At 70.9% G+C, this 113,677-nt stretch carries 108 protein-coding genes, 1 tRNA gene, 3 rRNA genes and 2 riboswitches (2 of these 114 cut by a window edge); of the genes, 69 read left to right on the top strand and 43 right to left on the bottom strand.

Annotated elements, in window-relative coordinates:
• Window positions 1-1,082, bottom strand: the 5' portion of a protein-coding gene (locus BLW32_RS16985) for a nucleobase:cation symporter-2 family protein (RefSeq protein ID WP_068739789.1). The gene continues 400 nt to the left of window position 1, outside the view; only the first 1,082 of its 1,482 coding nucleotides appear in the window; the start codon lies at window positions 1,080-1,082; its stop codon lies beyond the left edge, outside the window.
• A gap of 61 nt (window positions 1,083-1,143) precedes the next feature.
• Complete coding sequence (locus BLW32_RS16980; protein ID WP_068739787.1) at window positions 1,144-1,746, bottom strand: nucleoside deaminase; 603 nt, start codon at window positions 1,744-1,746, stop codon at window positions 1,144-1,146.
• A gap of 96 nt (window positions 1,747-1,842) precedes the next feature.
• Between BLW32_RS16980 and BLW32_RS16975 the strand changes: the two genes are divergently transcribed.
• Entirely contained in the window at window positions 1,843-2,097 is a 255-nt protein-coding gene (locus BLW32_RS16975) for a hypothetical protein (protein ID WP_139286232.1), read from the top strand.
• Between the two features lie 20 nt (window positions 2,098-2,117).
• A complete protein-coding gene (locus BLW32_RS16970) occupies window positions 2,118-2,522 on the top strand; it encodes an MmcQ/YjbR family DNA-binding protein (RefSeq protein ID WP_068739784.1) in 405 nt (134 codons plus the stop codon).
• On the opposite strand, the gene BLW32_RS16965 is transcribed toward BLW32_RS16970, so the two are convergent.
• Window positions 2,491-2,910, bottom strand: coding sequence for a DUF5360 family protein (locus BLW32_RS16965; protein ID WP_068739781.1), 420 nt, complete (start codon window positions 2,908-2,910; stop codon window positions 2,491-2,493). The two genes, BLW32_RS16970 and BLW32_RS16965, sit on opposite strands and share 32 nt — an antisense overlap.
• Entirely contained in the window at window positions 2,907-3,239 is a 333-nt protein-coding gene (locus BLW32_RS16960; RefSeq protein WP_068739779.1) for a DMT family transporter, read from the bottom strand. The genes BLW32_RS16965 and BLW32_RS16960 overlap by 4 nt, the downstream gene beginning before the upstream one ends.
• A 70-nt stretch (window positions 3,240-3,309) precedes the next feature.
• On the opposite strand from BLW32_RS16960, the gene BLW32_RS16955 reads away from it, so the two are divergent.
• From BLW32_RS16955 to pheT, 3 genes are all read left to right on the top strand, one after another.
• Entirely contained in the window at window positions 3,310-3,939 is a 630-nt protein-coding gene (locus BLW32_RS16955; RefSeq protein WP_068739777.1) for a TetR family transcriptional regulator, read from the top strand.
• Window positions 3,940-4,014: 75 nt separating this feature from the next.
• On the top strand, window positions 4,015-5,070 hold the full coding sequence (gene pheS / locus BLW32_RS16950) for a phenylalanine--tRNA ligase subunit alpha (RefSeq protein WP_068626366.1): 1,056 nt from the start codon (window positions 4,015-4,017) through the stop codon (window positions 5,068-5,070).
• A gap of 52 nt (window positions 5,071-5,122) precedes the next feature.
• Complete coding sequence (pheT, locus tag BLW32_RS16945) at window positions 5,123-7,591, top strand: phenylalanine--tRNA ligase subunit beta (protein WP_068739775.1); 2,469 nt, start codon at window positions 5,123-5,125, stop codon at window positions 7,589-7,591.
• Here pheT and BLW32_RS16940 read toward each other — a convergent pair.
• Window positions 7,562-8,968, bottom strand: a complete 1,407-nt coding sequence (locus tag BLW32_RS16940; protein WP_139286231.1) for a DHA2 family efflux MFS transporter permease subunit — start codon at window positions 8,966-8,968, stop codon at window positions 7,562-7,564. The genes pheT and BLW32_RS16940 overlap by 30 nt on opposite strands.
• On the bottom strand, window positions 8,965-9,579 hold the full coding sequence (locus BLW32_RS16935) for an NADPH-dependent FMN reductase (RefSeq protein ID WP_068739773.1): 615 nt from the start codon (window positions 9,577-9,579) through the stop codon (window positions 8,965-8,967). The genes BLW32_RS16940 and BLW32_RS16935 overlap by 4 nt, the downstream gene beginning before the upstream one ends.
• 66 nt (window positions 9,580-9,645) lie before the next feature.
• Between BLW32_RS16935 and BLW32_RS16930 the strand changes: the two genes are divergently transcribed.
• The gene (locus tag BLW32_RS16930) at window positions 9,646-10,251 is read left to right on the top strand and encodes a TetR/AcrR family transcriptional regulator (RefSeq protein WP_068626369.1); all 606 of its coding nucleotides are present in this window, start codon (window positions 9,646-9,648) and stop codon (window positions 10,249-10,251) included.
• 79 nt (window positions 10,252-10,330) lie between these two features.
• Here BLW32_RS16930 and BLW32_RS16925 read toward each other — a convergent pair whose 3' ends face one another.
• Entirely contained in the window at window positions 10,331-12,163 is a 1,833-nt protein-coding gene (locus tag BLW32_RS16925; RefSeq protein ID WP_068739950.1) for a flavin-containing monooxygenase, read from the bottom strand.
• Between the two features lie 139 nt (window positions 12,164-12,302).
• Here BLW32_RS16925 and BLW32_RS16920 point away from each other — a divergent pair, with 139 nt between their 5' ends.
• The 4 genes from BLW32_RS16920 (at window position 12,303) to BLW32_RS16905 (ending at window position 16,270) form a co-directional block, all read left to right on the top strand.
• The gene (locus tag BLW32_RS16920) at window positions 12,303-13,505 is read left to right on the top strand and encodes a helix-turn-helix domain-containing protein (protein WP_225535809.1); all 1,203 of its coding nucleotides are present in this window, start codon (window positions 12,303-12,305) and stop codon (window positions 13,503-13,505) included.
• A gap of 91 nt (window positions 13,506-13,596) precedes the next feature.
• On the top strand, window positions 13,597-14,367 hold the full coding sequence (locus BLW32_RS16915) for an acetoin reductase (protein WP_068520441.1): 771 nt from the start codon (window positions 13,597-13,599) through the stop codon (window positions 14,365-14,367).
• Window positions 14,368-14,389: 22 nt separating this feature from the next.
• The gene (locus BLW32_RS16910; RefSeq protein WP_308044390.1) at window positions 14,390-15,583 is read left to right on the top strand and encodes a GAF domain-containing protein; all 1,194 of its coding nucleotides are present in this window, start codon (window positions 14,390-14,392) and stop codon (window positions 15,581-15,583) included.
• A 27-nt stretch (window positions 15,584-15,610) separates the two neighbouring features.
• Window positions 15,611-16,270: a PIG-L deacetylase family protein gene (locus tag BLW32_RS16905; protein ID WP_068739948.1), complete on the top strand. Its 660-nt coding sequence runs from the start codon at window positions 15,611-15,613 to the stop codon at window positions 16,268-16,270.
• Here BLW32_RS16905 and BLW32_RS16900 read toward each other — a convergent pair.
• Entirely contained in the window at window positions 16,267-17,043 is a 777-nt protein-coding gene (locus BLW32_RS16900) for an enoyl-CoA hydratase/isomerase family protein (RefSeq protein ID WP_068739771.1), read from the bottom strand. The genes BLW32_RS16905 and BLW32_RS16900 overlap by 4 nt on opposite strands.
• Window positions 17,040-17,939 (bottom strand): DUF2236 domain-containing protein, encoded by a 900-nt coding sequence (locus tag BLW32_RS16895; RefSeq protein WP_068739769.1) that lies wholly within the window; start codon window positions 17,937-17,939, stop codon window positions 17,040-17,042. Before BLW32_RS16895 ends, BLW32_RS16900 begins: the two co-directional genes overlap by 4 nt.
• A gap of 89 nt (window positions 17,940-18,028) precedes the next feature.
• Between BLW32_RS16895 and BLW32_RS16890 the strand changes: the two genes are divergently transcribed.
• Window positions 18,029-18,634 (top strand): TetR/AcrR family transcriptional regulator, encoded by a 606-nt coding sequence (locus tag BLW32_RS16890; RefSeq protein ID WP_068739767.1) that lies wholly within the window; start codon window positions 18,029-18,031, stop codon window positions 18,632-18,634.
• A 9-nt stretch (window positions 18,635-18,643) separates the two neighbouring features.
• Here the strand turns inward: BLW32_RS16890 and BLW32_RS16885 are convergent, their stop codons facing one another.
• Window positions 18,644-18,868, bottom strand: a complete 225-nt coding sequence (locus tag BLW32_RS16885; RefSeq protein ID WP_068520430.1) for a hypothetical protein — start codon at window positions 18,866-18,868, stop codon at window positions 18,644-18,646.
• A gap of 222 nt (window positions 18,869-19,090) precedes the next feature.
• On the opposite strand from BLW32_RS16885, the gene argC reads away from it, so the two are divergent.
• From argC to argH, 8 genes are read left to right on the top strand one after another with little or no spacing between them, the layout of a single operon-like run.
• Window positions 19,091-20,125, top strand: a complete 1,035-nt coding sequence (gene argC / locus BLW32_RS16880) for an N-acetyl-gamma-glutamyl-phosphate reductase (RefSeq protein WP_068739765.1) — start codon at window positions 19,091-19,093, stop codon at window positions 20,123-20,125.
• A complete protein-coding gene (gene argJ, locus BLW32_RS16875; protein WP_139286230.1) occupies window positions 20,122-21,321 on the top strand; it encodes a bifunctional glutamate N-acetyltransferase/amino-acid acetyltransferase ArgJ in 1,200 nt (399 codons plus the stop codon). The genes argC and argJ overlap by 4 nt, the downstream gene beginning before the upstream one ends.
• Window positions 21,318-22,223 carry an acetylglutamate kinase gene (argB, locus tag BLW32_RS16870; protein WP_068739763.1) on the top strand — a complete coding sequence of 302 codons (906 nt, stop codon included), beginning with the start codon at window positions 21,318-21,320 and terminating at the stop codon, window positions 22,221-22,223. Before argJ ends, argB begins: the two co-directional genes overlap by 4 nt.
• A gap of 5 nt (window positions 22,224-22,228) precedes the next feature.
• Window positions 22,229-23,410 (top strand): acetylornithine transaminase, encoded by a 1,182-nt coding sequence (locus BLW32_RS16865; protein WP_068739760.1) that lies wholly within the window; start codon window positions 22,229-22,231, stop codon window positions 23,408-23,410.
• Window positions 23,407-24,345 carry an ornithine carbamoyltransferase gene (argF, locus tag BLW32_RS16860; RefSeq protein WP_068520419.1) on the top strand — a complete coding sequence of 313 codons (939 nt, stop codon included), beginning with the start codon at window positions 23,407-23,409 and terminating at the stop codon, window positions 24,343-24,345. The genes BLW32_RS16865 and argF overlap by 4 nt, the downstream gene beginning before the upstream one ends.
• On the top strand, window positions 24,324-24,827 hold the full coding sequence (locus tag BLW32_RS16855) for an arginine repressor (RefSeq protein WP_068520415.1): 504 nt from the start codon (window positions 24,324-24,326) through the stop codon (window positions 24,825-24,827). Before argF ends, BLW32_RS16855 begins: the two co-directional genes overlap by 22 nt.
• Before the next feature lie 35 nt (window positions 24,828-24,862).
• Window positions 24,863-26,284 carry an argininosuccinate synthase gene (argG, locus tag BLW32_RS16850; RefSeq protein WP_068520412.1) on the top strand — a complete coding sequence of 474 codons (1,422 nt, stop codon included), beginning with the start codon at window positions 24,863-24,865 and terminating at the stop codon, window positions 26,282-26,284.
• An 8-nt stretch (window positions 26,285-26,292) separates the two neighbouring features.
• Complete coding sequence (argH, locus tag BLW32_RS16845) at window positions 26,293-27,732, top strand: argininosuccinate lyase (RefSeq protein ID WP_068739758.1); 1,440 nt, start codon at window positions 26,293-26,295, stop codon at window positions 27,730-27,732.
• Between the two features lie 61 nt (window positions 27,733-27,793).
• Here argH and BLW32_RS16840 read toward each other — a convergent pair whose 3' ends face one another.
• From BLW32_RS16840 to BLW32_RS16820, 5 genes are all read right to left on the bottom strand, one after another.
• Window positions 27,794-28,411 carry a TetR/AcrR family transcriptional regulator gene (locus BLW32_RS16840; protein WP_068739756.1) on the bottom strand — a complete coding sequence of 206 codons (618 nt, stop codon included), beginning with the start codon at window positions 28,409-28,411 and terminating at the stop codon, window positions 27,794-27,796.
• On the bottom strand, window positions 28,408-29,166 hold the full coding sequence (locus BLW32_RS16835; protein WP_139286229.1) for an ABC transporter permease: 759 nt from the start codon (window positions 29,164-29,166) through the stop codon (window positions 28,408-28,410). Before BLW32_RS16835 ends, BLW32_RS16840 begins: the two co-directional genes overlap by 4 nt.
• A complete protein-coding gene (locus tag BLW32_RS16830; RefSeq protein ID WP_068739754.1) occupies window positions 29,163-29,894 on the bottom strand; it encodes an ABC transporter ATP-binding protein in 732 nt (243 codons plus the stop codon). Before BLW32_RS16830 ends, BLW32_RS16835 begins: the two co-directional genes overlap by 4 nt.
• A gap of 83 nt (window positions 29,895-29,977) precedes the next feature.
• On the bottom strand, window positions 29,978-30,766 hold the full coding sequence (locus BLW32_RS16825) for an SDR family NAD(P)-dependent oxidoreductase (RefSeq protein WP_068520404.1): 789 nt from the start codon (window positions 30,764-30,766) through the stop codon (window positions 29,978-29,980).
• 78 nt (window positions 30,767-30,844) lie between these two features.
• Window positions 30,845-31,537, bottom strand: coding sequence for a winged helix-turn-helix transcriptional regulator (locus BLW32_RS16820; RefSeq protein ID WP_068523140.1), 693 nt, complete (start codon window positions 31,535-31,537; stop codon window positions 30,845-30,847).
• A 115-nt stretch (window positions 31,538-31,652) separates the two neighbouring features.
• Here BLW32_RS16820 and BLW32_RS16815 point away from each other — a divergent pair, with 115 nt between their 5' ends.
• The 29 genes from BLW32_RS16815 (at window position 31,653) to BLW32_RS16675 (ending at window position 62,491) form a co-directional block, all read left to right on the top strand.
• Window positions 31,653-32,015: a DsrE family protein gene (locus BLW32_RS16815; RefSeq protein ID WP_068739752.1), complete on the top strand. Its 363-nt coding sequence runs from the start codon at window positions 31,653-31,655 to the stop codon at window positions 32,013-32,015.
• Window positions 32,016-32,068: 53 nt separating this feature from the next.
• Window positions 32,069-32,560 (top strand): DUF4334 domain-containing protein, encoded by a 492-nt coding sequence (locus BLW32_RS16810; protein ID WP_068520399.1) that lies wholly within the window; start codon window positions 32,069-32,071, stop codon window positions 32,558-32,560.
• Window positions 32,557-33,630 carry an NAD(P)-dependent alcohol dehydrogenase gene (locus BLW32_RS16805; protein ID WP_068739750.1) on the top strand — a complete coding sequence of 358 codons (1,074 nt, stop codon included), beginning with the start codon at window positions 32,557-32,559 and terminating at the stop codon, window positions 33,628-33,630. Before BLW32_RS16810 ends, BLW32_RS16805 begins: the two co-directional genes overlap by 4 nt.
• Window positions 33,631-33,639: 9 nt before the next feature.
• The gene (locus BLW32_RS16800; RefSeq protein ID WP_068739748.1) at window positions 33,640-33,846 is read left to right on the top strand and encodes a Trm112 family protein; all 207 of its coding nucleotides are present in this window, start codon (window positions 33,640-33,642) and stop codon (window positions 33,844-33,846) included.
• A gap of 10 nt (window positions 33,847-33,856) precedes the next feature.
• A complete protein-coding gene (locus tag BLW32_RS16795; RefSeq protein ID WP_068739746.1) occupies window positions 33,857-34,438 on the top strand; it encodes a DNA-3-methyladenine glycosylase in 582 nt (193 codons plus the stop codon).
• A gap of 55 nt (window positions 34,439-34,493) precedes the next feature.
• Window positions 34,494-35,690 (top strand): hypothetical protein, encoded by a 1,197-nt coding sequence (locus tag BLW32_RS16790; protein WP_074850650.1) that lies wholly within the window; start codon window positions 34,494-34,496, stop codon window positions 35,688-35,690.
• Window positions 35,680-36,948, top strand: coding sequence for a tyrosine--tRNA ligase (gene tyrS, locus BLW32_RS16785; RefSeq protein ID WP_068739742.1), 1,269 nt, complete (start codon window positions 35,680-35,682; stop codon window positions 36,946-36,948). The genes BLW32_RS16790 and tyrS overlap by 11 nt, the downstream gene beginning before the upstream one ends.
• A gap of 816 nt (window positions 36,949-37,764) precedes the next feature.
• A 16S ribosomal RNA gene (locus BLW32_RS16780) occupies window positions 37,765-39,285 on the top strand.
• Between the two features lie 442 nt (window positions 39,286-39,727).
• Window positions 39,728-42,816 (top strand): 23S ribosomal RNA (locus BLW32_RS16775).
• A 131-nt stretch (window positions 42,817-42,947) separates the two neighbouring features.
• Window positions 42,948-43,064 (top strand): 5S ribosomal RNA (gene rrf, locus BLW32_RS16770).
• The 16S, 23S and 5S rRNA genes sit together here, the layout of an rRNA operon.
• A gap of 138 nt (window positions 43,065-43,202) precedes the next feature.
• Window positions 43,203-44,573 (top strand): hypothetical protein, encoded by a 1,371-nt coding sequence (locus tag BLW32_RS28435; RefSeq protein ID WP_197467627.1) that lies wholly within the window; start codon window positions 43,203-43,205, stop codon window positions 44,571-44,573.
• Window positions 44,570-45,520, top strand: a complete 951-nt coding sequence (locus BLW32_RS27185; RefSeq protein WP_068743057.1) for an HAD-IIA family hydrolase — start codon at window positions 44,570-44,572, stop codon at window positions 45,518-45,520. The genes BLW32_RS28435 and BLW32_RS27185 overlap by 4 nt, the downstream gene beginning before the upstream one ends.
• Window positions 45,521-45,530: 10 nt before the next feature.
• Window positions 45,531-45,749 carry a hypothetical protein gene (locus BLW32_RS16755; protein WP_139286228.1) on the top strand — a complete coding sequence of 73 codons (219 nt, stop codon included), beginning with the start codon at window positions 45,531-45,533 and terminating at the stop codon, window positions 45,747-45,749.
• Window positions 45,749-46,573: a TlyA family RNA methyltransferase gene (locus BLW32_RS16750; protein ID WP_068525831.1), complete on the top strand. Its 825-nt coding sequence runs from the start codon at window positions 45,749-45,751 to the stop codon at window positions 46,571-46,573. The genes BLW32_RS16755 and BLW32_RS16750 overlap by 1 nt, the downstream gene beginning before the upstream one ends.
• Window positions 46,570-47,478, top strand: a complete 909-nt coding sequence (locus BLW32_RS16745; RefSeq protein ID WP_068743056.1) for an NAD kinase — start codon at window positions 46,570-46,572, stop codon at window positions 47,476-47,478. The genes BLW32_RS16750 and BLW32_RS16745 overlap by 4 nt, the downstream gene beginning before the upstream one ends.
• Window positions 47,479-47,482: 4 nt before the next feature.
• Window positions 47,483-49,270: a DNA repair protein RecN gene (gene recN / locus BLW32_RS16740; RefSeq protein WP_068743055.1), complete on the top strand. Its 1,788-nt coding sequence runs from the start codon at window positions 47,483-47,485 to the stop codon at window positions 49,268-49,270.
• A gap of 86 nt (window positions 49,271-49,356) precedes the next feature.
• Window positions 49,357-50,547 carry a putative cytokinetic ring protein SteA gene (steA, locus tag BLW32_RS16735; protein ID WP_068525828.1) on the top strand — a complete coding sequence of 397 codons (1,191 nt, stop codon included), beginning with the start codon at window positions 49,357-49,359 and terminating at the stop codon, window positions 50,545-50,547.
• Window positions 50,548-51,468: a copper transporter gene (locus BLW32_RS16730; RefSeq protein ID WP_068626745.1), complete on the top strand. Its 921-nt coding sequence runs from the start codon at window positions 50,548-50,550 to the stop codon at window positions 51,466-51,468.
• Window positions 51,469-51,533: 65 nt separating this feature from the next.
• On the top strand, window positions 51,534-53,267 hold the full coding sequence (pyrG, locus tag BLW32_RS16725) for a CTP synthase (RefSeq protein ID WP_068743054.1): 1,734 nt from the start codon (window positions 51,534-51,536) through the stop codon (window positions 53,265-53,267).
• Window positions 53,248-53,931: an NUDIX domain-containing protein gene (locus tag BLW32_RS16720; protein ID WP_225535477.1), complete on the top strand. Its 684-nt coding sequence runs from the start codon at window positions 53,248-53,250 to the stop codon at window positions 53,929-53,931. The genes pyrG and BLW32_RS16720 overlap by 20 nt, the downstream gene beginning before the upstream one ends.
• A 14-nt stretch (window positions 53,932-53,945) precedes the next feature.
• Window positions 53,946-54,878 carry a site-specific tyrosine recombinase XerD gene (gene xerD, locus BLW32_RS16715; protein ID WP_225535478.1) on the top strand — a complete coding sequence of 311 codons (933 nt, stop codon included), beginning with the start codon at window positions 53,946-53,948 and terminating at the stop codon, window positions 54,876-54,878.
• Window positions 54,879-55,032: 154 nt separating this feature from the next.
• Window positions 55,033-55,914 carry a ParA family protein gene (locus BLW32_RS16710; RefSeq protein ID WP_225535550.1) on the top strand — a complete coding sequence of 294 codons (882 nt, stop codon included), beginning with the start codon at window positions 55,033-55,035 and terminating at the stop codon, window positions 55,912-55,914.
• Entirely contained in the window at window positions 55,911-56,819 is a 909-nt protein-coding gene (locus tag BLW32_RS16705; RefSeq protein ID WP_082791570.1) for a segregation and condensation protein A, read from the top strand. The genes BLW32_RS16710 and BLW32_RS16705 overlap by 4 nt, the downstream gene beginning before the upstream one ends.
• Complete coding sequence (scpB, locus tag BLW32_RS16700) at window positions 56,816-57,469, top strand: SMC-Scp complex subunit ScpB (RefSeq protein WP_068743053.1); 654 nt, start codon at window positions 56,816-56,818, stop codon at window positions 57,467-57,469. Before BLW32_RS16705 ends, scpB begins: the two co-directional genes overlap by 4 nt.
• Window positions 57,462-58,055, top strand: coding sequence for a hypothetical protein (locus BLW32_RS16695; RefSeq protein ID WP_068743052.1), 594 nt, complete (start codon window positions 57,462-57,464; stop codon window positions 58,053-58,055). The genes scpB and BLW32_RS16695 overlap by 8 nt, the downstream gene beginning before the upstream one ends.
• A 42-nt stretch (window positions 58,056-58,097) precedes the next feature.
• Window positions 58,098-59,042: a pseudouridine synthase gene (locus tag BLW32_RS16690; protein ID WP_074850648.1), complete on the top strand. Its 945-nt coding sequence runs from the start codon at window positions 58,098-58,100 to the stop codon at window positions 59,040-59,042.
• 14 nt (window positions 59,043-59,056) lie between these two features.
• Entirely contained in the window at window positions 59,057-59,740 is a 684-nt protein-coding gene (cmk, locus tag BLW32_RS16685) for a (d)CMP kinase (protein WP_068525939.1), read from the top strand.
• Complete coding sequence (gene der / locus BLW32_RS16680) at window positions 59,737-61,170, top strand: ribosome biogenesis GTPase Der (RefSeq protein WP_068525821.1); 1,434 nt, start codon at window positions 59,737-59,739, stop codon at window positions 61,168-61,170. The genes cmk and der overlap by 4 nt, the downstream gene beginning before the upstream one ends.
• A 4-nt stretch (window positions 61,171-61,174) precedes the next feature.
• Window positions 61,175-62,491: an MFS transporter gene (locus tag BLW32_RS16675; RefSeq protein ID WP_068743051.1), complete on the top strand. Its 1,317-nt coding sequence runs from the start codon at window positions 61,175-61,177 to the stop codon at window positions 62,489-62,491.
• A 171-nt stretch (window positions 62,492-62,662) separates the two neighbouring features.
• On the opposite strand, the gene BLW32_RS16670 is transcribed toward BLW32_RS16675, so the two are convergent.
• Both BLW32_RS16670 and BLW32_RS16665 read right to left on the bottom strand, forming a co-directional pair.
• Window positions 62,663-63,793: an MlaD family protein gene (locus BLW32_RS16670; RefSeq protein ID WP_074850646.1), complete on the bottom strand. Its 1,131-nt coding sequence runs from the start codon at window positions 63,791-63,793 to the stop codon at window positions 62,663-62,665.
• 123 nt (window positions 63,794-63,916) lie between these two features.
• The gene (locus BLW32_RS16665; RefSeq protein WP_068743067.1) at window positions 63,917-64,705 is read right to left on the bottom strand and encodes a siderophore-interacting protein; all 789 of its coding nucleotides are present in this window, start codon (window positions 64,703-64,705) and stop codon (window positions 63,917-63,919) included.
• 114 nt (window positions 64,706-64,819) lie between these two features.
• Here BLW32_RS16665 and BLW32_RS16660 point away from each other — a divergent pair, with 114 nt between their 5' ends.
• The 3 genes from BLW32_RS16660 to BLW32_RS16650 all read left to right on the top strand — a co-directional run bounded on the left by BLW32_RS16660 (window position 64,820) and on the right by BLW32_RS16650 (window position 67,523).
• On the top strand, window positions 64,820-66,190 hold the full coding sequence (locus BLW32_RS16660) for a DUF2252 domain-containing protein (RefSeq protein WP_068743049.1): 1,371 nt from the start codon (window positions 64,820-64,822) through the stop codon (window positions 66,188-66,190).
• A 77-nt stretch (window positions 66,191-66,267) separates the two neighbouring features.
• Window positions 66,268-66,741, top strand: coding sequence for a hypothetical protein (locus BLW32_RS16655; protein WP_068743048.1), 474 nt, complete (start codon window positions 66,268-66,270; stop codon window positions 66,739-66,741).
• 47 nt (window positions 66,742-66,788) lie between these two features.
• On the top strand, window positions 66,789-67,523 hold the full coding sequence (locus BLW32_RS16650) for a tyrosine-protein phosphatase (protein WP_074850645.1): 735 nt from the start codon (window positions 66,789-66,791) through the stop codon (window positions 67,521-67,523).
• Window positions 67,524-67,532: 9 nt separating this feature from the next.
• Here BLW32_RS16650 and BLW32_RS16645 read toward each other — a convergent pair whose 3' ends face one another.
• On the bottom strand, window positions 67,533-67,991 hold the full coding sequence (locus BLW32_RS16645; protein WP_068743046.1) for a hypothetical protein: 459 nt from the start codon (window positions 67,989-67,991) through the stop codon (window positions 67,533-67,535).
• Between the two features lie 39 nt (window positions 67,992-68,030).
• Entirely contained in the window at window positions 68,031-69,095 is a 1,065-nt protein-coding gene (locus BLW32_RS16640; RefSeq protein WP_068743045.1) for a PQQ-dependent sugar dehydrogenase, read from the bottom strand.
• A 219-nt stretch (window positions 69,096-69,314) separates the two neighbouring features.
• Here BLW32_RS16640 and BLW32_RS16635 point away from each other — a divergent pair.
• The 4 genes from BLW32_RS16635 to BLW32_RS16620 all read left to right on the top strand — a co-directional run bounded on the left by BLW32_RS16635 (window position 69,315) and on the right by BLW32_RS16620 (window position 71,418).
• Window positions 69,315-69,391 (top strand) — tRNA-Pro (locus BLW32_RS16635).
• 102 nt (window positions 69,392-69,493) lie between these two features.
• Complete coding sequence (locus BLW32_RS16630; RefSeq protein WP_068743044.1) at window positions 69,494-70,249, top strand: NAD(P)H-dependent oxidoreductase; 756 nt, start codon at window positions 69,494-69,496, stop codon at window positions 70,247-70,249.
• Between the two features lie 7 nt (window positions 70,250-70,256).
• On the top strand, window positions 70,257-70,697 hold the full coding sequence (locus tag BLW32_RS16625; protein WP_068743043.1) for a nitroreductase/quinone reductase family protein: 441 nt from the start codon (window positions 70,257-70,259) through the stop codon (window positions 70,695-70,697).
• Between the two features lie 52 nt (window positions 70,698-70,749).
• A complete protein-coding gene (locus tag BLW32_RS16620) occupies window positions 70,750-71,418 on the top strand; it encodes an LpqN/LpqT family lipoprotein (RefSeq protein WP_083379600.1) in 669 nt (222 codons plus the stop codon).
• A 36-nt stretch (window positions 71,419-71,454) separates the two neighbouring features.
• On the opposite strand, the gene BLW32_RS16615 is transcribed toward BLW32_RS16620, so the two are convergent.
• A complete protein-coding gene (locus tag BLW32_RS16615; protein ID WP_068525808.1) occupies window positions 71,455-72,024 on the bottom strand; it encodes a maleylpyruvate isomerase N-terminal domain-containing protein in 570 nt (189 codons plus the stop codon).
• Between the two features lie 52 nt (window positions 72,025-72,076).
• Here BLW32_RS16615 and BLW32_RS16610 point away from each other — a divergent pair, with 52 nt between their 5' ends.
• Window positions 72,077-72,910 carry an alpha/beta fold hydrolase gene (locus BLW32_RS16610; RefSeq protein ID WP_068743042.1) on the top strand — a complete coding sequence of 278 codons (834 nt, stop codon included), beginning with the start codon at window positions 72,077-72,079 and terminating at the stop codon, window positions 72,908-72,910.
• 9 nt (window positions 72,911-72,919) lie between these two features.
• Here BLW32_RS16610 and BLW32_RS16605 read toward each other — a convergent pair whose 3' ends face one another.
• Entirely contained in the window at window positions 72,920-73,381 is a 462-nt protein-coding gene (locus tag BLW32_RS16605; protein ID WP_197467625.1) for an OsmC family protein, read from the bottom strand.
• Window positions 73,382-73,418: 37 nt separating this feature from the next.
• Between BLW32_RS16605 and BLW32_RS16600 the strand changes: the two genes are divergently transcribed.
• From BLW32_RS16600 to gcvP, 10 genes are all read left to right on the top strand, one after another.
• Window positions 73,419-74,900 (top strand): M28 family peptidase, encoded by a 1,482-nt coding sequence (locus BLW32_RS16600; protein WP_068743040.1) that lies wholly within the window; start codon window positions 73,419-73,421, stop codon window positions 74,898-74,900.
• Window positions 74,901-74,968: 68 nt separating this feature from the next.
• Window positions 74,969-77,275 (top strand): accessory Sec system translocase SecA2, encoded by a 2,307-nt coding sequence (gene secA2 / locus BLW32_RS16595; protein WP_068525804.1) that lies wholly within the window; start codon window positions 74,969-74,971, stop codon window positions 77,273-77,275.
• 7 nt (window positions 77,276-77,282) lie between these two features.
• On the top strand, window positions 77,283-77,909 hold the full coding sequence (locus BLW32_RS16590) for a CDP-alcohol phosphatidyltransferase family protein (RefSeq protein WP_068743039.1): 627 nt from the start codon (window positions 77,283-77,285) through the stop codon (window positions 77,907-77,909).
• Between the two features lie 89 nt (window positions 77,910-77,998).
• The gene (gene gcvH, locus BLW32_RS16585) at window positions 77,999-78,403 is read left to right on the top strand and encodes a glycine cleavage system protein GcvH (RefSeq protein ID WP_068525803.1); all 405 of its coding nucleotides are present in this window, start codon (window positions 77,999-78,001) and stop codon (window positions 78,401-78,403) included.
• A gap of 136 nt (window positions 78,404-78,539) precedes the next feature.
• Window positions 78,540-78,980 carry an oxoglutarate dehydrogenase inhibitor Odhl gene (gene odhI, locus BLW32_RS16580; protein ID WP_068525802.1) on the top strand — a complete coding sequence of 147 codons (441 nt, stop codon included), beginning with the start codon at window positions 78,540-78,542 and terminating at the stop codon, window positions 78,978-78,980.
• Between the two features lie 5 nt (window positions 78,981-78,985).
• The gene (gene ftsR, locus BLW32_RS16575) at window positions 78,986-79,720 is read left to right on the top strand and encodes a transcriptional regulator FtsR (protein WP_435594789.1); all 735 of its coding nucleotides are present in this window, start codon (window positions 78,986-78,988) and stop codon (window positions 79,718-79,720) included.
• A gap of 85 nt (window positions 79,721-79,805) precedes the next feature.
• On the top strand, window positions 79,806-80,324 hold the full coding sequence (locus BLW32_RS16570) for a bifunctional nuclease family protein (RefSeq protein WP_068525800.1): 519 nt from the start codon (window positions 79,806-79,808) through the stop codon (window positions 80,322-80,324).
• Window positions 80,325-80,560: 236 nt separating this feature from the next.
• A complete protein-coding gene (locus BLW32_RS16565) occupies window positions 80,561-81,175 on the top strand; it encodes a MerR family transcriptional regulator (RefSeq protein ID WP_068743038.1) in 615 nt (204 codons plus the stop codon).
• A gap of 56 nt (window positions 81,176-81,231) precedes the next feature.
• Entirely contained in the window at window positions 81,232-82,419 is a 1,188-nt protein-coding gene (locus tag BLW32_RS16560; RefSeq protein ID WP_068743065.1) for a macrolide family glycosyltransferase, read from the top strand.
• A gap of 50 nt (window positions 82,420-82,469) precedes the next feature.
• Window positions 82,470-82,579, top strand: a riboswitch (glycine riboswitch).
• Window positions 82,580-82,635: 56 nt separating this feature from the next.
• A complete protein-coding gene (gene gcvP, locus BLW32_RS16555) occupies window positions 82,636-85,476 on the top strand; it encodes an aminomethyl-transferring glycine dehydrogenase (protein ID WP_068743037.1) in 2,841 nt (946 codons plus the stop codon).
• 45 nt (window positions 85,477-85,521) lie between these two features.
• Here the strand turns inward: gcvP and nhaA are convergent, their stop codons facing one another.
• A complete protein-coding gene (gene nhaA / locus BLW32_RS16550) occupies window positions 85,522-87,378 on the bottom strand; it encodes a Na+/H+ antiporter NhaA (protein WP_082791573.1) in 1,857 nt (618 codons plus the stop codon).
• 116 nt (window positions 87,379-87,494) lie between these two features.
• Entirely contained in the window at window positions 87,495-87,755 is a 261-nt protein-coding gene (locus BLW32_RS16545; protein ID WP_068743036.1) for an antitoxin, read from the bottom strand.
• A gap of 340 nt (window positions 87,756-88,095) precedes the next feature.
• Here BLW32_RS16545 and BLW32_RS16540 point away from each other — a divergent pair, with 340 nt between their 5' ends.
• On the top strand, window positions 88,096-90,231 hold the full coding sequence (locus BLW32_RS16540) for an HNH endonuclease signature motif containing protein (RefSeq protein WP_175546299.1): 2,136 nt from the start codon (window positions 88,096-88,098) through the stop codon (window positions 90,229-90,231).
• Between the two features lie 18 nt (window positions 90,232-90,249).
• Here BLW32_RS16540 and BLW32_RS28190 read toward each other — a convergent pair whose 3' ends face one another.
• The 7 genes from BLW32_RS28190 to BLW32_RS16505 all read right to left on the bottom strand — a co-directional run bounded on the left by BLW32_RS28190 (window position 90,250) and on the right by BLW32_RS16505 (window position 99,376).
• The gene (locus tag BLW32_RS28190) at window positions 90,250-90,636 is read right to left on the bottom strand and encodes a DUF2510 domain-containing protein (RefSeq protein WP_074851026.1); all 387 of its coding nucleotides are present in this window, start codon (window positions 90,634-90,636) and stop codon (window positions 90,250-90,252) included.
• Between the two features lie 126 nt (window positions 90,637-90,762).
• Window positions 90,763-91,866 (bottom strand): type 2 periplasmic-binding domain-containing protein, encoded by a 1,104-nt coding sequence (locus BLW32_RS16530; RefSeq protein WP_082791566.1) that lies wholly within the window; start codon window positions 91,864-91,866, stop codon window positions 90,763-90,765.
• Between the two features lie 10 nt (window positions 91,867-91,876).
• Window positions 91,877-92,683, bottom strand: coding sequence for a spermidine synthase (locus BLW32_RS16525; protein WP_231857449.1), 807 nt, complete (start codon window positions 92,681-92,683; stop codon window positions 91,877-91,879).
• 44 nt (window positions 92,684-92,727) lie between these two features.
• The gene (locus BLW32_RS16520) at window positions 92,728-94,929 is read right to left on the bottom strand and encodes a malate synthase G (RefSeq protein WP_068743033.1); all 2,202 of its coding nucleotides are present in this window, start codon (window positions 94,927-94,929) and stop codon (window positions 92,728-92,730) included.
• Window positions 94,930-94,970: 41 nt separating this feature from the next.
• Entirely contained in the window at window positions 94,971-96,695 is a 1,725-nt protein-coding gene (locus BLW32_RS16515; RefSeq protein ID WP_068743032.1) for an ATP-binding cassette domain-containing protein, read from the bottom strand.
• 7 nt (window positions 96,696-96,702) lie between these two features.
• Window positions 96,703-97,935: a type III polyketide synthase gene (locus tag BLW32_RS16510; protein ID WP_102103311.1), complete on the bottom strand. Its 1,233-nt coding sequence runs from the start codon at window positions 97,933-97,935 to the stop codon at window positions 96,703-96,705.
• Window positions 97,936-97,945: 10 nt separating this feature from the next.
• Complete coding sequence (locus BLW32_RS16505; protein ID WP_068743062.1) at window positions 97,946-99,376, bottom strand: fatty acid desaturase; 1,431 nt, start codon at window positions 99,374-99,376, stop codon at window positions 97,946-97,948.
• Window positions 99,377-99,832: 456 nt separating this feature from the next.
• Here BLW32_RS16505 and BLW32_RS16500 point away from each other — a divergent pair, with 456 nt between their 5' ends.
• Window positions 99,833-100,654, top strand: coding sequence for an LppX_LprAFG lipoprotein (locus tag BLW32_RS16500; RefSeq protein WP_068525789.1), 822 nt, complete (start codon window positions 99,833-99,835; stop codon window positions 100,652-100,654).
• Window positions 100,655-100,705: 51 nt separating this feature from the next.
• Here the strand turns inward: BLW32_RS16500 and BLW32_RS16495 are convergent, their stop codons facing one another.
• The 11 genes from BLW32_RS16495 to BLW32_RS16445 form a co-directional block, all read right to left on the bottom strand.
• Complete coding sequence (locus BLW32_RS16495) at window positions 100,706-101,704, bottom strand: ABC transporter substrate-binding protein (RefSeq protein WP_068743030.1); 999 nt, start codon at window positions 101,702-101,704, stop codon at window positions 100,706-100,708.
• 1 nt (window position 101,705) lies between these two features.
• Complete coding sequence (locus BLW32_RS16490) at window positions 101,706-102,482, bottom strand: ABC transporter ATP-binding protein (RefSeq protein ID WP_068743029.1); 777 nt, start codon at window positions 102,480-102,482, stop codon at window positions 101,706-101,708.
• Window positions 102,482-103,498, bottom strand: a complete 1,017-nt coding sequence (locus tag BLW32_RS16485; RefSeq protein WP_455569314.1) for a FecCD family ABC transporter permease — start codon at window positions 103,496-103,498, stop codon at window positions 102,482-102,484. The genes BLW32_RS16490 and BLW32_RS16485 overlap by 1 nt, the downstream gene beginning before the upstream one ends.
• Before the next feature lie 60 nt (window positions 103,499-103,558).
• A riboswitch (cobalamin riboswitch) is annotated at window positions 103,559-103,696 on the bottom strand.
• Window positions 103,696-104,589 (bottom strand): 3-methyladenine DNA glycosylase, encoded by an 894-nt coding sequence (locus tag BLW32_RS16480; protein WP_068743027.1) that lies wholly within the window; start codon window positions 104,587-104,589, stop codon window positions 103,696-103,698. (Overlaps the previous riboswitch by 1 nt.)
• Entirely contained in the window at window positions 104,586-105,659 is a 1,074-nt protein-coding gene (locus tag BLW32_RS16475; protein ID WP_068525784.1) for a hemolysin family protein, read from the bottom strand. Before BLW32_RS16475 ends, BLW32_RS16480 begins: the two co-directional genes overlap by 4 nt.
• On the bottom strand, window positions 105,652-106,995 hold the full coding sequence (locus BLW32_RS16470; RefSeq protein ID WP_068743026.1) for a hemolysin family protein: 1,344 nt from the start codon (window positions 106,993-106,995) through the stop codon (window positions 105,652-105,654). Before BLW32_RS16470 ends, BLW32_RS16475 begins: the two co-directional genes overlap by 8 nt.
• 137 nt (window positions 106,996-107,132) lie before the next feature.
• Window positions 107,133-108,572 (bottom strand): GMP reductase, encoded by a 1,440-nt coding sequence (gene guaB1, locus BLW32_RS16465; RefSeq protein WP_068525782.1) that lies wholly within the window; start codon window positions 108,570-108,572, stop codon window positions 107,133-107,135.
• Between the two features lie 75 nt (window positions 108,573-108,647).
• Window positions 108,648-109,139 (bottom strand): TM2 domain-containing protein, encoded by a 492-nt coding sequence (locus BLW32_RS16460; protein WP_068525781.1) that lies wholly within the window; start codon window positions 109,137-109,139, stop codon window positions 108,648-108,650.
• A 48-nt stretch (window positions 109,140-109,187) separates the two neighbouring features.
• The gene (locus BLW32_RS16455) at window positions 109,188-110,129 is read right to left on the bottom strand and encodes a M56 family metallopeptidase (RefSeq protein ID WP_068525780.1); all 942 of its coding nucleotides are present in this window, start codon (window positions 110,127-110,129) and stop codon (window positions 109,188-109,190) included.
• 21 nt (window positions 110,130-110,150) lie between these two features.
• Entirely contained in the window at window positions 110,151-110,537 is a 387-nt protein-coding gene (locus BLW32_RS16450; RefSeq protein ID WP_068525779.1) for a BlaI/MecI/CopY family transcriptional regulator, read from the bottom strand.
• A gap of 258 nt (window positions 110,538-110,795) precedes the next feature.
• Window positions 110,796-111,023, bottom strand: coding sequence for a PspC domain-containing protein (locus BLW32_RS16445; protein ID WP_068525778.1), 228 nt, complete (start codon window positions 111,021-111,023; stop codon window positions 110,796-110,798).
• Between the two features lie 132 nt (window positions 111,024-111,155).
• On the opposite strand from BLW32_RS16445, the gene BLW32_RS16440 reads away from it, so the two are divergent.
• Window positions 111,156-111,581, top strand: a complete 426-nt coding sequence (locus BLW32_RS16440) for a PaaI family thioesterase (protein ID WP_082791565.1) — start codon at window positions 111,156-111,158, stop codon at window positions 111,579-111,581.
• 84 nt (window positions 111,582-111,665) lie between these two features.
• Here BLW32_RS16440 and BLW32_RS16435 read toward each other — a convergent pair whose 3' ends face one another.
• Entirely contained in the window at window positions 111,666-113,126 is a 1,461-nt protein-coding gene (locus BLW32_RS16435) for an NAD(P)/FAD-dependent oxidoreductase (RefSeq protein WP_068525777.1), read from the bottom strand.
• A gap of 71 nt (window positions 113,127-113,197) precedes the next feature.
• Window positions 113,198-113,677 carry the 3' portion of a CGNR zinc finger domain-containing protein gene (locus BLW32_RS16430; protein WP_068525776.1) on the bottom strand. The gene runs 90 nt beyond the window's last position, so the window shows 480 of its 570 coding nt (coding positions 91-570); the start codon falls outside the window, past its right edge — the gene reads right to left on this strand; the stop codon is at window positions 113,198-113,200.

Raw genomic sequence — 113,677 nt, 5'->3', positions numbered from 1 at the left:
CCGGGGATCACGCTGAACGCGGCCGCCGCCATCGGGGACAGCCCGAGGAGCAGGAGGATCGCGCCGCCCGCCGCCACGGCGAACCGGCTCTTGATCCCGGTGAGCGCGACCAGCCCGACGTTCTGCGCGAACGCGGTGGCGGGGAACGAGTTGAACACCGGCGCCAGCAACGAGGACGCCATGTCGGCCCGCAGCCCGTCGGCGACCCGACGCGCATCGACCTTCGTGCCCACGACCTCGCCGACCGCCAGGATGTCGGCGGTGGTCTCGACCATGGTCACCAGGATCACGACGGTGAGCGAGACGATCGCGCCGATCTCGAACATCGGCCCGCCGAAGGCGAAGGGGTGGGGGAGGGAGAACACCGACGCGGATCCCACGGCGCCGACATCGGCGCGGCCGAAGATCAGGGCGACGACGGTGCCGACCGCCAGCCCCAGCAGCACCGACAGCCGGGAGAACACGCGCACCTTGCTGAGCAGGACGACGGCGAGGAACGTGAACATCGCAAGGCCGATGCTAGGGAGCGCCGCGAAATCCGGATTGGCCACCTTCTGCCCGTCGACGGTGATCGTCGGCTGCCCCGTGATCCACCCCGCCGCGACCGGCATGAGCGACAGGCCGATCACCGTGATGATCGACCCGGTCACGACGGGTGGGAAGAAGCGGATCACCCGCGCGAAGAACGGGGTGATGGCCAGACCGATCGCCGCGGCGACGAGCAACGATCCGAAGACGACACGGAGCCCGTGTTCGGGGTCGCCGGCGAGGATCGTGAGGATCGTCGAGACGGTCGCGAAACTGGTGCCCTGCACCAACGGCAGCCTGCTGCCGAAGAACGGCACGGCGAGCGTCTGCAGCATCGTCGCCAGGCCGCTGACGAACAGCCCGCTCGCGACGAGGAGCGCCTTCTGCGCGGTGTCCAAGCCGGCCGCGCCGCCCACGATCAGCGGAACGGCGATGACACCGCCGAACATCGCGAGGATGTGCTGGATCCCGTAGCCGAGCGTCTTCCCGACGCCCAGGTACTCGTCCTCGGGTCGCGTGTGCGGCGTGCCGCCGTCCGTCGTCGTGATCGCCATGGCCCGACGGTAGGCAGCCCGATCCGTCGATCGATTGCCTCGATGTGACGGCGGTGTTGCATCACGCCAGGGCGATGTTGCCCGATGCGGAACCGTCCTCGTTCTTGCTCGCCTGGTAGGTCCGGGACAGGTCGTCGTAGACCGCTATCAGGTCCTCCAACCGGTCGGGGCACTCGGCTCGCGCGAGCGGCATGAGGTCGGTTGCGCGGAAGAACGCATTGCTCCGGTTGTACAGGTCACGGCCGGGCGCCGGTGCCGTGCGGTCGGGGTCGGGGACGGCATAGACCTCGGTCAGGATCCGGATGTCGTGCGGGATCGCGAAGGATCGTTCGGAGTCGCTGTGGCTGAACAGGTAGGAGAAGTTGTCGAAGCCGGACCAGGCGATGCCCGACAGGCACAGGGAGCAGGGTTCGTGCGTCGCGAGGAACAGACAGTCCGCGGGCGCAGGGCGGTCGTCGAGCTCGTAGAACTGTTTGATCGCGTGGATCTCGCCGTGCCAGAGCGGGTTCGACGTCTCGTCGTTGGTAGCCGCGATCACGGTGCTCAGGTCGCTCGTGCGGAGGATCGCCGCACCGAACAGTTTGTTCCCCGCCGCGACGCCGGCGCGGGTCAGCGGCACGATCTCGTCGGCGATCACGGTCAGCAGGCGGGGCACGTCCGTCATGCGCTCATCACACCGTATGCGTGCTCCGGGCGCGCGGCGACCACGACGGTGTGATGTGATGAATGAAAGGTGTCGAATAATGTGGAGGAGATCGAGATGAAGCGCATCGTCATCGCGGGAATCGTCGGACTGGGCGTGGTCGTGGCCCCCGCCGCTGTCGCACAGGCCGCGCCCGGCGCGCCCCTCACCGTCACCTGCGACGTCTACGCGCAGCAGTTCGGCAACCAGTTCTCGTCGTTCGCGGGCACGGTGCACGGCACCGGACCGAATCGGGCGGCGGCGCGTGCCGATGCCGAATCGAAGATCTGGGGTCCGTACGGCTCGATGCCGTACGTCGCGAACTGCCGCTGAGCGGGCGTACCGTCGGATTCGTGACGAGAGCGGCGCGGATCGAGGACGTGGCCGCGATCGCGCTCGCCCTGCCCCGCGTCGTGGAGGTCGCGGCGTGGGGTGGCCGCCCGGCGTGGCAGGTGAGCAAGAAGGTCTTCTGCGGCAACCGGTCTCCGCGGCCCGACGCGGTCGACGCCGACGGCGTCCGGCTCGACGACGTGATCCTGATCCGCACGCCCGACGAATCCGACAAGCTCGCGCTGGTTCAGGCGGACGGGCCGTTCTTCACCACGCCGCACTTCGACGGCTACAACGCCGTCCTGATCCGGGCGTCCCGGCTTGGTGAGATCACCCGCGACGAACTGGCCGAAGTCATCGAGGACGCCTGGTGCGCGTGCGCGCCGAAGACCGTGGTCAGGGTCTGGCTGGCTGAGCGCGCTCGCTGACGTCCGCGGGGGTGCGGGCGAGGCCGATGACGACGATCGCCGGGACCGCCATCAGTGCGACGTTGGGCACCCACCAGAGGAGGTCGACGTCGCCCGCGAGCGCCCAGAACGAGATCGCCATGAGGCCCGCGCAGAAGGTGAGTGCACAACCGGCGGTGAGCACGATCCGCCCTGTCGACGGTCGCGTGCGCATGAGCTGCAGCCCCCCGGCGCTGAGGCCGACGGCGAGCACGTCGAGCGGGAGGAACGACCAGTTCCACGTCTGGACGACGGGGTTCGAGTAGTCGCGGAAGCGCCACTGCTCGGGGAGGGCGCCGGCGATGATCGCCGCCCAGTAGGCGGCCAGGGCCAGATCGATCGCGAGGAGCGTCGCCTTCGCGCCCCTCATTCGGCTGCCGTCGAGAGGTTGATGATCGCGACACCGATCACGGTCACGGCCATGCCGACGATCGTGGTCGCGGAGACGCGATCGCCGAAGAGGAGGGCCGCCGAGCCGGTGACCAGTACGGTGCCCGCCGCGGACCAGACCGCGTACGCGACGCCGACGGATATCTCGCGGAGTGACAGCCCGAGGAAGGCGAAGGCGCCGAGGTAGCCGGGGATCACGATGATGAGCGGCCAGAGGCTCTTGTAGCCGTCCGTCGCGCGGAGCGCGAGGGTGCCGGCGACCTCGCAGACGACGGCCGCCGCGAGAAGGAGAGTTGCGGTGCGGGACATTTCACCTCCACTAATTCAGACCGGTTGGTATGTTTCACGGGATCGGTGTGAACTGTCAAGAGGGGGAGCGATGCAGGAACGGGCAGCGCGGACGCGGGAAGCGCTCCTCGACGCGGTGGCGGAAGTCGTCGATGCGCGCGGATACGACGGTGCCGCGCTCGTGGACGTTCTCGCCCGCGCCGGAGTAACCAAGGGGGCGATGTACCACCACTTCCCGTCCAAGGCGGCGCTCGTCGGTGCCCTGGTCGCGGAGCAGTTCGCACCTGCCCTCGCGTCGCCGACGATTCCGGGGATGCCGGTCCTGCACGCGGCCGAGATCACGCTGCAGGCGCTCGTGGCCACGGTCGACGACGTACGCTTCCGAGCCGCCTTCGGCGTGGTCGTCGACCGCCCTCACCCCGAACTGGCTCCGTGGTCGCGACCGGTGCACGAGTGGAGCGAGGTGTTCGCTGCGCTCTTCGCCGCCGCCCGCGACGAGGGTGACCTCGGCGACGAGATCGACGTCGCTGCAGAGGGCGAGGCGATCGTCGCGATGACGGTGGGATGCTTCTGCGTGGCGCGCGCCGCCGGTGAACCCGGCCGCGCCGTCGCGGCGGCCGCGGCTGTGTGGGGGATGGTCGTCGACCGCGCCGTCTCCGCGGATCGTCGCGCCGCGCACCGTCGGGCGCTGGCCGAACTGGTGGGCGCGTACCAGCGGTAATGCGATTCCGTCCGCGGAACGCCGTCGACTAGTCTGGTCGGGTACCGTCCCACCCGCACCGAGGAGCCCAGAGCAGTGTCGGAAGACCAGATCGCCCCTGTCGACGACCTCAGCGAAGCCGCGCTCGACGCGTTCGCCGACGAGGCCGCGCGGGCGTTCGACGCCGCGTCCGACCTCGAGGCCCTGAACGCCGCCCGGCTCGCCCACCTCGGGGAGAAGTCGCCGCTCGCGCTCAGCAAGCGTGCCCTCGGCTCCATCCCCAAGGAGGAGCGCAAGGACGCCGGCAAGCGCGTCAACGTCGCACAGGGCCGCGCCCGCGCGGCCTACGAGCAGCGCAAGACGGTGCTCGACGCCGAGCGCGACGCCGCCGTCCTCGTCTCCGAGTCCATCGACGTGACGCTGCCGTCGGCCCGCGCCCCGCAGGGCGCCCGCCACCCGGTCAGCATCATCGCCGACGAGGTCGCCGACTTCTTCGTGGGCATCGGCTGGGAGATCGCCGAGGGCCCCGAGGTCGAGACCGAGCACTTCAACTTCGACGCGCTCAACTTCCTCCCGGACCACCCGGCCCGCTCCATGCAGGACACCTTCTACGTCGCGCCCGAGGGCTCGCGGCAGGTGCTGCGTACCCACACCTCCCCGGTGCAGGTGCGGTCGATGCTCACGCGCGACGTGCCGATCTACGTGGCCTGCCCGGGCCGCACCTTCCGCACCGACGAGCTGGACGCCACCCACACCCCGGTGTTCAGCCAGGTCGAGGGGCTCGCCGTCGACAAGGGCCTGACGATGGCGCACCTGCGCGGCACCCTCGAGGCCTTCGCGAAGGCGATGTTCGGACCCGAGACCACCACCCGCATGCGGCCGAACTACTTCCCGTTCACGGAACCGTCGGCCGAGGTCGACGTGTGGTTCCCGAACAAGAAGGGCGGCGCCGGCTGGATCGAGTGGGGCGGCTGCGGCATGGTCAACCCGAACGTGCTGCGCGCCTGCGGCATCGACCCGGAGGAGTACTCGGGCTTCGCCTTCGGCATGGGCCTCGAGCGCACCCTCCAGTTCCGCACCGGCCTGTCCGATATGCGCGACATCGTCGAGGGCGACGTCCGCTTCACCCTGCCCTTCGGCGTCCGCGGCTAGCGCCGGCGCACCCCAGCACCGCAGAATTTCACCCAGGAGAAGGACTTCCACCGTGCGCGTTGCACAGTCATGGCTCACCGAGATCCTCCGCCGCGACACCCCCGACTGGGGCGTCACGGCCGACGAGCTGGACGCCGGGTTCGTGCGCGTCGGCTTCGAGGTCGAGGAGGTCGACTCGCTCGACACCGTGACCGGCCCGCTGAAGATCGGCCGCGTGGCGCACATCGAGGAGCTGACGAACTTCCGCAAGCCCATCCGGTTCTGCCAGGTGGACGTCGGCGAGGCCGAGCCCCGTGGCATCGTCTGCGGCGCGCGGAACTTCGCCGAGGGCGACCTCATCGTGGCCGCCCTGCCGGGCGCGGTGCTGCCCGGCGGCTTCGAGATCGCCACCCGTAAGACCTACGACCACGTCTCTGACGGCATGATCTGCTCGGTCTCCGAACTCGGCCTCGGCACCGACCACTCCGGCATCCTCGTGCTGCCGGCGGGCACCGCGGAGCCCGGCGACGACGCCAAGCCCGTCCTCGGCATGGACGACACCGTCATCGAGCTCAACGTGACGCCCGACCGCGGCTACGCCTTCTCGGTGCGCGGCCTCGCCCGCGAGCTCGCCTGCAGCTACGACCTGCCCTTCACCGACATCACCACCCCGTCGCCCGAGCAGGGTGCGGGCGACGGTGGTGTGGACGTCACCGTCGAGCCCGAGTCCGGCTGCACGCGCTTCACCGCGCTGCGCGTCGAGGGCATCGACCCGAAGGCCGTGAGCCCGTGGTGGCTGCAGCGCCGCCTCCTCACCTCCGGCGTGCGCCCGATCAGCGCCGCGGTCGACGTGACCAACTACCTCATGCTGCTCAGCGGCCAGCCGCTGCACGCCTTCGACGCCGACAAGGTGCGCGGCGGCCTCGTCGTGCGCGCGTCGCGCCCCGGCGAGACCCTGGAGACCCTCGACCACGTCGAGCGCACGCTCGACCCCGAGGACGCGGTCATCGTCGACGATTCCGGGCCCGTCTCGCTCGCGGGCGTCATGGGCGGCGCGACCACCGAGGTGGGCGACGACACCGTCAACGTGATCCTCGAGGGCGCCGTCTGGAACCCGGTCAAGGTCTTCCGCACCGGCAAGCGGCACAAGCTGAGCTCGGACGCCGCCAAGCGGTACGAGCGCACCGTCGACCCCGCGATCTCCGTGTGGACGGTCCGCGAGGCGGCCCGCCTGCTCACCGAGATCGCCGGCGGCACCGTCGTGGGCGAGCTCACCGACCTCGGCGGCTACTCCGAGCGCCCGCAGGTGACCATCGCGGCGGACCGTCCGGACCGCGTCGCGGGCATCACCTACGCCCCGGGCACGACGGTGCGCCGCCTCACCCAGATCGGGTGCGCCGTGGAGGGGGAGAGCAGCCTGACGGTGACCCCGCCGACGTGGCGGCCCGACTTGACCATGGTCGCCGACCTCGTCGAGGAGGTGCTGCGGCTCGAGGGGCTGGAGCAGATCCCGCCCGTGCTGCCCGCCGCCCCCGGCGGCCGGGGCCTCAGCGCCCGGCAGCGACGCCGCCGCACCGTGAGCCGCTCGCTCGCGCACACCGGCCACGTCGAGGTGCTCACCAGCCCGTTCCTCCCCGCCGGCGTCTTCGACACCTGGGGCCTGGAGGCCGACGACCCGCGCCGGAACACCACGACGGTGCTCAACCCGCTCGAGTCGGACCGGCCGTCGCTCGCGACCACGCTCCTGCCCGGCCTGCTGGAGATCCTGGCGCGCAACGTCTCCCGCGGCCAGCGCGACCTCGCGCTGTACACGATCGCCCAGGTCGTGCTGCCGTCGGAGACGACGGTCGCCGTCGACCCGATCCCCGTTGACCGCCGCCCGACCGCGGAGCAGATCGACGAGCTCAACGCCTCGCTACCGAGCCAGCCCGAGCACATCGCGGTCGTCTTCACGGGCCGGCGCACCCCCGCCGGTCCGTGGGGCGAGGGCCGCGCCGCCGACGCGACGGACGCCTTCGAGGCCGTGCGCGAGATCGGCCGCGCGAGCAACATCGAGCTCACGCTCCGGGCGGCGCAGTACGCGCCGTTCCATCCCGGACGGTGCGCCGAGGTCCTCGCGGGCGACGTGGTGATCGGCCACGCCGGCGAGCTGCACCCCGCGGCGCTGGAGCGTGCCGGGCTCCCGGCCCGCACCTGCGCCGTCGAGCTCGACCTCGATGCGATCCCGCTCGTGGAGAACCTGCCCGCGCCCGTCGTCTCGCCGTTCCCGGCGGTGCTGCAGGACGTGGCGGTCGTCGTCGACGCCGCCGTCCCCGCAGAGTCCGTCCGGTCCGCGCTGGCCGACGGTGCCGGCGAACTCCTGGAGGCGATCTCGCTGTTCGACGTCTTCACAGGCGCGCAGGTGGGCGAGGGCCGCAAGTCGATGGCCTTCTCGCTGCGCTTCCGCGCGGGCGATCGGACGCTGACCGAGGACGAGGCTTCCGCGGCCCGCGACGCCGCGGTGGCGAAGGCGTCAGCGACCGTCGGCGCCGTCCTGCGCTGATCCGCGGCGCCGGTACAGGAGGGCGCCGGCGACGCCGCACCCGATCGCGCTGACGACCAGCGGGATCGCGGCCAGGTGGAAGCCCGCCGCCGGACCGGCCGCCGCGGAGGCGACGAGCACCGCGCACAGGGCGCCACCCAGCGAACCGCCGATCCGCTGCAGGATGTTCACCTGCGTGATGGCGCCCGGGAGCTGGCCGGCGCTGACGGCGCGGTACGCGGCAACGGTGACGGGCGTCGCCACCAGGCTGATCGACGCGCCGACCGCGACGAGCAGGGCCTGGACCAGCCAGACCGGCGCGTCCGCCGGCAGCACTGCGAACGGCGCGACGGCGACCGTCGCGAGGACCGAGCCCACGAGGACCACCGGCGCCGGCCCGAACCGGTCGACCCACTGGCCGGTGAACGGCGAGATCACGCACGTCGCCCCGGCCAGGCCGAGGAGGCTGGTGCCGGCGTCGAGCGGGCTAAGCCCCCGGCCCAGCTGGAAGTAGAGCGCGAACAGGATCCCGCTGCCGAAGATCAGGGTGCCGGCGAAGAAGGCCCCGACGGCGCTCGCCCGGAAGGCCGGGGCGGCGAAGAGGCGCAGGTCGAGCAGCGGGTGATCGGTGCGCAGGCTGGCGGCGCCGAACCAACCGAGCGCGACGATCGCGGCCGCGCCGATCACCAGCACGTCGGCCGTGAGGCGGCCGGCCTCGCCCCAGCGTGTCGCGGCGAAGACGAGCGCCGGCAGCCCGAGCGTGATCAGTACGAGGCCGGTGCGGTGCAGCGGAACCGGCGGCGCCGTGGGGAAGCGTGGGATCAGCCGGAACCCGAGGGCGCCGGCGGCCACGCCGATCGGCACGTTGATGAGGAAGAGCCACGGCCACGGCGCGGCGGCGAGGACTTGGCCGCCGATCAGCCCGCCGGCCGCGGGTGCCGCGGCGACGGCCAGGCCGAGGGTTCCCATCACCCGGCCCAGCCGTTCCGGACCCACCGCCAGGCCGAGGATCGTCTGGCCCGTCGGGATGAGGAGCCCGCCCGCGAGGCCCTGGACGACGCGTGCGGCGATGAGCGTCTCGACGGTCGGCGCCGCGGCGCAGAGGACCGACGCGGCGGTGAATCCCCCGAGCGCGGTGAGCCAGAGCCGCCGCACACCCCACCGCGTGCCGAGGCGGCCGGCCAGTGGGAGCGAGACGGCGAGGGCGAGCAGGTACGCGCTCGCCACCCACTGGGTGAGCGAGAGCGGCGCGCCGAGCGCGTCGCCGATGGCGGCGAGGCCCACGTTGACGATGGTGGCGTCGAGGCCGCTGGCGAATGCGCCCGCGGCGATCACGCTGCACAGGCGCCAGGTCCGGCCGTCGATCCGGTCGCCGGACCGCGCCGCGGTCGCGGTCATGACGCTCGCCCCGCGCGGATCGTGCGCAGCGCCGTGGACCACTCGACGACCTCGTCGAGCATCCGGAGCAGCGCGGGCTCGTGGTGCTCCGCCGGGGCGAACGTGCCCCGCTGCCGAATGTCGGGCACGTCGAAATCGGCGAACAGGTTCAGCGCCACCGTGGTCCGGACACAGGCGGTCTTCGTCTCCGCGAGCACGAGGCGGAGATGCTCGGCGGCCCGGACTCCGCCGTGGATCCCGAAGCTCACGAAACCGGCCGCCTTGTCGTTCCACTCGGCGTAGAGGTAGTCGATCGCGTTCTTCACGGCCGCGGGCATCGAGTGGTTGTACTCGGGGACGACGAAGACGAAGCCGTCGAAGGCGCCGACGAGCTCCGCCCACCGGCGGGTGTGCGGGTGCCGGTACTCGCCGAAGGCGGCGGGCAACGGCTCATCGAGGAGGGGCAGGTCCTGGTCGGCCAGGTCGACGGTGACGACCTCGGCGCGGCCGTGCAGGTGGTCGGACGCACGGCGGTGCACCCATGCGGCCACCTGGTCGGTCCGGCGGCCGGGGCGGGTGGACCCGGTGATGACGGCGATGCGGGGGAGTTCGGTGTGCGGTGCGGTGTCCATGATCCCAATGTACAACGATCATTGCACTAGATACAATGGTCGTTGTACCTATGGAAGGGTGAGGGCATGCGTGAGGACAAGCGACAGGATCTGCTGCGCGGAGCGGTGCGAGTCTTCGCCGCCGACGGATTCAGCCGCGCGAGCATCCAGAGTCTGGCCGCCGAGGCGGGCGTCTCCACCCGGACGATCTACAACCAGTACGGCAACAAGGAGGACCTGTTCCGCGCGGTCGTCCTGGACAGCGCCACACGCGTCGCCGAGCGGCAGATCGCCGTCGCCGAGAAGTACCTGGCGAGGGTCGCGGACCTGCGCGCCGACCTCATCGCCTTCGGTCGCGCCTGGTCCGTCCGCGATCCCGAGAGCCGGGACCACTTCCGGATGGTCGCCCAGATCAACGCCGACGTCGAGCACATCGCCCCGGACGTCCTCGCCGGATGGCGCGCCGCGGGGCCGGACCGGGTTCGGGCGGCGATCGGGGAACTGCTCGTCGCGCTCGACGGTGCCGGCCGCCTCCGCATCGAGGACGGCGAGCTCGCCGCTGTGCACCTGATCAACCTCACCGCCGGCTCGGTCGGCGGCGTGAGCGGCACGGGACGTGCCCTCGCGCACGCCGAGGAGGAACGCATCGTCGCCGCCGGCGTCGACGTCTTCCTCGCCGCCTACGGTCGTTGACCGCGCGCGGGCGGCGGGCATGGAGCCGGCCCCGGCGGCGCACTGAGTGCTGCCGCCGGGGCCGGAGTCGGTGGGCCGCCTAGCTGGTGTGATGCACGTCGGCCAGCTTGTAGACGGGGGTGTCGATGCCCTCGTAGCGGGCCTTGAGCTGCAGCGCCAGGTACAGGGAGTAGTGCCGCGACTGGTGCAGGTTGCCGCCCATCATCCACAGGCCGGGCACCTGGGTGGGCTTCCACATGTTGCGCTGCTCGCCCTCCCAGGGGCCGGGGTCCTTGGTCGTGTCGGAGCCGAGGCCCCAGCACTTGCCCAGCCTGTCCGCGGCCTCCTGGCCCATGAGGTCGGCGGCCCAGCCGTTCATCGAGCCGTAGCCGGTCGCGTAGACCACCAGGTCCGCGGGGAGGACGGTGCCGTCCTCGAGCACGACGGCGTCCTCGGTCAGGTGGTCGACGCCGCCCTTGGCCAGCTTGATCGAGCCGTCGATGATGAGGCCCGCAGCGCCGACGTCGATGTAGTAGCCCGAGCCGCGGCGCAGGTACTTCATGAACAGGCCCGAATCGTCGTCGCCGAAGTCCAGCTCGTAGCCGGCCTTCTCGAGGCCGTCGTAGAAGTCGGCGTCGATCTCGCGGACCTTGTCGTAGATCGGCTTCTGGAACTCGTTCATGATCCGGTAGGGCAGCGAGGCGAAGATCATGTCGGCCTTGTCGGTGGTCACACCGCTGGCCACCGCGCGCTCGCTGTACAGGTCGCCGAGGCCGTGCTCCATGAGGGACTCGGACTTGATGATGTGCGTGGAGCTGCGCTGGACCATGGTCACCTCGGCGCCGGCCTCGATGAGGGCCTTGCTGATGTCGAGCGCCGAGTTGTTGGCGCCGATGACGACGACCCTCTTGCCCGCGTACGCGTCCGGTCCGGGGTGCTTCGACGAGTGGTGCTGCTCGCCCTGGAAGACGTCCATCCCCTCGAACGCCGGGATGTTCGGCTTGCCCGACATGCCCGTCGCGAGCACGAGCTGCTTGGGGTGCAGGGTCAGGCGCTCGCCGTCCTTGTTCACCTCGACGGTCCACTCGCCCTTCGCCTCGTCGTAGGACGCGGACAGCGCCTCGGTGCGCGACCAGTACGGCACCTCCATGACGCGCGTGTACATCTCGAGCCAGTCGCCGATCTTGTCCTTGGGGGCGAAGACGGGCCAGTTGGCGGGGAAGGGCAGGTAGGGCAGGTGGTCGTACCAGACGGGGTCGTGCAGGCACAGCGACTTGTAGCGGCCGCGCCACTGGTCGCCGGGGCGGTCGTACTTGTCGACCACCAGTGCGGGCACGCCGAGCTGCCGCAGGCGCGCGCCGAGCGCGATGCCGCCCTGGCCGCCGCCGATGACGAGCGTGTCGGGCTGGATCGAGCGACCGAGCTCCGCCTCCTCCTGCTCGCGGCGCTCGGCCCAGGTCGGCGCGGCGTTGTGCGCGCCGTGCACCGCGCCCATGGGGCGGCGGGCGCCGAAGGACTCCTCGTGGCCCTTGAGCTCGCGGAGCGTCGTCAGGAGCGTCCACGCCCGGTCGACGCCGTCGTCGCCCTGCCGGATGCGGACGTGGCCCTTGCCGCGGCCGACGCCGGTCTCGAAGCCGATGAACGCCTCCGCCACGTCGTCGCCGGACGCCGGGTCGGTGGTCGCGAAGCCGCTCGGGGCCGTGCCGTCGAGACGCTCGGTGAGCATCGCCGCGATCTGGTCGCGACCCTCGCTGGTGTGCAGGTTCCAGGTGAACGAGACCAGGTCACGCCAGAAGCCGCCGGGCTCGAACAGGTCCGCCGCCGCGGCGACGTCGCGCGCGGCGAGCGCCGCCTCGAACTTCGCGAGCCAGGCGTCGACCCGCTCCTGGGGGCCGGTGGCGACGTCCGGTGCCGATTCCGCGATCGCGGTCATGTCGTACTCCTTCATGTTCCGTGTGGTGCTGTGGTGTGAATCACACGCCTGGTGTGATGGGGGTTACAAGGGTTGCGTCCCGTTGCACCGTTCTGGGCGATCGCCCGTGTCTCGATGAGCGGCGATGCAGAATCGGGGAGTGGCACACGCAGTGGAGCCAGCGGTGGCGCACGGAGAGGACCCCCGGACCTACGCGCGCCTGCTGGCCGAGGTGTACGACGCGACGATGGCCGGGGAACGGCCGCCAGCGCGGCCGCGCGAGGTGATCGGCGATTCCTGGGAGCGCGTCATCGCCGCAGGCCTGCGCCCCGATTCGGGTGCCGCCCCGGCGATCCACTCCGCCGATCTGTCCCGGTTGCGGCGCGAGTCCGGCCTCGTCGGGCTCATCGACGACTTCACCGGCGGCCTCGCTCCGATCACGGACGCCGGATCGAGCATCCTCGTCGTCTCCGACGCCGAGGGGCGCCTCCTGTGGCGCAGCGGTTCGACGCGGGTCCTCCGCGAGGCCGACCGGCTGGGCTTCGTCGAGGGCGCCGCATGGTCCGAGAACGACGTCGGCACGAACGCGATCGGTACTGCGCTGGCCTCGCGCGCCCCGGTGCAGACCTTCTCCGCCGAGCACTTCGCCCGCAATCAGCACCCGTGGACCTGCTCGGCCGCGCCGATCCGCGACCGTCGCACGGGGCGGTTGCTCGGCGTCGTCGACGTGAGTGGTCCCGCGTCGACGGTGCACCCCACGACACTCGCGCTCGTCGCCGCCGTCGCGAGTCTTGCCGAGGCGACGTTGCGTGAGGCCCACCTCGCCGGTCTCGATCAGCTGCGGACCGTCGCCGCCCCGTTGCTCGCCGGCCTCTCGGGCCCCGGCCTCGTCGTCGACTCCCACGGCTGGGTCGCCGCGGTCGGCCAGCTCGCGCCGTGCACCCGGGTCACCCTCCCGAGCGTCGTCGACTCGGCGCACCTGTGGCTCCCGGAGCTCGGGCAGTGCACCGTCGAACCGCTGCCGGGCGGGTGGCTGCTGCGGCCCGTCGCCGACGAGCCGCGTGACGGCGCCACCCGGGTGACCCTCGACCTGCGGGTCGGGCGGACGCCGTCGGTCACGGTCGCCGGCGCCACCGGCGAGTGGCGGCACCAGCTCACGCCCCGGCACGCCCAGATCCTCGAGTTGTTCGCCGACGGTCGCGGGCACACCGCCGCGCAGGTCGCGCAGTCGCTGTTCGGCGACCCCGCCCGCGTGGTCACCGTGCGCGCCGAGATCTCGCGGCTGCGCCGGGTGCTCTCCGGGCTCATCGCCGCGCAGCCCTACCGCTTCGCCGACGCCGTCGTGGTCGACACGCTCCGCTGAATCCGCAAGGCCGCAACCCCGCGCAACCTTTGCCGCGTGTGTCCGGGGTCACATAGACCGGGAGGTGACCACGCGGACGAAGGGACACACGATGGCACGCATCGCACTGGTAACGGGGGCGGGACGAGGGATCGGCGCGGGCATCGCGCGCCGGCTCGCCGCGGACGGACTCGACCTGGCGCTCGTCGACCTCACCGCGGACGGCGTCGAGGCCGTCGCGGAGGAGATCCGGGCGACCGGACGTCGTGCCGTCGCGCTCACCGCCGACGTCTCCGATCGCGACGCGGTCTTCGGCGTCGTCGCGGCGGCCGTGGACGCGCTGGGCGGGCTCGACGTGATGGTCAACAACGCCGGCGTGGCGCTGGTCGGGCCGGTCGCGGACGTGTCGCCCGAGGATCTGCGGCGGCTGTTCTCCGTGAACGTCGACGGCGTGCTCTGGGGCATCCAGGCCGCGGCGGCGTCCTTCATCGAGCGCGGGGTGCGCGGCAAGATCGTCAACGCCGCGTCGATCGCCGGTCACGAGGGCTTCGCCATGCTCGGCGCCTACAGCGCCACCAAGTTCGCGGTCCGCGGGTTCACCCAGGCGGCCGCGAAGGAGTACGCGACGCACGGCATCACGGTCAACGCCTACTGCCCCGGCGTGGTGGGGACCGACATGTGGGTCGAGATCGACCGCCGCTTCGCCGAGCTGACCGGTGCCGAGGTCGGCGCGACCTACGACCAGTTCGTCGGTGGCATCGCGCTGGGACGGGCGCAGACGCCCGAGGACGTCGCCGCCTTCGTCTCCCACCTGGCGTCACCCGATTCCGGCTACATGACGGGACAGTCCGTGCTCATCGACGGCGGCCTGGTCTACCGCTGACACTGTGCGGAAGGGGACGAGCGTGACGGAACCGGCGATGTCGGCGGGCGAGGATCCACGGCGCTACGCGCGCCTGCTGTCCGAGGTCTACGACGCGACCATGAGCGGCTCCCGCCCGCCCGCGCGGCCGCGCGGCGTGATCGGCGACTCCTGGGACCGGGTACGCGCCGCCGGGCTCGCGCCCGACACCGACCCGGGGCCCGCGCTCGGCTGGATGGACGTCGAGCTCGGCCGCCAGGAGTCCGGCCTCGGCCTCGTGCTCGACGAGCTCACCGCCGGCCTCGCGCCGCTCACCGCCGACGGCGACAACATCCTGGTGGTCGCCGACCGGTTCGGGCGGGTGCTGTGGCGCTCCGGTTCGACTCGGGTCCTCGCGCACGCGGACCGGCTCGGCTTCGTCGAGGGCGCCGGCTGGGCCGAGGACCAGGTGGGCACCAATGCCATCGGCACCGCGATCGCGTCCCGCACGCCCGTGCAGATCTTCTCCGCCGAACACTTCGCGCGCAGCCACCACGCCTGGACCTGTGCGGGCGCACCGATCCGCGACGTGCACACCGGCCACATCCTCGGCGTGGTGGACGTCTCCGGGCCCGCCGCGACGGTGCACCCGACGACCCTCGCGCTGGTGTCCACCGTCGCCAAGCTCGCGGAATCCCGGCTGCGCGAGGCGCATCTCGCCGGTCTGGAGCGGCTCCGGTCCGTCGCCGCGCCGATGCTGGCGGGCCTCGGCCGACCGGGGCTCGCCGTCGACGTCAACGGGTGGGTGGCCGCCGTCGGCGACCTGCCGCCGCGCTCGCGGGTCGCGCTGCCCGTCGACCTGGCGGGGCCGTCGGTCCGGCTCCCCGAGCTGGGGCTGTGCACCGTCGACCCACTGCCCGGCGGCTGGCTGCTCCAGCCCGACCCGGGCGACGGGCCCGACACGATCACCCGGGTCACGCTCGACCTGCGTCCCGGCCGCGCGCCCGAGGTCGCGGTCGCGGGCGGCGGGGGAGCGTGGCGGTACCAGCCGTCGCCCCGGCACGCGCAGATCCTCGAGCTCCTCGCCGACGGTGCCGGCCGGACGGCCGCGCAGCTCGCCGAGGCGCTGTTCGGGGATCCCGGGCGGGTGGTCACCGTGCGGGCCGAGATCTCGCGGCTGCGGCGCGTGCTCTCGGGCGTGATCGCGGCGCAGCCCTACCGGTTCGCCGACGGCGTGTCGGTCGAGTTGCTGCGCTGACCGCCCCCGGCCTCTAGCGTGGAGCCCGTGAGCGAGCCGCAGATCTTCCCCGAGGACTGGACCACGGCGCTCGTCCTGGTGGCGCACCCGGACGATCCCGAGTACGGGATGGCGGCGGCCGTCGCCCGCTGGACCTCCCAGGGCAAGACGGTGGCCTACGGCCTCGCGACCTCCGGCGAGGCGGGGATCGAGGGCATGACGCCCGGCACCGCGGGGCCCGTGCGCGAGGAGGAGCAGCGACGTTCCGCCGCCGTCGTCGGCGTCGACGAGGTGCGCTTCTGGGGCTATCCGGATTCGCAGGTGACGAACACGCCGGAGCTGCGCGAGTCGATCCGCAAATCCATCGCCCGCTACGAGCCCGACATCGTCCTCACCCTGTGGGGCGGCCCCGAGTGGGCGCCCGGTGCGCCGAACCAGAGCGACCACATGGAGTTCACCCGCGCGGTCGCCGAGGCCGCCGCGGCGGCGGGCGTCACTGCCTACCAGACCGCGCCCGAGCCCGCGTACATCGTCGACGTCACCGGGTTCACCGAGCGCGCCGTGGAATCGCTCGCCGAGCACCGCCAGTACCTCTCGGTGCTCGACCCGGGCACGCCCGTCATCGAGCAGGCGCGCGCGCAGATCGCCTCCGCGTGCCTCCCGCGCGGCGTTCACCGCCACACCGTCGGCTTCCGCGATCTGGCCTAGCCCAGCCGCTGCACCGCGCGCCGCAGCAGCGGGACCTGCGCGGTGCGCTCCGCGAGGCGCTGCTCGCGTGCGGTCCGCCCGGGTGCCGCACGTAGGAGTTCCCGGGTCTCCCGCACGGCGACGGCGTCGTGCGCGGTGAGCGCTCCGACGAGCGCGGCGAGGGCGTCGTCGACCTCCGCCGCGGGCACGCACTGCTGGACGAGCCCGAGGCGCAGGGCCTCGTCGGCCTCGACGGTGCGCGCGGTCGCGCAGATCTCGAGGGCGCGGGCGTAGCCGACGGCGTCGACCAGCGGCTTCGTCCCGGCCAGGTCGGGCACCAGGCCCAGCGCGGGCTCCTTCATGCAGAACCGCGCGCTGTCGGCGGCCAGGCGCAGGTCGCAGGCGAGCGCCAGCTGGAAGCCCGCGCCGATCGCGTGGCCCTCCACGACGGCGACCGTGAGGAAGGGACCGTCGGCCAGCAGCGCGAAGGGTTCCTGGAAGACGCCGATCGCGTGCCGGGCGCCCTCGTCGGACAGTGCAACGACGTCCACCAGGTTGCCGGGCTCGCCGGTGCGCGCCGGATCGAGCAGGCGCAGGTTCAGGCCGGCGGAGAACGTGCCGCCCGCGCCGCGCACGACGACCACGCGGACCGTGTCGTCGAAGGATCGGATCGCGTCGGCCATCGCCGCCCACATCACGGGGTCCTGGGCGTTGCGGATCTCGGGCCGGTCGAGAGTGAGGGTGGCGACGGCGCCGTCGACGGTGACGCGGATTCCGGTGTGCTGTTCGGTCATGCACGCACTCTTGCACGCGAGCCGTAGCCGTAGTCGGCGATGTCGAGCGGTTCGCCGTGCGTGCCGCCGAAATGGTCGACCCAGGAGCGCCGGAGGCGGTGCGGCCGGGCGGCGGTCGATCCGGCGTAGGTCCGCATCGCGCGGGCGGTGAGGGCGCGCATCCTCGGTGACGGTGCGTCCAGCCGGTGCGTCGCGCACAGGTGCTCGCCGTAGATGCTGAACAGGACGGGATCGGCGTAGCGGGCCGCGCGGCCGGGGAACCAGCGCTCCCGCCAGTCCGCGGAGAGCTGGTCCACCAGGGCGCGCCCGCCCTCGGTGTAGGCGTACCGGCACTCGTAGGCCTGCGCCCACTCGAGGAACTCGGACCGGCACTCCGGCACGTCCAGGCCCATCCGGACGCCGACGCCGCGCCAGAACAGGAAGCGGGCCAGGCGCTCGCCGCCGGTGAACAGGTGCAGGCCGAGCTCGTCGGCGATCCGGTCGGGCTCGAGGGCGAGGGAGGCGAGGGTGTAGAGCTTGTCGTCGTCGCCGATCCCGAAGTGGGAGTGGATCGACTCCATGCGGTCGATCGCGGCGCGCCCGGCGGGGGAACTGTGGCCGTTGCGGAGCATCTCGCCGAAGAAGACCAGCGTGTCGTCGTTGCGGCGGCGGACGTCCTTCATCATGTCGCCGGTGCCCTTGCGGTGGACGATCCGCGCGATGGACGGGAGCGCGACCTGGCGCGCGAAGGCGACGGTGTACGCGGCGTGCACGAACAGGCCGTCGCCGTACTTGACCTCGAGGCTCAGGTGTGTGAGCTCCTCGTGATCGGCCACGGGGTCGAGCGCGTCCATCCGGCGGCGCAGCGCCGCCGCGCTGATCAGAGCGTCGGAGGGGGTGGTCGTTGTGGATCGCATCGCGTCTCCCTGGGCCCGTCGGAAAGTTGGAACTCTACCGTTCCTAGAATGACGATGAACTAAGAACGGTTGTGTGTCAAGATTGATCCGTGGACGAGGTGGTGCGGCCCTGGCGGGGGGTCAGTGCGGAGGATCGACGGTCCGCGCGGCGAGCGCAGTTGCTCGAGGCGTGCCTGGACGTCGTGGGGGACGCCGGCGTGGAGGCGGTCACGGCGGACGCGGTCGCCCAGCGGGCGGGGTTGTCGAAGCGGTACTTCTACGAGGCCTTCGCGGACCGGGAGCAGGTCCTGCTCGCCGCGCTCGACGGTCTGCTCGAGGTGATCCGCGAGCGGGTCGCGGTGGTGCTCGACGGCGAGGACGACGTCGATCGGCGCATCCGGCGCACCGTCGAGACGTTGGCCCGCGTCCTGGCCGAGGACGCGCGGACGGCGAGGCTCTTCGAGGAGGCGCCGCGCGTGGCCGTGCTGGAGCAGCACCGGCACAACGCGTTCCGGGTGTTCAGCGAGCTGCTGGCGGCGGGGATCTACGCGGACCGGGGCGCAGGGCGCGCGGAGGTGACTTCGTGGTTCGTCGTGGCGGGCACCGTCGAAGTGCTCACCCGCTGGCTCGGCGGCGCGGTCCCGATGGACGAGGCGGAGGTGGTCGCCACGATCGCGGACATCGGCGTGCGGCTCAGCGGCCCCGATCCGTCGTGAGGGATCGCGTCAGCCCAGGTGGAAGGCCTGCGTGATGTGGTTGCCGCGCCGATGATCGCCGACCAGGCTGGGGCGGCCGCGGCCCATCTTCACGAGCATGGCGCGGTTCTCCACACGCGGCGCGAAGCCGTCGAGGACGCGGTTGACGGTGCCCCGCACGCCGCGCTGGCGGCGCGGCAGCGACAGCGGCTGCGTCAGGGCGTCGGGATTCGTGGTCGGAAGATCGTTGCGCATGTGAGGTCTTTCGGGTGCCGGGGTCGGATCGTTACTGCTACCCAGGGTGCCGATGACGCCTGGCCGTGGGCTGGCCGGAACCTGAGGGGTTCCGGTCAGCCGTGTGCCGCGTGACACACGACCTCGAGGAGCAGTCCGTCCGCACCCGTTCGGAATGCGGCGGGAAGGAACGTTCCCCGGATCGGATGTGAATAGGCTTGCATGGTGGTGCATAATCATTGCATGACTGTTTCCGTGGCGATCGCGGGCGCGAGCGGCTACGCCGGGGGAGAAATCCTCCGGCTGCTGCTCGGCCACCCGCAGTACCTGTCCGGTGAGCTGACGATCGGCGCGCTGACCGCCGGCGGCAACGCCGGCAGCACGCTGTTCGAGCACCACCCGCACCTGCTGCCCTTGGCGGACCGCGTCCTGCAGGAGACGACCCCGGAGACGCTGCGCGGCCACGACGTCGTCTTCCTCGGGCTGCCGCACGGCAAGTCCGCCGAGATCGCCGAGGCGCTGCCCCCGTCGACCCTCATCATCGACTGCGGCGCCGACTACCGGCTCAAGGACGCCGCGGAGTGGGAGCACTACTACGGCAGCGCCCACGCCGGCACCTGGCCCTACGGCCTGCCCGAGCTTCCGGGCAACCGGGACGTGCTCGCCGGCGCGTCCCGCATCGCCGTCCCGGGCTGCTACCCGACGGTGTCGACCCTCGCCTTCCTGCCCGCCGTCGCGGCCGGCATCGTGGCGCCCGAGGTCACCGTCGTCGCCGTGAGCGGTACGTCCGGCGCGGGCAAGTCCCTGCGGACCGACCTGCTCGCCTCCGAGGCGATCGGCTCGGCGCGCGCCTACGGCGTGACCACCCACCGGCACACCCCGGAGATCACGCAGAACCTCTCGGCGGCGGCGAATTCCCCCGTCACCGTGTCGTTCACGCCGATCCTCGTGCCCATGGCCCGGGGCATCCTCGCCACGGTCTCCGCCCCGACGACGGTGACCGCCGCGCAGGCCCGGGAGGTCTATGCGGCGGCGTACGCAGACGAGCCCTTCGTGCACCTGCTGCCCGAAGGCCTGCAGCCGCAGACGAAGTCGGTGCTCGGCAGCAACGCCGTGCAGGTGCAGGTGGCCGTCGACGAGCGCGCCGGGCGCCTCATCGCCACCGCCGCCATCGACAACCTCACCAAGGGCACCGGCGGCGCCGCCGTCCAGTCCATGAACCTCGCGCTCGGCTGGCCCGAGACCGCCGGCCTGTCCACCGTAGGAGTCGCACCGTGACCTTCAAACTCGTTCGCAACCAGGGCGTCACGGCGCCCCTGGGGTTCAAGGCCGCGGGCATCGCGGCCGGGATCAAGGCCTCCGGCAAGCCGGACCTGGCCCTGGTCTTCAACGAGGGACCGCACTACGCGGCGGCCGGCGTCTTCACCCGCAACAAGGTCAAGGCCGCGCCCGTGCTCTGGAGCGAGCAGGTGATCAAGGACGGCCACCTGCGCGCGGTGATCCTCAACTCCGGCGGTGCGAACGCCTGCACCGGCCCCGGTGGCTTCCAGGACGCCCATGCGACGGCCGAGAAGGTCGCGGAGACGCTGAGCCACTGGGGGACCGAGACCGGCGCCGGAGAGGTCGCCGTGTGCTCCACCGGCCTCATCGGCGATCGCCTGCCCATGGACAAGCTGCTGGCCGGCGTCACCGAGATCGTGCACGAGATGGGTGGCGGCCTCACCGGCGGCACCGATGCCGCGCACGCCATCATGACCACCGACACCGTGCCCAAGGAGACCGCGCTGCACCACTCCGGCGGCTGGAACGTTGGCGGCATGGCCAAGGGCGCCGGCATGATGGCGCCCTCGTTGGCGACGATGCTCGTCGTGCTCACGACCGACGTGCACGCGAGCCCCGAGCAGCTCGACGAGGCCCTGCGGCACGCCACGTCCTACACGTTCGACAGGCTCGACGTGGACGGCGCCACCTCGACCAACGATACCGTGCTCCTGCTCAGTAGCGGCGCGAGCGAGAAGACCTGCACGCAGGAGGAACTCAACGCCGCCGTGCGCGAGGTCTGCGACGACCTCGCCGCCCAGCTGCAGGGCGACGCCGAGGGCGTCACCAAGCGGATCCTCATCACCGTCACCGGTGCGGCCTCCGAGGAGGAGGCCCTCGTGGGCGCCCGGGCCATCGCCCGCGACAGCCTCGTCAAGACCGCGCTGTTCGGCAGCGATCCCAACTGGGGTCGCGTCATGGCCGCGATCGGCATCGCCCCGATCGAGCTGGTCCACGACAAGCTGACCGTCTCCTTCAACGGGCAGCCCATCGCCGAGAACGGCTGCGGGGTACCCGGAGCGCGCGACGTCGACCTCTCCGGACCCGAGATCGACGTCACCGTCGACCTGGGCCTCGGGCGCGGCACCGCGACGATCCGCACCACGGATCTCTCGCACGCCTACGTCGAAGAGAACTCGGCGTACTCCTCATGAGCGCACCCGATCTCACGCCGCTCGACAAGGCCGGCGTGCTCGCCGAGGCACTGCCCTGGCTCCTCGATTTCCACGGTAGGACCGTCGTGGTCAAGTACGGCGGCAACGCCATGATCGACGACGAGCTCAAGCGCTCCTTCGCGCAGGACATGGTCTTCCTGCGGACCTGCGGCCTGCACCCCGTCGTGGTGCACGGCGGCGGCCCGCAGATCACGGCCATGCTCAAGCGACTCGGGATGGAGGGCGAGTTCCGCGGCGGCTTCCGCGTGACCACGCCCGAGGTGATGGACGTCGTGCGCATGGTGCTCTTCGGGCAGGTCGGGCGCGAGCTGGTGGGGCTGATCAACTCCTACGGGCCCTTCGCCGTCGGCATGTCCGGCGAGGACGCGCACCTGTTCACCGCCACGCGGCGGCAGGTCGTGGTCGACGGTGCGCCGACCGACATCGGGCTCGTCGGCGACGTGACCGCGGTGAGCCCGGAGGCGGTCAACGACCTCATCGCGGCCGGCCGCATCCCGGTGATCTCGACGATCGCGCCGGACGCGGACGGGGTGGTGCACAACATCAACGCCGACACCGCCGCGGCCGCACTCGCGGAGGCGCTCGGCGCCGAGAAGCTGGTGGTGCTCACCGACGTCGAGGGCCTGTACACGAACTGGCCGGACCGCTCCTCGCTCACGTCGGAGATCGACACGGACGCGCTGACCGCACTGCTCCCGAGCCTCGACTCCGGCATGGTCCCCAAGATGGAGGCGTGCCTGCGAGCCGTGCACGGGGGCGTCCCCACCGCGCACGTCATCGACGGGCGGGTGCCGCACTCCGTGCTTCTCGAGCTGTTCACGAGCAAGGGCATCGGCACCATGGTGACCCCGCCGACATCTCCTACAGAGACCTGGATCTGACACATATGAGCAACGAAGCAATGCAGTCGCGGTGGAACGCCGCGGTGATGGACACCTACGGCACCCCGCCCATCGCGCTGGTGTCCGGTCGCGGCGCGACCGTGACCGACGCCGACGGCAAGGAGTACGTCGACCTGCTCGGCGGCATCGCCGTCAACGCCCTGGGCCACGCGCACCCGAAGATCATCGAGGCGGTGACGCAGCAGGTCTCGACGCTGGGGCACGTCTCGAACCTGTACATCAGCGAGCCCGTCGTGCGCCTCGCCGAGCGGCTCACCGAGGCCGTCGGCGTGCCCGGCACCCGGGTCTTCTTCAGCAATTCCGGCGCCGAGGCCAACGAGGCCGCCATCAAGATCGGCCGGCGCACCGGCCGCACGGCGATGGTCGCCGCCGAGGGTGCCTTCCACGGCCGCACGATGGGCTCGCTGGCGCTGACCGGCCAGCCCGCCAAGCGGGAGCCCTTCGCGCCGCTCATCGAGTCGGTCACCCACGTGCCGTACGGCGACGCGGCCGCCCTGCGCACCGCCGCCGAGGGCGCGGCAGCGATCTTCCTCGAGCCGATCATGGGGGAGGGCGGCGTCGTCGTCCCGCCCGCGGGCTACCTCGCGGAGGCCCGCGCCGCCGCGACCGCGGCCGGCGCGCTCCTCGTCCTCGACGAGGTGCAGACCGGGATCGCCCGCACCGGAACGCTCTTCGCGTACCAGCGGGCGGGCGTCACGCCCGACGTCTTCACGCTCGCCAAGGGACTCGGCGGCGGCCTGCCCATCGGCGCGACCGTGGCCGTCGGCGCCGCCGGCGAGCTGCTCACGCCCGGCCAGCACGGCACCACCTTCGGCGGCAACCCCGTCGCGGCGGCCGCCGCGAACGCCGTCCTCGACGTGATCGAGGCCGAGGGCCTGGCCGAGCGCGCCGACGCCCTCGGCAAGCACATCGCCGCCACCGTCGAGGGATTCGGCCATCCGCTCGTCACCGGCGTCCGGGGCTCCGGCCTGCTGCTCGGGATCACCCTGTCCCGCGGCGTGGCCAAGGCGATCGAGACCGGCGCCCGGGACGCCGGATTCCTGCTCAACGCCGCCCAGCCCGACGTGGTCCGCCTGGCCCCGCCCCTCGTCCTCACCGACGAGCAGGCCGACCGCTTCCTCACCGCCCTGCCCGCACTGCTCGACTCAGCCCAGGAGCAATCATGACCCGCCACTTCCTCCGCGACGACGACCTCAGCCCGGCCGAACAGCGCGAGGTGCTCGCGCTCGCCGCGGAGCTGAAGGCGGCGCCGTTCTCGCGGCGCCCGCTGGAGGGCCCGAAGGGCGTGGCGGTGCTTTTCGACAAGAACTCCACCCGTACCCGGTTCAGCTTCGACGTCGGCATCGCGCAGCTCGGCGGACACGCCGTCGTCGTCGACACCAAGTCCACCCAGATGGGCCGCGACGAGTCCCTCGCCGACACCGCCCGCGTGCTGTCGCGCTTCGTCGACGCCATCGTCTGGCGCACCTACGCGCAGGAGGGGCTCGAGGAGCTCGCCCGGTATTCGACGGTGCCCGTCGTCAACGCGCTCTCCGACGACTTCCACCCCTGCCAGATCCTCGCCGACCTGCAGACCATCGCCGAGCGCAAGGGCGCCGAGGGCACCGGGTCCGTCGCCGGCCTCAAGCTCACCTACCTCGGCGACGGCGCCAACAACATGGCCCACAGCTACATGCTCGGCTGCGTCACGGCCGGGATCGACGTGACCATCAGCGCACCGTCGGGCTTCCAGCCGGACGAGCGTTTCGTGGAGGCGGCCCGGGCCCGGGGCAAGGAGACCGGCGCGGAGGTCAGCGTCATCTCCGATCCCGTGCTCGCCGTGGCCGGCGTCGACGTGGTGGTCACCGACACCTGGGTGTCGATGGGGCAGGAGGACGACGGCGTCGACCGCAACGCGCCGTTCCGGCCGTACCAGATCAACGCCGAGCTGCTCGCGCACGCCGACCCGGACGCGATCGTGCTGCACTGCCTGCCCGCGCACCGCGGCGACGAGATCACCGACGACGTGATCGACGGGCCGCAGTCCGCGGTGTTCGACGAGGCCGAGAACCGCCTGCACGCGCAGAAGGCGCTGCTCACCTGGCTGCTGGAGCGGTCGTGAGCGAGCAGCCGCTCGCCACCCGCGCCGGGCGGCAGGCGGCCATCGTCGAGATCCTGGCGAACCACCAGGTGCGCAGCCAGGCCGAGCTGCAGGCGCTGCTCGTGCGCGGCGGCTACGAGGCCACGCAGGCCACCATCTCCCGTGACCTCGACGAACTGGGCGCCGTGAAGCTGCGCGGCGCCGACGGTGGAACCGGCGTGTACGTGGTGCCCGAGGACGGCTCGCCCGTCCGCGGCGTGTCCGGCGGCACCGAGCGCCTGTCGCGCCTGCTCGGGGAGCTGCTCGTCTCCACCGACCACAGCGGCAACATCTGCGTCCTGCGCACCCCGCCGGGCGCGGCGAACTTCCTGGCGAGTGCGCTCGACCGGTCCTCGCTGCCCGAGGTCGTCGGCACCGTCGCCGGCGACGACACCGTCCTCGTCGTCGCGCGCGAGCCCCTGACCGGCAAAGACCTCGCCGAGCGCCTCGTGGCGCTCGCCTGAATCCGCCCACTCACCACCAGATAGGCTTATCGACCATGTCCAAGGTCCTCTCCACCCTGCCCATCGGCGAGCGCGTCGGCATCGCCTTCTCCGGCGGCCTCGACACCTCCGTGGCCGTCGCCTGGATGCGCGACAAGGGCGCCGTGCCCTGCACCTACACCGCCAACATCGGCCAGCCCGACGAGCCGGACATCGACGCGGTCCCCGGCCGCGCCAAGGAGTACGGCGCCGAGATCGCGCGCCTGGTCGACGTGCAGCCGCTGCTGGTGCAGGAGGGCATCGCCGCCCTGCAGACCGGCGCCTTCCACATCCGCTCCGGCGGCAAGACCTACTTCAACACCACCCCGATCGGCCGCGTCGTGACCGGCACCATGCTGGTGCGGGCCATGAAGGAGGACGGCGTCGACATCTGGGGCGACGGTTCCACCTACAAGGGCAACGACATCGAGCGGTTCTACCGCTACGGCCTGATGGCGAACCCGGCGCTGCGCATCTACAAGCCGTGGCTGGACTCGCAGTTCGTCACCGAGCTCGGCGGCCGCAAGGAGATGAGCGAGTGGCTCGTCGCGCACGGCTTCCCGTACCGCGACTCCACCGAGAAGGCCTACTCCACCGACGCCAACATCTGGGGCGCCACGCACGAGGCCAAGGACCTGGAGTACCTCAACACGGGCGTCGTCATCGTCGACCCGATCATGGGCGTCGCCCCGTGGGACGAGTCCGTCGAGATCACGACCGAGGACGTCACCGTCACCTTCGAGGCCGGCGTGCCGGTCGCGATCAACGGCGTCGAGTACTCCGACCCGGTCGAGCTGGTCCGCGAGGCGAACCGCATCGGCGGCCGCCACGGCCTGGGCATCTCGGACCAGATCGAGAACCGCATCATCGAGGCCAAGTCGCGCGGCATCTACGAGGCGCCGGGCATGGCGCTGCTGCACGCCACCTACGAGCGCCTGGTGAACGCGATCCACAACGAGGACACCATCGCGACGTACCACAACGAGGGCCGCCGCCTGGGCCGGCTGATGTACGAGGGCCGCTGGCTGGACCCACAGTCGCTCATGCAGCGCGAGGCCATCATCCGCTGGGTCGCGTCGGCCGTCACGGGCTCCGTCACCCTGCGCCTGCGCCGCGGCGACGACTACTCGATCATCGACACCACCGGCCCCAACCTGAGCTACCACCCCGAGAAGCTCTCGATGGAGCGCGTCGGTGACGCCGCCTTCGGCCCGGACGAGCGCATCGGCCAGCTCACCATGCGCAACCTCGACATCGCGGACTCGCGTTCCCGCCTCGAGCAGTACGCGGTCCAGGGCATCGTCGCGGGCGAGACCGCCGCGCTGGTCGGCGAGCTGGAGCAGGGCGGCGCCGACGCCATCGTCGCGGGCGGCGAGAAGACCCCGTCGAACTTCGACGAGGTCGGCAACCACGCCGCGTTCGACCTCGGCACCGACTAGGAGATCCGTTGAGCGAGAACGCCGAGAAGCACGGCACCAACGAGGGCAGCCTCTGGGGCGGCCGGTTCGCGTCCGGTCCCGCCGAGGCGATGGCAGCGCTGAGCAAGTCGACACACTTCGACTGGGCGCTCGCCCCGTACGACGTGCGCGCGTCGAAGGCGCACGCCCGCGTGCTCAACCGCGCGGGGCTCCTGTCCGACGCGGACCTGGAGGCCATGCTCGCGGCGCTCACCCGGCTCGGGGACGACGTCGCTTCCGGCGCCTTCCAGCCGGCCGAGTCCGACGAGGACGTGCACGGCGCCCTGGAGCGCGGGCTCATCGAGCGGGCCGGCCCCGAGGTCGGCGGCCGGCTGCGCGCGGGCCGGTCGCGGAACGACCAGGTGGCCACGCTCTTCCGGATGTGGCTGCGCGACGCGGTACGGCTCGTCGCCGTCGGCGTGCTCGACGTGGTGGACGCGTTCGTCGCGCAGGCGCAGGCGAACCCCGACGTGATCCTGCCCGGTAAGACGCACCTGCAGGCGGCGCAGCCGATCCTGCTGTCGCACCACCTGCTGGCCTACACGCACCCGCTGCTGCGGGACGTGCAGCGGCTGCAGGACCTGGACAAGCGGATCGCGATCTCGCCGTACGGTTCCGGCGCGCTGGCGGGATCGTCGCTGGGGCTCGACCCCGATGCCATCGCGGCCGACCTCGGCTTCGACTCGGCCGCCGACAACAGCCTCGACGCGACCGCCTCGCGCGACTTCGCGGCGGAGGCCGCGTACGTGTTCGCGCAGATCGCCGTGGACCTGTCGCGCTGGTCGGAGGACGTGATCCTGTGGAGCACGGCCGAGTTCGGCTACGTGACCCTCGCCGACGCGTGGTCCACGGGCAGCTCGATCATGCCGCAGAAGAAGAACCCCGACGTCGCCGAGCTCTCCCGCGGCAAGGCCGGCCGGCTCATCGGCAACCTGTCGGGCTTGCTGGCGACGCTGAAGGCGCAGCCGCTCGCGTACAACCGCGACCTGCAGGAGGACAAGGAGCCGGTCTTCGACTCGGTGGAGCAGCTGCGGCTGTTGCTGCCGGCCGTCGCCGGGCTCACGGCCACGCTGACCTTCCACCCGGAGCGCATGGGCGCGCTGGCCCCGGCCGGCTTCACCCTCGCGACGGACGTCGCCGAGTGGATGGTGCGGCAGGGCGTGCCCTTCCGCGTCGCGCACGAGGCGGCGGGCGAGTGCGTCCGTGCCGCCGAGTCCCGCGGCGTCGGCCTCGACGGCCTCACCGACGAGGAGTTCGCCGCGATCCACCCGGCGCTGACCCCGCAGGTCCGCGAGGTGCTGACGGTGCGCGGCTCCGTCTCGTCCCGCGACGCCCGCGGCGGCACGGCCCCGTCGGCCGTGGCCCGCCAGCTCGCGACGGTTTCCGCCGCCGTCCCGCCGCTCCGCACCTGGGCCACCACCACCGCCTAACCCCGAATTGAACACCGTTTCTGACACGGAAACCGCAGGTCGTCGTGAACAGAAACGGTGTTCAATCGCAGGCGGGGGGATGCAGCGGGCCGGTGATGACCTGCTGCAGCGGCGGCGCGGCGAGGGCGACGACCTCGTCGACGGTGAGCGATGCCAGGGGCTCGAAGCCGACGACGTAGCGGGCGACGAGTAGCCCGAACACCTGGGCCACCATGAGATTCGCGCGCAGCACCCCGTCGCCGGGTCCCGCCTCCATGCGGCCGATGAGCTCGGCCAGCGCGATCTCCAGCAGGAAGCCCCGCACGATCGCGGGGTCGCCGCCGGTGCCGAGATTGGTGCGGATCACCGCGACGCCCACGTCGCGCAGCGGCCCGTCCCACATCGTCAGTAGCGCCCGGAGCAGCGCGCGGGCGGCGTCGTCGAGCGGGGCCTCTCGGAGCGGCGCCCGCACGAACTCCGGATCGACGGGGATCGCCAGCGCCGCGAGGTACAGCTCCTGTTTCGTGCCGAAGTAGTGGTGCACGAGGGCGGGATCCACGCTCGCGGCCTCCGCGATCGAGCGGACCGTCGTGCCCGCGAGGCCGCCGCGGGCGAACGCGGCCCGGGCGGCGGCGAGGATCTCGGCCCGGGTGTCGGGGCTGCCGGTGCGCCGGCCGGATCTGCGCCCCGGCCCGCTCACGCGACCTTGCGCGGCAGCGTGGCCGCCGCGAGCGCGAGCGCGGCGACCGCGAAGCCGGCGACCACCGCGAGGGAGGTCCACATCGTCGTGGTCGCGGACCCGTGGGCGCCCACCTCCTGCAGCGCCTTCACGGCGTAGGTCATCGGCAGCACGTCGGCGATGCCCTGCAGCCAGCCCGGCATCGCGTCGTGCGGGACGAGCAGGCCGCACAGGAAGATCTGCGGCACCACGACGATCGGCATGAACTGCACCGCCTGGAATTCGGTGCGGGCGAAGGCGCTGAACAGCAGCCCCAGCGCGACGCCCAGCCAGGCGTCGACCACGGCGATGAGCACGACCAGCCACACGCTGCCCGCGGTCTTCATGCCGAGCAGGTACGCCGCCACCGTGGTGGCGACGGCGGCCTGCGCCGTCGCCGCGACCGAGAAGGCGACGGCGTAGCCGAGCAGCAGGTCGGCCTTGGCGAGCGGCGTGGTGAGCAGCCGCTCGAGCGTGCCGGAGACCCGCTCGCGTTGCATGGCGATCGAGGTGACGATGAACATCAGCGCGAAGGGCAGGACGCCCAGCAGGACCAGCGCGATCCGGCTGAACAGCGCTGTGCCGCCGAGGGAGTCGCGGTAGAGGAAGTACATCAGCGTCAGCAGCGCCGTCGGCACCACCACGATCATGGCGATGGTGCGGGGATCGGCGCGGAGCTGGCGGAGCACGCGCAGCGTGGTCGCGCGGGTGATGCTCGGGTTCAGGACGGTGCTCATGCCGTCGCCTCCTGTTCGCGGACGAGCGCGAGGAAGGCGTCGTCCAGGGTGGGTGCGCCGGTGCGGGTCAGCAGGTCCGACGGTGCGAGCTCGGCGACGAGCCGCCCGTCGCGCAGCAGCAGGAGGCGGGCGCAGTGCGCGGCCTCGTCCATGACGTGGCTCGAGACGAGCAGCGTGGTCCCGTCGGCGGCCATGGCCGCGAACCGCTCCCACAGCTCGGCGCGCAGTAGGGGGTCGAGGCCGACGGTGGGCTCGTCGAGGATCAGGAGTTCGGGGCGCGCGACCAGTGCGCACGCGATGCTGACCCGCGAGCGCTGCCCACCGGAGAGGGCGTCGGCCCGGCGGTCGGCGAAGGCGCCGAGGCCGACGGCGTCGATCGCCTCCGCGGCGTCGGTCTTCGCGGTCGAGCGCCGCCCCGGGTACAGCGCGCCGAAGTACTCGACGTTCTGCGCCACGGTGAGGTCGCCGTACACCGCGGGGGACTGGGTGGTGTAGCCGACGCGGGCGCGCAGGTCCGGGCTGCCCGCGGGGCGCTCGAGCACCGTCGCCGTGCCGCCGGTGATGCGCTGGGCCCCGACGATCACCCGCATCAGGGTGGTCTTGCCGGAACCGGACGGGCCGAGTAGGCCGGTGATGGCGCCGGCGGGGATCTCGGCGTCGAGGTGGTCGAGGACGGTGCTGCCCGAGCGGACCACGGTGAGCCCGGACACGGTGATCGCGCTGGTCATGGCGCCTCCAAAGAATTCACTCGACGATGAATTCATCGTCGAGTGAATTGTGCACCCGGGGGAACCGGGGCGTCAAGGGGCTCTCAGTCGCGCTGCCGCCGATGACCGACGCGCCGCATCGCGTCCAGCACAGGGAGCCCCACGGACGGTGCGACATCGGAGGTGCGGGCGAGGGCGCCGCGCCAACGCGGCACGACGCGGAATATCTGGCGCGACTGCAGGAGACGAAGTCCGGAGGCCGCCACGTCGTCCGCGTCGAGGGGTTTGGGGCCGGCGAAGAGCAGGGCGGCGCCGGCGTCCTTCTCCCGCTCCGTGACCATCGCGGTGCGGACCACGTCCGGGCACAGCGCTCGCGCGCGGATCGGCAGTCCGGCGTGATTCAGATCGCCCTGGAGCGACGTGGTGTACGACAGCACCGCGGCCTTGGTGGCGGCGTAGATCGCCAGCCCGGGGACCGGGGAAAGAGCGGACAGCGAGGCGACGTTGAGGATGGCCCCACCGCGCGCGCCCATCGCGTTCACCGCCGCTGCGGAGCCGCCGATGGGCCCGCGCAGATTGACGTCGAGGATCGCCTGCACCTGGTCGTCGTCGTGCTCCCAGCTATCGCCGGCGATGAGGATGCCCGCGTTGTTGACCCACACCGCCAGCCGGCCCAGGTCCCGTGCTCGATCCGCGACGTCGCGGTGCGAGCCGAGATCACGGACGTCCTGCGCGATCCCGACGGCGTCCCGTCCGATCTCCGCAGCCGCGTGGGCCGCAGCGTCGCCGTCGATGTCGGTGAGGATCACACGGTGCCCCTGGTCGGCGAGGCGATGCGCGAATCGCAGGCCGATGCCGCGGCCCGCTCCGGTCACTACTGCGATGGAAGTCATGTCTGAAGAACCTAGGCCCCGAGACCGCCGCGCACGTCGTGCTCGGGGGACGGAATCCCGCGCCGATCGCCGCCGTCGTCAGTCCGCCGGCCCTACGCTCCCCAGAACGGGGTGCCGCCCGAGCCAACCGGGGAAGCCCCGCTGTAGCGCGGTGACGCCCGCGAGCGTGATCCGGCCGTCGGTCAGGGCGCGGCTGATCGCCTCGTCACCCATCCACACGCGCGTCAGGGTCCGTAGGTCCGCGTCCACCCAGAGGTCCACGTCGAAGCCCGGCGGCACCAGGCACAGGTCGACGGGGCGGTCGGCGACACCGTCGTCCACCAACCAGTAGTGATCGCGGCCGGGCGGGGCGTCGGTGAAGCGGAACTCGACCACTGTGCGGCCGGCGCGCAACCCGCCCGGCCTCAGGTACCGACGCACGTCCCACATCAGCAGTCCGGGGTCGAGGTCGTCGGGCGTGTACTCGCTGCGGGCCCACCGCTGCCCCCAGACGCCCATCGCCAGGATGATGGGGGCGAGCTCAAGGCCCGCCGCGGTCAGGCGGTAGTCGGCACCGCCACCCGGGGTGGGCTCGCGGGTGATCACGCCGGCGGCGGCCAGTCGACGCAGGCGCGCCGTCAACAGGGCGGTGGAGACGGTCGGCACGCCCCGCGCGATCTCGCCGAATCGGACGCTGCCGCACATCAACTCGCGAAGGATGAGCGGGGTCCACCGCTCGCAGAGGATCTCGGACGTCTTGGAGACCGGGCAGAACTGCCCGTACTCGGCCATCTCCGCACGGTAGTCCCCGGAGGGCACGCACGGAGCTTCATTTTCTGAACTTCCGCACCGGGCGCACCGCGCCCACGCTGGGAAACGCAGGTGATGGACGACGAAGGAGAGAGTGATGACCGGTAGGGCGGTGGTCTCGTTGACCACGGGACTCGAGGACGCGGAGAAGGTGACGGTGGCGTTCCTGGTCGCCGTCGGTGCGGCGGAGTCGGGGCGCCCGACGCTGATGTTCCTGACCAAGGAGGCGGTGCGCCTGGCGACGGTCGGCGTCACTACCGGCGTCGCGTGCGCCGGATGTCCGCCCATCCCCGACCTGATCGCGCGATATACGGCGGCCGGTGGAGTATTCCTGGTATGCCCGATCTGCATCGATGCCAAGGGACTGCGGGAGCAGCCGCGCATCGCCGGTGCGACGCTGGGCGGCACCGTGCCGATGTGGGAGTGGATCGGCGACGGGGCCACGACGTTCAGTTACTGAAACGTGTTTCCGTTTTCGGCCATGCGGTGGAGAATGTCGGATAACATCGCGACATGACCGCAGAGCGCACCGTCCGCGGGCTCATCGACGAGCCGCGCCACTCCGAACCCGCCGAACTCGCCGGGCTGTTCGCCCAGCTCGAGCCCGTTTCCATCGCGTTCCTGCTCGGCGACTGGCGCGGCGGGGAGCTGCCGTCGGGCCACCCGATGGACGGTTCCCTCGGCAGGGCGCGGTGGTACGGCAAGAGCTTCGTGTCCGAGAACGACGTGCAGCCGCTGGTCTGTCTGGACGAGCACGGCGAGAAGTTCTCCAACGTCGCCCTCGGGAAGGGGGAGGCCACGCTGCGGCTCATCGACTTCGACGGCACGGTGACCGCCTCGATGGTCTACGACGGGCAGCCGGTCATCGACCACTTCGCCAAGGTCGACGACGACACCGTCATGGGCGTGATGACGGGGAAGAAGCTGGCCGCGCCGTACTTCTACTTCTATCTCGAGCGCGATACCCGGCCCGGCCCGGCCGGCGGCTGCCTGGCGGACCGGTGACGGGCACCGTCGCGCGGGTCGTCGCCGCGCCGGGGGAGGCACCGTCGGCCCTCGAGATCCAGGTCCCCGAGCCCACGGGTAACCAGGTGCTGGTGCGGATCCACGCGGTCGGCGTGTGCCACACCGACCTGACGCTCGCCGCGCAGTGGCCCGAGCAGGGACTGCCCGTGATCCTCGGTCACGAGGGCGCCGGTGTCGTCGAGGCCCTCGGCCCGGACGCTCAGGGCCTCGCGGTGGGCGACCGGGTGTCGCTCACCTTCGACAGCTGCGGCACCTGCGAGTTCTGCGCGGCGGGCACTCCCGGTTATTGCGAGCAGTCCATCACCCGCAACTACCTCGGGCTGCCGGGCATCCGCTCGGGGGAGACCGCGGTGACCGGCGGGTTCTTCGGCCAGTCGAGCTTCGCGGGCCTCGCGCTCGCGACGGATCGCAACACCGTCCCCATCGGAGACCTTCCCTTCGAGCTCGCCGCGCCGCTCGGGTGCAGCGTCCAGACGGGCGTCGGCACGGTGACCCGCGCCCTGCAGGTGCGGCCGGGGCAGTCCGTCGTGATCTTCGGGACCGGCGCCGTCGGCCTCGCAGCCGTCATGGGCGCGAAGCTCGCGGGCGCCACGACGATCGTCGCGGTCGATCCGCGGGAGGATCGCCGCGCGCTGGCCCTCGAGCTGGGGGCCACGCACGCCGTCGAGGCGGGGCCGCAGGCCGCGCAGGCGGTCATCGAGGCGACGGGTGGTGGCGCGCACGCCGCCGTCGACACCACCGCCCGCGCCGATGTGCTGGGCCAGGCCGTTCTCGCCCTCCGACCGCGCGGCACGCTCGCGGTCGTCGGGCTCGGCGCGCCGTCGGCCGACCTGCCCGTCATGCTCATCATGGCCCGCGGCCTGCGGGTGATCGGCGTGATCGAGGGGGACTCCGAGCCCGCCGCGTTCCTCCCCGAGCTCGCGGCGGCCGCCGCCGCGGGGCGCCTGCCCGTCGAGCGGCTCGTCACCGTCTTCACCGATTTCGACGAGGCCTGGGCCGCGGCCCGCGAGGGCACCGCCGTCAAGCCGGTCTGGCTCCCCGCTGGGTAGCATGGCGCCATGGCCATCGACGCGACGCTGCTGAAGATCCTCGCCTGCCCGCAGGACAAGGGGCCGCTGCTGTACGTGCCCGATGAGCTGTTCTACAACCCGCGCCTGCGCCGCGCCTACCCGATCGAGGACGGCCTGCCCGTCCTCCTGATCGGGGAGGGGCGCGACGTCGACGACGCCGAGCACGAGTCGATCCTGGCCCGCGCCGCGCAGTGACCCGACCCCGGTGACCGCGACCGCGCGGGACCGGCTCGCGGTCCATCCGCTCCGGGCCGCCCGGCTCGTCCTCGGTTCCGTGCTGGTCGTCGGCGAGGTCCGCGCCCGCATCGTCGAGGTGGAGGCCTACGGCTCGCCCGAGAACGGCCCGTGGCCCGACCCGGCCGCGCACACCTATCCGGGGCCGACGCCGCGCAACGACGTGATGTTCGGGCCCGCCGGCCACCTGTACGTGTACCTCTCGTACGGCATCCACCAGTGCGTCAACATCACCGCGGGACCCGACGGGGTGGGCGCCGGCGTACTACTGCGTGCGGCCTCGATCGAATCCGGTCTCGACCTGGTCCGGGAGCGCCGCGCTGTGCGGGATCCCGATGCGCGCCTCGCCGCCGGGCCCGGCCGTCTCGGGCAGGCGCTGGGGATCACCGTGGCCGACAAGGGGATCGACGTGCTCGATCCTGCCTCCGAGGTCGGGCTGGAGATCGCCGCCCGACGGGGCCCGGTCGCCGCGGGGCCGCGTATCGGGATCAGCAAGGCGGTCGAGAAGCCGTGGCGACTGTGGCTGGCGGGCCACCCGTCCGTGAGCCGCTGACCGGTCCCAGCGGGATCCAACCGTGCACCAAGCGGGAGCGGGTGCACTCCTGCGTGTGACCGACATGGACCAGCTCGCCCGCGACCGCGGCCTCAACGCGGTGAACGCGCGGGCGTTCGCCCATCCCGATGAGGACGAGGCCTCCCGTGCCCTCATCGGGGCGCCCTTCCCGGCGACGACCGAAGGCCTGCTCGAGGCGGGCTGGGCACTCGTGCCGATCTTGCAGACCCGCTCGGCGGCGGCGCTGGCGACGGCGGCGGAGTCGCGGCTCGCCGCGATCCTGGGCCTGTTGAACCTGCGTCGGCTCGGCCCGGCCGCCGCCCGCGCCCACGCGGAGCTCGATCGGCACCGTCATCTCGCACACCGGGCGCAGATCCCGTCGGATCTCGGCGCGGCGTACGTGATCGCCCTGGCGCTCGCCGTCGCCGGGGCCCTCGTCGTCTGGCTGCTGTCGTTGCTCGGTGCGGTCTTCGCCCTCGGCGCGCTCGTGGCGCTGGCGATCCTGGTCGCCGGGGTGTTCCTCACCCTGCGGTCGGTGACCCGCGCCGAGCTCGCGGCCGCGCCGGTCGCCGTTCGCGGTCTGCGCATCGCGCCGTGGCTGGGCGGCCTGCCGGCCACCACCGCCGCCGCGGTGCAGACGCTGTTCGACCTTCCCGCCGGGCTCGCCGACCTGACGTTCGCCGAGGACCGCGACCTGCTCACCGTCGACGACGGTGCCGACGCGGTCGTCGTCGTGGCCCGGTCGCGCTTCCTCGCCGACGCGGGCCGGGCGGCACCGTCGACCGCCGACGACGTGCGCGACCTGCTGACCGGCTACCGGCGGTCGGGCGTGCCGGGAGTGCTCGTGCTCCGACGCGCGGTCGTCGCGCCGGTCTGGCTCCGTGGCCCCTTCGACGGCTGGGAGCGCCTCTTCGACCGCTTCGGCGCCATTGGGCCGATCACTGTGCGGTGGACGGTGCAGGGCGGCGCTCTCATCGCCGAGCTCGCGGAGGAGTACGACGACGAACCCGTCGCCGTGCTGGTCGGAGACCTGGCGGAGCTCGCCGAGACGTCCGGCGCCGTCGCCCTCCGCAGGGCCGACGACGCCGCGCGCGCGGTCGCGGACCTCCTCGTGGACCAGTTGGTGCACGGGGACCTCGTGATGTTCACGCGCGGCGGGAGCCCGGCCGACCGTGAGCTGTTGGTGACCGCTCTGCAGGGCGGCGACCTCCGTGACGCCGCGGTTCGTTCACAATGGACCGGTGAGCACTGACATCCTCGAGGAACTGTCCTGGCGCGGCCTGATCGCGCAGTCCACCGATCTCGACGCGCTGCGCGAGCGGCTCGCCGCCGGGCCGATCACGCTCTATGCGGGATTCGACCCCACCGCTTCCTCGTTGCACGCCGGCCACCTCGTCCAGCTGCTCACGCTCCGCCGTTTCCAGGAGGCCGGGCACCGGCCGATCGTCCTCGGTGGCGGCGCGACCGGCCAGGTCGGCGATCCCCGCGACGTCGGCGAGCGCGTGATGAACTCCGTGGACACCGTGGCCGCGTGGGCGGCGAAGATCGACGACCAGCTGCAGCGGTTCGTCGCGTTCGACGGCGACAACGCCGCGATCCTGGTCAACAACCTGGACTGGCACGGGCAGATGAACGTGCCCACCTTCCTGCGCGATGTGGGCAAGCACTTCTCGATCAACGTCATGCTCGCGCGTGAGACGGTCAAGCGCCGCCTCGAATCGGACGGGATCAGCTACACCGAGTTCAGCTACATGCTGCTCCAGGCGTACGACTACGTGGAGCTCGCGCGCCGCTACGAGGCGGCGCTGCAGATCGGCGGCTCCGATCAGTGGGGCAACATCGTGGCCGGCGTGGACCTGAACCGGAAGATCGACGGCCGGCACGTGCACGCGCTGACCACCCAGCTGGTGACCTCCTCGGACGGCAAGAAGTTCGGCAAGTCCACCGGCGGCGGCTCCCTGTGGCTCGACCCCGAGCAGACCAGCCCCTACGCCTGGTACCAGTACTTCGTGAACACGGCCGATGCCGACGTGATCCGCTACCTGCGCTGGTTCACCTTCCTCACGCAGGACGAGATCGCCGAGCTCGAGCGCGAGACGGTGGAGGCCCCGCAGAAGCGCACCGCGCAGAAGCGGCTCGCTGCGGAGATGACGACGCTGGTGCACGGCGAGGAGCACACCCGCGCCGCCGAGCTGGCCGCGCAGGCGCTGTTCGGCCGCGGCGAGCTCGCGGATCTCCCCGAGGGCACGCTCGCGGCCGCGCTGGAGGAGGCGTCGGTGGTCGAGGTGGCGGCGGGGGAGCCGCGCACCATCGTCGACCTCCTGACCGCGTCCGGACTGTGTGAGTCGAAGGGCGCCGCTCGTCGCGCGGTGAAGGAGGGCGGCGCCTACGCGAACAACGTGAAGGTGGAGTCCGAGGAGTGGGAGCCGGCACCCGGCGACCTGCTGCACGGACGGTGGCTCGTCCTCCGCCGCGGCAAGAAGACCTTCGCGGGCGCGCGTTTCGCCTGAAATCGCTGGTCATGACCACAGAGGCCGTCCCGTCGTCGAGCGCGGGGCGGCCTCTGTGCTGCAGGTCACAAAGCTGGGGTTCGACGACTTCCGGACGGCCGCACATGGCTGACCTGCGCAGATGAACAGCACGTTACGCGCTGACCTGGGGATTTGTGCTTCCGTTCCACGGTGCGTAACTTATTCGAAGTCAGCGCGACACCGACCAGGACGGGGCCGAAAAGCCCAGGTCAGACGGTAGAAACGCAGACGCTTTGACAACATGGAGCCGAGCCCCGGTTTGACACCGAGATCGACTCCGACATAAGCTGGAACGGTTGCTCCGAGCAGCCAGCCACTACGGAGAGTGTTCCTCTCGAGCGTGTCATACGGTCGAGGGTATCTCAACGTGCGGTTGCGCGGTTCGAAGCAGTTCCGAGAGTGACCCGCGAGAGCGAGTTGCACACGGAAATCCGCTCTGCTAAGCTTGAACGGTTGCTTCGAGCGGGTCGCCTTGACAGGCGGGACGTGAGAATGTAACCTGGAACGGTTGCCTGCGAAGGTTTCCACTCCACTGTTAAGACCTCGTTGTGCGGGGTTGTGGTGAAGTGAGCCGCGTTTGGCGTGTTCTTTGAGAACTCAACAGTGTGTCGATGAAATTGTCAGTGCCAAATTTTTTGGCACGCATGGACAATCAAGTTATTTGGTTGTTTGTGTTGTGGCTTTTCTCGTTTATTTCTTTGCGAGATGTATTTCTGGAATCATTGATTTTTGTCAGTGGTTTCGTTTTTTGTTCAGGATTTCCTGATTATGCTGAAACTTCGGTTTCTAGTGTTTTTTATGGAGAGTTTGATCCTGGCTCAGGACGAACGCTGGCGGCGTGCTTAACACATGCAAGTCGAACGGTAAGGCCCTTTCGGGGGTACACGAGTGGCGAACGGGTGAGTAACACGTGGGTGACCTGCCCTGTACTTCGGGATAAGCCTGGGAAACTGGGTCTAATACCGGATATGACCTTCTCCTGCATGGGGGTTGGTGGAAAGTTTTTGCGGTACAGGATGGGCCCGCGGCCTATCAGCTTGTTGGTGGGGTAATGGCCTACCAAGGCGACGACGGGTAGCCGGCCTGAGAGGGCGACCGGCCACACTGGGACTGAGACACGGCCCAGACTCCTACGGGAGGCAGCAGTGGGGAATATTGCACAATGGGCGAAAGCCTGATGCAGCGACGCCGCGTGAGGGATGACGGCCTTCGGGTTGTAAACCTCTTTCAGTAGGGACGAAGCGCAAGTGACGGTACCTACAGAAGAAGCACCGGCCAACTACGTGCCAGCAGCCGCGGTAATACGTAGGGTGCGAGCGTTGTCCGGATTTACTGGGCGTAAAGAGCTCGTAGGCGGTTTGTCACGTCGTCTGTGAAAACCCGAGGCTTAACCTCGGGCCTGCAGGCGATACGGGCAGACTTGAGTACTGTAGGGGAGACTGGAATTCCTGGTGTAGCGGTGGAATGCGCAGATATCAGGAGGAACACCGGTGGCGAAGGCGGGTCTCTGGGCAGTAACTGACGCTGAGGAGCGAAAGCGTGGGTAGCGAACAGGATTAGATACCCTGGTAGTCCACGCCGTAAACGGTGGGTACTAGGTGTGGGTTTCCTTCCACGGGATCCGTGCCGTAGCTAACGCATTAAGTACCCCGCCTGGGGAGTACGGCCGCAAGGCTAAAACTCAAAGGAATTGACGGGGGCCCGCACAAGCGGCGGAGCATGTGGATTAATTCGATGCAACGCGAAGAACCTTACCTGGGTTTGACATATAGAGGATCGCCGGAGAGATTCGGTTTGCCTTGTGCCTTCTATACAGGTGGTGCATGGCTGTCGTCAGCTCGTGTCGTGAGATGTTGGGTTAAGTCCCGCAACGAGCGCAACCCTTGTCTCATGTTGCCAGCACGTAATGGTGGGGACTCGTGAGAGACTGCCGGGGTCAACTCGGAGGAAGGTGGGGATGACGTCAAGTCATCATGCCCCTTATGTCCAGGGCTTCACACATGCTACAATGGCGCGTACAGAGGGCTGCGATACCGTGAGGTGGAGCGAATCCCTTAAAGCGCGTCTCAGTTCGGATTGGGGTCTGCAACTCGACCCCATGAAGTCGGAGTCGCTAGTAATCGCAGATCAGCAACGCTGCGGTGAATACGTTCCCGGGCCTTGTACACACCGCCCGTCACGTCATGAAAGTCGGTAACACCCGAAGCCGGTGGCCTAACCCCTTGTGGGAGGGAGCTGTCGAAGGTGGGATTGGCGATTGGGACGAAGTCGTAACAAGGTAGCCGTACCGGAAGGTGCGGCTGGATCACCTCCTTTCTAAGGAGCATTTAGTGCCGTTTCAAACCCGACTGTGGTTTGGCGGTCGCTCATATTATTGGGTGGAACACTGACACGGTAATTCTTATTGCCTGCTGGCCGGCTTGTCCGGTGGGTGGGGTTTCGTCGGCACACTGTTGGGTGTCTGAGAGGACACGTCCTTTCTGTTGCTGCTGCGCGTCAGCGCTCACGTACCATGGCCTTTCGGGGTGTGGGTGGGTGGCGGTGTGGTGGTGTGTGTTGTTTGAGAATTGTATAGTGGACGCGAGCATCAACCATGATGCCGGATCGTTTGTATCTGGTGGAGTGGTTTTTGTTTCTGTAATTTTACATGTTTCTGTGTAAGCATTTTGTTGTGTTTTTTTTGGCGCTTGATGTCATGAAGGGCGCATCGGATTTGTGATGGCTTCGGTTGTTTCGGGTTTGGTGTGTGTTTTGTGTGTTGTAAGTGTCTAAGGGCGCACGGTGGATGCCTTGGCGCAAGGAGCCGATGAAGGACGTGGGAGGCTGCGATATGCCTCGGGGAGCTGTCAACCGAGCTGTGATCCGAGGATTTCCGAATGGGGAAACCCAGCACCAGTCATGTGGTGTTACCCGCCGTTGAATATATAGACGGTGTGGAGGGAACGAGGGGAAGTGAAACATCTCAGTACCCTCAGGAAGAGAAAACAATAGTGATTCCGTGAGTAGTGGCGAGCGAAAGCGGATGAGGCTAAACCATGCACATGTGATACCGGGTAGGGGTTGTGTGTGTGGTGTTGTGGGGTTCATCTTTCCAGCTCTACCTGGCTGGACAGCAGTAAGAAAGTGTCATGTTAGGTGAAGTGGCCTGGAATGGTCCGCCGGAGAGGGTGAGAGTCCCGTAACTGAAAACGTGGTGCCTGTTGTGATGAATACCCGAGTAGCAGCGAGCCCGTGGAATTTGCTGTGAATCTGCCGGGACCACCCGGTAAGCCTGAATACTACCTTGCGACCGATAGCGGACAAGTACCGTGAGGGAAAGGTGAAAAGTACCCCGGGAGGGGAGTGAAATAGTACCTGAAACCGTGTGCTTACAATCCGTCAGAGCCCTCGTTGTGGGGTGATGGCGTGCCTTTTGAAGAATGAGCCTGCGAGTCAGTGCTCGGTGGCGAGGTTAACCCGTCTGGGGGTAGCCGTAGCGAAAGCGAGTCCGAATAGGGCGTTTGAGTCGCCGGGTCTGGACCCGAAGCGGAGTGATCTACCCATGGCCAGGGTGAAGCAGCAGTAAGATGTTGTGGAGGCCCGAACCCACTTAGGTTGAAAACTGAGGGGATGAGCTGTGGGTAGGGGTGAAAGGCCAATCAAACTCCGTGATAGCTGGTTCTCCCCGAAATGCATTTAGGTGCAGCGTCACGTGTTTCTTGCCGGAGGTAGAGCTACTGGATGGCCGATGGGCCCTCACAGGTTACTGACGTCAGCCAAACTCCGAATGCCGGTAAGTGAGAACGTGGCAGTGAGACTGCGGGGGATAAGCTTCGTAGTCGAGAGGGAAACAGCCCAGATCGCCGGCTAAGGCCCCTAAGCGTGTACTAAGTGGAAAAGGATGTCCGGTCGCGAAGACAACCAGGAGGTTGGCTTAGAAGCAGCCACCCTTGAAAGAGTGCGTAATAGCTCACTGGTCTAGTGGCTGGGCGCCGACAATGTAGCGGGGCTCAAGTACACCGCCGAAGCCGCGGCACTCACAGTTTTGACTGTGGGTGGGTAGGGGAGCGTCGTGCAGCCGTAGAAGCAGCAGGGTGACCTAGTTGTGGAGGCTGTGCGAGTGAGAATGCAGGCATGAGTAGCGAATGACACGTGAGAAACGTGTCCTCCGGATGACCAAGGGTTCCTGGGCTAGGTTAATCCTCCCAGGGTGAGTCGGGACCTAAGGCGAGGCCGACAGGCGTAGTCGATGGACAACGGGTTGATATTCCCGTACCCGTGTCAGATCGCCCCTGATGAATCAGTTGTACTAACCGTCCTGAAGCCGCGAGATCACCTTCGGGTGACGAGCTGGTGGATGCACGGGACCTCGGCTGGTAGTAGTCAAGCGATGGGGTGACGCAGGAAGGTAGTGGGGCCAGTCAGTGGTTGTACTGGTGTAAGCCTGTAGGGCGAGATCTAGGCAAATCCGGATCTCATCCAGCCTGAGAGGTGATGCGTAGCCGTTGCGGTGAATTCCATGATCCTATGCTGCCGAGAAAAGCCTCTAGCGAGATCTGATGTGGCCCGTACCCCAAACCAACACAGGTGGTCAGGTAGAGAATACCAAGGAGATCGAGAGAACTGTGGTTAAGGAACTCGGCAAAATGCCCCCGTAACTTCGGGAGAAGGGGGACCTCGCATGGTGACCGGATTTACTCCGTGAGCTGTGTGGGGTCGCAGAGACCAGAGAGAAGCGACTGTTTACTAAAAACACAGGTCCATGCGAAGTCGTAAGACGATGTATATGGACTGACGCCTGCCCGGTGCTGGAAGGTTAAGAGGACCGGTTAGCCGTAAGGCGAAGCTGAGAATTTAAGCCCCAGTAAACGGCGGTGGTAACTATAACCATCCTAAGGTAGCGAAATTCCTTGTCGGGTAAGTTCCGACCTGCACGAATGGCGTAACGACTTCTCTGCTGTCTCAACCACAGACTCGGCGAAATTGCAGTACGAGTAAAGATGCTCGTTACGCGCGGCAGGACGAAAAGACCCCGGGACCTTCACTATAGCTTGGTATTGGTGTTCGGTTCGGTTTGTGTAGGATAGGTGGGAGACTGTGAAGCGGGCACGCCAGTGTTCGTGGAGTCGTTGTTGAAATACCACTCTGATCGTATTGGATACCTCAACCTCGGACCATGATCTGGTTCAGGGACAGTGCCTGGTGGGTAGTTTAACTGGGGCGGTTGCCTCCCAAAATGTAACGGAGGCGCCCAAAGGTTCCCTCAGCCTGGTTGGCAATCAGGTGTTGAGTGCAAGTGCACAAGGGAGCTTGACTGTGAGACTGACAGGTCGAGCAGGGACGAAAGTCGGGACTAGTGATCCGGCACCGGCAAGTGGAAGCGGTGTCGCTCAACGGATAAAAGGTACCCCGGGGATAACAGGCTGATCTTCCCCAAGAGTCCATATCGACGGGATGGTTTGGCACCTCGATGTCGGCTCGTCGCATCCTGGGGCTGGAGTAGGTCCCAAGGGTTGGGCTGTTCGCCCATTAAAGCGGCACGCGAGCTGGGTTTAGAACGTCGTGAGACAGTTCGGTCTCTATCCGCCGCGCGCGTTAGAAACTTGAGGAAGGCTGTCCCTAGTACGAGAGGACCGGGACGGACGAACCTCTGGTGTGCCAGTTGTTCCACCAGGAGCACGGCTGGTTGGCTACGTTCGGAAGGGATAACCGCTGAAAGCATCTAAGCGGGAAGCCTGTTCCAAGATTAGGTTTCTCACCACCTTGAGTGGGTAAGACCCCCTACAGACTATGGGGTTGATAGGCCAGAACTGGAAGCGCAGTAATGCGTGTAGGTGACTGGTACTAATCGGTCGAGGGCTTACCACACACATAACATTCGCCAAAACGAGCACGTAGCTCACAGAATGTAAGCGTGTAACAAACAGAAACCAGATCCTGTCTGGTTCGCGTCCACTATGCAATGTCTGAGACAGCACACATGTGTTGTTTCGCAGTGTTACGGCGGCCATAGCGGAGGGGAAACGCCCGGCTCCATTCCGAACCCGGAAGCTAAGCCCTCCAGCGCCGATGGTACTGCACTCGCGAGGGTGTGGGAGAGTAGGACACCGCCGGACTAAAATTAGATACAGGATGAAGGCCCTTGGGGATCGTGTCGAACACTTCGCAGTGTTCCACCTCCCCAGGGGCCTTCGCCATGTCCAAGTACAGTAATAGCGTGAGTCGCCTCGGAGGCGACGGGAAGCGGGTGCAACGTGGCGGCTGACTCGAACGGCGAGCGCCGGCAGCGTGCGGGGTTCACCAATCCCGCCGACCGGACCGAACGCAGCAACGGCGGAGATTCGTCACGTGGCGCGAGCCGAGGCACCGACCGTGGTGCAGGGCGCAGCGATGACCGACGGGGCGGCGGCGACCGCACCGGTGGCGGCCAGCGCGGCGGATACCAGGGTCGCGGAGGCGACCGACGGTCCGAGGGCGTCCGAGGCGGCGACCGTCGCGACTTCGGCGGCAACCGCGGTGGGGATTCCCGCAGTGGCGACCGTCGTGACGTCCGCAGCGGTGATCGCCGCGACAACCGGGGCGCTGACACCCGCGGTGGCGACAGGCGCGACTTCCGCGGCGGCGACTCCCGAAGCGGCGACCGGCGCGAGTTCGGCGGCCGGCCCTCGGGTGACCGCCGTTCGTCCGGCGCCGGCGACCGTCGCGCCGGCTCCGGCTCGGGGGACCGCCGTGAGTTCGGCGGACGCCCCTCCGGGGATCGCCGCACCGGTGGAGGCTCCGCGGACCGTCGGAACGGCGCACCGGGTGGGGATCGCCGGGGCGGAGGAGACCGGCGGGGCGGCAGCTCCTACGGCGGCCGCAACGGCTCGAGCTCGCGTCCCGCAGGCCAGGGTGGTCGCGGCGGTTTCCAGCGCGACGACCAGCGCTCCGAGCGCCCGCGCACCCGGGCCGGCGAGCCGTCGATCCCGAACGACGTCGACCCCAAGGAGCTCGATCCGGCGATCCGGCGCGACCTGCTGAGCCTCGACAAGAACAACGCCGAGCTCGTCTCCTCGCACCTCGTGCTGGCCGGCCGCCTGCTCGACACCGATCCCGCCGCCGCCCTCGCCCATGCGCGAGCCGCGCGTGAGCGTGCCGGCCGCATCGCCGCGGTCCGCGAGGCCTGTGGCATCGCCGCGTACATGAACGGCGAGTGGTCCGAGGCCCTCAGCGAGCTGCGCGCCGCGAAGCGGATGGGCGGCACCGTCAACCTGCTCCCGATGATCGCCGACAGCGAACGCGGCCTCGGCCGGCCGGAGAAGGCCATCGAGACCGCGCGCGGTGACGAGGCGGCCCAGCTGACGGGCGACGACCGCACCGAGCTGCGGATGGTGGAGGCCGGTGCGCGCATGGACCTGGGGGAGTACGACAAGGCCGTCGTCACCCTGCAGGCCGAGGACCTCGATCCCGCGCGCCGCGGCTTCCACGCCGCCCGCCTGTTCTACGTCTACGCCGAGGCGCTGCTCGGAGCCGAGCGCCGCGACGATGCGCTGACCTGGTTCCTCAACGCGGCCGCCGCGGACGAGGACGAGTTCACCGACGCGGAGGAGCGGGTGGCCGAGCTCTCCGCCGACTCCGCGGAATGAGCGCGCCGCTCGCGGCCGGCTACGACCGGCTCCTCGTCGACCTCGACGGCACCGCCTACGCGGGCGCCGTCGCGATCCCCGGCGCGGCCGCGGTGCTCGACGGCCTGCCGGTCACCTACGTGACGAACAACGCCAGCCGCGGACCGGGCGACGTCGCACAACACCTCCGCGATCTCGGCTTCGCGGCGCCCGACGACACCGTCGTCACGAGTGCCCAGGCCGGAGCCGGACTGCTCGCGTCCCTCGTCCCCGCCGGGACCGCCGTGCTCGTCGTCGGCGCCCCCGCGCTGCGGGCGGAGGTCGAGGGCCGCGGCCTGGTAGTCGTGGACCGTGCCGAGGACGCCCGTGCCGTCATCCAGGGCCACAGCCCGGAGACCGGTTGGGCGCGCCTGTCCGAGGCGGCTCTCGCGATCCGCGCCGGCGCGGTCTGGGTCGCCACCAACACCGACGCGACGCTCCCGACCGAGCGCGGACTGCTCGTGGGCAACGGTTCCATGGTCGCCGCCGTCCGCAACGCCACCGAGCGCGAGCCGCAGGTCGCCGGCAAGCCCTTCACCCCCATCTTCGTCGACGCGATGCGCGCGGCCGGGGCCACGACGGCCCTCGTCGTGGGCGATCGCCTCGACACCGACATCGAGGGCGGCAACGCCTTCGGCGCCGACACCTACCTCGTGCTCACCGGCGTCAACGACGTGCAGGACGTCGTCACCGCGCCGGACCTGCACCAGCCCACCTTCGTCGCCGAGACGCTCGCGGGTCTGCGCCTGCCGCCCGCCGCGACGCGGCCCGGCCCGCGCCACGGGTGGACCGCCACCGTCGACGGCGGCGACCTGACCGTCACGGGAGCTCCGGGCGCGGATCCCGCGGACGCGAAGTTCGTCGCGATCGCCGCCGCCCGCGAACTCTCCGAGGAGCGCCGGTCGGGCCTGCGGCTGACCATCCGATAGCGTGGACACCGTGGAGCCAGCTGCGTTTCGAGGGGACGACCCGGCCGACGTCCGCACGGCCGTCGAGGATCTGATGCACCGCGTCGACGAGCTCGACGCGGCCCCCGTCGTCGACCCGGGTGCCGTGGCCGGCGTCGGCGAGCTCGCGACCCTCGGCCGGCAGGCCGCGCTGCTCGAGCAGGCCCACCAGCTGCTGGTCGACGCCCTCGATTCCGTGGATCGCGCCTGATGGCTCGGAGGGTACGGCTCGACGCCGAGCTGGTCCGCCGCGGCATGGCCCGGTCCCGCGAACACGCTCGCGAGCTGATCGAGGCCGGGCGGGTCACCGTCAACAAGCAGGTCGCGCGCAAAGCCGCGAACCAGATCGACCCCGCCGACCCCGTGCACGTCACGGCGATCGCCGGCGAGATCGAATGGGCGTCCCGCGGCGCGCATAAACTGATCGGGGCCCTCGACTCCTTCCCCGACGTCCAGGTCGACGGTCGACGGTGCCTCGACGCCGGCGCCTCGACGGGCGGCTTCACCGACGTCCTGTTGCACCGCGGCGCCGAGCGCGTCTACGCCGTCGACGTGGGGTACGGCGAGCTCGTGTGGCGGCTCCGCGACGACGACCGCGTGACGGTCCTCGACCGGACGAACGTGCGTTTCCTCGAACCGGACGCGGTCGGCGGCCCCGTCGACCTGGTGGTCGGCGACCTCTCCTTCATCTCCCTCGGCCTGGTGCTGCCCGCGCTCGCGCGGTGCGCCGCCCCGGGCGCCGACCTGCTGCCCATGGTCAAGCCGCAGTTCGAGGTGGGGAAGGACCGGCTCGGCTCGGGCGGCGTCGTCCGCGAGCCCGCGCTGCGCGCGAGTGCCGTCCGCGGCGTCGCCGAGGCCGCCGCCGCGGTCGGGCTGAGCACCCGCGGCGTGACCTTCAGCCCGCTGCCCGGACCGTCGGGCAACGTCGAGTACTTCCTGTGGCTGCGCAGAGAACCCGGCGCGGACGGCCCGGTGGCCCTCCCCGCCGAGGTGGACGACATGATCGGCACGGCTGTGACGGAGGGACCCCAGTGACCACACCTCACGACCGCACGTTCCTGGTGGTGGTGCACACGCTCCGCAGCGACGTGGACCGCACCGTCGAGGACATCCGCCGGCGGCTCGACACCGCGGGCGTGCGGATGAAGCTCGAGAGCGACGTCCGCGAGGCGCCCGACGACGCCGCGGTCGGCTGCGAGGTCGTCGTCGTGCTCGGCGGCGACGGCGGCTTCCTCCGCGGCGCCGAGCTCGCGCGCCGCGCCGACGTCCCCATCATCGGCATCAACCTCGGACACGTCGGTTTCCTCGCCGAGTCCGAGGTCGACACCGTGCCCGACACCATCGACGACCTCGTGCACCGGCGCTACACCGTGCACCCGCGGATGACCCTCGACGTCGAGATCCACGACGGCGACCGTCTCGTCTCCGAGGGCTGGGCGCTCAACGAGGTGTCCGTGGAGAACCGTTCCCGGCAGGGCCTGCTCGAGCTCGTCACCGAGGTCGACGGCCGCCCCGTCTCGCGCTTCGCCTGCGACGGCCTGCTCGTGGCGACGCCCACGGGCTCCACGGCCTACGCCTTCTCCGCGGGCGGCCCCGTCATGTGGCCCGACCTGGAGGCGCTGCTCATCGTGCCGAGCAATGCCCACGCCCTGTTCGCACGGCCGATGGTCACCAGCCCGCGGTCGGTGATCGCGATCGAGGTCGAGGGGCGCCGGCACGAGGCGATCGCCTTCTGCGACGGCCGCCGCACCCTGGAGGTGCCGGAGCGCGGGCGCATCGAGATCCGCCGCGGCGCCGAGCCGGTGCGGTTCATCAAGCTGGGCGCGGCGCCGTTCACGGACCGCCTGGTGCACAAGTTCCAACTGCCCATCAGCGGCTGGCGCGGCCGCCGCGAGGGCGACGGCGGCAGCGCCGACACCGGTACGGGAATCGGGGGATAACGCAGTGCTCGAAGAGATCCGCATCTCGTCGCTCGGGGTCATCGAGCAGGCCGCGGCGGAGTTCGCGCCCGGCCTCACGGTGCTCACCGGCGAGACCGGCGCGGGCAAGACGATGGTCGTCACCAGCCTGCACCTGCTGGCGGGGGCGCGCGCCGATCCCGGCCGCATCCGCGCCGGCGCCGACAAGGCGATCGTCGAGGGCCGCTTCTCGCTGACCGGGGCCAGCTCCGCGGACCTGGTCCGCGAGACCGTCGACGGCGCCGGCGGCGAGCTCGACGACGACGCCGTGATCGCCGTGCGCAGCGTCGCCGCCGACGGCCGCTCCCGCGCGTACCTCGGCGGGCGCAGCGTGCCCGTCGGCACGCTCTCGGAGTTCGCCGGGCCCCTGCTCACCGTCCACGGGCAGAACGACCAGCTCAGGCTGCTCCGGCCCGAGCGGCAGCGCGACCTGCTGGACGCGTTCGCCGGATCGCCGGCGACCAAGGCGCTGCGCGCCTACCAGGCCGTCCGTGAGGAGTGGCTCGCCGCGCGCGCCGAGCTCGCCGACCGCACCACCCGCTCGCGCGAGCTCGCGCTGGAGCAGGACCACCTCACCGCGTCGCTCGCCGAGATCGACGGCGTCGAGCCGGTGTCGGGCGAGGACGTCGACACCGTCGAGAAGATCAAGCGGCTCTCGGACCTCGACACCCTGCGCGAGGCCGCCGACACCTCGTACGCGGCGCTCACCGGCGCCGGGTACGGCGGCGAGGGCGAGGGTGCCGGCGCCGTGCTCGACCTCCTGGGCACCGTCCGCGCGGCCCTCGCCGGATCCGACGATGCGGTGCTGCGCGCGCTCGCCGAACGGGTCGAGGAGGCGGCCACCGTCGCCGGCGACGTGGCGACCGAGCTGGGCGCGTACCTCACGGACCTGCCCAGCGACCCGTCGGAGCTGGAATCGCTCCTGCTGCGCCAGTCCGAGCTCAAGACCCTCACCCGCAAGTACGCGCCCGACATCGACGGCGTCCTCGCGTGGGCCGACGAGGCCCGCACGCGGCTGGAGGGGATCGACACCTCCGCCGAGGGGCTGGCCGCGCTGCAGGCGCGCGTCACGTCGCTCGAGGCGGACCTAGCCGCCGCGGCCGCGGCGCTGACCGCGGCGCGCGTGAAGGCCGCCGGGTCGCTCGGGAAGAAGGTCACGGGCGAGCTGCGCAAGCTCGCCATGGGCGGCGCGTCGATCACCGTCGACGTCGCGCCCGACGCCGTCGCACCCGACGCGGACGGGGCCGGCGTCGTCGTCGACGGTGCGCCGCGCCGCGCCGGCGCGCACGGCACCGACGTGGTCGAGTTCCGGCTCGTCGCGCACGACGGCGCGAACCCGCTGCCCATCGGCAAGTCGGCCTCGGGCGGCGAGCTCTCCCGCGTGATGCTCGCGCTCGAGGTGGTCCTCGCGGCCACCGAGCAGGGCCTGACGATGGTCTTCGACGAGGTGGACGCCGGCGTCGGCGGCAAGGCCGCGGTCGAGATCGGGCGGCGGCTCGCCGCGCTCGCCCAGCGGCACCAGGTGATCGTCGTGACGCACTTGCCGCAGGTCGCCGCGTTCGCGGACACGCACCTGACGGTGGGGAAGCAGACCGGCAAGGGGTCGGTCACCTCGACGCTCACCGCACTGTCGCGCGAGGAGCGGATCGCCGAGCTGGCGCGCATGCTCGCCGGCCTGGGCGACTCCGACACCGGTCGCGCGCACGCGGAGGAGCTCCTCGAGGCCGCCGACTCCGACAAGGTCGCGCAGTCGGGGGCCCACGCCAGCAGGTAACCGCTGCGCTGGAAGTAGCTCAAAGTTTCCAGTGTTGTCGGCGCGCCTCCCGTGACTTGTGTGACTCACGGGGCAGTATGTGCGGCATGAAGCTCACTGGCCTGCTGTCCCGCAACACGTCGAACCTGCCCGGCGTCACCGGCACCGCCCGGGTCGACAAGGACACCACGCGTCTGCTCGGCCGGATCGGCCGCGGCGACATCGTGGTGTGCGACGAGCTGGACCTCGACCGCACCACCGCTGACCTCATGGTCGAGGCGGGGGTCGCGGCGGTGGTCAACGCGTCGCCGTTCATCTCCGGCCGCTACCCGAACCTCGGACCCGAGGTGCTGGCGGCCGCCGGGATCGAGCTCGTCGACGACGCGGGCAAGGAGGTCTTCTCGCGCATCAAGGACGGTGCGAAGATCCGCGTCCACGAGGGCGTCGTCTACACCGGCGAGCGCGAGCTGGCCCACGGCGAGTCGCTCACCGACACCGACGTGACCTCCCGCATGCTGGCCGCGCGCTCCGGCGTCGTCGACCACCTCGAGGCCTTCGCCGGCAACACCGTCGAGTTCATCCGCGTCGAGTCGCCGCTGCTCATCGACGGAGTCGGCATCCCCGACGTCGAGGTCAACCTCAACAACCGGCACGTGCTCGTCGTCTCCGACGGCGCCGACCACGTCGAGGACCTCAAGCGCCTCAAGCCCTTCATCAAGGAGTACGCGCCGGTCCTCATCGGCGTGAACCGCGGTGCCGACGCGCTGGTCAAGGCCGGCTACCGCCCCGACCTCATCGTCGGCGACCCGGAGATGATCACCACCAACACGCTGCGCTCCGGCGCGCAGGTCGTGTTGCCCGCCGCCCCCGACGGCCACGCGCCCGGCCTCGAGCGCATCCAGGACCTCGGCATCGGCGCCATGACCTTCCCGGCCACCGGCTCGGCCGCCGATCTCGCGCTCATCATCGCCGACCACCACGGCGCCTCGCTCATCGTCTCCGTCGGCCACTCCGCTTCATTGGAGGAGTTCTTCGACGCGGGCCGCCGCGAGTCCAACCCGTCGACGTTCCTCACCCGGCTCAAGGTGGGCACCAAGCTGGTCGACGGCAAGGCCGTCGCGACCCTGTACCGCAGCCGCGGCCACGGCGGCGCGATCGCGCTGTTCATCCTCGCCGCGCTGGTGGCGGTCGTCGCGGCCGTCCTGGTCTCCAACCAGGGCCACGACCTGCTGCAGTGGGTCATCGACCAGTGGAACCGCTTCGCGCTCTGGGTCCAGGGCCAGTTCCGGGCCCTCTAGGTGCCGGGCCCGTCGCGCCGCCTCCGCTCGTCCGGCGCCCGCCGGCCCGCGCTGTTCTGGGCGGCGGTGCTGCTGGCCTTCGCCGTCGGCGTGGCCCTGGGCGGGGGAGTCCTCGCCCGGTTCACCACCGACGGTGACCTCAAGGACCTGCGGACGAAGGTCGATCAGCTCGAGCAGAGCAACGCCGCGCTCACGGACCGCGCCCGCGCCGCCGACGCCTTCGCCGACGGCGCGGCACCGTCGACCTTGGGCCGGAGCCTGGCCGGCGTCCCCGTCCTCGTGGTCGTCGCACCGTCGGCCGACCGCGGCGACGTCGCGCAGATCAGCCGACGCCTGACGCAGGGCGGCGGCACCGTCGCGGGCACGCTGACCCTGACCGCCGACCTCTACGCCGAGGACAAGGCCGAGCGGCTGCGCGGCGTCGTCGACAACGCCGTGCCGAACGGCGTCACCCTCGACGCCGCCCTCGTCGATCCCCGCGCCCGCGCCGGCGACCTGCTCGGCGCCGTCCTGCTCTCCGAGGGCGCGGCGAAGGCGCCGTCGACCGGCCGGACCGACGCCCTCGCCGCCCTGAAGCAGGCCGGCTTCGTCGATTTCTCCGGTCCGACGGTGCCCGGCGCGCGCGCCGCGGTGATAGTGACGGGCGGAACAGTGCCCGGTGAACGCGCCGGCGAGGGGCAGGGCATCGGCCGCCTCGCGGCCGCGCTGTCGCGCCACGGCGACGGCGCCGTCCTCGCCGGCCGCACCGGATCGTCGCAGGGTGCGGGCCCGATCGTGGTCGTCCGGCAGGACAAGGCGCTTGCTCCCGAGCTCGCCACCGTCGACGACGCCGACACCGTCGTCGGGCAGGTCTCGACCGCCCTGGCGCTCGCGCAGGCGACGCGCGACGACGTCCGCGCCTACGGAACGGGCGTCCGCTGACGCCTGGTGATAGGCTGAAGTCCCGTAGTAGAAGCAGGTTTGTCCGCTCGAATACGGGAGTCTCGTTGCCCTCTCCTCGCGTTGGCGCGCGTGTCGCCACGAAGCACATCTTCGTCTCCGGAGGCGTTGCGTCCTCCCTGGGTAAGGGCCTGACGGCCTCCAGCTTGGGACAGCTCCTCACGGCGCGCGGGCTGCGCGTCACCATGCAGAAGCTCGATCCGTACCTCAACGTGGATCCGGGCACCATGAACCCGTTCCAGCACGGCGAGGTCTTCGTCACCGAGGACGGCGCCGAGACCGACCTCGACGTCGGCCACTACGAGCGGTTCCTCGACCGGAACCTCTCGGGCATCGCCAACGTCACCACGGGCCAGGTGTACTCGACGGTCATCGCCAAGGAGCGCCGCGGCGAATACCTGGGCGACACGGTGCAGGTCATCCCGCACATCACCGATGAGATCAAGGCCCGCATCCTCGCGATGCAGGCGCCCGACTCCGAGGGCATCGTCCCGGACGTCGTGATCACCGAGATCGGCGGCACCGTCGGCGACATCGAGTCGCAGCCCTTCCTCGAGGCCGCCCGCCAGGTGCGCCACGACGTGGGCCGCGACAACGTCTTCTTCCTGCACGTCTCGCTGGTGCCGTACCTCGCCGCGTCCGGCGAGCTCAAGACCAAGCCCACGCAGCACTCGGTCGCCGCGCTGCGCAGCATCGGCATCACGCCCGACGCGCTCATCCTGCGCTGCGACCGCGACGTGCCCGAGGGCCAGCGCAACAAGATCGCGCTGATGTGCGACGTCGACATCGACGGCGTCATCTCCTGCCCCGACGCCGGCTCGATCTACGACGTGCCGAAGGTGCTGCACCAGAACCAGCTCGACGCGTACGTCGTGCGCAAGCTGGGCCTGCCCTTCCGCGACGTCGACTGGACCGTGTGGGGCGACCTGCTGCGCCGCGTCCACGAGCCGCGCGAGACCGTGAACATCGCCCTGGTCGGCAAGTACATCGACCTGCCCGACGCCTACCTGTCGGTGACCGAGGCGCTGCGCGCCGGCGGTTTCGCCAACTGGGCCAAGGTGCAGATCTCTTGGGTCCCGTCGGACGACTGCGAGACCGAGGCCGGCGCCTCCGCCGCCCTGCGCGATGTGGACGGCGTCCTCATCCCCGGCGGCTTCGGCATCCGCGGCATCGAGGGCAAGCTCGGCGCGATCCGCTACGCCCGCAAGCGCGGCGTGCCGCTGCTCGGCCTGTGCCTGGGCCTGCAGTGCATCGTGATCGAGGCGGCCCGGTCCGTCGGGCTCGAGGGCGCCAGCTCCACCGAGTTCGACGACGACACCCAGTACCCCGTGATCTCGACCATGGCGGACCAGGAGCAGGCCGTCGCCGGCGAGGCCGACCTCGGCGGCACCATGCGGCTCGGCGCCTACCCGGCGGCCCTCGAGCGCGGCTCGATCGTCGCCGCCGCGTACGGCTCCACCGAGGTCTCCGAGCGCCACCGCCACCGTTTCGAGGTCAACAACTCCTACCGCGACAAGATCGCGGAGTCGGGCCTGAAGTTCTCGGGCGTCTCGCCCGACGGGCACCTCGTCGAGTTCGTCGAGTACCCGAAGGAGGCCCACCCCTTCCTGGTCGGTACGCAGGCGCATCCCGAGCTCAAGTCGCGCCCGACGCGCCCGCATCCGCTGTTCGCGGCGTTCGTCGGCGCGGCCCTGAAGTACCGGGCCGAGCTCGAGCTCCCGGTCGGCGTCCGGACCGCCGTGGAAGAGGTACCGTCGGAGGATGACCACGCAGATGACTGAGCAGCTCGCGCCGCTCGGTTCCGTGCAGACGCACGACTTCCAGGCGCTCAGCAGTGAGACCGTGTACGAGGGGCCGATCTTCGCGGTCCGTCGCGACGAGGTGACGATGCCGGGCGGCGGCACCGCCGTCCGGGACGTCGTGGAGCACGACGGGGCCGTGGCCGTCGTCGCCATGAACGCCGACGGCGCCATCGCCATGGTCAACCAGTACCGCCACCCCATGGGCCGGCGGATGCTGGAGATCCCCGCCGGGCTCCTCGACCACACCGGCGAGGAGGAGCCCGTCTGCGCCGCGCAGCGTGAGCTTGCGGAGGAGACGGGGCTCGGCGCCCGCGAGTGGCACGTCCTGGTGGACCTCGCCCCGTCGCCCGGCTTCACCGACGAGATGGTGCGCGTCTACCTCGCCACCGACCTGCGGTACTGCGAGATGGCGGAGCAGGAGGACGAGGAGCTCGACATGACCGTCGAGTGGATCGCCATGCCGGACGCCGTCCGCATGGTGCTCTCCGGTGAGATCGTGAACTCGACCTCCGTGAGCGCGATCCTCGCCGCCACGATGGTGACCGACGACGACACCCCGCTGCGCTGTTCCGACGCGCCGTGGCCGGGCCGCCCGACGGCCCTCGCCGCCCGCAAGGGCCGGCCCGTGGAGGACGGACAGTAACTGTGCCGGTCGGGGTGGCTCTCGACGATCAGCTGCGCGCGTACGTCGACCACCTCACCGTCGAACGGGGCGCCGCGGCGAACACCCTCAGCAGTTACCGGCGCGACCTGGCCCGGTACCGCGAGTACCTGGGTGGGCTGGGTGTCGGCGATCTCGCCGATGTCACCCAGAACCAGGTCAGCGGATTCCTCGTCGCGCTGCGCGAGGGCGGGCCGGATCATCCGCCGCTCGCCGCCAGCTCCGCGGCGCGCTCGCTGATCGCCGTGCGCGGCCTGCACCGGTTCGCGGCCGCCGAGGGGATGACGAGCGCCGACGTGGCCCGCGAGGTCCGGCCGCCCGCGCCCGCCAAGCGGCTGCCCAAGGCGCTGCCCGTGGAGCAGGTCATCGCGCTGCTCGAGGCGGCCGGGGGAGACTCCGACGCCGACACCCCGTCGCGCCTGCGCGACCGCGCGATGCTGGAACTCCTGTACTCGTGCGGGGCCCGCATCTCCGAGGTCACCGCCCTCGACGTGGACGACATCGACGCCGAGTCGCGCTCGGTGGTGCTGCTCGGCAAGGGCGGCAAGCAGCGCGTCGTGCCGATCGGGCGGCCCGCGCTCGCGGCGCTGGACGCCTACCTCGTGCGGGGGCGGCCCGCGTTGGTGAAGCGGTCGAACCCGGCGCTGTTCCTCAACGTGCGCGGCGGGCGGCTCTCCCGGCAGTCGGCGTGGCAGGTGCTCGCCGCCGCGGCCGAGCGCGCCGGGATCGACACCACGACGACGCATGTCTCGCCGCACACCCTGCGGCACTCCTTCGCCACCCATCTGCTCGAGGGCGGCGCGGACGTGCGCGTGGTGCAGGAGCTGCTCGGCCACGCCTCGGTCACCACGACGCAGGTGTACACCCTCGTGACGGTCAGCGCGCTCCGCGAGGTCTACGCCCAGGCGCACCCTCGGGCGCTCGGTTGACGGGCGGCGGCCCCGGGCTCCTCGATCCGTAGAATCGGCGGTCGCGCGCGCCGCTGCATCCGCGGATGCACAGCGCGCATTAGGGTGTGAGGGGAAGCAAGAAGGAGGTGGGCCAGTGGCGTCAGCGCCCGATGCGGAGAACCCGGGCCTGGACCTGGGGGAGCTGGATCATCACCACGCGCCCAAGCCCACGGCCGAGGACGGTCTCGACGCGACGGGCCGGCCCCGCGTCGAGTTCCCCGAGCCGACGCCGAAGACCACCCACGGCCCCGCCCGCGTGATCGCGGTGTGCAACCAGAAGGGCGGCGTCGGCAAGACGACGACCACCATCAACCTGGGCGCCTCGCTCGCCTCCTACGGGCGGCGCGTGCTGCTCGTCGACCTCGACCCGCAGGGCGCGCTCTCCGCCGGCCTCGGCGTCGCGCACCACGAGCTCGAGCTCACGGTGCACAACCTGCTCATGGAGTCGCGGATCGCCGCCGACGACGTGCTGCTGCGCACCCGGGTCGACGGGCTCGACCTGCTGCCCTCGAACATCGACCTCTCCGCCGCGGAGATCCAGCTGGTCAACGAGGTGGGCCGCGAGCAGACCCTCGGTCGGGCGCTGTACCCGGTACTGGATCGCTACGACTACATCCTCATCGACTGCCAGCCCTCCCTGGGGCTGCTCACGGTGAACGCGCTGGCCTGCGCCGATCAGGTGCTCATCCCCATGGAGTGCGAGTACTTCGCGCTGCGCGGCCTGGCGCTGCTCACCGACACCGTCGACAAGGTGAAGGACCGCCTGAACCCACGGCTGGGCATGGCGGGCATCGTGGTCACCATGTTCGACTCGCGGACGCTGCACTCGCGCGACGTGATGGCCCGCGTCGTCGAGGTCTTCGGCGACGCCGTCTACCACTCCGTCATCTCGCGGACGGTCCGCTTCCCGGAGACCTCGGTCGCGGGCGAGCCCATCACCTCCTGGGCGCCGAAGTCGTCCGGCGCCAACGCCTATCGCGCCCTCGCGCGCGAGGTGATCGCGCAGGAGAAGTGAGCCCCACCGATACCGAGCCGATCGAGGCGGTCGCGGAGCCGGATCAGCCGGAGGCCGCCGGCTCCGGACCCGACGGTGCGCCCGAGCCGCAGCCCGGCTTCACGGTGAAGCTCGCGAACTTCGAGGGCCCGTTCGACCTGCTCCTGCAGCTGATCGGCGGGCGACGCCTGGACGTCACCGAAGTGGCGCTGCACATCGTCACCGACGAGTTCATCGCGTACACCAAGCAACTCGGCGCCGAGGCCGACCTCGACCAGACCACCGAATTCCTCGTCGTCGCCGCGACGCTGCTCGACCTCAAGGCCGCGCGGCTGCTGCCCGCGGGTGAGGTCGAGGACGCCGACGACCTGGCGCTGCTCGAGGCCCGCGACCTGCTGTTCGCCCGCCTGCTCCAGTACCGCGCCTACAAGCAGGTGGCGGAACTGATGGCCCAGCTCGAGGCGAAGGCGAACCGTCGATACCCCCGGGCCGTGGGGCTGGAGCCCCGATTCGAGGAGCTCGTGCCGCCGGTCCAGCTGGGCGTCACCCCGGAGCAGTTCGCGCTCGTCGCCGCGTCCGCGTTCACCCCCAAGCCAAAGCCGACCGTCGGCCTCGGGCATCTGCACGTGCCCAAGGTCTCGGTGCCGGAACAGGCCCGGCTCATCGCGGCGAGGCTGCGAGAGCGGCCCGACCACTGGTCCGGGTTCTCCGAGATCGTCGCCGACTGCGACTCCGGCATCGCCGTGATCGCCCGCTTCCTCGCGCTGCTCGAGCTGTACCGCGAGCGGGCCGTGCTCTTCGACCAGCCCGAGGCGCTCGGCGACCTCAAAGTGCGCTGGTCGGGGGAGAACGAGAACGTGGTCGTGGGCGGCACCCGCGACGAGTACGACGAGACACCCGGCGACGACTGGCAGGAGGAACGATGAGCGAGCAGGCCGAGGATTTCGCCCTGGTCGAGGGCATGGAGCCGGACGAGCTGCGGTCGGCGCTGGAGGCGCTGCTGCTGGTGGTGGACGCGCCGGCGACCGCGGAGCAGCTGGGCACCGCCCTGGAGGAGCCGGAGGAGCGGATCACCGCCGACCTGCGCGCCTGGGCGGGCGAGTTGGCGGAGCGACGGTCCGGCATGGAGCTGCGCGAGTCCGCCGAGGGCTGGCGGCTCTACAGCCGCGCCGAGTACGCGCCCTACGTCGAGCGACTCCTGCTCGACGGGGTGCGGTCCAAGCTGACCCGCGCCGCGCTCGAGACCCTCGCGGTGATCGCCTACAAGCAGCCGGTGAGCCGGTCCCAGGTGGGCGCGGTCCGCGGCGTGAACGTCGATGGCGTCATGCGCACGCTCGCGGCCCGCGGCCTCATCGTGGAGGCGGGCACCGACGCCGGCGCCACGACCTACGCGACGACCGAGCTCTTCCTCGAGCGGCTCGGCCTGAGCTCGCTGGACGAGCTGCCGCCGCTCGCGCCCCTGCTGCCCGAGATCGACGTCATCGAGGACCTCAGCTCGCACCTCGACGAGGAGCCGCGGTTCGCCAAGCTCGGCCGCAAGAGCGCAGACGTGATCGGATTCGATCCCGATGCCTGATCTCTCCGCCGTTCTCCGCGAGGCCTTCCCGCTCGGCGCCGCCGGCCCGGCGGTGCGCCGCTGGTGGCCGCTCGTCCTCACCGGGGCCGTGACGGCACTGACGGTGTGGGCGGCGACGGCGACGTGGTTCGGGTTGACCATCGGCCGCGTCGGTGTGCCGTTCGGGTTCACGGGCACCGGCCGGACCGTCCTCACCGGCCCCGCATCGGAGGGCGGGCCGGCCCGCGGCGCGGCCACCGACGGCGTGATCCCGTGGGGCTACGCGACGGCGGGCCTCGCGATCGTCGCGCTGATCCTGGTGATCGTCGCCACGGTGCGCCCGGGCTTCGCCGAGCGCGGCCGTGCCCTCGCGAGTGCGGCCCTCGGGCTGGCCGCGGTGCTGTCGATCGCGATCTGGCTGATCCCGGCCATGATGATGAGCGGTCTCGAGGACCTGACCGGCGGCGACGCGGGCGGCGACCCGCTGTTCTTCCCGCCGAAGGCCGGCCTGGTGAGCACGATCGTGGTCACCTCCGCCGGGTCGGCGGTGCTGTTCATGGGCCGCCGGAACCGCTCGCTGAGCGCTGCGGGCAGCGCGCCGCGCTGACGAATACCGATTTCGGCCGCGACCTGCGATCATGGAGGGATCATGAACAGACCCGCTCGCCGTGATGGCACACCGGACCGAAACAGAACCAGCAAGCCGAAACAGGGTGCGAAGCCGCCGCAGAAGCAGGCGGGGCGCCAGGGCGGCGTCCCCCGCCTGTCGAACGCCAAACCCGCACGCACGCAGAACGTCCCCATCCGCGACGTCGACGATTGGGACGCGCCGGAGAAGGCCCCGCACCCGGGCGGCGACAGCGACAAGATCCGCCTGCAGAAGGTGCTGGCCCAGGCCGGCGTCGCATCGCGGCGCGTGGCCGAGGACATGATCGCCGACGGCCGCGTCGAGGTGGACGGCGAGATCGTCACCGAGCAGGGCCGCCGCGTGGACCCGAACGTCGCGGTCGTCCGCGTCGACGGCGTGCGCGTGCTCGTCAACGAGAACCTCGTGCACCTCGCGCTGAACAAGCCCCGCGGCTGGCAGTCGACGATGAGCGACGACATGGGCCGCCCCTGCGTGGGCGACATCGTGGCCGAGCGCGTCGCGGCGGGCCAGCGGCTCTTCCACGTCGGCCGCCTCGACGCCGACACCGAGGGCCTGCTGCTCATCACCAACGACGGCGACCTCGCGCACCGGCTCATGCACCCCTCCTACGAGGTGCCCAAGACCTACCTCGCGTGGGTGCAGGGCGAGGTGCAGCGCCGGCTCGGCAACACGCTGCGATCCGGCGTCGAGCTCGAGGACGGCCCCGCGAAGGTGGACAAGTTCTCCGTGCTCGAGGCCTCCGAGGGCCGATCGATGGTCCGCGTCGTGCTGCACGAGGGCCGCAAGCACATCGTGCGTCGCCTGCTGGCCGAGGTCGGGCACCCCGTCGAGCGGCTGGTGCGCACCCACGTCGGGTCGGTGGCGCTGGGCGATCAGCGCCCGGGCTCGCTGCGCGTGCTCGGCCGCGATGAAGTGTCGGCGCTGTACCAGGCGGTGGGACTGTGACTCTCGTGATCGCCATGGACGGCCCCTCGGGGACCGGCAAGTCGACGGTGGCCCGGCGCATCGCCGAGAACCTCGGCGCCCGCTACCTGGACACCGGTGCGATGTACCGTGCCGCGACCGTGTGGGCGCTGGAGCAGGAGGTCGACCTCACCGACCCCGCCGCGATCGCCACGGCCACGGCGGACCTGCCGCTGGCCATGGGCTGCGACCCGCTGTCGGAGCAGGTCGAGCTGGACGGGATCTCGATCACCCGCCGGATCCGGGAGGACGACGTGACCGCGGCCGTCTCCGCCGTGTCCGCGGTGCCCGAGGTGCGCGAGCAGCTCGTCGACTACCAGCGGGCCATCGCCGCCGACGACGATTCACCGATCGTGGTGGAGGGCCGCGACATCGGCACCGTCGTCTTCCCCGACGCACCGGTGAAGATCTACCTCACCGCCTCGGCGGAGGCGCGCGCGCAGCGCCGCCACGCGCAGAACACCGAGCTGGGGCTGCCCAGCGACTACGACGAGGTGCTGGCGTCCGTGCAGCGCCGCGACGGCCTGGACTCGACGCGGAAGATCTCGCCGCTGCGCCCGGCCGACGACGCGATCGAGCTCGACTCGTCGGACATGAACCTGGAGGAGACCGTCGCGGCGGTGGCCGAGACGGCCGACCGCGCGCTGAGCGCCTCCCGCGATAAGGAGGTCACCCGATGAGTGACAACGAGTTCGAGTACGCCGGCGACGACGGCACCTGGGACGACGAGGGCGACTTCGCCGAGTACGAGGGCGATTTCGCCGACCTCGAGGCGGAGGCCGCCGAGGCCGCCGCGAAGCTGCCGACGGTCGCCATCGTGGGCCGTCCGAACGTGGGCAAGTCGACGCTGGTCAACCGCATCCTCGGCCGCCGCGAGGCCGTGGTCGAGGACATCCCGGGCGTGACCCGCGACCGGATCAGCTACGAGGCCAACTGGGCCGGCCGACGGTTCCTGGTGCAGGACACCGGCGGCTGGGAGCCGGACGCCAAGGGCATGCAGCAGTCCATCGCCGCGCAGGCCGAGGTCGCCATGCGCACCGCCGACGCGATCGTCGTGGTCGTGGATGCGACCGTCGGCGCCACCGCGACCGACGAGGCCGTCGCACGCGTGCTGCGTCGTTCGAAGGCCCCCGTCATCCTGGCGGCGAACAAGGTCGACGACCAGCGCACCGAGGCCGAGGCCGCGTCGCTGTGGTCGATGGGGCTCGGGGAGCCGCACACCATCTCCGCCGCGCACGGCCGCGGCACCGGTGATCTGTTGGACGTCATCCTGGAGAAGCTGCCGGAGACGCCCCGCGAGGGCACCGGCGGCACCGGCCCGCGCCGCATCGCGCTGATCGGCAAGCCGAACGTCGGCAAGAGCTCGCTGCTCAACAAGCTCACCGGCGAGAACCGCTCCGTCGTCGACAACGTCGCGGGCACCACCGTCGACCCCGTGGACTCGCTCGTCGAGCTCGGCGGCAAGACCTGGAAGTTCATCGACACCGCCGGCCTGCGCAAGAAGGTCAACCAGGCCAGCGGGCACGAGTTCTACGCCTCGCTGCGCACGAAGGGGGCGATCGAGGCCGCCGAGGTCGCGATCGTGCTCATCGACGCCTCCCAGCCGATCACCGAGCAGGACCTGCGGGTGCTGTCGATGGTGATCGAGTCGGGCCGGGCGCTGGTGATCGCCTACAACAAGTGGGACCTCGTCGACGAGGACCGCCGGTACATGCTCGAGAAGGAGATCGACCGGGAGCTCGTGCAGATCCCGTGGGCTCTGCGGGTGAACATCTCCGCGCAGACCGGCCGCGCGCTGCAGAAGCTGGTGCCCGCCATCGAGACCTCGCTCGAGTCGTGGGACAAGCGCATCCCGACGGGCCGCCTCAACAACTGGCTCCGCGAGGTCATGGCCGCGACGCCGCCGCCCCTGCGCGGCGGCAAGCTGCCCAAGGTGCTGTTCGCGACACAGGCCGCCACGCGGCCGCCGACGTTCGTGCTGTTCAGCTCCGGCTTCCTGGAGGCGGGCTACCGACGGTTCCTGGAGCGCAGGCTCCGCGAGGAGTTCGGCTTCGACGGCTCGCCCGTGCGCGTGAACGTCCGGGTCCGCGAGAAGCGCGCGAAGAAGTAGCGCCGTGACGGCGGTGGAGGTGCCGACCGCGCCCGTGCCGCGCCGCCAGGTAGCGGCGTGGTGCGCGTGGGACTGGGGGAGTGCCGCATTCAACGCGGTGATGACCACGTTCATCTTCACCGTCTACCTCACCGGCGCGGTCGGCGAGGATCTCCCGGGTTCCATCAGCGCCACCAGCTGGCTGTCGTGGGCGATGGCGGCCGCGGGCGTGGTCGTCGCGTTGTCGGCGCCGGTCCTGGGCGGGCGCGCCGACGCCGCGGGCCGGCGGAAGTTCTCGCTCGCCGTGTGGAGCGCCGTCGTCACGCTGTGCACCGCCGCGTGCTTCTTCGTGCGCGACGAGTATCAGTACCTGTGGCTCGGCCTGCTGCTGCTCGCGGTCGGGACGGCGGCGTTCGAGCTCGCGAACGTGCCCTACTACGCGATGCTGCGGCAGGTCTCGACCCCGAAGACGATCGGCCGGGTCTCCGGGATCGGCTGGGCGTGCGGCTACTTCGGCGGCATCGTGCTGCTGCTCCTCTGCAACTTCGGTTTCATCGCCGGCGACGGGCCGACCCGCGGGTTCCTCAACGTGCCCACCGAGGGCGGTCTGAACATCCGGTTGGTGGCGCTGTTCGCGGCCGCGTGGTTCGCGATTTCCGCGTTGCCGGTGCTGTTCCTCGTGCCCGAGCTCCCGGCGGACCCGACCGCGACGCCCCGCCGCGGGATCGTCGGGGCGTACCGGGACCTGTTCGCGACGATCGGCTCGCTGTGGCGCGAGGACCGCACCGTGGTGTGGTTCCTCGTCTCCTCCGCGGTGTTCCGCGACGGGCTCGCTGCGACCTTCACCTTCGGCGCGGTGCTCGCGCACAGCGTGTACGGGATGAGCGAGTCGACGGTGCTGCTGTTCGGCGTGGCCGCCAACGTCGTGGCCGCGCTGGGCGCGGTGATCGCCGGCCGCTTCGACGACCGGATCGGCCCCAAGCCGGTGATCGTGACGTGCCTCGCCGGGATGCTGATCGCCGGGACGGTGCTGTTGTTCGTGCGTGGCGAGGCCATGTTCTGGATCTTCGGCCTGATGCTCACGGTGTTCGTGGGCCCGGCCCAGTCGTCGGCGCGCAGCATGCTGGCGCGGATGACGGTGCCCGGCCGCGAGGGCCAGATGTTCGGGCTCTACCAGACCACCGGCCGCGCGGCGTCGTTCCTCGGGCCCGCGCTCTTCGGGCTCTTCGTGTGGTTCTTCGGCACCGACCGCGCCGGCATCGGCGGCATCATCGTGGTACTCGCGCTGGGGTTGCTCCTGCTCCTGCAGGTCCGCCCCGCCCGCGACCGCGCGCTCGCCTGACCGGGCTCACCGAGCGCCGGCGCGGCCGGCTGGCCAGGGTGACGGTCGCACGGGACACAGCCCGGATCGCTGGGGTCTCGGATTCTGTCCGGAATGGACGGGCTGTCCGTGGCGGACAGAATCCGAGAGCCGAGCGGTCGTGGCACGACGCCCTCGGCGTCGGTGTCCGCCTCAGCGCGGCGCGGCGGCCGACGACGAGGGGGTCGCGGGCTTCGAGGGCGCGGGCTTCGTGGTGGTCCCGGGCTTCGCCGGGGTGCCCGGCTTCGCAGAGTCCACGCCGGGCGGCAGCACGGCGGCGATGGCCGGGTAGTCCACCGACAGGCGCAGGTTCAGCACCGGGCCGGTGGGAGTGTTCGGCAAGGCCCTGCGCACGTTGTCCATCAGCTGCGAGAGCTGGATGCCCACGCCGGTCGCGCTACCGTTCGGGAACGCGGCGAGGATCGGCTGCAGCAGGCTCACCAGCATCGGCGTGGCCGTCTTGAGCCCCTCGAGCGCCTGCGGCGTGAGGATCGCCTGCAGCCCGGCGAGGAGGCCGGTGCGCTCGTTGTTGATCCCGTCCTGCACCGCGATGGTCTTCTTGCTGTCGCCGTTGTGCAGCGGGAGGTGGTCGAGGCCGGCCTGGAACGCGGGGATCATGGACGCGACAGAGGGATCGGCCGCCTTGAGGGCGGCGACCACCGTGGGGAAGGTCTGCGCGGTGGACAGGCGCTGCGTGTCCTTCATCGTCTGCGCCACGCCGCCGAGCGCGGTGAGCAGCGGCAGCATCGCCTTCGACGAGGCGTCGAAGTTCAACAGCACCTGGCTCATGTGGGGGCGCAGGGCGTCGTCGTTGACGTCGCCGAGAGTCATGATCATGTTCGACACGGTGTTGTCGGTGATCGGCCGCGTCGGCGCCAGCTCGGCGCCGTTGCGCAGCGCGCCACCGCCGTCGTGCGGCGTGAGGATGACCTCGGAGACGCCGAAGAGGTTGCCCGCCGAGAACGCCGCCTCGACGTTGTTGGTGAGGCTACGGCCCTGGGGTCCGTCGAGGCGCAGGGTCACGCCCTGCTGGGCGTTGCCGAGCGACCGGATCTCGCTGACCGACCCGACGTCGACGCCCTGGATCCGCACCTTCGCGCCCTCGACGATGCCGGCCGCGACGGTCGGTGTGCGGAGGGTGAGGGTGAAGTCGTCCTTCGGGCGCAGCGCCTGCACACCCCACACGGCGAGGGCGATCAGTGCCACGCAGAGGCTGAACGCGACGCCGCGCCGCCGGAGCTGGGCGGGCGACGGGGAGAAGCCGGGCACTGGAGCGAGATCCACAGATAGACAAATTATCCGTAGTTGTCTGAAATCCGTGCTCCGGCGGGGCCGATTGTGCCCACACTCACGTCCCGCAGCGTGCTGTGACGGCCGACACGCGAGGCCCCGTCGGCCCCCGCGGTGCTAGTCGATCTGCCCGACCGGCGTGCGCTTCTCGGCCTGGAACGCGTCCTCAGCGCGACCGCGGGCCCAGTACCCGGAGATCGAGATCCGCTCGCGCGGAACCTCCAGCTCGCGCAGGACCTTGCGGATCGCCTTGATCGACTCGCGCTCGCCGTGGGCGAAGACGTGCGCCGTGGCGCGATCCGTCGGCCAGTCCGCGACGGCCACCTGGCGTGCCAGGAAGTCGACGTCGGCCACGTCCGGGTTCACCGCCCACCGCACGTCCACGCCCGACGGTGCCGTCAGCGCGATCCGGTCGGCATCGCTCTCGACCTCGATGATCGCGGCGCCCCGCGCGCCGGTCGGCAGGGACTCCAGGGCGGAGGCGATCGCGGGCACCGCCGAGAGATCGCCGGCGAACAGGTGCCAGGCCGCCTCCGGGTCGGGGGAGTAGGCGCCGCCCGGGCCCATGATCGTGATCGTGTCGCCGGCCTGCGCGCGCTGCGCCCACGGGCCGGCCAGCCCCTCGTCGCCGTGCACGACGAAGTCGAGGACGATCCGGCGCTCGGCGCGATCGAAGGAGCGGACGGTGTAGGTGCGCGTCGCGTCGCCGAAGGCGAGCTTGACGTAGGCGTCCGTGCTCGGCAGGCCGGGGAGCTCGGGGTCGCCGAAGGAGGCGAGGGACTCGCCCTCGGCGATCACGCGCACCAGGTGCGCGCCGATCGTCTCTGTGCGCGCGACCGCGACCTCGTAGGTCGGCCGCGAACGGCGGGCAGGAGCAGGGGCGGTATCTGTACGCGGTTCAGTCACGATCTCCACCGTACGCCTCGAAAGTTAGGGTCGCCTAATCGGTTTTCGGTGGGGTGGGGTTTGCTACTCGGAACTGCCCCGTTCCCGGCCGCGCCGGGTCTAGCATTTCCCACCATGAGTGCAGATGCCCCGAACGGCAAGGACCTTCGCAAGCGCGTCTCCCGATCCGCCCAGGCGGGATTCACTCCGGACGGCCGCGATCCCGTCGACATCATCCGGGAACAGAACAGCACGCGCATCCAGGAACTGGTGCCGGTGCGGATCTCTCGCATGCTGCACTCGCCGTTCTCCTTCTACCGCGGCGGCGCCGCGCTCATGGCGCACGACCTCGCGGGGGAGGCGAACACCGGCGTCACCGTCATGAGCTGCGGCGATGCGCACATCTCCAACTTCGGCCTGTTCGCCTCGCCGGAACGCCGACAGCTGTTCGACGTCAACGACTTCGACGAGGCCGGCAATGCGCCGTGGGAGTGGGACGTCAAGCGCCTCGCGGCGAGCGTGATGATCGCCGCCCGCGAGAACGGGTACACCGAGGACCAGGCGCGGAGCGCCGTCGTCAGCGCGGCGGGGGCGTACCGGACCACGCTCGCCGGGCTGATGGAGCAGGGCGCCGTCGACCGCTACTACCTGTCCGTGGACGTCGACCGGCTCACCGCGCAGGCCGCCGACGATCAGCCGCTCAAGGACCTCATCGAGCAGACCGCGAAGAAGGCGCGCAAGCGCACCTCCGCGCGCATGGTCGAGAAGATCACCGCGACCAGCGCCGACGGCGAGCCGCACATCGTCGCCGACCCGCCCACTCTCGTGCCGGCGCCGGCGAAGCTCGTCGAGGGCTTCGAGGGCCTCTACGCGCAGTACCTGGACAGCATCCGCGCCGACGCCGCGCAGCTCCTCGGCCAGTTCCGGGTGCTGGACTGGGCGCTCCGCGTCGTCGGCGTCGGCAGCGTCGGCACCCGCTGCTTCATCGTGCTGCTCGGTCGCGACGTCCCGGGCGGCGGCACCGAGACGCTGTTCCTCCAGGTCAAGGAGGCCACGCAGTCGGTCCTGCAGACCTACGGCAAGCTCGGGCCGTCGACGATGCCGCCGCGCGCACCCAAGACCGGCGCGCAGGCGTGGCGCGTCGTCGCGGGGCAGCAGATCCTCCAGGCGCAGTCCGACTCCTTCCTCGGCTACACCCCGACGATCCGCGGCAAGGACTTCTACTGGCGGCAGTTCCGCGACATGAAGGGGTCCGTCGTTCCCGAGCTGCTGTCCCACGACCAGTTCGAGAGGTACGGCCAGGCCTGCGCCGCGGTGCTCGCCCGCGCCCACGCGCAGTCCCCGGGCTCGGCCACCGCCTCGGCCTATCTGGGCAAGTCGACGGAGTTCGAGGAGGCCGTCGCGACGTTCGCCACCGCGTACGCCGACCAGAACGAAAAGGACTACGCCGCAGTGCAGGCCGCCGTCAAGGCGGGTGTCCTGCCCTGCGCCGAGGCAGGCGTCTGACAGTCTTAGCGCGACCTTGACGGCGCCGACCCTTCCGCCCGCGCCACGGCCCGCGTAGACCGGTAGGCGTGACTCTGATGGAGGTACTGCCCTCACTCGCCCGCGCCGGCATCGCCCGGTCCTTCGACCCCACGATCTGGCCCGACGGCACCGCGATGGACGGCGACGAGGTCCTCATCGCCGGCACCCCCGCGGCCGCGCTGGCCGACGGCGGACCGTCGACCTACCCCGTGGTGGTGAGCCGGATCAGCCGACTCGTGCGGTCCGGCCCGGTGGTCCTGTGCGACGTCGCCGGGGAGCTGCCGCCGCACGCGAGCCTCGCCGACGTCGCCTGGCCCGGAGCCCGGCTCGCAGGGGCCCGGATGCGGCAGCTCCTGGTCCGCGGGGCCGACGGTACGCGGCTCGCCGCCCGCGTCGAGGTCCCCGCCGACGTCCCGGTGGACGCGCCGATCGCCCTCGCGCTCGCGCTGCCGCACGGCCTCGCGACCCCCGGCGCCCGGGCCTGGTGGCCGGCGGCGTGCGCGCACCGGGGCCTCGAGCGCCTGGCCTGACCGACGGCGCCGTCGGGGGCGCGGGCCCGGTCGATTAGGCTCGGCACGTGCACAATTTCCGCGATGTGGCAGGTGTGGACGGCTATGCGGCCGACGGTGGCCGGATGCGCCGGGGGCTGCTCTTCCGCTCCAGCGCCCTCGACGCCGACGCGATCGACCCGGCCCGTCTCGCGGAGGCCCGCCTGGCGGACGTCTTCGACCTCCGCATGACGGCCGAGGTGACCCCGAAGCCCGATGTCGTGCCCGACGGTGCGCGATACGTGCGGCTCAACGTGATCGGCGACGACGTCGAGCTCGGCGCCCTCGACCCGAAGTCGCTCAAGGACGCCGCGGGCGCCCGCGACCTGCTGACGGACGTCTACCGGATGTTCGTCAGCGAGGACAACGCGCGGGCGCAGTTCGCGGCGCTCGTGCGCGCGGTCGCCGACGAGGAGCGCCCGCAGGTCTTCCACTGCACCGCGGGCAAGGACCGCACCGGCTGGGCCGCGGCGATCGTGCAGCGGAGCCTCGGCGTCTCGCCCGACGACGTGATGGCCGACTACCTGCTGACGAACGCGTACTCGGCCGAGGTGATCGAGAAGATCGCGGCGGGCGCGACCGCCGAGCGGGGCGAGGCGATCGGGGAGGCCGCACGGGTGCTCGCCGGGGTCTTCCCCGAGGCGCTGACCGCGGCCTTCGACGAGGCCGACAGACGGTACGGCGGCTTCGAGGGGTACGTGCGCCAGGGGCTCGGGATCGACGACGCCGTCGTCGACCGGCTGCGCGCGAAGCTCGTCGACTAGTCGGGGTTCCTAGCCGAGCTTGCGGCCGCGGGTCGAGAACCGTCCGTCGTCCTGGGTGAAACCCGCGGAATCGACCGAGCACTCCAGTCCGCCGTCGCGCAGCGCGGTGCAGGACGCACCGTGCACCGACAGACGGGCGCCCTCGGGCAGGGCGCGCGGGCGCTCCTGGACCGTCAGCCGCTCGAGGTACCGCCAGCCGCGCTCGGTGATCTCCACGGCCTCGGGGCGCACGCTGCGGCCCTTCACCGTGATCCTCGTGCCCGCCGGTGCGGAGACGCCGCACCGCAGGGTGGTCGGGTCCGCCTGGATCGTGCAGACCCGCTTGGCGCCGTCGTAGCGGTAGAGGAAGGCGTACCCGCCGCCCTCCGCGCGGTAGCGGTCGGCGTCCACGGCCGGCTCCGCGGACGCGGGCAGCGCGACCACGAACGAGGCGGCGACGATCGCCGACACCAGGAGTGCACGCTTCATGCACGCCACTGTACCGCGCAGACGCCGCAGGTAGCGGGGCTAACGACCGCCCATCCGGACGATCCGGTCGTCGCCGGGCTGCGGGTCGCCGCGGCCGTCGGTGTTGTTGGTGAGGATCCAGGCGGAGCCGTCGGGCGCGCGCACCACGTCGCGCAGCCGGCCGAGGGTCTCGCGATACTGTTCGGTCGCCGTGCCGGGCGCTGCGAGCGGCACCGTCCGCAGTCGCTCCCCGCGGAGGTTCGCGATGAGCAGGTCCGGTCCAACGACGGCGATACCGCTCGGGCTCGCCGCCGACGTCGCCCACTGCTGCAGCGGGTCCACGAAACCCTCGCGGCGGCCGATGCCCTCGACCTCCGGCCAGCCGTAGTTCGCGCCCGGGCGGATGAGATTGAGCTCGTCCCAGGTGTTCTGGCCGAACTCGCTCGCATACAGTGCGCCGTCGGGCGCCCACGCCAGGCCCTGCGCGTTCCGGTGGCCGAGGCTGTAGACCAGGGTGTCGGGGAACGGGTTGTCGACGGGGCGCGCGCCGTCGGGCGTCATCCGCAGGATCTTGCCGCCGAACGCCCGGGGGTCCTGCGCGTCGTCGGGGCGCCCCGCGTCGCCGACGGTGGCGTACAGCATCCCGTCGGGCCCGAAGGCGATGCGGCCGCCGTTGTGGATCGACGCGGCGGGCAGGCCGGTGAGGATGGTGCGCGCGGGGCCGAGGCTGCGGGAACCGGGCGTGCCCTGGAGCGGCATGCGGGCGATCCGGTTGTCCGTCGCGGTGGTGAAGTAGGCGAACAGGTCGCCGTCGCGGACGGCGATGCCGAGCAGCCCGCCCTCGCCGCGCGCCGCGACCCCGTCGATCCGGCCGACCTCGCGGGGCCGCCCGTCGACGATCTCCACGATCCGCCCGCGGTCCCGCTCGCTGACCAGGGGAGCGCCGTCGGCGAAGGCGATCGACCACGGCGCGTCGAGGCCGGTCGCGATCGTGCTCTCGGCGGCTGAGGCCGCGCTCGACCGCGGTTCCGGGACGTCCGACGGTGCGCCGCCCGCGCAGGCTGCGAGCGCGGGCGCCGCGAGCAGCGCAACGATGACACCGCGGTACCGGATCGGGATGCGCATGCGTCCAGAGTAGGGCGGAACGTCCGATTCCACCGGCGTTGCGACGGCGATCGATGCTTGACTGGGCGCGCGGGTGAACCGGCCGGATTCGCGGGATGGGGTACCCGGGTGGGCGGCGGATCCGGCTGTTCTCCGACCACGCCGAGATGCTCGTCCCCAGGCGATTTCTCCTCAGCGCGACGCATGGGGTAATCTCCTACAGCACCGCGAGAGCGGCCACGGGCTGTGGCGCAGCTTGGTAGCGCACTTGACTGGGGGTCAAGTGGTCGCAGGTTCAAATCCTGTCAGCCCGACCAGAAGTCCCGAGACACACAGTGTCTCGGGACTTTTTGGTTCCGAGGGGTTGGGCGCAGCGAGGGCAGTGGAATCCCCGGCGGCCCCGCGGGGTTGCCTCTGACATGGGCGATGAACCGGAGAACGCGCACGCACTGTGGGTCCTCGCGCATCCGCGCGGCGATTCGCTCAACGCCACGCTCCGCGATGTGGGGGTGGCGCGACTACGGGCGGACGGTTGGTCGGTGGACGTGGCAGACCTGTACGTCGAGGGATTCGACCCGATCCTGGTAGACGAGGGCGGGGACGACGTCCGCGCGGAGCAGCGCCGCCTCCTCGCCGCGGACCTCGTGGTCCTGCAGTTCCCGCTCTGGTGGTACGGACCGCCGGCGATGCTCAAGGGGTGGATCGACCGGGTCTTCGAGCGCGGTTTCGCCTACGACGTGCCCGACCCGGCCACCGGCCGCAACCGCAAGTACGGCGACGGCGGCCTCGCGGGGCGGCGAGCGCTGGCCGTCGTGACCGCCGGCGATCGCGCGAACTCGATCTCGCCGCGCGGGATCAGCGGCGACGTCGAGGACCTGTTCTGGCCCCTGCTGCACGGCACGTTCTGGTACACGGGCATGGAAGCGCTTGCCCCGCAGCTCATCACGGATGTGCACGGAATCGACGCCGACGGGGCACGCCGCCTCGCCCAGGAGCTCGCCGAGCGGCTCGGCACCGTCGGGACCGAGGCGCCGATCCCGTACCTACCCATGACGGACGAGTACTACGACCATTCGATCGCCCTGCACCCGCACGTCGCGGCGGGGCTGGCGGGCGGGCCGGCGCACCGGCATCGCGAGGAAGGGCCGTGCCACGCGGGACCCCGGCGTGCATGATGAACGCATGAGTCTTTCTGACAAGGTGACGGAGCTCGGCGCGTGGGGCCTCGAGAACGGGCACCGCGCCCTGCTCGCGATCACGGGCGGCCGCTTCCCCAAGCGCGTGCTCGGCATGCAGACCCTGGAACTGCACACGATCGGCCGCAAGTCCGGCCAGCGACGCTCGACGATGCTCACGGCACCGATCTACGGGCCCGACCGCGTCGTGGTGGTCGCGTCCAAGGGCGGGCACTCGGACAACCCGGACTGGTTCAAGAACCTCGCGGCGAACCCCGACGTGGAGATCACGGTGGACGAGGTGACCAGCCAGTGGACGGCCAAGGCCGCCACCGCCGACGAGAAGGCGGGGCTCTGGCCGCAGATCACCAAGGCCTACAGCGGCTACGAGGGCTACCAGAAGCGCACCGAGCGCGACATCCCCGTGGTGGTCCTGACCCCGCGCTGACGCATCGCCGAATCCCGCCTCTCAACGCGGCGCGCGGGCTACCGTTCCGCACATGACGAATCGGCGTGTGAAGAAGGTCGCCACTGCGTTCGCGGTGCCGGCGGCAGTGGTCCTCGGCGTGACCGGTTGCTCGCAGTCCACGGGCGGCGATCCGGTGGCCGAGGGCACGTCCGCCACCGCCTCGGCGGCGCAGACCTCCGCGACCTCGACGGCCGCCAGCGCGGGGAACTGCACCGCGGTGTCCGGCCGCGTGCTGACGCTCCCGACGAAGGCGGCCGGCGAGCCCACGCTCGGGCTGCCGCAGCCCGCAGGCTGGGAGCGGGAGACCTCCCAGGACTCCGACGTGATCCGCGGCGCCATCGTGAACAAGGATCTGGTCACCGACGCGTTCGCCGCCAACGCTGTCATCACGCTCGAGAACGCCAAGGGCATGACGCCGCAGCAGGCGCTAGACTCGCAGGTCGATTCGCTGCGACAGGGCCTCAAAGTGACCGGCCTACAGCCCGTGCCCGGCACCTTGTGCGGCTACCCGAGCACCACCGTCACCTACACGATGCCGGGTAGCACGCCGAACCACCGGTCCACGACGGTGGCGGTCTCCATCCCCGACGGCGCGAACCTCTGGTCGGTCACCGTCACCGTGCAGTCCAAGATGCCCGACGACCCGACCTACCGCCGCGACTCGCAGGCGATCCTGTCGGGGCTGCAGATCACGAAGTGAGGACGGGGGCGGCGCCGAGCTCCGCGCCCCCGCTTGTCACTTGCCGAACGACGGATCCCGGCCGATGAACGCCATCAGGGAGGTGACCTCGTCGGTCCCCTCCGGTACCGGGATCGGGGTGCCGAACTGGCCCGACTCCTGCAGCATCGGTCCCATCGACTCGAGGCCGGCGTGCAGCGCCTTCGCGTAGGCCGGGTCGAGGTCCGGGGTGATGCCGTTCGAGCGGCCCAGGTCCCAGGAGTGCATGAAGACGTCGGCGGTGTAGAACTGGTCGACCAGCGCGTCGAGCTGCTTCTCCCCGAACATCTGCGTGGTGAGCACGCGCGAGGCGTCCGGCGCGTCGAGCAGCGCCTGCACCGCCTCCGTGAGCTGGCCGAAAGCCGCTGCCGGCTCCGCCGCGTCCGACGGCGCGCCGGGCAGTTCCACGCCGTTCATCGCGAGGAACCCGGGGAGCCATTCGACGAGGTGGCCGACCACCTCGCGGGCCTTCCATTCGGGGACGGGGGTCTGGGCGTCCCAATCGGTGATGGCACCGGCGACGCCGGCGAAGGTGGCCGCCGCCGCGCGGTGGCGATCGGCGGGGGAGAGCGTGCTGAGTTCGGTCATGGCGCCACTCTGGCACGGGCCACCGACAGGCACGTGGCCTACCGTGACATCCGTGACCGAACACCTCAGCATCCCCACCGCCGCGGGCTCCTTCGACGCGATCGCCGCCGGCCCGGAGGACGGACGCCCCGTGCTGCTCCTGCACGGCTTCCCCGAGGCCGCGATCGCCTGGCGATACCAGGTCGCGGCGTTGGGGGAGAGGGGATTCCGTGCCGTCGCCGTCGACCAGCGCGGCTACTCGCCCGGCGTGCGCCCCGAGCGTCCCGCCGAGTACGGGATCTCCGAGCTGGTGGCCGACGTCGTGGCGATCGCCGACGCCCTCGGCTGGGAGCGGTTCGACCTCGTCGGGCACGACTGGGGCGGCGCCGTCGCCTGGTGGACCGCCACCGACCACCCGGACCGCCTGCGGTCGCTCGCGGTCGTCTCCACGCCGCACCCGGCCGCCCTCGCCGTCGCGCTGAAGACCGACGAGGACCAGGCGAACCGCTCGCGGTACATGACCGAATGGCGCGCGACCCCGGCCACCGAGAGGGCCATGCTCGCCGACGACGCCCGCGCGCTGCGGCAGATCTTCGGGCGCGACGTACCCCGGGACGCCGCCGACGACTACATCCAGCGCCTGCAGGAGCCGGGCGCCCTGACGGCGGCCCTGAACTGGTACCGCAGCGGGCGCCCGCCCGCGGCGCTCGGCACCGTCGACACCCCGGTCCTGTACGTCTGGCCGACCGAGGACGCGGCGTTCGGCGACGTCGCCGCGCTCGGGACCGCCGCGCACTGCAGCGGGCCCTACCGGTTCGAGATGCTCGAGGACGTCTCGCACTGGGCGCCCGAACAGGCGCCGGAGGCGATCACGACCCTGCTGCTCGAGCACTTCGACGCGACCTGACCCGGCGCGCTAGCCGGGAACGATCTCCGGAGCGTGCGTCACCGGGCAGTTCAGCGACGCCGCGATGTAGCACTGCTCCCCGGCTTCGTGGTGCAGCGACCGGGCGAGCCCGGCGTCCGAGCCCGGCGCCAGCACCACCCGCGGGTGCAGCTCGATCCCGGTGAATCTTCCGCCCGCGCCGGGCGTCTCGACCATGGTGCCGACGGCGGCGTCCACGTAGTCGACGACCACGACGCCATGCCGCGCGCACAGCGCCAGGTACGAGAGCATGTGGCAGTTCGCCGCCGCTGCGACGAGGAGTTGCTCGGGGTTCCACAGCGCGGGGTCGCCCCGGAAGTGCGGATCGGCCGAGGCGTCGATCGACGCCTCCGCGGCGGAGCTGAGCCGGTGTTCGCGCGGGTAGGAGCGGTAGTCGGCGGTGCCCTCCGGCGACGACCATTCGATGTCGACCGAATAAGTGTGCTCGTTCACCCCGCAATCGTCCCCCGTTGTGTATCTAATGGGGAGCATGTTGCACAGGCGAAAGAAGTCCACCACCGTCCGGGTCGTCAGCGTGCTGGCGGCCGTGAGCCTCGTCGCGGCCGGCTGCGGCTCGTCCGGCGACGATGCGGCGTCGTCGAGCACGGCCGCCGGGTCGTCCTCGAAGGCCGCGCCCAGCAGCGTCGACCGCCCCGCCCCCGCGGGCGCCGCCGACGACGCCGGCGCGACGGAGAAGGCCCGCGCGCTCGCCGACGCCGTCACCCTCGACGGTGCCGTCAAGCACCTGGAGGCCTTCCAGGACATCGCGAACCGCAACGGCGGTAACCGCGCCCTGGGGTCGCCCGGCTACGAGCAGAGCGTCGAGTACGCCGAGAAAGTACTGCGCGAGGCCGGCTACAACCCGGTGCGCCAGGAGTTCTCCACGGCCGTCTGGTCCGCGTCGAAGGTCGACGTGCAGGCTGCCGGCGCGCCGGTGAAGGCCGCAGCGCTGTCCTTCTCGGGCGCCACGCAGGGCACCGTCACCGCCAAGGCCGTCGTCACGGGCACGCAGGGCTGCTCCGCCGCCGACCTGGAGAAGGTCACCGAGGGCTCCATCGCCGTGGTGCAGCGCGGCAAATGCACCTTCGGGGAGAAGTACAAGGCCGCCGCCGCGAAGGGCGTGAAGGCACTCGTCATCACGAACAACCAGGCGGGGGACTGGAAGGGCGGCACGCTCGGCCTCGACGACGGTGCCTCCATCGCCGTCGTGGGCGTCGCGCAGGACGCCCCGATCGCCGACGGCCAGGACCTCACGCTCACCGTCGACGCGAAGACGGAGAAGGCCAAGACCTGGAACATCCTCGCGGAGACCACGAAGGGCGACGACGCCAACGTCCAGATGGTCGGCGCGCACCTCGACGGCGTCACCGAGGGCCCCGGCATCAACGACAACGGCACCGGCTCCGCCGCGGTCCTGGAGACCGCCGCCAAGCTCGGCGCGGGCGCCGACGTCAAGAACAAGGTCCGCTTCGCGCTGTGGGGCGCCGAGGAGGAGGGCCTCGTCGGCTCGGAGCACTACGTCTCGGAGCTGGGCGAGGATCAGGCCGCGAAGATCAAGCGCTACCTCAACTTCGACATGCTCGGCTCGCCCAACGGCGGCTACTTCACCTTCGACGGCGACGGCTCCTCCAAGCTCGACGGTGGCGCCGGTCCCGCTGGTTCCGGCGTGATCGAGCAGGTCTTCCGGAACTACTTCGCGTGGCGCAACGTGCCGGTCGAGGCCTCCGCCTTCGACGGCCGCTCGGACTACGGCCCCTTCAAGGAGGTCGGCATCGCCTCCGGCGGCATGGACACGGGCGCCGACGGCAAGAAGACCGAGGAGCAGCAGCGCCAGTGGGGCGGCACCGTCGGCGACATCTTCGACCCGAACTACCACAGCCCGCGCGACACGATCGAGAACGTCAACCGCGACATGTACCGCATCGCGCTCGGCTCGGTCGGCTTCTCCACGGCGTACTTCGCGGCACTCTGACGCACCGGTAGTCTCGACTGCGCAAGCGGTCGAGTGATTCACAGTGCGTGATGTAGTGCGGAGGTCCGGTGGGCAGGTTCAGCAACAAGATGTGGAAGGTGCTCGGCGCGCAGAGCACACGGAACCAGTCCCGGTCCGTCGCGCAGATCGAGCAGTCCGCCGCATTCGACGAGTGGGCGCAGGGGCTCTCCGACGACGAGTTCCCCGATGCCGCGCTGGCGCTGGACGTCTACGCCGCCAAGTCGGACGATCGCGCGAAGTTCATCGCGATCGCCCGGGAGGGTGCCGACCGCGCCCTGGGCCTGCGCCCGTTCGACGTCCAGTTGCAGGGCGCCGACCGGCTGCTCGAGGGCGACGTGGTCGAGATGGCCACCGGCGAGGGCAAGACCCTCGCCGGGGCCGTCGCCGCCGCGGGCATGGCCCTCGCCGGCCGGTCCGTGCACGTGATCTCGCCGAACGACTACCTCGCGCGGCGCGACGCCGAGTGGATGAAGCCCTTCTTCGACCTGCTCGACGTCACCGTCGGCTACGTGGCGGAGTCCTCCACCCGCGAGGAGCGGCGCGAGGCGTACGCCAAGGACGTCGTCTACGGCTCGGTGAACGAGATCGGCTTCGACGTGCTGCGCGACCAGCTCGCCACCCGCGCCGAGGACCTGCTGTCCCCGAAGCCCGACGTGGCGATCGTCGACGAGGCCGACTCGGTGCTGGTCGACGAGGCGCTGATCCCGCTCGTGCTCGCGGGTTCCGTGAAGGGCGACGTGCCGCAGGCCGCGATCATGGAGGTCGTTGCCCGGCTGCGCGAGGGCAAGCACTACGAGATCGACGCGGACGGCAAGTCCGCCTTCCTCACCGACGACGGCGCGAAGCTGGTCGAGGAGGAGCTCGGCGGCATCGACCTGTACTCCGACGCGCACGTCGCTTCGACGCTGCCGCAGGTCAACATCGCGCTGCACGCCTACGCCCTGGTCGAGCGCGACGTGCACTACATCGTGCGCGACGGCCAGGTGAAGCTCATCAACTCCTCCCGTGGGCGCGTCGCCGAGCTGCAGCGCTGGCCGGACGGCCTGCAGGCGGCCGTCGAGGCCAAGGAGGGGCTCTCGCAGACCGACTCGGGTGAGGTCATCGACACCATCACGGTGCAGGCCCTGCTCCAGCGCTACGCGCTGGTGTGCGGCATGACCGGCACCGCGATCGCGGCCGGCGAACAGCTGCGCCAGTTCTACGACCTGGGCGTCTCGCAGATCCCGCCGAACACGCCGAACATCCGCGTCGACCAGCCCATGCGCGTCTACGACAACAAGGGCAACAAGGTCGCGGGGATCGTCGACTACGTGCGCGAGGTGCACGAGACCGGCCAGCCGGTGCTGATCGGCACCCACGACGTGGCGGAGTCCGAGGAGCTCGCGCACATGCTCAAGATCTCGGGCGTGATCGCGACGGTCCTCAACGCCAAGAACGACGCCGACGAGGCCCGGATCATCGCCGATGCCGGCACCAAGGGCGCGGTCACCGTCTCCACCCAGATGGCGGGCCGCGGCACCGACATCAAGCTCGGCGGCCACGACGCCGGCGACGAGAGCCCCGAGCACGACGAGGTGGCCGAGCTCGGCGGCCTCGCCGTCGTGGGCACCGGCCTGCACGACACCGAGCGCCTCGACCAGCAGCTGCGCGGCCGCGCCGGCCGCCAGGGCGACCCGGGCACGTCGGTGATCTTCGCGTCCGTCGAGGACCCGATCGTGGAGCGGCACCTGCCGCTGAAGCGCCCGCCGGGCGGCGCCGATCCCGAGACGGGCGAGTTCCCGCGCGGCAAGGCGGCCGACATGCTCGACTCTGCGCAGCGCGTCGCGGAGGGCGGCATGCTCGAGACCCACGCCAACACCTGGCGCTACAACCAGCTGGTCAACCAGCAGCGCGACCTGGTGATGGCGCGGCGGCACACCCTGCTGACCACCGAGCGACCGCTGGAGGACTTCGCGGAGCTGGAGCCCGAGCGGCTCGCGGAGCTGCGCGAGGCGGGCATCGAGGACGACGTCCTGGAGCAGGCGGCCCGCGAGGCGTTCCTGTACCACCTCGACCGCGCGTGGGCCGAGCACCTGGCGTTCGTCTCCGAGGTGCAGACCACGATCCACCTGCGTGCGCTGGGCCGGCAGTCGCCGCTCGATGAGTTCCACCGCCTCGTGATCGAGGAGTTCCGCAAGCTGCCGGAGGAGGCCGTGAGCCGGGCCCGCGAGACGCTGCGGGAGGCCGAGATCACCGCGGACGGGATCGATCTCGACGGTGCCGACCTCGGCCGCAACACGCTCACCTGGACCTACATGGTCCACGACAACCCGTTCGCCACGAAGGGCATGGCGAACATGTTCGGGATGATCTGAGCGGGACGTGAACGAGACCGGGGGATCCGCACCCGAGGCCGGCGGGGCACCGTCGACCCCGGGCGCGCCCCCGAGCCCGCTCAACGTGCCCAACGCGCTCAGCGTGCTGCGCCTGCTCGGCGTGCCGCTGTTCCTGTGGCTCCTGCTGGTCGAGCACAGCGACGCCTGGGCGCTGGTGGTGCTCATGGTGTCGGGGTTCACCGACTGGCTCGACGGCAAGCTCGCGCGGCTGCTCGACCAGCAGACCCGGCTGGGGGAGCTGCTCGACCCCGCCGCCGATCGGCTCTACATGATCGCGGTCCCGATCGCCTTCGGCATCCGCGGGATCCTCCCGTGGTGGGTGATCGGGCTCCTCATCGGCCGCGAGGTGGTGCTCGCGGGGACCGTGCCCTTCCTGCGCAGCCGCGGTATCACCGCGCTGCCGACGCTGTACCTCGGTAAGGCCGCGACCTTCGCCCTCATGTACGCGCTGCCGATGCTGCTGGCCGGCACCTTCGACAACACGCTCGGCGCGGTCATGCACCCCCTGGGCTGGGCGTTCCTCATCTGGGGCCTGGGCATGTACTGGTGGACCCTGGCGCTCTACTGGTGGCAGACGGTGCTGGTGGTGCGTGACCTGCCCCGGGTGCGGTAACCGGGGGGTGTGTTGCTCAATCATCATGCCGCCCACTAAGTTGTAACCCGCTGCGCGGCCCCGCTCAGCCCTCGCGAAAGGACATCACGTTGAGTGCCAGCTTCCCCGGAGAACTGCTGTACACCCCGGATCACGAGTGGCTGCTGAAGAAGAGCGAGACCGTGGTGCGGATCGGGATCACCGATTTCGCCCAGGATCAGCTGGGTGACGTGGTCTTCGTGCAGCTGCCCGAGGACGACGCCGAGGTCGCCTCCGGTGATTCGTTCGCCGAGGTGGAGTCCACCAAGAGCGTCTCCGACATCTACGCGCCGCTGTCCGGCACCGTCGTCGCGATCAACGGCGAGCTCGACTCCAGCCCCGATCTGATCAACTCGGATCCGTACGGTGAGGGATGGATCGTCGAGATCGAGGCGGCGTCGCCCGAGGACCTCGAGGCCGCCCTGGGCGAGCTGCTCGACGCCGACGCGTACAAGGCGCTGACCGCCGAGGCGTGAACGCCTTTCCTTAGAACGGCTTTAGAGCCGACGAATCCGGCCGCCTCCGAGGCGCCGGGCACGGTACCGTGGACCCTACGTCCATCAGGTGTCGTGAACTACAGACCTGTGCAGTAATCACTGACGAAGGAGCGATGTGAGCGAGAACGACAAGGGCAACGAATCGGCCCCCGTTGAGACCACTTCGGTGTTCCGCGCCGACATCATCCGCGAGATGGACGCCTCCGGCGGCCCCGAGAACGATGCGCCCGTCCAGGGCCTCGACAACCTCCCGGCCGGCGCCGCCCTGCTCGTGGTGAAGCGCGGCCCGAACGCGGGTTCCCGCTTCCTGCTGGACCAGGAGACCACCTCCGCCGGCCGCCACCCCGACAGCGACATCTTCCTCGACGACGTGACCGTGTCGCGTCGCCACGCGGAGTTCCGCTCCGTCGAGGGCGGCTTCACCGTCGTCGACGTGGGCAGCCTGAACGGTACGTACGTCAACCGCGAGCCGGTCGACGCGTCGCCGCTCGCGCACGGCGACGAGGTCCAGATCGGCAAGTTCCGCCTGGTCTTCTTCGTCCCGGCGGCCGGCTGACCCCAGTGACGGCCCCACGCCAGGAATCGGCGGCCCCGAGCGCGATGTCGATCGGGGCCGTCCTCGAACGCCTTCGTGACGAGTTCCCGGACGTGACCATCTCCAAGATCCGATTCCTCGAGTCGGAGGGGCTGGTCACGCCGGACCGGTCCCCGTCGGGGTACCGGCGGTTCTCGCCGAAGGATTGCGAGCGGCTCAAGTACGTGCTCACCGCGCAGCGCGACTACTACCTGCCGCTGAAGATCATCAAGGAGCAGCTGGACGCGCACGACCGGGGCGAGGCCGTCGAGGGCCCCGCTCCGCGCGCGCCCCGCGCGCTCGCGGCGGTGTCGTCGAAGACGGCGCCCGCCACCGACTTCTCGGCGCGCCGGCAGACCCGGATCAGCCGCGCCGACCTGCTCGCCCGTTCCGGGGCGGACGAGGCCTTCCTGCGGGAGCTGGAGCGCTCGGCGCTGCTCACCTCCGGCAAGGCGGGCTTCTTCGACGAGGACGCTGTCGCGCTGGTGCAGGCGGCCAAGGCGCTCGCCGAGTACGGCCTGGAGGCGCGGCACCTGCGCGCCTTCAAGACCTCCGCCGACCGCGAGGCCGGCCTCATCGCCCAGATCGCCAACCCCGTCGCCCGCGGCGGGGACGCGGGGGCCGCGGAACGTGCCGCCGAGCTGGTGCGCGAGCTGGCCGCCCTGTCGGTCACCTTCCACACGCAGTTGGTCAAGGCCGCGGTCAAGGACGCGGTGCGCTGACGCCGTCCCCGGGCCCGGCCCGCTTCGCTCCCTGGCAACCGGGCGTCCGCGCTCGATCCCGCTGCCGCGCCGGTAAGCTGGAACCATGATCGAGATGACCGTCGCGGGCATCCGGATGGACCCGCCGCAGAACGATCCCGTGCTGCTCCTGCGGGAGGTCTCGGGCCCCCGGTACCTGCCCATCTGGATCGGCCAGGGGGAGGCCACGGCGATCGCGATCAAGTTGCAGGGCGTCGAGCCGCGCCGTCCGCTCACGCACGACCTCATCGTCGACCTGCTCGAGACCTTGGGTCGCTCGGTCACCGAGGTGCGGATCACGGGGCTCCAGGAGGGCACGTTCTTCGCGGACCTCGTGCTCGACGGTGACCAGACCGTCTCGGCCCGGCCGTCGGACTCCGTCGCGATGGCCGTGCGGCTCGAGGTCCCGATCTTCGCGGAGGAGGAGGTGCTCGCCGAGGCGGGCCTCCTGCTCCCGGACGAGGAGATCGACACGGAGGCAAGCGAATCCGCTGAGGAGCCGCCCGCCGACGAGGAGGTCGAGGCGTTCAAGGAGTTCCTCGATTCCATCTCGGCCGACGATTTCAAGGCGCCCGGCGACTCCTGAATCCGACGGTGACTCGGCGGTGATCCGGCGCGGATCCGGCACCGCGGAGAGGTCACGATTCGATCTCGACCTCAACTTCAACTTGAGGGTGTCGGTGTGTCGCGTTGATTCGGCGCTCTCCGCGCCCTAGCGTTCACGCCGAACACCGCGAAATGGCACCGAGGGAATTACACCGACGGCCTGCACGCGGCAGGCGTACTCTGATAGTGCGCACGGACCTCATGAGGGAGACGGCAGTGACCGATCAGGACGGCACCGGGCAGAACGCGCCGCAGGCGGATTCCGCCGTGGGCACCCAGGGCTCGCTCGACGACATCGCTCCGGGCCTGTTCCCGAACGACACCATCCCGGACGAGCTGCTCGGCTACCGCGGCCCCAGCGCCTGCCAGATCGCCGGCATCACCTACCGGCAGCTCGACTACTGGGCCCGCACCTCGCTCGTCGTGCCCTCCATCCGGAGCGCGGGCGGCTCCGGCACCCAGCGTCTGTACTCCTTCAAGGACGTGCTCGTCCTCAAGATCGTCAAGCGCCTGCTCGACACGGGCATCTCGCTGCAGAACATCCGCGTCGCCGTCGACCACCTCCGCCAGCGCGGCGTCGAGGACCTGGCCCGGATCACCCTCTTCTCCGACGGCACCACCGTCTACGAGTGCACCAGCGCCGAGGAGGTCGTCGACCTCCTGCAGCACGGTCAGGGCGTCTTCGGCATCGCCGTCTCCGGCGCGATGCGCGAGCTGACCGGCACCATCGCCGACTTCCCGGGCGAGCGCGCCGACGGCGTGGCCGCCGAGTCCGCTCCCGAGGACGAGCTGGCCTCGCGGCGCCGCAACCGCGCCCGCGCCACGGGGTAGTCGTCCTCGAGAAATCCGTTCGCCCCGGCCGCGTCCCGGGGCCTAGCGTGGGCGGCATGGCCCACATCGCGATGTTCTCCATCCCCGCCCCGGGCCACGTGCTCCCGTCGCTGGACCTGATCGCGGAGCTCGTCCGCCGCGGCCACCGCGTCACCTACGCCAACGATCCGTCCATGCGCGCGACGATCGAGCCCACCGGCGCCGAGTTCCGCGCCTACGACTCCGTGCTCCCGAAGATCGGCGCGGCCGCCGGGACCGACGACGCCGAGGCCTACGGCGGCGACGTCATCGACCAGCTCTCCCTGTTCGCGGACGAGTACGAGAACCAGCTGCCCCGGTGGTTCCGGCTCTACGAGGACGACCGCCCCGACCTGATCCTCTACGACATCGCCGGTGCCATGAGCGTCGTGCTGGCCCGGACGTGGGGCGTGCCGACGCTGCAGGTCTCGCCGACCTACGTCGCCTGGGAGGGCTACGACGAGGACATGGCCGACTTCCACGCGATGCTCCGCACCGACCCCCGTGGCGTCGCCATGCTCGCCCGGCAGGACGCGCTCCTCGCGCGGCACGGCATCCACGAGGACTCGCTGCGCTTCCTCGGTGGCCCGGAGCGCTCGCTCGTCCTGATCGCCCCGTCGATGCAGCCGAACGCCGACCGCGTGGACCGCTCCGTGTACACCTTCACCGGTCCGGCCCGGAGCATCCCCGAGGCACCGTCGGGCGACCGGGACCGCAGGACGACGCTGCTGGTCTCCTTCGGCTCGGCCTTCACCGACCAGCCCGCGACCTACCGCGCCGCCTGCGACCTCGCCGCGCAGCGGCCCGACTGGCGCGTGATCCTGCAGGTCGGGGGCCGGACGGAGCCGTCGACGGTGACCGCCTCCGACGGTTCGGTGCCGCCGAACGTCGAGGTGCACCCGTGGATCGACCAGGTCGCGGTGCTGCAGGAGACCGACGTCTTCCTCACGCACGCGGGGATGGGCGGGGCGAGCGAGGCGATGCTGACCGGGACGCCCGTCGTGACCGCGCCGCAGGCCGCCGACCAGTTCGAGAACGCGACGATGCTCGCGGCGGCCGGCATCGCCGTGCCCATCCCCGAGGAGCTGTCCGCGACGACGCTGGGCGCAGCATGCGACGCGGCGCTGGCGCTCACGGGCCGCGCAGAGGATCTGGCCGCGGAACTCGCCGAACTGGGCGGACTCGCGCGCGCCGTCGAGGTCGTGGAGGCTCGTCTCCCCGCCTGACCTCACCGTACGGGCGTCCTGTTGAAATGCGTTAGAATCTTCGTGCGTCGCAACACCGCGTGGGAGAGCCCAGCGGGCACCGTCGAGCACGGGACCCCGGGGCGCCGAAGGAGCAACACCTCTCCGTCAATCTCTCAGGCACCAGGACCACGTGGGTTGGGCGCCTCTGGAGCCGCCGGCGACTGAGGGAGAGGGCACCCGGCCCGGAGGTCCCCAGTGTCCGACACCACTCCCGCGAGCAACTTCCCCGCGCGCCACATCGGCCCCGACGCGGGCGAACTCGAGCAGATCCTGCGCGTCATCGGCGTCGACAGCCTCGACGACCTGGCCCGCGCCGCCGTGCCCTCGGCCATCCTCGATCCGGAGGCCGACAACGGCCTCGGCGCGCTGCCCGCGCCGATCGACGAGCACGAGGCCCTCGCCGAGCTGCGTGCCCTCGCGGACCGCAACACCGTCGACCGCACCATGATCGGGCTCGGGTACTACGACACGCTGACCCCGCCGGTGCTGCTGCGCAACATCATCGAGAACCCGGCCTGGTACACCGCCTACACGCCGTACCAGCCCGAGATCAGCCAGGGCCGCCTCGAGGCCCTCCTCAACTTCCAGACCATGGTCTCCGACCTCACCGGCATGGAGATCGCCAACAGCTCGATGCTCGACGAGGCGACCGCCGCCGCCGAGGCCATGACCCTGCTGCGCCGCGCCGGCAAGTCCAAGAGCCCGCGCCTGGTCGTCGACCGCGACGTCTTCCCGCAGACCCTCGCCGTCATCGAGACCCGCGCCGAGCCGCTGGGCATCGAGGTGCTGGTCCACGACGTCACCGCCGGGCTCCCCGAGGGCGAGTTCTTCGGCGTCATCCTGCAGACGCCCGGCGCGTCGGGCCGGATCGCCGACGTGCAGGCCGTCATCGACGGTGCCCACGAGCGCGGCGCGCTCGTCGCCGTCGGCGCCGACCTCCTGGCCATGACGCTCCTGACGCCCCCCGGCGAGCAGGGCGCGGACGCCTGCTTCGGCACGACGCAGCGCTTCGGCGTGCCCCTCGGCTTCGGCGGTCCGCACGCGGGCTACCTCGCGGTGCACAGCAAGCACGCCCGCCAGATCCCCGGCCGCCTCGTCGGCGTCTCCGTCGACGCCGACGGCAACCTCGCCTACCGCCTGGCCCTGCAGACCCGCGAGCAGCACATCCGCCGCGAGAAGGCGACGTCGAACATCTGCACCGCGCAGGTGCTCCTGGCCGTCCTCGCCGCCATGTACGCGAGCTACCACGGCCCGGACGGGCTCACCGCCATCGCCCGCCGGGTGCACACCCGCGCTTCGGCGTTCGCCGCCGCGTTGGGCTCGGCCGTGGTGCACGATCGCTTCTTCGACACCGTGCTCGTCAACGTGCCCGGCCGCGCCGACGACGTCCTCGCCGCGGCCAAGGCCGCGGGCTACAACCTGTGGCGCGTCGACGACGACCACGTCTCCGTCGCGTTCGACGAGACGAGCACCGAGGCCGACGTCGCCGCGGTCGTGCAGGCGTTCGGCGCGTCGGTGGCGAGCGGGACCGACGCGGCACCGTCGGACATCGAGAACCGCACGTCCGAGTTCTTGACGCACCCGGCGTTCCACGCCTACCGCACCGAGACGGCGATGCTGCGCTACCTGCGCAAGCTCTCCGACAAGGACATCGCGCTGGACCGCTCGATGATCCCGCTGGGCTCGTGCACCATGAAGCTCAACGCGACCGCCGAGATGGAGTCCATCACCTGGCCGGAGTTCTCGCGGCTGCATCCGTTCGCGCCCGCCGCGGACAGCGAGGGGATTCGCGCGCTGATCACCCAGCTGGAGGAGTGGCTGGTCGCGATCACGGGCTACGACAACGTCTCGCTGCAGCCGAACGCGGGCTCGCAGGGCGAGTACGCGGGCCTGCTCGCGATCCGCAACTACCACCTTTCGCGCGGCGACGCGCACCGCACCGTCTGCCTGATCCCCTCGTCGGCGCACGGCACGAATGCGGCGTCGGCCGTGATGGCGGGCCTGCGGGTCGTCGTGGTGGCATCGCGCGAGTCCGGCGACGTGGACACGGCGGACCTCAAGGAGAAGATCGCCAAGCACGCCGACGAGCTGGCGGCGATCATGATCACCTACCCGTCCACGCACGGCGTGTACGAGCACGAGGTGCGCGAGATCTGCGGCGCGGTCCACGAGGCCGGCGGTCAGGTCTACGTCGACGGTGCCAACATGAACGCCCTGGTCGGGCTGGCCCGGCCCGGCAAGTTCGGCGGCGACGTCTCGCACCTGAACCTGCACAAGACCTTCTGCATCCCGCACGGTGGCGGCGGCCCCGGTGTGGGCCCGATCGGCGTCCGCAGTCACCTCGCGCCGTTCCTGCCCGGGCACCCGCTCGAGCCCTCGCTGGGCACGGGCCCGACGATCTCGGCGGCGCCCTTCGGCAGCGCCTCGATCCTCCCGATCACCTGGGCGTACATCCGCATGATGGGCGCCTCGGGGCTGCGCACCGCGACGCTGACCGCGATCGCCTCCGCGAACTACATCGCGGCGCGCCTGAACGACTCCTTCCCGGTGCTCTACACGGGCGAGAACGGCCGCGTGGCGCACGAGTGCATCCTCGACGTGCGCGGCATCTCGAAGGAGACCGGCGTCTCCATCGACGACGTCGCGAAGCGCCTGGCGGACTACGGTTTCCACGCGCCCACGATGAGCTTCCCCGTCGCGGGCACGCTCATGGTGGAGCCGACGGAGAGCGAATCGCTCAGCGAGATCGACGAGTTCTGCGACGCCATGATCGCCATCCGCGCGGAGATCGCCCGCGTGGCGTCGGGGGAGTGGCCGGTGGAGGACAACCCGCTGCGTGGCGCCCCGCACACCGCGGAGTGCCTGGTCACCGAGTGGGATCACCCGTACTCGCGCGAGGTCGCGGTGTACCCGCAGGGCCTGCCGTCGGGCGGCGCTCGGCCGAAGGTGTGGCCGTCCGTCCGGCGCATCGACGGCGTCTACGGCGACCGCAACCTGGTCTGCTCCTGCCCGCCGATCGAGGCCTTCGCGGAGTAGGGGTCGGCCGGGCGCGCCGCGCTCGCCGATCCGGACCGGCGGCGGTCAGGACCGCCGCCGGGACGCGGAGGCCAGCTCCGTCGATTCGAGGGCCGCGATCAGGGTGCGGGCGTCGTGCGGGCCGCGGTGCCGGATCCCGTTGAGGAAGAACGTCGGAGTGCCGCGGGCGCCGCTGTCGTGCGCGCTGCGCTCGTGGCGCCGGATCAGCTCGGCGAGTTCGGGGTCGGCGACGGCGGCGTCGTACCGGGCCAGGTCCAGGCCGATCTCCTCGGCGTACCGTCGGAGGTCCTCGGGTTCCTGGTGGTCCTGGTGCGTGAACAGCATGTCGTGCATGTGCCAGAAAGCGCCCTGCTGAGCGGCCGCCTCGGCCGCGATCGCCGCGCGGAACGCGTGCGGATGCACGTCCTCGAGGGGCAGGTGGCGCACCACGTAGCGGATGTCGTCGCCGAAATGCTCCTGCAGGTCCCGGCCCATACCGGTGGCGCGGGCGCAGAACGGGCACTCGAAGTCGAGGTACTCGACCACGGTGTAGGGGGCGTCCGGTTCCCCGATCGCGTGGTCGCCGCCGTGCACGGCCGGCGTCAGGGTCATCGGCAGGTCGGCGCTGGTCTCGCCCATTCGGACCCGCGCGAACCGGAACACCAGCCAACCCAGCAGGAGCGAGAGCACCATCGCGATGAGCACGCCGACGGTGGCGGCCTTCGCCTGCCGCTCGTCGTCGAGGGCCAGCGAGATGATGAGCAGCGCCATCGTGAAACCGATGCCGGAGAGGGCGGCACCGCCGAGCACGCTACCGCGTCCGACCCCGTCGGGCAGTCTTCCGAGCCCGAGCCGCACGGAGAGCCAGGTGCCCGCCGTGATGCCGAGGAACTTCCCGAGCACGAGGCCGGCGACCACGCCCCAGGTGATCGGGGAGGTCAGGGCATCAGTGAGACCGTCACCGCGCAGGTCGATACCGGCGTTGGCGAGCGCGAAGATCGGCACGACCACGAGCGAGACCATGCCGCGCAGCGACTCGTGCATACGCTCGTTCACCGAGATCGACCGCCGCACGCCGCTGGTCACGATCCGGGCCGCGCCCGCGGCGGGAGCCTGCCAGTAATCGCGGAACAGGTGCTTGGCCTCCACAACGTTCGCGCGGTCCGGGTCGGCCGACGGAATCAGCAGGCCGGCGGCCATACCGGCGAGCGACGGGTGCACGCCCGACGTGATCGTCGCGCCCCAGATGACCACGATCAGCACGATGTACGGGCCGCTGCGCCACTGCCCGCTCCGTCCGAGCAGCCACAGCATGACCAGGCCGAGGAGAGCGATCGCCAGCGCGCCGTAGTCGAGGTCCTCGGTGTAGACGGTGCCGATGATCGCGACGGCGAGGAAGTCGTCGACCACCGTGAGGGTCAACAGGAACACCCGGAGCTGGTTCGACATCCGCGGACCCAGGATCGCGAGCATGCCGAGCAGGAATGCCGTGTCGGTGCCCACGACGATGCCCCACCCGCTGGGAGCTTCGCGGCCCGCGACGGCCAGGTAGATCAGCGCGGGCAGCACCACCCCGGCCAGGCCCGCGATGAGCGGCACCATCGCCTTGCTGCGGTCGCGCAGCGACCCGACCGCGAACTCCTGCCGCACCTCCAACCCGATGAGGAAGAAGAAGATCACCATCAGGCCGTCGTTGATCCAGTGGTGCAGGCTCATGTCGAACCGCAGGTCGCCGATGTCGACGCTGATCGGCGTCTCCCACAGGTGGAAGTAGGCGTCGGAGAACGGCGAATTCGCCCAGAGGAGCGCGATCAGCGAGATCGCGACCAGCAGGAGGGCGCTCCCGGACTCGCTGCGCAGCTTCTCGATCGCGGCGTCGGCCCACGCGGTCAGCCGGCGGTCGGGCGCGTCGGTGGCGGACATGTCGAACACCCTACGGTGGATCCGGCATCACGATCGGGCGCCGTCGTCGAAGACGGACGTGCCCACCTCGATCACGAGGTGGGCACGTGTCGGTGGTGGTGTCGCGGTGGTCCGCGTCAGCCCTGGGGCGGGGTGCCGGGGGCGGAGTCACCACCGGCGGGCGGGGTTGCGCCGCCGGCGGGCGGGGTGGGGCCGCCGGCCGGTGGGGTGGTGCCGGCGCCGCCGGTCACGTCCTTGACCTTGTTCACGGCCTGGTCGATCTTGTCCTCGTGTCCGGCGAACTTGCCCTTCGCCGCGGTGCCCGCCTTGTCGATCACCTTGTTGACCTGGTCGGGGTTCTTGCCGAGCAGTTCCTTGATCTTGTCGAGAAGCGCCATGATGCAACCTTCCGGTGGACTCGTCCGCTGACCGCCGTCGCCTCTGCTTCACCGCGACAGCCGCGGCTGTGTTCCTCGTTCACCGTATCCGAGATCGGGGGTGCCGCCGAGGTCTCGATCGCTCCGATTCCAGACGACGGGGCCCATATGTGGCGAAACCGTGCTCGCGTGCCGGCGTGCTCGGAGACCTCTGTGCGGCTTGGTGCCCGCCCGCGGCGGGCACCGGGGCGGCGCGCGCGGCGAGCTTGAGCGGCGGTACTGCCGACCGGACATCCGTTCGAGTAAGGCTCGAACAAGTATGGCGTGAGCGTTCGAACGGGCGTAGAATCGAAGAATGACAATGCCGGCCGGATTGAGGGACTTACCTGGGATATTGATTCCCTCAGGGCTCGTCGGTGCGGTTGGTCAGGAGCGTGCGGTCGCGGAGATGTTGTTCGAACAACGTCGGTGCGAGAGCCTCGCGTACTGCCGGACGATGACGGCCGTGTACGCCCTGCATCGGGTGATGTACGCCGACGACGAGGCGGAGTACCTGGCGAGGCCGGGCGACTTCGCGGAGGCGCTGGAGGCCCGACGGAGCCTCACCGCGGCAGGTGTGGCGTTGGAGGCGCAGGTCTCGACGCTGCTGCGGCTGGGGTCGACGGCCGCCCGGATCGCGATCGAGACGGCGATCGGCCTCGTGGAGCGGTTGCCCAAGGTGTTCGCGTTGATCGGGGAGAACGTGATCTCGCCCAAGGCGGGGGAGGCGGCGCTGCATCGGTCCCGGGCGCTCGACGGGGAGCAGGTGCGCCGGTTCGACGAACTTCTCGCCGACCGTCTGACGATGGACTACGAAGTACTCTCACTCCCCGCGTTGCGGGAGGCTGCCGACCTGATCGTCGATCAGATCGATGCGGAGGCGGCCGAACGGCGGCGCCGCGCGGCGATCGAGGACCGGAGGGTGAGCTTCCGTCCCGAGCAGGACGGCATGGCCGCGGTGTTCGCCCTCATGCCGGCAGAGGATGTGCGCGAGGTGGAGGCGCGGGTCGACCACATCGCGGGCACCGTGTGCGACGCCGATCCACGGACGCCGGCGCAGCGCCGCGCCGACGGCTGGGTGCAGCTCACCCGGGGATACAGCACCCTCGGCTGCCAATGCGAGACGCCCGACTGCCGCTACCGCGAAGCGCGGTTCCACGGCGAACCGGACGCGGACGGCGTGATCACCCGGTTCGTGACGATGATCAACGTCGTCATCAACGAGCGCGACCTGGCTGCGCCAGAAGGCGATTCCGAAAGGAGATCGGCGCTCGTCACTGGTGCCGAGGCGGAGCACGATCCGACTTCCGGACCTGTTTCCGAGCCCGGTCCTGATGTCGACACTGCAACTGAGTCGGAAGCGGTGCCCGCGGGCGCTGTCGAACGCGATGCGCGAGGTGGCTTCGGGTATCTGGTCGGCCACGGTCCGATCACCGGCGACCACGCGCGCGAGCTCGCTGCTCGCGAGGACGCGAGGATTCGCCCCTTCGGCCAGCGGGTCGGTGAATCGGCGATCGCAGAACAGTTGCCACCAGGACCGATGGAGCGCGAGCGGACCTCTGTTCCCGCATCGGGATTCGACGGCCCGCGCGGGACAGTGGACTTCGCGGCCGTCTGGGCGGACGTCGTCGTTCGGCTCGAAGGTCATGCGGGTCCGGGCGAGGGGGACGGGGGCTGGTTCGGTGGATGTCCGCCCGACGATCTGCCGCCCGACTGCCCGCCGCCGGACGGGTCACCACCCCCTCCGCGCCGCGATGACGATCCCGATGACGCCCCCGATTCACAGGGTGCGCCGCCGGACATCGGTGTGGGCGTCGAGGTCGACGCTCGCGATGCGGGTGGTTCCGGTGCAGTGGTGTCGGCGCGGGGGAGCCACGGGTATCGGCCGTCGGCGGATCTGCGGCGGTACCTGCGGCTGGTGTTCCCGCGGTGCGTGTTTCCCTACTGCACCCGTCCCGCGACGCGGGCGCAGGTCGACCATCGGCGCGAGTACGACCACCGCGACCCGGAGCTGGGTGGCGCTACCTCGGCGGATCAGCTGCAGCCGCTGTGCGTGGCGCATCATCAGCTCAAGTCCGCGGGTGGTTGGATCGACGCGCGCCTGCCCGACGGCCGGATCCTGTGGACCTCGCCGTACGGGCGTCGCTACATCGTCGATCCGAGTGGCACAGTCCTTGCACTGTTCCCCGACCTGAAGCGCGTGCGCTGGACCCTGCCCGATAGCGCCGAAGAATCGAACCGCCGCACGCAGGCCCCACTGCCGGGAGGTCGCACGCGCCTCCAGCGCGAACACGCGCGCCGCGAGCGCCTGCGACAGCGCAACGTCGCCGCGATGGAGGCGGAGCTCGCCCGCGCGAACACTCCCATCAGCACGATCGAGGAGCACCTCGCCGCCGCCATCGGCGAGCCCCGACCGTCGAGCCCGGCACCGTCGTTCGACGACCCGCCACCCTTCTGACCAGCAAACCGCGCCGCGTCAGGTGAGCTTCTCGAAGACCATGGTCGCCTGGATCCGGTCGCCGCCGCCGAGCCCCTTGCTGCCCGACGATGCCGTGGTGATCGTGTGCAGGCGATACCCGAGCGCGGCCTGCTGATTGATGGCCTTCTCGAGCTCGGTGAGATTGCCCGATCCCGTGCCCCACAGCTTCTCCTTGAGGATCACCTGGAGCACCACGTAGCTCATGCCGTTCGCCGCCGGCCTCGGACGGGCACCGGCGGTCGCCTCGGCCTCGATCCGATTCACCATGCCGCTCAGGCCGCGCTGCTGCGGTGGCTGCTGCGTCTGATCCGTCCAGCGCTGCCCGTCCCACCAGCGCTGGGACCCCGATCCGTCGTCGTACCACCCCGGAGTCGTGTTCGTCATGTGCACACCTCGCTGTTGGATGCCGTCACCGCACCGTTCGTACGGTGCGCGGATCGTAGCGAGAAGAAGCCGCGAGGGATCGCGGTTCGGGCCGGAAAGGCGCCGGCGGTGCGCGAACCGCGCCGCCTAGCGGCGGTTGAGAGTGTCTGCGAGAGAGATGACGGCGGCGTTCGACGCGGGAGCCAGGGGCTCGACGGTGCCGAAGGCGACGGACTCCGTCTTCGCGGGCGCGGGTTCGCCGACGACCCGGAAGCCGGCCTCGGCCAGGGGCTTCGCGTTGCCGCTCTGCGTGAGGAAGGAGACGAAGTCGGCGGCGGCGCGATCGTGGGCGTCGGTGGTGTCCTCGCGGTCCAACACGGCCGCGGGGTAGGTCGCCGAGGCGGTAGGGCCGGACGGGTACACCGCGACCGGCGCGGCCGGACCCCGGCCCCGCGCGAACGCGGCGAGCTGCTGCTCGGTGACCGGCACGGCGCGCACCGCGTCACCCGGCTTCGTCAGCGCGTCGAGGGCGGCGCCCGCGGTGGTGGACTTCGGGGCGTCCTTCGCCCAGCGCGCGATCGAACCGGTGACCACGGGGCTCTTCGCGGCCTCGTCGGACAGGGCGGCGCCCGCCGTGCGCCCGACAGCGGCGGCGACGGACTGCGCCGCGAGGTACGTGCCATCGGCCTCGGCACCGGTCGGGAGCGCGATCCGCAGCTGCTCCTGCCGGGCGGGCAGGTCGAGCCAGCGCACCTCGTCGAAGGACTTCTGCGCGGACCCGCGCACGGCCAGGACCACGGGCGACGACGCGATCGACGTCGGCTGTCCGGACAGCTCAGCGGGCTTGGCCGCGGCGAGGCGGGCCGTCCACACCGTGCTCTCGGGAATCCACAGGGACGGCGCCGGGCCCAGCTTCGGGTCCCACGTGCCGGACAGGGCCTCCAGGGCGACGGGGGAGTCGATCCCCGTCACCTCGATCTTCGCGCAGTAGTCCGCCGACACGGTGCCGCTCGCGTTGAAGCTCTCCGCGACCCGGCGCAGCGGGCCGACGAGGGCGGGCGCTGCCGCCACTTGCACCGCGAGGTCGCCGCGTACGCACGAGGCGGCGGCGTCGCGGCCCTCCTGCTCCGAGCGGCCCGACAGCCAGACCATCGCCCCGGCGACCGCGGCCACCACGACGACTGCGACGACCGCGGCGATCAGCCAGCGCGCGATCCCGCGGGAACCAGTTCCAGAACGATGTGATCCCATCGAGAGCAACCTACCCGAAGACGCCGCGCGGCGGCATAGGAGACTCCTGTGCGTTCGCGCTGGTGAAAGGCTTCGCGCCGCCCACGAACCGGGTCACCTCGGCGCCCTCCAGCAGCGTTCCCGGGAACGGATCGCCGGCCAGTCGGCGGGCCAGGCCGTCCGGCACAGCGCCCGTCACCAGCACCAGGTTGCCGAATCGGCGGCCCTTCAACACCGCGGGCTCGGCGGCGATCGCCACCGAGCTCTCGGCGGGGCCGCCGAAGACCCCGGCCACCGTCGCGGTCACGGACCGGGCGAAGGCGAGCGGCGCACCGTCGGCGATGTTGAGCACGACGACCGCGCCGGGCGCGAGCAGCGGCACCAGCGAGGCGAAGAACTCCGACGTGGTCAGCCCTGCCGGGGTCCGTGCGCCCGCGAAGACGTCCACGACGAGCACGTCGACGGTGCTGTGCATGCCCGGCGGCAGTACGGACGCGGCGAGCGCGGCGTCCGCGCAGCGGATCTTGATCTGCTCGCGTTTCGGCAGCGGCGCGGCCGCCCGCACCGCGTCGATCAGGGTGCGGTCGGCCTCGAGGACCTGCTGCCGTGATCCCGGGCGTGTCGCGGCCACGTACCGCGCGAGCGTGAAACCGCCGCCGCCCAGGTGGACGGCGGTGATCGGCTCGCCGCTCGGTCGTGCCAGGTCGATGACGTGCCCGATCCGGCGCACGTACTCGAAGACGAGGTTGGTGGGGTCGCCCGTGTCGACGTAGCTCTGCGGCGTCCCGTCGAGGAGGACGGTGAACGCACCGGGCCGGTCGCGATCGGCTTCGATCACGACCGGCCCGGAATCCGACGAGGTGTCGGTCTCGTTTGCGCTGCTCAGCTGTTCGCGGCCTTGTACTCGCGACGGCGCGCGTGCAGGATCGGCTCGGTGTAGCCGTTCGGCTGCGTGCCGCCGAGCAGGATCAGGTCCTTCGCGGCCTGGAACGCGATGTTGGTGTCGAAGTCCGGCGCGAGCGGGCGGTAGTCCGGATCGCCGGCGTTCTGCTGGTCGACGACCGGCGCCATGCGCTTGAGCGCGTCGATGACCTCGGCCTCGGTGACGACGCCGTGGCGCAGCCAGTTCGCCAGCAGCTGCGAGGAGATGCGCAGCGTCGCGCGGTCCTCCATGAGGGCCACGTCGTGGATGTCCGGCACCTTCGAGCAGCCGACGCCCGCGTCGATCCAGCGGACCACGTAGCCCAGGATCGACTGCGCGCTCTCGTCGAGCTCCTCGCGCTTCTCCTCCTCCGACCAGTTCGCGTTCGGCGCGAGCGGGATGGTGAGGATGTCGTCGACCGACGCGGGATCGCGCTTGGCGATCTCGTTCTGCACCTCGAACACGTCCACCAGGTGGTAGTGCAGGGCGTGCAGGGTCGCGGCGGTGGGCGAGGGCACCCACGCGGTGGTCGCGCCGGCCTTGGGCTGGGCGATCTTCTGCTCGAGCATCGCGGCCATCAGGTCGGGCATGGCCCACATGCCCTTGCCGACCTGCGCCTTGTGCTGCAGGCCCGCGTGCAGGCCGATGTCGACGTTGCTGTCCTCGTACGCCGGGTACCAGGTCTGCGCCTTGAGCTGGCCCTTGCGGACGATCGGGCCCGCGACCATCGACGTGTGGATCTCGTCGCCGGTGCGATCCAGGAAGCCGGTGTTGATGAACACCACGCGGTCGTTCGCGGCGGCGATCGCGGCCTTGAGGTTCACCGACGTGCGGCGCTCCTCGTCCATGATGCCCACCTTGAGGGTCAGCGCGGGCAGGCCCAGCAGCTGCTCGACGCGGGCGAAGATCTCCGCGGCGAAGGCGACCTCGTCGGGGCCGTGCATCTTCGGCTTCACGATGTACACCGAGCCGGTGCGCGAGTTCTTGATCTCGCCCGACAGGCCGTGGATCGCGATGAGCGAGGTGACGATGCCGTCGAGGATGCCCTCGCCGATCTCCTCGCCGTCGAGCAGGATCGCGTCGGTGGTCATCAGGTGGCCCACGTTGCGCACGAAGAGCAGCGAGCGGCCGTGCAGCACCAGCTCGGAGCCGTCGGTCGCGGTGTAGACGCGGTCCGGGTTCAGCGTGCGGGTGAAGGTCTTGCCGGCCTTGCTGACCTCTTCCGCGAGGTCACCCTTGTTCAGGCCCAGCCAGTTACGGTAGCCCACGACCTTGTCGTCGGCGTCGACGGCCGCGACCGAGTCCTCGAAGTCCATGATCGTGGTGACCGCGGACTCGACCAGCACGTCCTTGACGCCGGCGCGGTCGGTCGAACCGATCGGGGAGGCGGCGTCGATCTGGATCTCCAGGTGGAGGCCGTTGTGGCGCAGCAGGATGCCCGACGGGGCGTCCTTCTCGCCGGTGTAGCCGACGAACGCGGCCGGGTCGGCGAGGCAGACCGAGGCGTCCTCGCTGGAGCCGGACGCGCCCTTGACGGTGGCGAGCAGCTCGGTGCCGTTGATGCGGTACTCGGTGACGTCGGCGTGCGAGCCGGACTCGAGCGGCACGGCCTTGTCGAGGAAGTCCTTGGCGAAGGCGATCACCTTGTCGCCGCGGACCTTGTTGTAGCCGGGCTTGCCGCCGGGTGCCTTCTCTGCGCCGTCGGCCTCCGAGATGGCGTCGGTGCCGTAGAGGGCGTCGTAGAGCGAGCCCCAGCGGGCGTTCGCGGCGTTGATCGCGAAGCGGGCATTGAGGATCGGCACCACCAGCTGCGGGCCGGCGGTCGAGGTGATCTCGGTGTCCACGTTCGTGGTGGTGATCTCGCGGTCCTCGGGGACAGGCACCAGGTAGCCGATCTCGGTGAGGAACTGCTTGTACGCGGGGAAGTCGGTGATCTCGCCCGGAGCGGCGGCGTGGTACGCGTCGATCTTCGCCTGCAGCTCGTCACGGGTGGCCAGCAGCGCCCGGTTCTTCGGGACCAGGTCGCCGATCAGCTTCGCGGCGCCCGCCCAGAAGGCGGTCTGGTCTACACCGGTGCCCGGAAGTGCCTCGTTGTTGATGAAGTCGTAGAGGACCGTTGCGACCTCGAGGCCGGCGACGGATGTCCGGGCGGTGTCAACCATGGTTGTACTTCAACCCCTTCGTAGCTACTGATAGGTACGGATCAGGTTACTCCGCGCGCGATCGCCGCCGACGCCGGGACCACCTGGCCGAAGTCCAGTTTCACGAGCTGGTCGGCGCGGTCGAAGTACCGGTCGTCGTGGGTGATCACGACCACCGTCTTCCCGCGCGACTTCAGGTCCGCGACGATCCGGTCGTAGAAGACGGCACGGAACCGCGGGTCCTGATCCGCCGCCCACTCGTCGAACAGGTAGACGGGCCGGTCCTCGAGCAGCGCCGTCAGCAGCGCGAGCCGCTTGCGCTGCCCCGTCGACAGCGCGAGCGTCGAGAGCTTCCCGTCCTGCACCGTGACGGCGTGCGCCAGCTCCAGGTCGTGCAGCAGGCCGCGCACCCGATCGTCCAGGTCGTCCGCCGCGAGGCCCAAGTAGTCGTCGAACAGGTGGAAGTCGGAGAACACCGCCGTGGTGTGCTGCCGGAACCACTCCAGGTTCTGCGGCCCGATCGGCTCGCCGCCGGCACGGATCTCGCCGATCCGCGGCGCGTACAGGCCGCAGATCAGTTTCGCCAGCGTCGACTTGCCGCTCCCGTTGCCACCGACCACGAAGGTCACCTCGCCGGGGCGCAGCGTCAGGTCGACGGGGCCGAGGCGGAAGCCGTGCGGGACGCCGGGCGGTGGTCCCTGGGGAGGATGCGGCGGCGGGCCGCCGGGGCCGCCGTGCGGCGGGTGTCCGGGGCCGTGCGCGCCGGGCGGGGGCTCGGGGAGGTACTCGTAGCCGACGCCCCGCAGTTCGACGGTGCCGTCGCCGACGGGCCGGCCGTCGTAGGGGAGCACCGACTCGTCGCGCGGGGTCTCCAGCGAGAGGTCCAGGCCGCGGATCTTCGCCAGCGCGACGTCGCCGCGCAGGAGGTCAGGGATGCGGTGCATGAGGCTCTGCATGGGCATCGACAGGAAGGTCGTGACCAGCACGTAGCCGATCATCGTCTCCCGCGGCAGCTCCATCGCCCGGGCGAGGACGAACAGGATGAGCACCATCGTGCCCAGCTGCAGCACCTGACCCAGCGCCTGCCCGCCGGCGAAGCGGGTGCCCGCGGCGACGTGCTTGCGGCGCAGGTCCTCGGCGGTGCCCAGCAGCTTGCGGTCGAGGAAGTCCATGCGGCGGGCGCGGTGCAGCTTGAGTTCCTTGACACCGTGCGTGACCTCCTGGAACGACCCGATGAGGGCGTCGTCGAGCTCGCGGGCCCGGCGGTACGTCTCCCGGACCCGCCGCAGCACCGTCTCCACGCACGCGATGCCGATGAGAGTGCCCGCCACGGAGACGGCGAACAGCGTGCCCGAGACCGTCGCGAGGTAGGTCAGCGCCCCGATGATCGTCGCCAGGTCGATGCACAGCCCCGGAATGCCCGAGACCGCCATCGACAGGGACCGGACGTCCTCGGTGAGGGTCGCCAGCAGCCGGTGGTCGCCGAGCCGCTCGATGTGCTCGAGCGGTGCGGCGAGCACGCGCTGCGACAGGCGTGCGCGCAGCCGGTAGACGGCCGCCTGGGCCAGGTGCAACAGGATCAACTGCGAGGCCACGCCCGCCACCACCACGACGACCGCGGTCAGCACGAACTGGGTGACCGTCACCGTCGGCATCGGGCCCGGCGCGACCAGGCCGTTGATGAGGGTGAGGAGGTAGGCGTTCGCGCCGCCGGCGACGAGGCCCGCGACCACCGCGGCGGCGATCGCCGCCGGGGAGATCGAGAGCAGGAACTTGAAGAGCTTCATGGCGCGCTCATTCGCCGGGCTGGTCGCCGGTGACCACGTCGAAGAGGAAGCCCTCCACGGTCACCCCCGGCGCGAAGGAGAAGGCCATGCCGGTCGTCGGCGCACCGTCGGGCTGAGTGGCGGCACCGTCGGCGACCTGCGCGAGGAGGCGTTCGAGGACGAACAGCAGCGAGACGCTGAGCATGTTGCCGTGCTCGGCGAGCACGTCCCAGCTGGTGCGCGAGGCCTCGTCGGGCAGGCCGAGCGCCGCCGAGGCGGACTCGATGATCTTCGGCCCGCCCGGGTGGATCGCCCAGTGCGCGACGGCCTCCCGGCCGAGGTCGTTGCGACCCAGCACCGCGTCGATCACGGGCGCGACGCCGTCCACGATGTACTGCGGCAGCGATTCGGCGAGCTCGCACGTGATGCCGTTCGCGTTGACGCCCAGCACGATCCCGTCCTCGGCACCGTCGAGCAGGTGGGTGAAGGTATCGCGCACGACGATCCGGCCGCCGGGCAGCGGGTGCCCCACCTCGCTGGCGCCGATGACGGCGGCGCCGCAGCCGTCGGCGAAGAGGCTGGAGATCACCACGTCGTTCGGATCGCCGGAGAAGACGGCGTTCACCGAGCTCAGCTCCAGGCAGATCATGAGCGACTTGCGGTCCGGGTGGGCGCGCACGTAATCCGTGGACACGCGCAGCGCGTTCATCGCCGCGGCGCAGCCCATGAAGTTGATGACCACGCGGCTGGTCTGCGGCGCGAGGCCGAGCGCGCGGATCACCGCGACGTCGACGCCGGGCGCGAGGAAGCCGGTGCTGGTCACGAAGACCAGTTGGCCGACGTCGGCGGGATCGACCTCGTGCTCGGTGCCGACGCCGAGGGCGCGGCGGGCGGTGTCGACGGCGAGCGGCGCGGCGTGCTCGTAGAACAGGTCCATGCGCTCCCGGACGGTGTCCGGGCGGGTGCTGAACTCCGCGAACTCAGGGGTGAGCGGGTCGATCGCGAGGTGCCGCTCGTCGACCCTCGTCTTCGCGTAGACGCGACGGATCCGCTCGGCCTGCCGCGGATCGTCGAACCGGGCCGCCACGCGGTCGGCGGACTCGGCCTGGCCGTAGGTCTGCGCCGGCGAGCCGGTCGCGAGCGATTCGATCACGGCGACCGAGGTCGGCGGCGCGGGCGGCGCGCCCAGCCAGGTCCCGGGGGCCGGAAGGACGGGGGCGGGGACGTCGAGGGCGGGGGCGCCCTGAGAGCCGGCGTTCATGGTCATCTCCTTAAACCGTGCCGATGCCGGTGAAGCCGGCGACGACGTACGAACCGGACGTCCTGAGGGCCGCCGGCGAGAAGTGCTCGCGGAAGAAGCCGTGGCCCTGCTCCTGCGCGGGCCGGGCCTTGCTGCCGAGGAAGGTGTTGACCTGGTCGGGCAGTCGGTCGAAGAAGAAGCTGCGCCGCGGCAGCCACTCGACGCCGAACTTGGCCGCCTCCTCGGCCATCAGCTCCTCGGTCGCGATGTTCGCGAAGCCGCTGCGCTGGTAGGGCAGGACGTGGTGCACGCGGTGGCTCGACAGGCCGGCCGACAGGAAGCAGTCGACGTACCGGTTGCCCGAGATCCACAGGTCGTAGGCCTGGTTGAGCTGGTTCACCGCCCAGTCCTCGGTCTCGACCTCGGGCAGCTCGTCGACGTCGGTCTCGAAGTCGTGGCTCGCGACCACCAGGAAGGTGCTCACCCACAGCACGGCGACGAACTGCGCGACCCACGCCCACACGTCCCCGAGGAAGAGGAACAGGAGGAACTCGCCGATGAGCAGCGCGCGCATCGCGAACGCGCCGATGAAGTGGGGGAGCGCGCCGCGCAGCGAGCCGTACATGTCGGCCACGCCCACCTGGCGGGTGAGCTTGACGATCTCGAACAGCCGCATCGTCATGCCCGTCGCGGTGTGGCCGAACTTGTGCAGCGTGTGGATCGGGATCCGGTACCAGCGCGGAATGTCCATCATCATGGTGAAGACGTTCTTCTTGATGTCCACCTCGCTCTGCGTGTGCGGGTGGTGCAGCAGCGCGTGGCCGTCGGCGGTCACGAAGGACAGCGCGACGTAGTTGATGTCGAAGGCGTTCACCAGCACCTTCGTGGCGCCCTTCTGCGCCCGGTGGATCGCGTAGTGGCCGAAACCCGCCAGCGAGCTGCGCAGGATCACCATGAGCAGGACGAACAGCCAGATCGGCATCCACGACGGGACGCCGAGCCGGGTCGCGATGACCACGACGTACGCGACGGCCAGCGCGGCGGCGACGATGTTGAACCACCGGTCCATGCGCTTGACGCGGGCCTTCATCGCGGGATCGCGCAGGCGCGCCTTCACGGCGTGCAGCAGATCCTTCGGATCGTCGAACCGGTAGCGCGGGGTGTCGCGCCAACTGTCGAATCCGTCCTTGAAGAGGAAGGCCGGTGCATTGTTCTTCGGGTGCACGTCCTCGACGCGGGCGTCGCGATCCAGCGCGAATCGTTCCAGCATCTTCTCGATCTTCTCGGGATTCGCGTGATACGAGCCGATGATCGACGTGATGTCACGATTCTTGGACCGCCCGATGAAGAATTCCCCGCCCGGATGCTTGTTGATCCATTCCGAGAGATCGTAGGCGCGGCCCTTGTAGACCCACACGTTGGACAACTGCGGTCCGCCGCCGGGGCCGGGTTCCCGGCCCAGGTCGCGGGGGCCGGGGTCGCCGCTCTCGGTATCGAAATCGCGGCCGCGGGGGCCGGCCGGGCGCCGGCCGGGGTCGCGCTCGTCGGGGCCGGAAGCGCCGTCCTGACCTGCACCGCCGCCGCGTCCCGGCTCGGTGCCGCGCTCGAGATCGCGGGGGCCGGGGTCGGCCGCGCCGCGCTCGGCCGGCGCCGGTGGCGGGGTGGAATTGATCGACACTTCTTGTTCCTCCTGAACACTGCCGGATTCGGCGGTTGTGTAGACCGTCTCCGGTCACGCTAATGGATCGCTGAAGGTGCGCTTGCCGCTACCTTCAAGTGTCCGGTTTGCCCGGAAACGACGCGGAAGAATGCTTCGATCGGCTCCGGAATTCATGCATACTTCATCGTGAGGGCGGGGCTTCCGCCCTTTCATTCGGCCCCGGGCGGTTCCGCCCGGACAGATTCCAGGGGGGAACCCATGAACCTCAAGGCATCGCGGGCGGCTGTTGCGCTGCTCGCCGCCGGCGCGCTGGTGCTCACCGGTTGTGCTGACAAGAAGTCCGACGACGCCGGCACCACGACCGCCACCGCTGCGGCCGCGAGCGGCGCGTCGGGCTCGCCCACGGCCGCACCGTCGGTCGACGCGAGCGGCCTGCCCACGATCGAGATCGTCAAGGACGCGGCGCTGGCCACTCGGGAGACCTATTCCGAGCACCTGACCCTCAACGTCGACAAGGGGATCCAGGGGCTGCCCGTCACCAGCGTGACCGGCGACATCATCTCCTTCAAGGACACCAAGCGCGTGGCCGCGCAGGGCGACGCCAACGTCCGCGTCCAGGACAACTACGTGCAGACCAAGTTCGTCGTGATCGACGGCGTGATGTACGCGAACCTCGGCGGCGCCAAGTACCAGCCGATGGGCAAGACCGGCGAGAAGGGCGTCTACGACCCGGCGATCATCCTGGACCTGGAGAAGGGCCTCGCGAAGATCCTCGACTCGGTGCAGAACCCCAAGGTCGACGGTAAGGACACCGCCAACGGCCTGAAGACCGTCAAGGTCACCGGCACCGTCGCCACGCAGGTCCTGGATCCGCTGCTGCCGCAGATCACCGACATCGCCACGCGGGGCAATGCCGGCACCTCGCTGCCCATCACGCTGTGGATCGTCTTCGACCCGTCGGCGAACCCGCAGCCCAAGCCGAACGTGACGCGGATGGAGGTCAAGCTGAAGGAACTGCCCATCACGCTGAACCTCACCGACTTCGGCAAGGACGTGAAGATCACCAAGCCCGCGACGTAGCGAGTGCTCCAGGAAAGCCGGACCTTCGGGGGGAGGTCCGGCTTTCCGCTGTCAGAAGCCCTTCGAGCGGAGGTAGGCGCCCAGGGTCTCGACGCTGCCCGGGGTGCGCGGGCCCTCGACCCAGCCCGCGTACGGGATCACGACGACGTTGCCCTCGCGGACGGCCGTGGTGTTCGCCATCAGCGGCTGCGAGCGCAGCTGCGCGAGCTTGGCCTCCGGTGTGTTCTCCGGTCCGACGCCGTAGTCGACGATCGCGATCACCTGCGGATCCCGCTGCGCCGCGGCCTCCCAGGACGCCGTCGTCCACGAGTCGTCGAGGTCCCCGAAGACGTTCTCGCCGCCCGCGCTCTCGATGATCGCCTGCGGGGTGCCGGTGCGGCCCGAGGTGAACGGATCGGGGGAGGCGCTGTCGAACAGGAAGACCCGCGCCTTCCTCCCCGCGGGAACCGAGGCGCGGACCGCGTCGATCCGGGCGCGGTACTCGGCGACCAGCTTCTCCGCGCGCTCCGGAACCCCGAAGAGCGTTCCGAGGTTCGTGAGGTCTGCGAAGAGGGCGTCGAGCGGCGGCATGATGCCCCGCCTCGTGCTCCCGGTCTGCCGGCAGGCCTCCGTGAGCTGGTACGGCACGGCGCCGATCTCCCGGATCCAGTCCGGCGTCACCCCGGTGGTCTCCTTGAAGCCGTAGTTCCAGCCCGCGAACACGAAGTCCGGTCGGGCGGCCTGGATCGTCTCCCGGGTGAAGGCCGTCCCGAGGCTCGGCGCGCGGTCGAAGTCCGCCTTCCACGGCGAGGTGTTGTAGTCGACGTGCTTCCCGTCGTAGGTGGTGTACCCGACGATGCGGTCGGTGAGGCCCAGCGCGAACAGGATCTCCGCGGTGCCGGTGTCGTTGACCACCACCCGGTGGGGCGGGCCCGGCACCGTCAGGGGCGCGCCGCAGTTGGTGACGGTGGCGGGCGCGCCCGGGCTCGGTGACGGTCCGGCCTCGTCGACCTGTGCGCCGCATCCCGCGAGGAGGACGCTCGCGAGCAGCACCGGGGGGAGTCGTTTCATGTCAGGTCCCTTCCGTCAGACCACTGTCGAAGATCACCTGGGGAACCCCCAGGCGGGGATGGGGCACGACGTGCGCCCCGATGTCGAAGTACCGCCGGAGCGTCGCGGGCGTGAGGATCTCCGCCGGGGTGCCGGAGCAGGCGAGCGCGCCCTCGGACAGCACGTACAGGCGGTCGCAGTACTGCGCCGCGAGATTGAGGTCGTGGAGCACCGCGATCACGGTGACGCCGAGGTCGCGGGCGGCGCTGAGCACCGCGAACTGGTGCCGGACGTCGAGGTGGTTGGTGGGCTCGTCGAGGACGAGCACCCGCGGCTCCTGGGCGAAGGCGCGGGCGATGAGCACGCGCTGCGCCTCGCCGCCGGAGAGGGTGCCGAAGTCCCGGCGCGCGAGGTCGGTGGCGCCCGCGGCGGCGAGCGCACCGTCGATCGCCCGACGGTGCGCGGCGAGGGGCACGCCCCGGCGGCGGTGCGGCAGGCGCCCCGTCTCGACGATGTCGCGCGCGGTGAAGCCGATGTCGAAGGGGGCGTGCTGCATCACCGCGGCGACCTGCCGCGCGTTCTCGGCGAGGCTGACGGCCGCGACGTGCCGCCCGTCCACGGCGACGGTGCCCGTCGCCGGGGTCAGGACGCGGTAGACGCAGCGCAGCAGGGTGGACTTGCCGCTGCCGTTGGGGCCGACGACGCCGATGAACTCGCCGGCGTCGGCGGTCAGGGAGACGTCGTCGACGATCCGCACGCCGCCCAGTTCGACGGACACCGCCGTGTACTCGACCCGCATCACGCGTTCCCCACGGACCTGCGGCGCATGAGCGCGATGAACAGCGGGACGCCGACGGCGGCGGTGATCGCGCCGAGCGGCAGTTCCTGCGGCGGCGCGACGGTGCGCGCCGCGATGTCCGCCAGCACCAGGAAGACCGCGCCGAGCGCCGGCGCGATCACGAGGACGCGGCGGTGGTCGGCGCCCACCAGGAGCCTGGCGACGTGCGGTACGACGAGCCCGACGAAACCGATGGCGCCGCAGACGGAGACGATGATGCCGGTCATCGCGGCGGTGAGGACGAACAGCGCCGAGCGGTAGCCGGAGGCGGAGAGCCCGACGGAGATCGCCACCTCGTCGCCGAGCGCGAGCGCGTTGAGCTTGCGGGCGCCGGATCGCAGCGCGACGAGGCCGATCGCGACCGTGACCGCGAGCAGCGCGGTGGTGCGCCAGGTGGAGGGGGAGAGGCTGCCGAACAGCCAGAACATGACGGTGCGGGCGGCGTCGCCGCGCGGGGCCAGGAAGACCAGCACCGTGGTCACGGCCGAGAAGCCGTACGCGAGGGCGGTACCGGTGAGCACGAGGCGCATCGGCGTCAGGCCGCCGCCGCGGTAGGCGATCAGATAGACCAGCGCGGTCGCGGCCAGGGCGCCCAGGAAGGCGGCCGTCGGCAGCGCGTACAGGCCGAGCGTGCCGAGGACGCCGAACAGGGCCACCGTCGTGGCGCCGACCGACGCGCCCGAGGAGATGCCGAGCACGTACGGGTCCGCGAGCGCGTTGCGCACCATCGCCTGCACCGCGACACCGATCGCGCTGAGCCCCGCCCCCACGATCGCGGCGCTGAGCACCCGCGGGACCCGCGAGTCGGCGACGATCCGGTAGTGCGTGGCGTGCTCGGCGTCGATGACGCCGCCGGTGAGGAACGCCCAGACGTAGCGCGTCGAGTCCTGCCACGGGATGCGGACGGTGCCCAGCAGCACGCCCAGCCACATCGCGGCGATCAGCGCGATGAGCAGACAGGCCAGCAGCACTGCCACACGGCGCGACGAGACCACTCGCACTCCGCGACTCCCCTCGGGTCGGTGAGCACCGCCCGGCTCCGGGCGGTCGCGAGGGCAGGTATCGGGCTCGCACGCGCTGCGCGTGCTCACCGTTGCGGGGCAGCCCCGGATTCGCACCGGGTTCCCTCTTGCGCCGCGGGCTCGCGCCCACGGACCGTCGCTGGGAGGGAAGTCTAGGCGGGGGAGCCGGACATATCGGCGGCGGGCCGCTCGCCGGGCCAGGATCGGACGACCGCGAGGAGCCGTTCGCGGATCGGTGCGGCCCGCTCGGCGAGTGCCGCTTGCTGCCGGACGTACTCGCGGCGGCCGTCGGGCGTCTCGATCGCGATCGGCTCGAAGCCGTACCCCGCCAGGTCGTACGGGCTCGCCCGCATGTCCAGCTCCCGGGCATCGCGGGCCAGGTCGAAGGCGTCCGCCACCAGGTCCGACGGTGCGCCCGGCGTCAGCTTGAACGCCCACTTGTAGAGGTCCATCCCGGCGTGCAGACAGCCGGGCTGCTCCGACCCGACCTGGGTCTCCCGGGTCAGCTCGATGGCGTTGCGGGGGACCGCGTCCGGGGTGAAGAAGCGGTACGCGTCGTAGTGCGTGCACGTCAAGTGCCCCGCGCGGACGACCTCGTCGGTGCCCGCCGGACCCAGGCGCAGCGGCACCGGGTGCCGGGCCTGGTCGGCCTCGCGGTAGACCATCGCCCACTCGTGCAGGCCGAAGCAGCCGAACACCGGCCTGCGCGCGGCCGTGGCCTCCAGGAGACGGGCGACGTACTCGGCGGTGCCGGCGCGCTTGGCCAGCGTCGCCGGGTCCGGCCGGACCTGGGTGCCCTCGACGAGGTAGCCGCGCGCGCCGCTGAACTCGTCCGCCGCGCGCGGGCCGTCGAGCTCGGTCCCGAGGCCCGGGTGCCAGCGCAGCAGGTGCGCCGGCCGGTGCCCGTAGTACGTGAACAGGAAGTCCCACACGGGGTGCTTCTCGCCGCGGGCGGCCCGGCTGCGGTGCGCCTCGACGAAGGGCTCCAGCCGGGCGCGGTGGTCCGCCGCGCGGGCCTCCCACTCGGCGTCGCTGAGCACCGTCACACCCGGTGGGTCCCGTCACGGACGGTGCCGACGAACTCCTCGACCACATCCTCCAGCGCCACGATGCCGATGGTCCGCCCGTGATCGTCGGCGACGGCCGCGAGGTGCCCGCCGAGTCGCCGCAGGTCGCCGGCCGCCTGGTCCAGCGACAGGCTCCCGTCGACGACCGGGAGCGGACGGATCCGGCTCACGCCGATCACGGACTCGGGACCGACGGCGGCGTCCATGATGTCCGGCAGCACGTCCTTGACGTGGAGGTAGCCGGTGAACGCGCCGGCGCTGCTGCGCACCGGGTAGCGGGAGTAGCCGGTCTCGGCGACGGCGGACTCGATGTCGCCGAGGGTCGGCCCCCACGCGCCGTTGATGCCCTGCACCGCCTGCAGGCCGCGGATCTCGGTGAGCGGGATCGCGACGTCGGCGACCGTGCGGCGCGAGGTCTGCAGCGCGCGGGTCAGCCGCACCCGCTCCTCGGCGTCGATCAGGCCCTCGTCGTGCGATTCCGCGATGAGCACGCTCAGCTCGCCCGCGGAGACGGTGCTGTCCAGCTCGTCGCGCGGCTCCACGCCGCCGGCCCGCAGCACCAGCATCGCGAGCCAGTTGTAGACCGCGATCAGCGGACGCACGAGGCGCACGAAGGCGACGTGCGGCGGCACCAGGAGCATGGCCGCCGCCTCGGGACCCGCGAGCGCGATGTTCTTCGGCACCATCTCGCCGAGGAGGATGTGCAGCACCACGACCAGGCTGAGCGACACCGTGAACGAGATGGGATGCAGCAGCGCCTCGGGCACGTTCGCCCAGGCCAGCGGCTTCTCCAGCAGGTGCGCGATGGCCGGCTCGCCGACCTTGCCGAGCAGGATCGAGCAGATCGTGATGCCCAGCTGGCAGCCCGCCAGCATGAGGGACAGGTTCTCCGACGCCTTGATCACGGCCTTCGCGCTCGACCGGCCCTGCTCCACGAGGGCCTCGAGCCGGTCGCGGCGGGCAGCGATGAGCGCGAACTCGGCCGCGACGAAGAAGGCGTTCGCGGCCAGCAGCAGCACGGTCAGGGCCACGCCCAGGAGGTCACTCATGGGTCACCTCCACCAGGTCGACGCGGCGGCCGTCCATCCGGGCCACGCGCGCGGACCACTGCGGGGCCTCGGCCTCGTCGTCGTCGACGGACGGGTGGTGCGGCAGCGGGACGCGGTCGCCGACCGCGGGGATGCGGCCGAGCAGGAACATCACGAGGCCGCCGAGGGTGTCGTAGTCGCCCTCGGGGGCGCGGTAGCCGGTGTCGCGCTCCAGTTCGTCGACGCGGAGCAGGCCGGAGCACAGATAGCCGTCGTCGGTGCGCTGCACGTCGATCGGCTCGTTCGCGTCGTGCTCGTCGCGCACGTCGCCCACGATCTCCTCGATCAGGTCCTCGACGGTGACGATGCCGGCGGAGCCGCCGTACTCGTCGACGACGAGGGCCATCTGCAGGCCGTTGGCGCGCAGCTGGTCCATCAGGGCGTCGCCGTCCAGCGTCGCGGGCACGACGGGGGCCGTCGTCGCGATGTCCGCGACCGTCACCGTCGCGCGGCGCTCCGCGGGCACCGTCAGCGCCTGCTTCACGTGTACCAGCCCGATCGTGTCGTCCAGATCGCCCCGGACCACGGGGAACCGGGAGTGACCGGACTCGATCGACAGCGCCACGAGGTCGGCGACGGTGTCGTCCGCGTCGAGGGAGTGGATCCGCTGCCGCGGCGTCATCAGCTCCTCCGCGGTGAGCTCGCCGAACTCGAGGCTGCGGCCCACGAGTTCGGCGGTCATCTCGTCGATCGCGCCCTGTGCGGCCGAGTTGCGCACCAGCGCACTGAGTTCCTGCGCCGAGCGCGCCGAGCTCAGCTCCTCCGCGGGCTCGATGCCCAGGCGGCGGACCAGTGCGTTCGCGCTGCGGTTGAGGAAGGAGATCGCGAACCGGAAGGTCGAGGAGAACAGCGACTGCGCGCCGGCGGTGAGTCGCGCGGTCTGCAGCGGCCGGGCGATCGCGAGGTTCTTCGGCGCGAGCTCGCCGAGCACCATCGACAGCGAGGTCGCGATGACCAGCGCCAGGATCAGGGTGAGCGCCGCCGACCAGACCTCCGGCATGCCCGTCCATTCCAGCGCGGGGCGCAGGAACTTCGAGAGCACGGGCTCGGCGAGGTAGCCCGTGACCAGGGTGGTGATCGTGATGCCCAGCTGCGCGCCGGAGAGCTGGAAGGAGAGCGTGCGGTGCGCGTTCTGCACCTGCCTGGAGCGGCGGTCCCCGCGGTCGCGGACGTCCGCGTCGACGGTGGACTTCTCGAGTGCGGTCAGCGAGAACTCCGCGGCCACGAACAGCGCGGTACCCACGGTGAGCGCGAGGAAGCCGACGATGGCGCCGACCGTGATCAGCGCGCTAGCCATCGGCCCGCCCCTGCGACGTGGTCAGTGCGGTCCGCGCTCGTCGTCGGCGGCGTTTGCCGGGTCTTCGGGACTTCATGGTCCTTCCAGAGGATCGTCGGTGGAATCCACTGCATCCTACCGACGATCCGTCGGAATTCTCACCAACCGCCGGGGAGCGGCCGGCCCTCGGCGAAGCCCGCCGCGCTCTGCACGCCGACGGTGGCCTTCGCGTGGAACTCGGGCACGCTGCGGGCGCCCGCGTAGGTGAACGAGCTGCGGACGCCCGAGGTGATCCGGTCCAGCAGGTCCTCCACGCTGGGCGCCTCGGGATCGACGCGGATCCGCGAGCTTGAGATGCCCTCCTCGAACAGCGACTTGCGGGCGCGGTCGAAGGCGCCCTCGCCGGCGGTACGGGCCGCGACGGCGCGCTTGGAGGCCATGCCGAAGCTCTCCTTGTAGGCGGAGCCGTCGGTGGCGTACTTCATGTCGCCGGGCGACTCGTAGGTGCCGGCGAACCAGGAGCCGACCATCACGTTGGAGGCGCCGGCGGCCAGCGCCAGGGCGACGTCGCGCGGGTGCCGCACGCCACCGTCGGCCCAGACGTGGGCGCCCAGCTCGCGGGCGGCGGCCGCGCAGTCGAGCACCGCGCTGAACTGGGGCCGGCCGACGCCGGTCATCATGCGGGTGGTGCACATGGCGCCGGGGCCCACGCCCACCTTGACGATGGTGGCGCCGGCGTTGACCAGGTCGCGGGCGCCCGCGGCGGCGACGACGTTGCCCGCCGCGATCGGCAGGCCCAGGCCGAGGGCGGCGACGGCCTCGAGCGCGTCGAACATCTTGGCCTGGTGGCCGTGCGCGGTGTCCACGACGAGCACGTCGGCGCCGGCCTCGGCGAGGGCGCGGGCCTTCGCGGCGACATCGCCGTTGATGCCCACGGCGGCGGCGATCCGGAGCTTGCCGGCACCGTCGACCGCGGGGGTGTAGATGCCCGCGCGGACGGTGGCGGTGCGGGTGAGGACGCCGTGCAGGCGGTCGTCGCCGTCCACGAGGACCGCGAGGTCGGAGTGGTCCTTGTCCAGCAGGTCGAAGACGGCCTCGGGGGCGGTGCCGGCGGCGGCGCACACGAACGAGGTGGTCATGACGTCGCGCAGGCGCGCGAACCGGTCGACGCCCTCGCACGCGGCGGCGGTGACGAGGCCGACGGGGCGGTTCTCCGCGTCGATGATCACGACGGCGCCGTGCGCGCGCTTGGGCAGCAGCGCCACGGCGTCGCTCACCGAGTGCTCGGCGCTCAGCGTGACCGGGGTGTCGGCGACGAGGTCGCGGCTCTTGACGTACGAGATCGTGTCGGCCGCCGCCTCCAGCGGGAGGTCCTGCGGGAGGACGACGATGCCGCCGCGGCGCGCGACCGTCTCCGCCATGCGGCGGCCGGCGACGGCCGTCATGTTGGCGACGACGAGGGGGATGGTGGTGCCGGTCCCGTCGACCGACGACAGATCGACGTCGAATCGGGAGGTCACGTCCGACCGGTTCGGGACGAGGAAGACGTCGTCGTAGGTCAGGTCGTACTGCGGGCGGCTATCAGGAAGGAACTGCACGTGTGGGCAGTCTACCCGATTCCGCGGTGGTCCCCGTCACCGTCGCGCTGCCGTCCCACGGCCCGCAGCCGGCGGTCAGGGACGCAGCGGGCGGCCCTGCGGGTCGCGGACGCTGCCCGTGAGGATCATGATGCCGTCGACGAGCGCCCAGATGCCGACTCCGATCAGGATGACGAAGCCGATGAGGATGATCGAGGTCACGATGCCGATCACCGTCAGCACCAGCTGGGTCACCGCGATCGAGGTGGAGCCCAGGTAGAACCGGCCGATGCCCCACCCGCCGAGGAAGATCTGCAGGAGGCCCGCGGCGAGCTTCGACTTGTCCGAGTAGGGCTCGCCGGTCTGCGGGTCGCGGCCGTAGGGCGCCGCCGGATCCGGGCCGAAGGGCTGGCCGTACGGGAACCCGGGCTGCGGCTGGCCGTACCCGGGCTGCTGCGCGTAGGGCTGCTGGCCGTAGCCGGCGGGCTGCTGGGCGTACGGGTCGTAGGACGGGTACGGCTGCGGGTCGTAGCCCTGCTTGGCGTACGGGTCGTACTGCTGGCCGTACGGCTGCTGCGGATCGGTCATGGTGGTCTCCTCACTCTCCCCTGAGGCGCCCAGCGTACCGGCGCGGAATCAGTGCAGCAGGAGGCGGGAGAGCTCGGTGAGCCAGGGCACCGCGACGGCGACGGTGGGCACCACCAGGATCAGGCCCGCGAGCAGGTAGACGGACGCGCTGAACAGGTTGCTGGCGGGGGGCATCGACAGCCGTTCGACCCGCACGACGGTGCCGGTCGCGCCGACCGCGAGGGCGCCGCGCGGCGCGGGGCTCTGCGCGCAGGTGACCAGGGCGTTGGCGAGGGGGAGGGGGCCGGCGGCGGCGACGGCCTCGTCGTCGGCGAGGAGCTCGACCAGCAGCTTCACCGAGTCGAGCGCGGCCGACGAGCGGACGAACTTGGGGAAGGCGTGGTGGACCGCCGTGAAGGCCTCGAGCACCAGATCGTGCCGCGACCGCAGGTGCGCTCGCTCGTGCGCGAGGACGGCGGTCAGCTCCTCGTGGCTGAGCTGATTGATCGTGCCGACGCTGAGCACCACGCGGTGCCGCAGGCCCGGGAGGCAGTACGCCAGGGGCTGGTCGACGCCGAGAACGCGCAGGTCGGCGCTGGAGACGGGGTGGTCACCGTCGACCGCGTGGGACAGGATGTCGACGACGGTGCGGTGCCGGGCGCGGCGCCTGCGCGTGCGGATCGCGAGCCGGACGGTCGACGTGATGAGCCGGGCGCCGATGAGCAGCGTGAGGGCGAAGGCCACCACGGCCACGATCCACGGGACGAGGCCGAGCTGCCGGATCTCGTCGATCGGGTTCGTGGTGGGCCGGCCGTCGGGCCCGGGCACGAGCAGGCGGCTCGCGATGACCAGGCCGGCGCTGAACGCGGAGAGCACGGCGGCCAGGGCGATCGCCTGCCACAGCACGAGGGCGGCGCGGGGTGCGCGCAGCGGCCAGGCGGCACGGGAGAGCCAGAGGGGCACCGGCCCCGCGAGCAGCAGGGCCAGCGCTCCGAAGATGAAGGCCGCCATGAGGACGAGCCTACTTGGTGATCAGGGCTCGGCGCGACGGCCGGCGTCGCCGGCCTCGAGCTTGGCCAGCGCGCGGCGCAGGGCCTGCGCCTCGTCGGCGCCGACGCGCTCCACGAAGTGCACGAGCGCGGCCTCGCGCGAGCTCTCGGCCTGTGCCAGCGCGTCGAACATGAGGTCGGCGACGAGCTCGTCGCGGCCGAAGCTCGCGGCGTAGCGATGCGCACGGTCCGTGCGGATCTGGCTCACCAGCTTCTTCTTCGCGAGCCGCTGCAGCACCGTCATCACGGTGGTGTACGCGAGTTCGCGGTCAGCGGCGAGCGACTCGTGCACCTGTCGCACGGTCTGCGGTTCTGTGGACGCCCAAAGATGGTCCATGACCGCGCGTTCGAGATCTCCCAATGCCGCCATTGCTCCGATTCTACTCGGGATGGTCCACATCGCTACGACGGCCCGTCGTAATCCACGCCACATCGATGAGGGCTTGCTAAGTTAGGGGAGCCTGTCCTAGAGTAGGTCTCGTCGCCGAGAGCGACACCGAAACCACATCGGACCGTGACGCGAACTGAGGGCTGCAGTAATCCGCCGGTCTGTGCCACGGCGGGTCCGGGGGATGGCTGAGCCCCCGGACCCGCCGACTTCTTTCTCCGCGACGCGGTCCGTCGCGAATCAGTCCTTGGGCATCACGAGCCAGAGCAGCAGGTACAGCAGGAACTGCGGGCCGGGCAGCAGGCAGGACACCACGAACAGCACGCGGACGAGCGTCGCGTCGATGCCGAAGTAGCGGGCGATGCCCGCGCACACGCCGCCGATCCAGTTGTTCTGGACGTCGCGGGCGAAGCGCTTCTGCGGGGCCGGGGTGTAGGGGGTCTGGGCGAAGGGCGAGTTCTCGGTCATGTCTCCACAGTGCCCGCGCGGCGCCCCGCCGCGCATCGGGGTCTACCCCGACCCCGTCCCGGATCTTCGGTCCCGCCCCGGATGGTCCGGCCCGGGGATCGGCCCGACGGCGCCCGGTTCTAGGGTGTTTCCATGACGCAACCGACACCCGGACAGCAGCAGGCCATCGACCAGATCCTCACCGGTGGCACCGCCGGTTTCGACACGATCCTCGGCCTCGAGTACACGGCCGTCACGGCCGACGGCGTGGAGGCGACGCTCACCCTGCGGCCCGAGCTGCACCAGCCGTTCGGCATCACCCACGGCGGCGTGTACTGCGCGATCGTCGAGTCGGTCGCCAGCGTCTCGGGCGTGGTGTGGCTGGGCGGCGCCGGGCACGTGGTCGGCGTGAACAACAACACCGACTTCCTGCGCGCGCTCTCCAGCGGCGTCCTGTCGATCCGGTCGACCCCGATCCATCGCGGCCGCCGGCAGCAGCTGTGGCTCGTGGAGATCGACTCCGAGGACGGCAAGGCCGTCGCGCGCGGCCAGGTGCGCCTGCAGAACATCGACGCCTAGCGTCACCCCGGAACGCGACGAGCGCGCCACCCGCAACGGGTGGCGCGCTCGTCTGCGTTCGTGCCGGTGCGAACCGGGCGGGTGTCAGCCCGCCTTCTCGGCCTTGTCCGCCGCGGCCGACGGTGCGCCCGGGGCCTCGACCTGGACGTCCGCCGTGGGCGCGGCCTTCGGGAGCGCCTTGGTCGGCGAACTGGTGTGCACCGGCGGGATCGCGGGCTTCGCGCCGGTCTGCAGCGCGTCGAGCGCCGTGCGGGCGTAGACCTGCTGCTCGGTGATGGTCATCTGGCCGCGCTTGTTGGTGAGGAAAGTGATCGCCCACGACGTCAGCGTGATGACGCGGTTCTGGTAGCCCACGATGTACCAGAGGTGCAGCGCGAGCCAGCCGAGCCAGGCGAGGAAGCCGCCGAACTCGAGCTTGCCGACCTTCGCCACGGCGCTGGCGCGCGAGACGGTGGCCATCGAGCCCTTGTCGAAGTACTTGAAGGGCTTGCGCTCGGCGGGGGACTGCCCCTCGAGGCCGGCCTTGATCGCCTTCGCGGCGTACGTCGCGCCCTGGATGGCGCCCTGCGCCATGCCGGGGACACCGTCGACCAGCATCATGTCGCCGACGACGAAGACGTTCGGGTTGCCCGGAATGGTGAGGTCGGGCAGCACGCGGACGCGGCCGGCGCGGTCGGTCTCGGCGCCCGACTGATCGGCGAGGATCTTGCCCAGCTTGCTCGCGGCGACGCCGGCGGACCACACCTTGCACTGCGCCTCGATGCGCCGCTCGGTACCGTCCTTCTCCTTGACCACGAGGCCGTCGGCGTCGACGTCGACGACCATCGCGTTGAGCTGGATCTCGACGCCCATCTTCTCCAGCCGCTTCGCGGCCATGGTGCCCAGCTTCTCGCCCATCGGCGGAAGCACGGCCGGGGCGGCGTCGAGGAGGATTACGCGCGCCTCGGTGGGGTCGATGTTGCGGAACGCGCCCTTGAGCGTGTTGTCCGACATCTCGGCGATCTGCCCGGCCAGCTCGACGCCGGTGGGGCCGGCGCCGATCACCACGAAGGTGAGCAGGCGCATGCGCTCCTCGTGGTCGTGCGAGAGCTCGGCCTGCTCGAAGGCGCCGAGGATGCGGCCGCGCAGCTCGAGAGCGTCGTCGATGGTCTTCATGCCGGGCGCGAACTCGGCGAACTGGTCGTTGCCGAAGTACGACTGATCGGCGCCCGCGGCCACGATGAGGCTGTCGAACGGGGTCACCGTGACGCGCTCGAGCAGGCGGCTCGTGACCGTGCGGTTCTCGAGGTCGATATCGGTGACCTCGCCCAGCAGCACTTCGGCGTTGCGCTGCTTGCGCAGGATCATGCGGGTGGCGGGGGCGATCTCGCCCTCGGAGAGGATGCCCGTCGCGACTTGGTACAGCAGCGGCTGGAACAGGTGATGGGTCGTCTTCGCGATCATCGTCACGTCGACGTCCGTGCGCTTGAGGGCGCGCGTGCCGAAGAGGCCGCCGAACCCCGATCCGATGACGACCACCCTGTGGCGGTGCGCTGCCTCGCTCATTACTCTCGTCGCTCCTGGTTCGCGTCGAAGCCGGGATCCCCGGCGTGTGCAGTCCTACCGTAGTCGCCTGCTCAACTCTCGTCGCGCCGCATACCGGAACTCGTCGCGCGCCGCTCCCGGTAGGCGGCGACGTGCGTCCGATTGCCGCAGTTCCCCTCGGTGCAGAAGCGCCGCGAGCGGTTCTTCGACAGGTCCACGAGAACTCGGTCACAATCGTCCGCCGCGCAGGTCTTGAGCCGGTCGACGTTGCCGCTGCGGACCAGGTCGACGAGGGCCATCGCGCACTCCACCCGGACACGCACGGGGATCGGCGCGTCGTCGTCGATGAAGTGCAGGTGCCAGTCCCAGCTGCCGTGCCGGGTGAGCCGGGGCTGCTGCGGCGTCGCCGCGAGCATCTCGTTGACGATCCCGGCCACGGCGTCGGGGTGCTGCGCGGCGAAGACGCGCGTCAACTCGGCGCGCAGGTCGTGGATCGGGGCCACGTCGCGCGCCGCGGCGCTGCTCCAGCCCGTGAACTCGTGCCGGCGCAGGTACTCCTTGAGGGCCTCGAC

It is taken from the genome of Tsukamurella tyrosinosolvens (assembly GCF_900104775.1).
Lineage (GTDB): Bacteria > Actinomycetota > Actinomycetes > Mycobacteriales > Mycobacteriaceae > Tsukamurella > Tsukamurella tyrosinosolvens.
Note: the sequence above shows the minus strand (reverse complement) of the source record. Positions and strands in the feature narration are given on the sequence as shown.

Coding starts and splice junctions, on each gene's coding strand:
- BLW32_RS16980 (WP_068739787.1), bottom strand. CDS start 1,746: ATGACGGACGTGCCCCGCCTGCTGACCGTGATCGCCGACGAGATCGTG.
- BLW32_RS16975 (WP_139286232.1), top strand. CDS start 1,843: ATGAAGCGCATCGTCATCGCGGGAATCGTCGGACTGGGCGTGGTCGTG.
- BLW32_RS16965 (WP_068739781.1), bottom strand. CDS start 2,910: ATGAGGGGCGCGAAGGCGACGCTCCTCGCGATCGATCTGGCCCTGGCC.
- BLW32_RS16960 (WP_068739779.1), bottom strand. CDS start 3,239: ATGTCCCGCACCGCAACTCTCCTTCTCGCGGCGGCCGTCGTCTGCGAG.
- BLW32_RS16955 (WP_068739777.1), top strand. CDS start 3,310: ATGCAGGAACGGGCAGCGCGGACGCGGGAAGCGCTCCTCGACGCGGTG.
- BLW32_RS16940 (WP_139286231.1), bottom strand. CDS start 8,968: ATGACCGCGACCGCGGCGCGGTCCGGCGACCGGATCGACGGCCGGACC.
- BLW32_RS16935 (WP_068739773.1), bottom strand. CDS start 9,579: ATGGACACCGCACCGCACACCGAACTCCCCCGCATCGCCGTCATCACC.
- BLW32_RS16930 (WP_068626369.1), top strand. CDS start 9,646: ATGCGTGAGGACAAGCGACAGGATCTGCTGCGCGGAGCGGTGCGAGTC.
- BLW32_RS16925 (WP_068739950.1), bottom strand. CDS start 12,163: ATGACCGCGATCGCGGAATCGGCACCGGACGTCGCCACCGGCCCCCAG.
- BLW32_RS16915 (WP_068520441.1), top strand. CDS start 13,597: ATGGCACGCATCGCACTGGTAACGGGGGCGGGACGAGGGATCGGCGCG.
- BLW32_RS16900 (WP_068739771.1), bottom strand. CDS start 17,043: ATGACCGAACAGCACACCGGAATCCGCGTCACCGTCGACGGCGCCGTC.
- BLW32_RS16895 (WP_068739769.1), bottom strand. CDS start 17,939: ATGCGATCCACAACGACCACCCCCTCCGACGCTCTGATCAGCGCGGCG.
- BLW32_RS16885 (WP_068520430.1), bottom strand. CDS start 18,868: ATGCGCAACGATCTTCCGACCACGAATCCCGACGCCCTGACGCAGCCG.
- argC (WP_068739765.1), top strand. CDS start 19,091: ATGACTGTTTCCGTGGCGATCGCGGGCGCGAGCGGCTACGCCGGGGGA.
- argB (WP_068739763.1), top strand. CDS start 21,318: ATGAGCGCACCCGATCTCACGCCGCTCGACAAGGCCGGCGTGCTCGCC.
- BLW32_RS16865 (WP_068739760.1), top strand. CDS start 22,229: ATGAGCAACGAAGCAATGCAGTCGCGGTGGAACGCCGCGGTGATGGAC.
- argF (WP_068520419.1), top strand. CDS start 23,407: ATGACCCGCCACTTCCTCCGCGACGACGACCTCAGCCCGGCCGAACAG.
- argG (WP_068520412.1), top strand. CDS start 24,863: ATGTCCAAGGTCCTCTCCACCCTGCCCATCGGCGAGCGCGTCGGCATC.
- BLW32_RS16835 (WP_139286229.1), bottom strand. CDS start 29,166: ATGAGCACCGTCCTGAACCCGAGCATCACCCGCGCGACCACGCTGCGC.
- BLW32_RS16830 (WP_068739754.1), bottom strand. CDS start 29,894: ATGACCAGCGCGATCACCGTGTCCGGGCTCACCGTGGTCCGCTCGGGC.
- BLW32_RS16825 (WP_068520404.1), bottom strand. CDS start 30,766: ATGACTTCCATCGCAGTAGTGACCGGAGCGGGCCGCGGCATCGGCCTG.
- BLW32_RS16820 (WP_068523140.1), bottom strand. CDS start 31,537: ATGGCCGAGTACGGGCAGTTCTGCCCGGTCTCCAAGACGTCCGAGATC.
- BLW32_RS16815 (WP_068739752.1), top strand. CDS start 31,653: ATGACCGGTAGGGCGGTGGTCTCGTTGACCACGGGACTCGAGGACGCG.
- BLW32_RS16810 (WP_068520399.1), top strand. CDS start 32,069: ATGACCGCAGAGCGCACCGTCCGCGGGCTCATCGACGAGCCGCGCCAC.
- BLW32_RS16800 (WP_068739748.1), top strand. CDS start 33,640: ATGGCCATCGACGCGACGCTGCTGAAGATCCTCGCCTGCCCGCAGGAC.
- BLW32_RS27185 (WP_068743057.1), top strand. CDS start 44,570: ATGAGCGCGCCGCTCGCGGCCGGCTACGACCGGCTCCTCGTCGACCTC.
- BLW32_RS16750 (WP_068525831.1), top strand. CDS start 45,749: ATGGCTCGGAGGGTACGGCTCGACGCCGAGCTGGTCCGCCGCGGCATG.
- steA (WP_068525828.1), top strand. CDS start 49,357: ATGAAGCTCACTGGCCTGCTGTCCCGCAACACGTCGAACCTGCCCGGC.
- BLW32_RS16720 (WP_225535477.1), top strand. CDS start 53,248: ATGACCACGCAGATGACTGAGCAGCTCGCGCCGCTCGGTTCCGTGCAG.
- scpB (WP_068743053.1), top strand. CDS start 56,816: ATGAGCGAGCAGGCCGAGGATTTCGCCCTGGTCGAGGGCATGGAGCCG.
- BLW32_RS16695 (WP_068743052.1), top strand. CDS start 57,462: ATGCCTGATCTCTCCGCCGTTCTCCGCGAGGCCTTCCCGCTCGGCGCC.
- BLW32_RS16690 (WP_074850648.1), top strand. CDS start 58,098: ATGAACAGACCCGCTCGCCGTGATGGCACACCGGACCGAAACAGAACC.
- cmk (WP_068525939.1), top strand. CDS start 59,057: ATGGACGGCCCCTCGGGGACCGGCAAGTCGACGGTGGCCCGGCGCATC.
- der (WP_068525821.1), top strand. CDS start 59,737: ATGAGTGACAACGAGTTCGAGTACGCCGGCGACGACGGCACCTGGGAC.
- BLW32_RS16660 (WP_068743049.1), top strand. CDS start 64,820: ATGAGTGCAGATGCCCCGAACGGCAAGGACCTTCGCAAGCGCGTCTCC.
- BLW32_RS16655 (WP_068743048.1), top strand. CDS start 66,268: ATGGAGGTACTGCCCTCACTCGCCCGCGCCGGCATCGCCCGGTCCTTC.
- BLW32_RS16645 (WP_068743046.1), bottom strand. CDS start 67,991: ATGAAGCGTGCACTCCTGGTGTCGGCGATCGTCGCCGCCTCGTTCGTG.
- BLW32_RS16640 (WP_068743045.1), bottom strand. CDS start 69,095: ATGCGCATCCCGATCCGGTACCGCGGTGTCATCGTTGCGCTGCTCGCG.
- BLW32_RS16630 (WP_068743044.1), top strand. CDS start 69,494: ATGGGCGATGAACCGGAGAACGCGCACGCACTGTGGGTCCTCGCGCAT.
- BLW32_RS16625 (WP_068743043.1), top strand. CDS start 70,257: ATGAGTCTTTCTGACAAGGTGACGGAGCTCGGCGCGTGGGGCCTCGAG.
- BLW32_RS16620 (WP_083379600.1), top strand. CDS start 70,750: ATGACGAATCGGCGTGTGAAGAAGGTCGCCACTGCGTTCGCGGTGCCG.
- BLW32_RS16615 (WP_068525808.1), bottom strand. CDS start 72,024: ATGACCGAACTCAGCACGCTCTCCCCCGCCGATCGCCACCGCGCGGCG.
- BLW32_RS16600 (WP_068743040.1), top strand. CDS start 73,419: ATGTTGCACAGGCGAAAGAAGTCCACCACCGTCCGGGTCGTCAGCGTG.
- BLW32_RS16570 (WP_068525800.1), top strand. CDS start 79,806: ATGATCGAGATGACCGTCGCGGGCATCCGGATGGACCCGCCGCAGAAC.
- BLW32_RS16560 (WP_068743065.1), top strand. CDS start 81,232: ATGGCCCACATCGCGATGTTCTCCATCCCCGCCCCGGGCCACGTGCTC.
- nhaA (WP_082791573.1), bottom strand. CDS start 87,378: ATGTCCGCCACCGACGCGCCCGACCGCCGGCTGACCGCGTGGGCCGAC.
- BLW32_RS16545 (WP_068743036.1), bottom strand. CDS start 87,755: ATGGCGCTTCTCGACAAGATCAAGGAACTGCTCGGCAAGAACCCCGAC.
- BLW32_RS16540 (WP_175546299.1), top strand. CDS start 88,096: ATGCCGGCCGGATTGAGGGACTTACCTGGGATATTGATTCCCTCAGGG.
- BLW32_RS28190 (WP_074851026.1), bottom strand. CDS start 90,636: ATGACGAACACGACTCCGGGGTGGTACGACGACGGATCGGGGTCCCAG.
- BLW32_RS16530 (WP_082791566.1), bottom strand. CDS start 91,866: ATGGGATCACATCGTTCTGGAACTGGTTCCCGCGGGATCGCGCGCTGG.
- BLW32_RS16520 (WP_068743033.1), bottom strand. CDS start 94,929: ATGGTTGACACCGCCCGGACATCCGTCGCCGGCCTCGAGGTCGCAACG.
- BLW32_RS16515 (WP_068743032.1), bottom strand. CDS start 96,695: ATGAAGCTCTTCAAGTTCCTGCTCTCGATCTCCCCGGCGGCGATCGCC.
- BLW32_RS16510 (WP_102103311.1), bottom strand. CDS start 97,935: ATGAACGCCGGCTCTCAGGGCGCCCCCGCCCTCGACGTCCCCGCCCCC.
- BLW32_RS16500 (WP_068525789.1), top strand. CDS start 99,833: ATGAACCTCAAGGCATCGCGGGCGGCTGTTGCGCTGCTCGCCGCCGGC.
- BLW32_RS16495 (WP_068743030.1), bottom strand. CDS start 101,704: ATGAAACGACTCCCCCCGGTGCTGCTCGCGAGCGTCCTCCTCGCGGGA.
- BLW32_RS16490 (WP_068743029.1), bottom strand. CDS start 102,482: ATGCGGGTCGAGTACACGGCGGTGTCCGTCGAACTGGGCGGCGTGCGG.
- BLW32_RS16475 (WP_068525784.1), bottom strand. CDS start 105,659: ATGAGTGACCTCCTGGGCGTGGCCCTGACCGTGCTGCTGCTGGCCGCG.
- BLW32_RS16470 (WP_068743026.1), bottom strand. CDS start 106,995: ATGGCTAGCGCGCTGATCACGGTCGGCGCCATCGTCGGCTTCCTCGCG.
- BLW32_RS16460 (WP_068525781.1), bottom strand. CDS start 109,139: ATGACCGATCCGCAGCAGCCGTACGGCCAGCAGTACGACCCGTACGCC.
- BLW32_RS16455 (WP_068525780.1), bottom strand. CDS start 110,129: ATGGCGGCCTTCATCTTCGGAGCGCTGGCCCTGCTGCTCGCGGGGCCG.
- BLW32_RS16450 (WP_068525779.1), bottom strand. CDS start 110,537: ATGGCGGCATTGGGAGATCTCGAACGCGCGGTCATGGACCATCTTTGG.
- BLW32_RS16445 (WP_068525778.1), bottom strand. CDS start 111,023: ATGACCGAGAACTCGCCCTTCGCCCAGACCCCCTACACCCCGGCCCCG.
- BLW32_RS16440 (WP_082791565.1), top strand. CDS start 111,156: ATGACGCAACCGACACCCGGACAGCAGCAGGCCATCGACCAGATCCTC.
- BLW32_RS16435 (WP_068525777.1), bottom strand. CDS start 113,126: ATGAGCGAGGCAGCGCACCGCCACAGGGTGGTCGTCATCGGATCGGGG.